Annotated in this window: 74 protein-coding genes and 5 pseudogenes (1 of these 79 cut by a window edge); 36 read left to right on the forward strand and 43 right to left on the reverse strand. The window is 71.7% G+C overall.

Going from position 1 to position 90,034, the window contains the following annotated elements:
- Positions 1-214, reverse strand: partial view of an SDR family NAD(P)-dependent oxidoreductase gene (locus ACZ5WG_RS22635; protein ID WP_468725425.1) — the start only. The gene continues 593 nt to the left of window position 1, outside the view; the window shows 214 of its 807 coding nt (coding positions 1-214); its start codon is at positions 212-214; its stop codon lies beyond the left edge, outside the window.
- A 394-nt stretch (positions 215-608) separates the two neighbouring features.
- A complete protein-coding gene (locus ACZ5WG_RS22640) occupies positions 609-1,859 on the reverse strand; it encodes a serine hydrolase domain-containing protein (protein ID WP_468725427.1) in 1,251 nt (416 codons plus the stop codon).
- Positions 1,860-1,932: 73 nt separating this feature from the next.
- Here ACZ5WG_RS22640 and ACZ5WG_RS22645 point away from each other — a divergent pair, with 73 nt between their 5' ends.
- The 9 genes from ACZ5WG_RS22645 to ACZ5WG_RS22685 all read left to right on the forward strand — a co-directional run bounded on the left by ACZ5WG_RS22645 (position 1,933) and on the right by ACZ5WG_RS22685 (position 12,377).
- Positions 1,933-2,676, forward strand: a complete 744-nt coding sequence (locus ACZ5WG_RS22645) for a MerR family transcriptional regulator (RefSeq protein WP_468725429.1) — start codon at positions 1,933-1,935, stop codon at positions 2,674-2,676.
- Between the two features lie 618 nt (positions 2,677-3,294).
- Positions 3,295-3,384: a K(+)-transporting ATPase subunit F gene (gene kdpF / locus ACZ5WG_RS22650; RefSeq protein ID WP_037836698.1), complete on the forward strand. Its 90-nt coding sequence runs from the start codon at positions 3,295-3,297 to the stop codon at positions 3,382-3,384.
- A 36-nt stretch (positions 3,385-3,420) separates the two neighbouring features.
- Complete coding sequence (locus ACZ5WG_RS22655; RefSeq protein WP_468725430.1) at positions 3,421-4,182, forward strand: DUF4118 domain-containing protein; 762 nt, start codon at positions 3,421-3,423, stop codon at positions 4,180-4,182.
- A gap of 269 nt (positions 4,183-4,451) precedes the next feature.
- The gene (gene kdpF, locus ACZ5WG_RS22660; RefSeq protein ID WP_037836701.1) at positions 4,452-4,541 is read left to right on the forward strand and encodes a K(+)-transporting ATPase subunit F; all 90 of its coding nucleotides are present in this window, start codon (positions 4,452-4,454) and stop codon (positions 4,539-4,541) included.
- Positions 4,542-4,549: 8 nt separating this feature from the next.
- On the forward strand, positions 4,550-6,229 hold the full coding sequence (gene kdpA / locus ACZ5WG_RS22665; RefSeq protein WP_468725432.1) for a potassium-transporting ATPase subunit KdpA: 1,680 nt from the start codon (positions 4,550-4,552) through the stop codon (positions 6,227-6,229).
- Positions 6,226-8,325, forward strand: coding sequence for a potassium-transporting ATPase subunit KdpB (gene kdpB, locus ACZ5WG_RS22670; protein WP_468725434.1), 2,100 nt, complete (start codon positions 6,226-6,228; stop codon positions 8,323-8,325). The genes kdpA and kdpB overlap by 4 nt, the downstream gene beginning before the upstream one ends.
- Before the next feature lie 6 nt (positions 8,326-8,331).
- The gene (locus ACZ5WG_RS22675) at positions 8,332-9,009 is read left to right on the forward strand and encodes a potassium-transporting ATPase subunit C (RefSeq protein ID WP_468725436.1); all 678 of its coding nucleotides are present in this window, start codon (positions 8,332-8,334) and stop codon (positions 9,007-9,009) included.
- Between the two features lie 100 nt (positions 9,010-9,109).
- Positions 9,110-9,793, forward strand: a complete 684-nt coding sequence (locus ACZ5WG_RS22680) for a response regulator (protein WP_468725437.1) — start codon at positions 9,110-9,112, stop codon at positions 9,791-9,793.
- Between the two features lie 40 nt (positions 9,794-9,833).
- Positions 9,834-12,377 carry a DUF4118 domain-containing protein gene (locus ACZ5WG_RS22685; protein ID WP_468725439.1) on the forward strand — a complete coding sequence of 848 codons (2,544 nt, stop codon included), beginning with the start codon at positions 9,834-9,836 and terminating at the stop codon, positions 12,375-12,377.
- Here ACZ5WG_RS22685 and ACZ5WG_RS22690 read toward each other — a convergent pair.
- A pseudogene (locus ACZ5WG_RS22690) lies at positions 12,370-13,086 on the reverse strand (cytochrome P450); the annotation flags it as partial. The gene ACZ5WG_RS22685 and the pseudogene ACZ5WG_RS22690 sit on opposite strands and share 8 nt — an antisense overlap.
- Before the next feature lie 17 nt (positions 13,087-13,103).
- Between ACZ5WG_RS22690 and ACZ5WG_RS22695 the strand changes: the two are divergent.
- Positions 13,104-13,415: a TetR/AcrR family transcriptional regulator C-terminal domain-containing protein gene (locus ACZ5WG_RS22695; RefSeq protein ID WP_468725441.1), complete on the forward strand. Its 312-nt coding sequence runs from the start codon at positions 13,104-13,106 to the stop codon at positions 13,413-13,415.
- 414 nt (positions 13,416-13,829) lie between these two features.
- On the opposite strand, the gene ACZ5WG_RS22700 is transcribed toward ACZ5WG_RS22695, so the two are convergent.
- Positions 13,830-15,035 carry a PP2C family protein-serine/threonine phosphatase gene (locus ACZ5WG_RS22700; RefSeq protein WP_468725442.1) on the reverse strand — a complete coding sequence of 402 codons (1,206 nt, stop codon included), beginning with the start codon at positions 15,033-15,035 and terminating at the stop codon, positions 13,830-13,832.
- A 251-nt stretch (positions 15,036-15,286) separates the two neighbouring features.
- Between ACZ5WG_RS22700 and ACZ5WG_RS22705 the strand changes: the two genes are divergently transcribed.
- Positions 15,287-15,820 carry a hypothetical protein gene (locus tag ACZ5WG_RS22705; protein ID WP_468725443.1) on the forward strand — a complete coding sequence of 178 codons (534 nt, stop codon included), beginning with the start codon at positions 15,287-15,289 and terminating at the stop codon, positions 15,818-15,820.
- A gap of 16 nt (positions 15,821-15,836) precedes the next feature.
- Here the strand turns inward: ACZ5WG_RS22705 and ACZ5WG_RS22710 are convergent, their stop codons facing one another.
- The 6 genes and pseudogenes from ACZ5WG_RS22710 to ACZ5WG_RS22735 form a co-directional block, all read right to left on the reverse strand.
- On the reverse strand, positions 15,837-18,644 hold the full coding sequence (locus ACZ5WG_RS22710; RefSeq protein ID WP_468725445.1) for a DUF5682 family protein: 2,808 nt from the start codon (positions 18,642-18,644) through the stop codon (positions 15,837-15,839).
- Positions 18,641-19,753 carry an ATP-binding protein gene (locus ACZ5WG_RS22715; protein WP_468725446.1) on the reverse strand — a complete coding sequence of 371 codons (1,113 nt, stop codon included), beginning with the start codon at positions 19,751-19,753 and terminating at the stop codon, positions 18,641-18,643. Before ACZ5WG_RS22715 ends, ACZ5WG_RS22710 begins: the two co-directional genes overlap by 4 nt.
- 31 nt (positions 19,754-19,784) lie before the next feature.
- Complete coding sequence (locus tag ACZ5WG_RS22720; protein WP_468725448.1) at positions 19,785-21,203, reverse strand: vWA domain-containing protein; 1,419 nt, start codon at positions 21,201-21,203, stop codon at positions 19,785-19,787.
- On the reverse strand, positions 21,200-22,630 hold the full coding sequence (locus ACZ5WG_RS22725; protein WP_468725539.1) for a hypothetical protein: 1,431 nt from the start codon (positions 22,628-22,630) through the stop codon (positions 21,200-21,202). Before ACZ5WG_RS22725 ends, ACZ5WG_RS22720 begins: the two co-directional genes overlap by 4 nt.
- Positions 22,631-23,140 (reverse strand): annotated as a pseudogene (locus ACZ5WG_RS22730) (hypothetical protein); the annotation flags it as partial. It abuts the gene before it with no gap.
- A gap of 87 nt (positions 23,141-23,227) precedes the next feature.
- Positions 23,228-23,506, reverse strand: a complete 279-nt coding sequence (locus tag ACZ5WG_RS22735; RefSeq protein ID WP_468725449.1) for a hypothetical protein — start codon at positions 23,504-23,506, stop codon at positions 23,228-23,230.
- Between the two features lie 329 nt (positions 23,507-23,835).
- On the opposite strand from ACZ5WG_RS22735, the gene ACZ5WG_RS22740 reads away from it, so the two are divergent.
- Positions 23,836-24,171 (forward strand): hypothetical protein, encoded by a 336-nt coding sequence (locus ACZ5WG_RS22740; RefSeq protein ID WP_468725450.1) that lies wholly within the window; start codon positions 23,836-23,838, stop codon positions 24,169-24,171.
- A gap of 133 nt (positions 24,172-24,304) precedes the next feature.
- Here the strand turns inward: ACZ5WG_RS22740 and ACZ5WG_RS22745 are convergent, their stop codons facing one another.
- A complete protein-coding gene (locus ACZ5WG_RS22745; protein WP_468725451.1) occupies positions 24,305-24,901 on the reverse strand; it encodes a hypothetical protein in 597 nt (198 codons plus the stop codon).
- Positions 24,902-25,089: 188 nt separating this feature from the next.
- On the opposite strand from ACZ5WG_RS22745, the gene ACZ5WG_RS22750 reads away from it, so the two are divergent.
- Positions 25,090-26,085 (forward strand): NAD-dependent epimerase/dehydratase family protein, encoded by a 996-nt coding sequence (locus ACZ5WG_RS22750; protein ID WP_468725452.1) that lies wholly within the window; start codon positions 25,090-25,092, stop codon positions 26,083-26,085.
- Positions 26,086-26,331: 246 nt separating this feature from the next.
- Here ACZ5WG_RS22750 and ACZ5WG_RS22755 read toward each other — a convergent pair whose 3' ends face one another.
- Entirely contained in the window at positions 26,332-26,994 is a 663-nt protein-coding gene (locus tag ACZ5WG_RS22755) for a response regulator (protein WP_468725453.1), read from the reverse strand.
- Entirely contained in the window at positions 26,969-28,141 is a 1,173-nt protein-coding gene (locus ACZ5WG_RS22760) for a sensor histidine kinase (RefSeq protein WP_468725454.1), read from the reverse strand. The genes ACZ5WG_RS22755 and ACZ5WG_RS22760 overlap by 26 nt, the downstream gene beginning before the upstream one ends.
- A 175-nt stretch (positions 28,142-28,316) precedes the next feature.
- On the opposite strand from ACZ5WG_RS22760, the gene ACZ5WG_RS22765 reads away from it, so the two are divergent.
- Positions 28,317-30,587 carry an MMPL family transporter gene (locus ACZ5WG_RS22765; protein WP_468725456.1) on the forward strand — a complete coding sequence of 757 codons (2,271 nt, stop codon included), beginning with the start codon at positions 28,317-28,319 and terminating at the stop codon, positions 30,585-30,587.
- Between the two features lie 33 nt (positions 30,588-30,620).
- On the opposite strand, the pseudogene ACZ5WG_RS22770 reads toward ACZ5WG_RS22765, so the two are convergent.
- From ACZ5WG_RS22770 to ACZ5WG_RS22805, 8 genes and pseudogenes are all read right to left on the reverse strand, one after another.
- Positions 30,621-31,667: pseudogene (locus ACZ5WG_RS22770) on the reverse strand (IS5 family transposase).
- Between the two features lie 40 nt (positions 31,668-31,707).
- Positions 31,708-32,073, reverse strand: coding sequence for an ArsR/SmtB family transcription factor (locus tag ACZ5WG_RS22775; protein WP_468725541.1), 366 nt, complete (start codon positions 32,071-32,073; stop codon positions 31,708-31,710).
- Between the two features lie 152 nt (positions 32,074-32,225).
- Complete coding sequence (locus tag ACZ5WG_RS22780; RefSeq protein ID WP_468725457.1) at positions 32,226-32,600, reverse strand: hypothetical protein; 375 nt, start codon at positions 32,598-32,600, stop codon at positions 32,226-32,228.
- Positions 32,601-32,853: 253 nt separating this feature from the next.
- Positions 32,854-35,370, reverse strand: coding sequence for an aldehyde dehydrogenase family protein (locus ACZ5WG_RS22785; protein WP_468725458.1), 2,517 nt, complete (start codon positions 35,368-35,370; stop codon positions 32,854-32,856).
- On the reverse strand, positions 35,367-36,548 hold the full coding sequence (locus tag ACZ5WG_RS22790; protein ID WP_468725460.1) for a LuxE/PaaK family acyltransferase: 1,182 nt from the start codon (positions 36,546-36,548) through the stop codon (positions 35,367-35,369). The genes ACZ5WG_RS22785 and ACZ5WG_RS22790 overlap by 4 nt, the downstream gene beginning before the upstream one ends.
- Entirely contained in the window at positions 36,545-37,681 is a 1,137-nt protein-coding gene (locus tag ACZ5WG_RS22795) for a GNAT family N-acetyltransferase (RefSeq protein WP_468725461.1), read from the reverse strand. Before ACZ5WG_RS22795 ends, ACZ5WG_RS22790 begins: the two co-directional genes overlap by 4 nt.
- Positions 37,678-39,051, reverse strand: coding sequence for an MFS transporter (locus ACZ5WG_RS22800; RefSeq protein WP_468725463.1), 1,374 nt, complete (start codon positions 39,049-39,051; stop codon positions 37,678-37,680). The genes ACZ5WG_RS22795 and ACZ5WG_RS22800 overlap by 4 nt, the downstream gene beginning before the upstream one ends.
- The gene (locus ACZ5WG_RS22805; RefSeq protein ID WP_468725465.1) at positions 39,048-40,322 is read right to left on the reverse strand and encodes a phenylacetate--CoA ligase family protein; all 1,275 of its coding nucleotides are present in this window, start codon (positions 40,320-40,322) and stop codon (positions 39,048-39,050) included. The genes ACZ5WG_RS22800 and ACZ5WG_RS22805 overlap by 4 nt, the downstream gene beginning before the upstream one ends.
- 574 nt (positions 40,323-40,896) lie before the next feature.
- On the opposite strand from ACZ5WG_RS22805, the gene ACZ5WG_RS22810 reads away from it, so the two are divergent.
- Positions 40,897-41,223 (forward strand): hypothetical protein, encoded by a 327-nt coding sequence (locus ACZ5WG_RS22810; protein ID WP_468725466.1) that lies wholly within the window; start codon positions 40,897-40,899, stop codon positions 41,221-41,223.
- 28 nt (positions 41,224-41,251) lie between these two features.
- On the opposite strand, the gene ACZ5WG_RS22815 is transcribed toward ACZ5WG_RS22810, so the two are convergent.
- Together ACZ5WG_RS22815 and ACZ5WG_RS22820 are read right to left on the reverse strand one after the other, a co-directional pair.
- On the reverse strand, positions 41,252-42,220 hold the full coding sequence (locus tag ACZ5WG_RS22815; protein ID WP_468725467.1) for an alpha/beta fold hydrolase: 969 nt from the start codon (positions 42,218-42,220) through the stop codon (positions 41,252-41,254).
- 240 nt (positions 42,221-42,460) lie between these two features.
- Complete coding sequence (locus ACZ5WG_RS22820) at positions 42,461-43,897, reverse strand: MFS transporter (RefSeq protein WP_468725469.1); 1,437 nt, start codon at positions 43,895-43,897, stop codon at positions 42,461-42,463.
- Positions 43,898-44,037: 140 nt separating this feature from the next.
- On the opposite strand from ACZ5WG_RS22820, the gene ACZ5WG_RS22825 reads away from it, so the two are divergent.
- A complete protein-coding gene (locus ACZ5WG_RS22825) occupies positions 44,038-44,859 on the forward strand; it encodes a helix-turn-helix transcriptional regulator (RefSeq protein ID WP_468725542.1) in 822 nt (273 codons plus the stop codon).
- Between the two features lie 86 nt (positions 44,860-44,945).
- Here ACZ5WG_RS22825 and ACZ5WG_RS22830 read toward each other — a convergent pair whose 3' ends face one another.
- On the reverse strand, positions 44,946-45,332 hold the full coding sequence (locus ACZ5WG_RS22830; protein WP_468725470.1) for a hypothetical protein: 387 nt from the start codon (positions 45,330-45,332) through the stop codon (positions 44,946-44,948).
- Positions 45,333-45,666: 334 nt separating this feature from the next.
- Between ACZ5WG_RS22830 and ACZ5WG_RS22835 the strand changes: the two genes are divergently transcribed.
- From ACZ5WG_RS22835 to ACZ5WG_RS22845, 3 genes are all read left to right on the forward strand, one after another.
- The gene (locus tag ACZ5WG_RS22835) at positions 45,667-47,112 is read left to right on the forward strand and encodes a glyceraldehyde-3-phosphate dehydrogenase (RefSeq protein WP_468725471.1); all 1,446 of its coding nucleotides are present in this window, start codon (positions 45,667-45,669) and stop codon (positions 47,110-47,112) included.
- Between the two features lie 148 nt (positions 47,113-47,260).
- Positions 47,261-47,992, forward strand: coding sequence for a DUF7873 family protein (locus ACZ5WG_RS22840; RefSeq protein ID WP_030861024.1), 732 nt, complete (start codon positions 47,261-47,263; stop codon positions 47,990-47,992).
- A 419-nt stretch (positions 47,993-48,411) separates the two neighbouring features.
- Positions 48,412-48,939, forward strand: a complete 528-nt coding sequence (locus ACZ5WG_RS22845) for a hypothetical protein (protein WP_468725472.1) — start codon at positions 48,412-48,414, stop codon at positions 48,937-48,939.
- On the opposite strand, the gene ACZ5WG_RS22850 is transcribed toward ACZ5WG_RS22845, so the two are convergent.
- Together ACZ5WG_RS22850 and ACZ5WG_RS22855 are read right to left on the reverse strand one after the other, a co-directional pair.
- On the reverse strand, positions 48,930-51,131 hold the full coding sequence (locus tag ACZ5WG_RS22850) for a SpoIIE family protein phosphatase (protein WP_468725473.1): 2,202 nt from the start codon (positions 51,129-51,131) through the stop codon (positions 48,930-48,932). The genes ACZ5WG_RS22845 and ACZ5WG_RS22850 overlap by 10 nt on opposite strands.
- An 85-nt stretch (positions 51,132-51,216) precedes the next feature.
- The gene (locus ACZ5WG_RS22855) at positions 51,217-51,696 is read right to left on the reverse strand and encodes a GNAT family N-acetyltransferase (RefSeq protein ID WP_468725475.1); all 480 of its coding nucleotides are present in this window, start codon (positions 51,694-51,696) and stop codon (positions 51,217-51,219) included.
- Positions 51,697-51,722: 26 nt separating this feature from the next.
- Between ACZ5WG_RS22855 and ACZ5WG_RS22860 the strand changes: the two are divergent.
- A pseudogene (locus ACZ5WG_RS22860) lies at positions 51,723-52,114 on the forward strand (CGNR zinc finger domain-containing protein).
- Positions 52,115-52,167: 53 nt separating this feature from the next.
- Here ACZ5WG_RS22860 and ACZ5WG_RS22865 read toward each other — a convergent pair.
- The 11 genes and pseudogenes from ACZ5WG_RS22865 to betA all read right to left on the reverse strand — a co-directional run bounded on the left by ACZ5WG_RS22865 (position 52,168) and on the right by betA (position 69,156).
- Entirely contained in the window at positions 52,168-52,869 is a 702-nt protein-coding gene (locus tag ACZ5WG_RS22865) for an NPP1 family protein (protein ID WP_468725544.1), read from the reverse strand.
- Positions 52,870-53,063: 194 nt separating this feature from the next.
- Positions 53,064-53,708 carry a sarcosine oxidase subunit gamma gene (locus ACZ5WG_RS22870; protein ID WP_468725476.1) on the reverse strand — a complete coding sequence of 215 codons (645 nt, stop codon included), beginning with the start codon at positions 53,706-53,708 and terminating at the stop codon, positions 53,064-53,066.
- Positions 53,701-56,801, reverse strand: a pseudogene (locus ACZ5WG_RS22875) (sarcosine oxidase subunit delta family protein). Before ACZ5WG_RS22875 ends, ACZ5WG_RS22870 begins: the two are co-directional and overlap by 8 nt.
- Before the next feature lie 12 nt (positions 56,802-56,813).
- Complete coding sequence (locus ACZ5WG_RS22880; RefSeq protein ID WP_468725478.1) at positions 56,814-58,046, reverse strand: sarcosine oxidase subunit beta family protein; 1,233 nt, start codon at positions 58,044-58,046, stop codon at positions 56,814-56,816.
- Positions 58,043-60,517: a GcvT family protein gene (locus ACZ5WG_RS22885; protein WP_468725479.1), complete on the reverse strand. Its 2,475-nt coding sequence runs from the start codon at positions 60,515-60,517 to the stop codon at positions 58,043-58,045. The genes ACZ5WG_RS22880 and ACZ5WG_RS22885 overlap by 4 nt, the downstream gene beginning before the upstream one ends.
- A gap of 209 nt (positions 60,518-60,726) precedes the next feature.
- Entirely contained in the window at positions 60,727-61,743 is a 1,017-nt protein-coding gene (locus ACZ5WG_RS22890) for an ABC transporter substrate-binding protein (protein ID WP_468725481.1), read from the reverse strand.
- A gap of 22 nt (positions 61,744-61,765) precedes the next feature.
- Positions 61,766-63,790 (reverse strand): ABC transporter permease, encoded by a 2,025-nt coding sequence (locus ACZ5WG_RS22895; RefSeq protein WP_468725483.1) that lies wholly within the window; start codon positions 63,788-63,790, stop codon positions 61,766-61,768.
- Positions 63,790-64,872: a quaternary amine ABC transporter ATP-binding protein gene (locus tag ACZ5WG_RS22900; RefSeq protein ID WP_468725485.1), complete on the reverse strand. Its 1,083-nt coding sequence runs from the start codon at positions 64,870-64,872 to the stop codon at positions 63,790-63,792. Before ACZ5WG_RS22900 ends, ACZ5WG_RS22895 begins: the two co-directional genes overlap by 1 nt.
- A 28-nt stretch (positions 64,873-64,900) precedes the next feature.
- A complete protein-coding gene (locus ACZ5WG_RS22905) occupies positions 64,901-66,370 on the reverse strand; it encodes an aldehyde dehydrogenase family protein (RefSeq protein WP_468725486.1) in 1,470 nt (489 codons plus the stop codon).
- Positions 66,371-66,565: 195 nt separating this feature from the next.
- Complete coding sequence (locus ACZ5WG_RS22910; protein WP_468725487.1) at positions 66,566-67,450, reverse strand: methylenetetrahydrofolate reductase; 885 nt, start codon at positions 67,448-67,450, stop codon at positions 66,566-66,568.
- An 11-nt stretch (positions 67,451-67,461) separates the two neighbouring features.
- Entirely contained in the window at positions 67,462-69,156 is a 1,695-nt protein-coding gene (gene betA / locus ACZ5WG_RS22915; RefSeq protein WP_468725489.1) for a choline dehydrogenase, read from the reverse strand.
- 166 nt (positions 69,157-69,322) lie between these two features.
- Between betA and ACZ5WG_RS22920 the strand changes: the two genes are divergently transcribed.
- On the forward strand, positions 69,323-70,120 hold the full coding sequence (locus ACZ5WG_RS22920; protein WP_468725490.1) for an IclR family transcriptional regulator: 798 nt from the start codon (positions 69,323-69,325) through the stop codon (positions 70,118-70,120).
- A 19-nt stretch (positions 70,121-70,139) separates the two neighbouring features.
- Here the strand turns inward: ACZ5WG_RS22920 and ACZ5WG_RS22925 are convergent, their stop codons facing one another.
- From ACZ5WG_RS22925 to ACZ5WG_RS22935, 3 genes are all read right to left on the reverse strand, one after another.
- Positions 70,140-71,294, reverse strand: coding sequence for an aromatic ring-hydroxylating oxygenase subunit alpha (locus ACZ5WG_RS22925; RefSeq protein ID WP_468725491.1), 1,155 nt, complete (start codon positions 71,292-71,294; stop codon positions 70,140-70,142).
- Positions 71,295-71,388: 94 nt separating this feature from the next.
- Positions 71,389-72,573 carry an NAD(P)/FAD-dependent oxidoreductase gene (locus tag ACZ5WG_RS22930; protein ID WP_468725492.1) on the reverse strand — a complete coding sequence of 395 codons (1,185 nt, stop codon included), beginning with the start codon at positions 72,571-72,573 and terminating at the stop codon, positions 71,389-71,391.
- Complete coding sequence (locus tag ACZ5WG_RS22935) at positions 72,570-72,917, reverse strand: bifunctional 3-phenylpropionate/cinnamic acid dioxygenase ferredoxin subunit (RefSeq protein WP_468725493.1); 348 nt, start codon at positions 72,915-72,917, stop codon at positions 72,570-72,572. Before ACZ5WG_RS22935 ends, ACZ5WG_RS22930 begins: the two co-directional genes overlap by 4 nt.
- A gap of 212 nt (positions 72,918-73,129) precedes the next feature.
- Here ACZ5WG_RS22935 and ACZ5WG_RS22940 point away from each other — a divergent pair, with 212 nt between their 5' ends.
- From ACZ5WG_RS22940 to ACZ5WG_RS22955, 4 genes are all read left to right on the forward strand, one after another.
- Positions 73,130-73,846: a response regulator transcription factor gene (locus ACZ5WG_RS22940; RefSeq protein ID WP_468725494.1), complete on the forward strand. Its 717-nt coding sequence runs from the start codon at positions 73,130-73,132 to the stop codon at positions 73,844-73,846.
- Complete coding sequence (locus ACZ5WG_RS22945) at positions 73,843-75,288, forward strand: sensor histidine kinase (protein ID WP_468725496.1); 1,446 nt, start codon at positions 73,843-73,845, stop codon at positions 75,286-75,288. The genes ACZ5WG_RS22940 and ACZ5WG_RS22945 overlap by 4 nt, the downstream gene beginning before the upstream one ends.
- A gap of 131 nt (positions 75,289-75,419) precedes the next feature.
- Positions 75,420-75,836, forward strand: a complete 417-nt coding sequence (locus tag ACZ5WG_RS22950; protein WP_468725497.1) for a hypothetical protein — start codon at positions 75,420-75,422, stop codon at positions 75,834-75,836.
- Complete coding sequence (locus tag ACZ5WG_RS22955) at positions 75,833-76,048, forward strand: hypothetical protein (protein ID WP_468725498.1); 216 nt, start codon at positions 75,833-75,835, stop codon at positions 76,046-76,048. The genes ACZ5WG_RS22950 and ACZ5WG_RS22955 overlap by 4 nt, the downstream gene beginning before the upstream one ends.
- 59 nt (positions 76,049-76,107) lie before the next feature.
- On the opposite strand, the gene ACZ5WG_RS22960 is transcribed toward ACZ5WG_RS22955, so the two are convergent.
- The gene (locus ACZ5WG_RS22960; RefSeq protein WP_468725499.1) at positions 76,108-76,803 is read right to left on the reverse strand and encodes a TetR/AcrR family transcriptional regulator; all 696 of its coding nucleotides are present in this window, start codon (positions 76,801-76,803) and stop codon (positions 76,108-76,110) included.
- Positions 76,804-76,867: 64 nt separating this feature from the next.
- Here ACZ5WG_RS22960 and ACZ5WG_RS22965 point away from each other — a divergent pair, with 64 nt between their 5' ends.
- A complete protein-coding gene (locus ACZ5WG_RS22965; protein WP_468725501.1) occupies positions 76,868-78,382 on the forward strand; it encodes a monooxygenase in 1,515 nt (504 codons plus the stop codon).
- A 23-nt stretch (positions 78,383-78,405) separates the two neighbouring features.
- On the opposite strand, the gene polX is transcribed toward ACZ5WG_RS22965, so the two are convergent.
- The gene (polX, locus tag ACZ5WG_RS22970) at positions 78,406-80,130 is read right to left on the reverse strand and encodes a DNA polymerase/3'-5' exonuclease PolX (RefSeq protein ID WP_468725502.1); all 1,725 of its coding nucleotides are present in this window, start codon (positions 80,128-80,130) and stop codon (positions 78,406-78,408) included.
- A gap of 196 nt (positions 80,131-80,326) precedes the next feature.
- On the opposite strand from polX, the gene ACZ5WG_RS22975 reads away from it, so the two are divergent.
- On the forward strand, positions 80,327-81,700 hold the full coding sequence (locus tag ACZ5WG_RS22975; protein WP_468725503.1) for a GH1 family beta-glucosidase: 1,374 nt from the start codon (positions 80,327-80,329) through the stop codon (positions 81,698-81,700).
- The gene (locus ACZ5WG_RS22980) at positions 81,697-82,935 is read left to right on the forward strand and encodes an MFS transporter (protein ID WP_468725504.1); all 1,239 of its coding nucleotides are present in this window, start codon (positions 81,697-81,699) and stop codon (positions 82,933-82,935) included. The genes ACZ5WG_RS22975 and ACZ5WG_RS22980 overlap by 4 nt, the downstream gene beginning before the upstream one ends.
- A gap of 50 nt (positions 82,936-82,985) precedes the next feature.
- Here the strand turns inward: ACZ5WG_RS22980 and ACZ5WG_RS22985 are convergent, their stop codons facing one another.
- Complete coding sequence (locus ACZ5WG_RS22985) at positions 82,986-83,222, reverse strand: chaplin (RefSeq protein ID WP_468725505.1); 237 nt, start codon at positions 83,220-83,222, stop codon at positions 82,986-82,988.
- A 208-nt stretch (positions 83,223-83,430) separates the two neighbouring features.
- On the opposite strand from ACZ5WG_RS22985, the gene ACZ5WG_RS22990 reads away from it, so the two are divergent.
- The 8 genes from ACZ5WG_RS22990 to ACZ5WG_RS23025 all read left to right on the forward strand — a co-directional run.
- Positions 83,431-83,601, forward strand: coding sequence for a hypothetical protein (locus tag ACZ5WG_RS22990; protein ID WP_468725506.1), 171 nt, complete (start codon positions 83,431-83,433; stop codon positions 83,599-83,601).
- 69 nt (positions 83,602-83,670) lie between these two features.
- Entirely contained in the window at positions 83,671-85,536 is a 1,866-nt protein-coding gene (locus tag ACZ5WG_RS22995; RefSeq protein WP_468725507.1) for an ABC transporter ATP-binding protein, read from the forward strand.
- A 16-nt stretch (positions 85,537-85,552) separates the two neighbouring features.
- Positions 85,553-86,458: a serine/threonine-protein kinase gene (locus tag ACZ5WG_RS23000; RefSeq protein WP_468725508.1), complete on the forward strand. Its 906-nt coding sequence runs from the start codon at positions 85,553-85,555 to the stop codon at positions 86,456-86,458.
- A 69-nt stretch (positions 86,459-86,527) separates the two neighbouring features.
- A complete protein-coding gene (locus ACZ5WG_RS23005) occupies positions 86,528-87,811 on the forward strand; it encodes a pyroglutamyl peptidase (RefSeq protein WP_468725509.1) in 1,284 nt (427 codons plus the stop codon).
- 251 nt (positions 87,812-88,062) lie between these two features.
- Positions 88,063-88,482 (forward strand): DUF7144 family membrane protein, encoded by a 420-nt coding sequence (locus tag ACZ5WG_RS23010; protein WP_468725511.1) that lies wholly within the window; start codon positions 88,063-88,065, stop codon positions 88,480-88,482.
- 104 nt (positions 88,483-88,586) lie between these two features.
- A complete protein-coding gene (locus tag ACZ5WG_RS23015) occupies positions 88,587-89,240 on the forward strand; it encodes a hypothetical protein (protein ID WP_468725512.1) in 654 nt (217 codons plus the stop codon).
- Positions 89,241-89,330: 90 nt separating this feature from the next.
- The gene (locus tag ACZ5WG_RS23020) at positions 89,331-89,528 is read left to right on the forward strand and encodes a hypothetical protein (protein WP_468725513.1); all 198 of its coding nucleotides are present in this window, start codon (positions 89,331-89,333) and stop codon (positions 89,526-89,528) included.
- A 122-nt stretch (positions 89,529-89,650) separates the two neighbouring features.
- A partial coding sequence (locus ACZ5WG_RS23025; RefSeq protein ID WP_468725514.1) for a leucine zipper domain-containing protein occupies positions 89,651-90,034 on the forward strand: 384 nt, incomplete at its 3' end.

Consider the following 90,034-nt stretch of genomic DNA (forward strand, 5'->3'; position numbering starts at 1 on the left):
GGCGGGAGAAGTCGGCGGCGAGCGGGCGCAGCAGGGCGGTGTCGACTGCGGAGGTGGCGACGAGCCGGTCCGCCGCGGCCTGGGCCTCCTCGGGCGTGCGGCCGTGGAGCAGGACCGTGGCGCCGCTCTCGGTGAGCAGCCGGGCGGCCTCGAAGCCGATGCCGGAGGTGGCCCCGGTGACCAGGACGGTACGGCCGGACAGCGATGAAGACATGTGTGTGTTCCTGTGGGTGGGCAGGCATGGCCGGTGCACCCCGCGCCCCGGCACGCGGCAGGGGTCGGGGGGGCGGGGGCATGCGATGAAAGGGGAGGGAACGCGTTCGCGTTCGCGGCCGCGACCACGGCCTCTCCGGGCCGGTCGTGGCGTGCACGCAAAGGGCGTAGGGCCGGTTTCAGACAGCCGTACGGGCAGCGGACGCCGCCGGCGGCACCGTATTCGGAGGCCGGTCTTCGTAACGCGGACCGCTGTTCATGCACCCCATCCCACCGCATCCCGGCAGGCCGGGGCAAGCACACGGGCCCCGGATTGACGGGCTCCTTACGGTCGGGCCGGACAAGGCCGTCGGAAGCGCCCTTTCGGGCGCCCGACGCTGCTTCGACGACACTCCCTATTGGCCCGGCGTCGGGGAATGGCCCGGGCAGAACTCGGCCTTGAGCACGTCGGTGAAGGCATTGATCGGGTAGTTCCAGTCGCCGTTGGAGTTGACCGAGACCATGTGCGTGCCGTTGCGGGTGCCGAAGGTGTACGTCCAGGAGCCGTTGATGGCGCCTCCCATGCCCCAGACCGTCGCGCCGCACGGCAGTTTCAGCGAGGCGACTCCGAGGCCGTAGGCGGTGTCCGGGATCCACCTCTCGGTGGCGACCATAGTGAACATGTCCTGCTGTTGTTCGGGCGGCAGCAGCCGGCCGCCCAGCAGTGCACCGAAGAACCTGTCGAGGTCGCCGGCCGTCGAGATGACGCCGCCGGCCGCCCATCCCCAGGAGGGGTTGAGCTCGGTCACGTCGTGGATCCCGGCGTCGGGCGTGGTCATCATCAGCTTCGAGTAGTGCCGCCCGTGGGGTCCGCGGATCAACGGATCGCCGCTGCTCGGCAGGTACGTTCCGGTGAGCCCCAGCGGGCGTGCGATGCGCTGCGCGATGGCGTCGGCCAGCGGCCGGCCGGTCACCCGCTCGATGATCATTCCGGCGAGGAAGTAGGGGGTGTTGGAGTATCCCCAGCCGGTGCCGGGAGCGAAGGTGGGCGGATGGGAGACGCCGATCTGGACGATCTCCTCGGGGCTGTAGCGGTCGAAGCGGTGCTCGAGGAACGGCGTGTCCGCACCCCGGGCCCTCATGACCTCGTCGTTGACGTAGTCGAAGATCCCGCTGGTGTGGTTGAGCAGCTGCCTGATGGTGATCTTTTCGGGCTCGTACCCCGGTCCGCGCACGGTGCCGGGCAGCCACTTCTCCACCGAGTCGTCGAGACTGAGCCGGCGTTCGGCCGCGAGTTGCAGCATCACGGTGGCCGTGAACGTCTTCGTGGTGCTCCCGATGCGGAAACGGTCCTGGGGGCGGCGCTGCCGGCCGGTCGAGGTGTCCGCCACCCCCGCCTCGCCGAACCACGTCTCGCGGCCGTCGCGGATCTCGGTCAGGATGCCCGGCACGCCCCCCTCGGCCACGGCACGGTCCAGCACCTGCTGGACCGTTGCATGGTCGGTACGGACCGGCGCGGCGGACGCCGTGGGAACCGCGATGGCGATCTCGGTCACTGCCGCCGTGGCCATCAGCAGCCGCAGGCCTGCGCGGCCCAGTCGGGTGAGCCGCGGCTTCGCTGCGGAGGCGGCTGCGGGGACCTGTCGTGTGTCTGTCGTCGTGTTCATGATTAGATCGTCCGACCCTGACGCAGGGTCAGGGTCAAGCGGCTTCGTACGACGATTTCCGGGGGGACCAGGGATGCTGACGATCGGCCAGGTCGCGGCCCATCTCGGCGTGACGGTGCGGGCCGTCCGCCATTACCACCAGAGGGGCCTGCTGGCCGAGCCGGAGCGTGATGCATCGGGGTACCGGCGCTACGGAGCCGATGCGGTCGTTGCCCTGGTACGGATCAAGACGCTGTCGGACGCCGGCGTCCCCCTGGCGCGGATCGAGGAGCTGATGGGCGCCTCGCCCGAACAGTTCTCCGCCGCGGTCTCGGCGATCGACGACGAACTGAAGGGCCGGATCAGGGACCTGAAACGGCGCCGGATCCGCATCGCCGAGCTGTCCGCGGGTGATGCCCTGTTCCTGCCGGACGAGGTCGTGGTCCTGCTGGCACGACTGCGGGAGATCGGTCTGAGTCCGGAGGCGGTGCGCACCGAGCGCGACACGTGGATCCTGCTGGCGGCGCAGTACCCCGACCAGGTGCCGCAGTGGGCCCGGCAGAAGCAGGTCCTGTTCGAGGATCCCGCCTTCCGGCGCTTGTACCTGACCACCGATCAGGCTGCCGGCTGGGACCGGGACGATCCACGCCTGGAGGCTCTCGCGGACGAGGTGAACGGCTTCGGCGGGCTCCGGACGCCGGAATCGGACGGCGCCGAGCCGGTCCTCGCGCTCGACGCCCTGGTCGCAGTCACTCTCATGGCGGCCCGGACCGGCAAGCCGGTACCCGCCTGGGAGCGGCTCATCGAACTGTGCCGGATCCGGGCGAACACCGGCTGACGTGCGCCGGCAGGGCCGACCGGCACTCCGGTCAGCGGTGGTCCATGTCGGAGACCTTGAAGACCGCGCTCGCGGTCTGATGGCCTTGTCGACCGAGCGCCCCAGGGCCGGCCCGGGGCAGTACGGCGATACCGGCTGCGGCCCGGGCATCTCCCGCCCGGTTTGCAGTCCTGCCCGGGCTTCGGCCCGGGCACGGGTGTCACCTCGCCAGCCCGACGGTGTCGAGCGGCCTCCGCCAAGCGATGCGCCGGCGTACGGCGTCCAGGTCACGCCCGGCCTGCCCTCGCCGAAGGCGTTGCCCAGCACTTCCCGCAGCCGCGACACCGCCGCGGCCCGGGATTCGGCGAGCAGCGGGGTGCCGCCTCCGTGGCGCCGGCCGGCCGGTCCGCCGAGAGGCGGCTGCCCGCTCCGGCGGCCGGGGCCGCCCCACTCCAGCCGGGCCGGCTCCCGGTCCAGGCCACCTGAGGGCTAAGGCGAACGGCCCGTGGTCGCCGCTGTCGGGAAAGCGTATGAAACACATCAAAAGGCGGCGATTGCCCGATACGCCGGCGCGCGGTGCGGGCACTGTGGAGGTGGGTGGAACACCGCCCCTGCCAGGAGAACCGGGAGACGTGGTCCATGGACGCTGAGAACGTGGTCGGGCTGATCATCGCACTCGCTCTGCTCGGCTATCTCATTGCCGCCCTGATCAAGCCCGAGAGGTTCTGACCCGGGAGACCAGCGTGTCCGGACGGGAGGCTTCACATGTCCGGGTATCGGCTCCACGACCGCATCGCCCTGATCTCGGCCCTTGTGGCCCCCTTCCTGGTGGCACTCGCGCTCGTACCGTTCCGTACGGATCTTTCGGCGACGAACGCCGCCCTGGTCCTGGTCGTCGCGGTGGTCGCCGTCGCCGCTCTCGGCACCAGGGCGGCCGGCGCCCTCGCCGCGCTGTCGGCCGCCGCCTGGTTCGACTTCTTCCTGACCCGGCCGTACGGACGCTTCACCATCACCGACAGTGACGACGTCCAGACGGCCGCCCTCCTGCTGGTCGTCGGCCTGATCGTCTCCCAGCTCGCGGTCCGCGCACGCCGCCTCCAGGGCGCCGTGGTCACCGACGCCTCGCACCTGTCCCAGCTGGAGGGCACGGCCCGGCTCGCCGAAGCCGGGGACTCCCCCGAAGCCGTCGTCGAGCACGTGCGCCGCGAGCTCGTGAGCCTGCTGAACCTGCGCGGCTGCCGCTTCGAGTACGGGTCGCTCATGGGCCACCTCCCGCGCCTGGAGCACGACGGCAGCCTGTGGCTCGGCCTCGACACCGGGGAGACCGAGGCGACGTACTGGCCCGACCGGTGGCCGGACGGCGAAACCGAGCTGCGTGCCGTCGGCGGCGGGCACTACTACGGCCGCTTCCTGCTCGACCCGCCCCCCGGTCCCCTGCCCTCGGAGCAGGCCCGCCTCGTCGCCGTCGCCCTCGCCGCGCAGGCCGGCGCAGCCCTCGACTCCGCCGGTCTGGCCCGCCGCGGCTGAGCCCCCGCCCCGGCGGAGCCCCCGCACCGCCGGGCTGCCGGGCCGTTTCTGCGTCAGGGCGGCATCAAGAGTTCCGGCCCGCCCGTATGGAGCCCGTCAAGAGGTCTTAACGCCCGGCTGAGCTCGAGGTTTGCTCTACATCGGCCGTCTGGCCGAAATCCATTTCATCACTTCATCCAGGAGCTCACGATGGCCGATCTGGCCTTCGTCGTCACCACGGTCGCGGTCTTCGCGCTGGTGGCTCTCATCGCCCGAGGGGCGGCCAAGCTGTGACCGCCGAGAACATCGTCGGCCTGCTCGTGGCCGTCTCCCTGCTGGGTTACCTCGTCCTCGCCCTTGTGTACCCGGAGAGGTTCTGAGCACTGATATGAGCCCCGTAACCGCTGGTGTGCTGCAGCTGCTCGCGCTCGTCGCCGCGCTCGCCCTCGCATACCGTCCGCTCGGTGACTACATGGCCCGCGTCTACTCCTCCGAGAGGCACTACCGCCCGGAGAAGTGGATCTACAAGGCCATCGGCGCCAACCCCTCGGCCGAGATGCGCTGGCCCGCGTACCTGCGCGGGGTCCTGGCCTTCTCCGCAGTGAGCGTCCTCTTCCTCTACGCCCTGCAGCGCCTGCAGGGCAGCCTGCCCGGCTCGCTCGGCTTCGTGTCGATCGACCCCGACCAGGCCTTCAACACCGCCGCGTCCTTCGTGGCGAACACCAACTGGCAGTCGTACTACGGCGAGCAGGCCATGGGCCACGTCGTGCAGACGGGCGGCCTCGCGGTGCAGAACTTCGTCTCGGCAGCGGTCGGCATGGCCGTCGCCGTGGCCCTCGTACGGGGCTTCGCCCGCTCGCGCACCGGCGAACTCGGCAACTTCTGGTCCGACCTGGTGCGCGGCACCGTCCGGATCCTGCTGCCCATCTCCGTGATCGGCGCGCTGATCCTGGTCGCCTGCGGTGTCATCCAGAACTTCGCCGGCATCCACGAGGTCGGCCAATTCTTGAATCAGCACGGCATGGGCGGCAGCCAGCAGTGGAACGGCGGGGCGGTGGCCTCCCAGGAGGTCATCAAGGAGCTGGGCACGAACGGCGGCGGTTACTTCAACGCCAACTCGGCCCACCCCTTCGAGAACCCCACCCCGTTCTCGAACCTCTTCGAGATCTTCCTGATCCTGGTCATCCCGTTCGCGCTGACCCGGGCCTTCGGCCGCATGGTCGGCAACCTCCGCCAGGGCTACGCGATCCTCGCGACCATGGGCATCATCTGGCTCGGGCTCACCGCGCTGATGATGTGGACGGAGTTCGCCCACCACGGTCCGGCGTTCGACATCGCCGGCGGGGCGATGGAGGGCAAGGAGACCCGCTTCGGAATCGGCGGCTCGTCCATCTTCGCCGTCGCAACCACGCTGACCTCGACCGGTGCGGTCAACTCCTTCCACTCCTCCTACACCGGCTTCGGCGGCGGCATCGCGATGCTGGGCATGCAGCTCGGCGAGATCGCGCCCGGTGGTGTCGGTTCCGGCCTGTACGGCATGCTGATCATGGCGATCATCGCGGTGTTCATCGCGGGCCTGATGGTCGGCCGCACCCCGGAGTACCTGGGCAAGAAGATCGGCACCCGCCAGATCAAGCTGGCCGCCTGCTACATCCTCATCACCCCGGCACTGGTGCTCTGCTTCACCGCCGCCGCGATGGCGCTCCCGACGCCCGGCAACTCGATGGCCAACCCGGGTGCGCACGGCTTCTCCGAGATCCTCTACGCCTACACCTCCGGCGCCAACAACAACGGCTCCGCGTTCGCCGGCCTGAACGCCGACACGCAGTGGTTCAACAGCACCATCGGCATCGCCATGCTGCTCGGCCGCTTCCTGCCGATCGTCTTCGTCCTGGCTCTGGCCGGCTCGCTCGCCGAGCAGCAGCCCGTACCGGAGACGGCGGGCACCCTCCGTACCGACAAGCCGCTCTACGCGGGCCTGCTCGTCGGCACGATCGTCATCATCACCGGTCTGACCTATTTCCCCGCCCTCGCGCTGGGTCCGCTCGCTGAAGGGCTCGCCTCATGAGCACCATCACCCCCACCCGTGCTCCACACGAAGACCTGCCCACCGGGCACAAGGCCCCGGCGGGGCGCGTCGGCGGCGGTCTGTTCGACCCCAAGGCGCTGCTCAAGTCCTTCCCCGACGCGGTCAAGAAGCTCGACCCGCGCGTCATGGTCAAGTCGCCGGTCATGTTCGTGGTCCTCGTGGGGTCGGTGGTCACCACCGTCCTCGCCGTCAAGGACCCGACGGACTGGTTCGGCTGGGCGATCACCGCCTGGCTGTGGCTGACCACCATCTTCGCCAACCTCGCGGAGGCCGTGGCCGAGGGCCGCGGCAAGGCCCAGGCCGACACCCTTCGCAAGGCGAAGACGGACACCGTCGCCCGCCGTCTGACCGACTCCGGCGAGGAGCAGGTCCCGGGCACGGAGCTCCGCATCGGCGACCTCGTGGTCTGCGAGGCCGGCGACATCATCCCGGGCGACGGTGACGTCGTGGAGGGCGTCGCCTCGGTCGACGAATCGGCCATCACCGGTGAATCGGCCCCCGTCATCCGCGAGTCGGGCGGTGACCGCAGCGCGGTGACCGGCGGTACGAAGGTCCTCTCGGACCGGATCGTCGTCAAGATCACGACGAAGCCCGGCGAGACCTTCATCGACCGCATGATCGCCCTCGTCGAGGGCGCGGCCCGGCAGAAGACGCCCAACGAGATCGCCCTCAACATCCTGCTGGCGTCGCTCACCATCGTCTTCCTGCTCGCCGTCGTCACCCTGCAGCCGTTCGCGATCTACGCGGACGCCGAGCAATCGATGATCGTGCTGACCGCCCTGCTGGTCTGCCTGATCCCGACCACCATCGGCGCCCTGCTCTCGGCCATCGGCATCGCCGGCATGGACCGCCTCGTCCAGCGCAACGTGCTGGCCATGTCGGGCCGTGCGGTCGAGGCCGCCGGTGACGTGTCGACCCTGCTGCTCGACAAGACGGGCACGATCACCCTCGGCAACCGCCAGGCGGCCGAGTTCGTCCCGGTCAAGGGCACGACGGAGGCCGAACTGGCCGACGCCGCCCAGCTGTCCTCGCTGGCCGACGAGACCCCCGAGGGCCGCTCGATCGTGGTCCTCGCGAAGGAGAAGTACGGGCTGCGCGAGCGCCACCAGGGCGAGCTCGCCCAGGCCGAGTGGATCGCCTTCACCGCCCAGACCCGTATGTCGGGTGTGGACGTCGACGGCAGGAAGACCCGCAAGGGCGCCGCCGGCTCGGTCATCACCTGGGTCAAGGAGCAGGGCGGGCAGGTCGCCGACGACGCGGACCTCCTCGCCAACCGGATCTCGGAGGCGGGCGGCACCCCGCTCCTCGTGGCCGTCGAGGACGAGAAGGGCGCCCGGATCCTCGGTGTCATCCACCTCAAGGACGTCGTCAAGGAGGGCATGCGCGAGCGGTTCGGCGAACTGCGCCGCATGGGCATCAAGACGATCATGATCACGGGCGACAACCCGCTGACCGCGAAAGCCATCGCGGAAGAGGCCGGCGTCGACGACTTCCTCGCCGAGGCCACCCCCGAGGACAAGATGGCCCTCATCAAGCGGGAACAGGCCGGCGGCAAGCTCGTCGCGATGACCGGCGACGGTACGAACGACGCCCCGGCCCTCGCGCAGGCGGATGTCGGCGTGGCGATGAACACGGGCACCTCGGCCGCCAAGGAGGCCGGGAACATGGTGGACCTGGACTCCAACCCCACCAAGCTCATCGAGATCGTCGAGATCGGCAAGCAGCTCCTCATCACCCGGGGCGCGCTCACCACGTTCTCCATCGCCAACGACGTCGCGAAGTACTTCGCGATCATCCCGGCCATGTTCGCCGTGGTCTACCCGGGCCTCGACAAGCTCAACATCATGGGCCTGCACTCGCCGAACTCGGCGATCCTGTCCGCGGTCATCTTCAACGCGCTGATCATCATCGCGCTGGTGCCGCTCGCCCTGAAGGGCGTGCAGTACAAGCCGACCAGCGCCGACAAGATGCTCCGCCGCAATCTGGGGATCTACGGACTCGGCGGCCTCGTCGCCCCGTTCATCGGCATCAAGATCATCGACATGCTCATCACCCTCATCCCCGGAATCGGTTGATCTGCCATGAACAACTCCGTAGGCAACACCGCCCGTCTGCTCGGCGCCGGACTGCGCGCCCTCCTCGTCCTGACCGTCATCTGCGGCGTGCTCTACCCGCTCGCCGTCACGGGCATCGCCCAGGTCGCCTTCAGCGACAAGGCGAACGGTTCCGAGATCAAGGACAAGAGCGGGCGGGTCGTCGGATCGTCCCTCATCGGCCAGACCTACAACCTTCCGAAGAACGACCCGAACGACGCCGAAGAGGCCGCGAAGCCGGACCTCAAGTGGTTCCAGCCGCGCCCCTCCAACGGCCTCGGCTCCAACAGCGTCAACCAGCAGTACTCCCTGATCCTCTCCGGCGCCACCAACAAGGCGGGCGACAACCCGGACCTGGTCAAGCTGGTCACCGATGCCAAGGACGCCGTGATCGCGGACAACTCCACGGCGACGTACAAGGTCAAGCCCTCGGACGTGCCGGCCGACGCCGTCACCTCCTCCGGCTCCGGCCTCGACCCGAACATCTCCCCGCAGTACGCGAAGATCCAGGTCCACCGGGTCGCGGAGCAGAACGGCCTCGACGTCAAGCAGGTCGAGCGGCTCGTCAAGGACAACACCACCGGCCGCACCCTCGGCTTCATGGGCGAGCCCCGCGTCAGCGTCCTGGAGCTGAACATCGCGCTCAAGGCACTGACCAAGAGCTGATGGCCGTCCTGCTCCCTCGGACGGGAATCCGGTGGGGCGCGGAAGCTCCGCGCCCCACCGGTTCCTTATCCGCCCCCAACGAAGAAAGGCTGTACGCCCCATGACCCGGGTGCTCGTGGTGGAGGACGACCCCCAGCTCGTGCGTGCGCTGAAGATCAACCTTCAGGCGCGCAAGTTCGACGTGGTGGAGGCCGGAGACGGCCGCTCGGCCATCCGGCTCGCCGCCGACCGCAAACCGGACGTCATCCTCCTGGACCTCGGCCTGCCGGACATGGACGGCGTGGACGTGATCAAGGGCGTGCGCGGCTGGAGCCGGGTGCCGATCCTCGTGCTGTCCGCGCGCCACACTTCGGAGGAGAAGATCCGCGCCCTGGACGCCGGTGCGGACGACTACGTGACGAAACCGTTCAGCATGGACGAGCTGCTGGCGCGTCTGCGGGCCGCCACCCGGCGGCAGGAGGACCCCGCCTCCCCCGCCGGCCCGTCCGGGATCACGACCGACGAGTTCAGCGTCGACCTCGCGGCCCGGAAGGTGGTGCGCGGCGAGCGCACGGTCCGGCTGACCCCGACCGAATGGCACCTGCTGGAGCTGCTGATCGCCCATCCCGGCCATCTCGTCTCCCAGCGCAGGCTGTTGCTGGAGGTGTGGGGGCCGACGTACGCGGAGCACACCAACTACCTTCGGGTCTACATGGCCCAGCTGCGACGCAAACTGGAAGCGGACCCGTCCCACCCCCGGTACCTGATCACCGAGCCGGGCATGGGCTACCGCTTCGAACCCTGACGGACACAGCACATCGAGTGGAACGAGAAGTCGGCACCAGATGAGACGCGGAAAGCTCCGGATCTACCTCGGCTCGGCACCGGGCGTCGGCAAGACGTACGCCATGCTGTCCGAGGCACACCGCAGGATCGAGCGCGGCACCGACTGCGTCGTCGGCTTCGTCGAGCACCACAACCGGCCGCGTACGGAGGTGATGCTGCACGGCCTCGAGATGACCGCGCGACGCGAGATCGCCTACCGCGACAGCACCTTCACGGAGATGGACGTGGACGCCCTGCTGGCGCGCCGGCCCGCCGTCGCCCTCGTGGACGAGCTCGCGCACACCAATGTCCCCGGCTCGCGCAACGCGAAGCGCTGGCAAGACGTCGAGGTGCTGCTCCAAGCGGGCATCGACGTCGTCACCACGGTCAACATCCAGCATCTGGAGTCGCTGGGCGACGTGGTGGAGTCGATCACCGGTGTCCGGCAGCGGGAGACCGTTCCCGACGAGGTCGTCCGGCGCGCGGACCAGATCGAGCTCGTCGACATGTCCCCGCAGGCGCTGCGCCGGCGGATGGCCCACGGCAACATCTACAAGCCCGACCGCGTCGACGCGGCCCTGTCCAACTACTTCCGGCCGGGAAACCTCACCGCGCTGCGCGAGTTGGCGCTGCTCTGGGTCGCCGACCGGGTGGACGAGTACCTCCAGGAGTACCGCGGCGAGCACAACATCCGCTCCACCTGGCAGGCCCGCGAGCGCATCGTCGTGGGCCTCACCGGCGGCCCGGAGGGGCGCACGCTGATCCGGCGCGCCGCCCGGCTCGCCGAGAAGGGCGCGGGCGGTGAGGTCCTCGCCGTCTACATCGCGGCCAGCGACGGCCTCTCCTCGGCCTCCCCCAAGGAACTGGCCGTCCAGCGCACCCTGGTCGAGGACCTCGGCGGCACCTTCCACCACGTCATAGGCGACGACATCCCGCACGCCCTGCTGGAGTTCGCCCGGGGTGTCAACGCCACGCAGATCGTGCTCGGCGTCAGCCGCCGCCGGCCCTGGCAGTACGTGTTCGGTCCGGGGGTCAGCGCCACGGTGGCCGTGGAGTCGGGCCCCGACATCGACGTGCACATGGTCACGCACGACGCCGCCGCCCGCGGGCGGAGCCTGCCGGTCGCGCGCGGCGCCCGGCTGGGCCGCTCGCGCCTCATCTGGGGCTGGCTGACCGGCGTCGTCGGCCCCGCGCTGCTGACGCTGCTGCTGCACGAGGTCGTACCCGAGCTCGGGCTCGCGAACGACATGCTGCTCTTCCTGACGTTCACCGTGGCCGCCGCGCTGCTCGGCGGGCTGCTCCCGGCGCTCGCGTCGGCCGCGTTCGGCTCACTGCTGCTGAACTACTTCTTCACTCCGCCGCTCTACCAGCTCACCATCTCCGACCCCCGCAACATCGTCGCCATCTCGATCTTCGTCGGTGTCGCCGTGTCCGTGGCCTCCGTCGTGGACCTGGCCGCCCGCCGTACTCACCAGGCCGCCCGGCTGCGCGCCGAGTCCGAGATCCTGTCCTTCCTCGCCGGCAGCATCCTGCGCGGCGAGGATTCGCTCGAGGCCCTGCTGGAGCGGCTGCGCGAGACGTTCTCGATGCGGTCCGTGGCCCTGCTGGAGCGCACCGACGAGGTCGAACCGTGGACCACGGCCGGCACCGTCGGCCTCGATCCGGTCAGCCGTCCCGAGGACGCCGATGTGGACATGCCGATCGGCGAGAACATGGCCCTGGCGCTGTCCGGGCGGGTCCTGCCGGCCGAGGACCGGCGCGTGCTCGGGGCGTTCGCCGCGCAGGCGGCCGTCGTACTCGACCGCCAGCGCCTGGTCGACGAAGCGGGCAAGGCCCGTGAACTCGCCGAGGGCAACCGGATCCGCACGGCTCTGCTGGCCGCCGTCAGCCACGATCTGCGCACACCGCTCGCCGGGATCAAGGCGTCCGTCACCTCGCTCCGCTCCGACGACGTCGAATGGTCCGAGGAGGACAGGGCCGAGCTCCTGGAGGGCATCGAGGAGGGCGCCGACCGGCTCGCCGCGCTGATCGGCAATCTCCTGGACATGTCCCGCCTGAACACGGGCTCGGTGGTTCCGCTGATCCGGGAGACCGACCTCGACGAGGTCGTCCCGATGGCGCTGGGCGGCGTACCCGACGACAGCGTCGAGCTGGACATCCCGGAGACCCTGCCCATGGTCGCCGTCGACCGCGGGCTGCTCGAACGGGTCGTGGCCAACGTGGTCGAGAACGCCGTCAAGTACAGCCCGCAGGGCCAGCCCGTGCACGTCGCCGCCAGTTCCCTGCTCGACCGGGTCGAGTTGCGGGTCGTGGACCGCGGCCCGGGCGTTCCCGACGAGGCCAAGGACCGGATCTTCGAGCCGTTCCAGCGGCACGGGGACGCCCCGCGCGGAGCCGGGGTCGGCCTCGGGCTCGCGGTCGCCCGCGGTTTCACGGAGGCCATCGGCGGCACGCTGACCGCGGAGGACACCCCGGGCGGCGGGCTCACCATGGTGCTCACCCTGCCCACGGCCGGGGACACCCCGCCGGCTGCGCCGGAGCTGCCGGCGTCGGTGGTCACGTAAGGGTGACCGGGAGCCGGTGCACGCCGTAGATGTTCATGCCGGTACGCAGCGGTACGTCCGCGGAGGGGACGGCGAGGCGCAGCCCCGGGAACCGGGCGAGGAGCGCGGGGAGGGCGACGCGCATCTCGGCACGGGCGAGTTGGGCGCCCAGGCACTGGTGGATGCCGTGGCCGAAGCCGAGCTGTCCGGTGGCCTTGCGGCGGATGTCGAGGGTGTCGGGGTCGGCGAAGCGGAGCGGGTCGCGGTTGGCGGCCTCGACGGAGAGGGTGACGCTCTCGCCGGCCTTGATGGTCCGGCCGTCCAGTTCGACGTCCTCCAGGGGCACCCGGACCATGGTGTGGGCGACGCTGAGGTAGCGCATCAGCTCTTCGACGGCGCTGTCGGCGAGGCCCGGATCGGCGCGCAGGGCGGCGAGTTGGTCCGGGTGGCCGAGCAGGGCGAAGGTGCCGTGGGCGAGCATGTTGGCGGTGGTGTCGATGCCGGCGCCGAGCAGGAAGCCGCCGAGGCCGGCGAGCTCCTCCTCGGTGAGGTCGCTCTCGGTCAGGTCGCTGAGCAGGTCGTCGGTCGGGGCCGCCCGCTTCGCCCGCACGAGCACGGTCATGTACTCCTGCTGCCCTGCCATGGCGGCTGACCGTTCCTCCATGCTCGTCAGGGCCACGGTGTGGTCGTGGAAGGTCCTGCGGTCCTCGTAGGGCACACCGAGCAGTTCGCTCCCGCTGCGAGCTCATGAGGGGGTGGGACCTCGACTGGGCCGTGAACACCGCCTGCACGTTCGTGGCGGGCTCGGCCATCGACGAGGCGATGACGGCGGCGATGACGAAGGCGCAGATCCGGCCGGGCAGGGGCGCGGAGGGCGACGGTCCGGTGCAGGACGTGGTGACATGGGCGACCGGGATCGCCTCCCGGTACCCCCGGCTGCGTGCCCGCCTGGAGGAGCATGCGGTGGCCGACCCGGCCGAGATGACGCACCGGAAGTTCGAGTTCGGAATCGAGGCCATCCTGGACGGCCTCGAAGCCCGACTGGCCCGGCTGGCCTGACTGGCACAGCCGTCCACGTAGGCCGCCCGGCCGCAGCACCCCCCTGGAGCTGCCGACCGAGCGGCCCTTGTGTCGTGCGACGGCGACGAACGGGAGCACGGTCCGTCGCTTCCGGCCCCCCACGGGCCGGTCCGGTGGGCGTCGTCCCGGCAGTGTCAGGTCACCAGCCGCTCAGCCGCCGCCCGGTCGCCCGCGAACCCGTCTCGCGCTGCCGTCGCGAGATCATTCTGCGCCCCCATCACCCCGCCACCAGCCCGTCTTGACGCCTCCCTTCCGCCCAACCCCCCATCCTTGACGGCCTGCTGACGACTCCCCCACCCAGCGTCGGCGACGAGCCGCCGGGACTGTCGGCCCGGCTGCGCGATCTGCCGGCAAAAGACCTGGACGTCTTCGTCCGCGCCGCGATCGCTGACCTCACGGCCTGCGGCGGCGGATGCGGGCCGCGAGTACCGCGACGTCGTCCTCGGCGTGGCGGGCGTCCAGGCCCGCCACCACGGCGTCCACCAGATCCTCCACCGCCGCACCCACCGGCAGCCGCAGTCCGGCCAGCCGGGCCAGCGACGCGTCGATGTCCTCGCCGCGCCGTTCCACCAGCCCGTCGGTGAACATCAGCAGGGTCTCCTCGGTGGTGATCGCCCGGGTGACGCCTTCGTAGCCGCCCACCCCGGTGCCCAGCGGCGGACCCACCGGCACGTCGACCAGGGCCCCCGAGCTGTCCGCCCCGAAGATCGCGGGTGGCAGGTGGCCGGCGCTGGCGAAGTCCGCGACGCCTCGCGTGGGATCCATCCGCACCAGCAGGCAGGTGGCCGGCCGGCGGGCGGGATCCTCGGCGACCAGGGCGTCCAGCTGGCGCAGCACGCGGTGCGGGGCGAGATCCGTGGAGGCCACGTCGCGCAGCGTGGAGCGGTAGGTGTTCATGTCCACGGCGGCGTCGAGCCCGTGGCCCATCACGTCGCCGACGACCAGCAGGGTGCGGCCGAAGTGGAGCCGGACCGTCTCGAACCAGTCCCCGCCCACCAGGGCCCTGGAGCCCATCGGCAGATAGCGGCTGGCCATCTCCAGATTCGGGTGCGGCCGACCCGGCTCCGCCACCAGCGCGCGCTGCAGGTTCATCGCGGTGTCCTCGGTGGCGGCCAGCTCCCGGGCATGGCCGAGGTGCACCGCCGCCAAGCGGGCCGCGAAGTGGATCGTCGCCGCCTCGTGGTCGCTGAAGCCGCCCCGGGCGCGTACGGCGAGCACCGCGCCGAAGACCCGGTCGCGGGCCAGCAGCGGAACCGAGACGAGGTGCGCGGGGGCGCCGCCGGAGAACACCACCCACTCGGAGAGCGGATGTCCGCCGTCCGTGGCCCGTACGGAGGTCGACCCGTCGGCCGGGGCGGTCAGCAGTCCGAGGGCCCCGGCCACCGCGACCCGGTTCAGCCCGCCGTCCTCGGCCCTCAGCTCCACCGCGACCGCGTCGCACAGGTTGCGGAACAGGAAGCCGGCCAGTTCCTCACACGTGGTGGTCTCGTCGAGCCGCGTCCCGATCTGCTCGGCCGCGGCTTCCGTCGTCCGCAGCCGCGCGAGCAGCGCCTCGTACTCCCCCGGGGGCCCGGCGGACCTCCCGTCATGCTCCGACAAGACACCTCCCCGGCCCGGCAGCCGAAGAAGCCATTCCACCAGCCCGAACCGTCACCCGCACGTGCGCCGCGCGCCTGCCGGGCGCGCGGATCACCGCAGACCGATCGCCGCGGGGGGCGGCGAGCTGTCGGCGACCGGCCGGCGGGCGCCGTCGGCCGGGGCGTCGAGGAACGGGGAGGCGAGAGCGCCTCGTCAACCCCCGTTGCCAAGTAGAGTCAGGCGACTCAATGATCACGGGGGAAGTCATGGCCATGCCCATATCCAAGATGCGAGGTGCGGCGGTCGTCGCCGTAGCCCTGGCGGCGCTCGGCGTCTCCTGCGGGACGAGCCCGAAGGGGAGCGCGTCGCCCGGCGGCTCGTCCGCCCCGAGCAGCGCACCCGCGGCGACCCCGAGCGCATCGAGCTCCGCGGCGCCCAACGCCTCGGCGCCGGTCTCGCCCTCGGCGTCCCGTACGCCGTCGGCCCAGAGCTCCGAGCCGGTGAGCCTGGTACGGGACGCCTTCGCGGGCCTCCAGGCCACCCTGGGCGAATCGTGTACCCCGGGGAACTGCGCCTACTTCCTCGGGCGGGTCCACGACGAACTGCACCGCATGGATGCGGCGATGAAGGCCGACCCGAAGGGCCCCGGCCACTTCCCCGAGCCGATCGCCCTGATCAAGAAGCTCGACGCGGAGCTCGCCGGGGACCGCTCCTTCGAGAACCTGAAGAAGCACCAGACCCTGCTGCTCGGCACCCGCGACAAGATCAACATCTGGATGCAGGGCCACCCGGACGACTACCGCTGACCCTTGGGGAGTGTCGTCAGAGCAGCAGGAGTGCCTCCAGGGCCAGGGCCGTTGCCGGGTGGCGGGTGGTCAGGGTTGCGCCTGCGGGGGTGGGGTCCGACGGGGTCCAGGGGTCGGCACAGCCCAACAGGGCCGCCAGCGCGTTGCACGGCTCGGGGTGGGTGGTGAGCAGTGCGGCGGCCCTGGCGCGGGTCGGCGGCGGCGGTGCCTGCGGGGAGACCTGCCACGGCGGGATCCAGGTGTCCAGTGCCGCGAGCCGGCCCGGGAAGGTCCGGCCGGCCTCGCGGATCAGCAGCGGGGCCAGCTCCGCGCCACCCGAGCGGAGGCCGGTGATCAGGGTCGGCAGCCAGGGCAGCAGCACCGGATCCGGCAGCCGCGCGAACGCGTTCGACACCGCCTCCACCACGAAGTCGGCCAACTGCGGCACCGGCTCCAGCGCCTGCAGGAATCCGCTCAGGTAGTGCGGATAGGCGGGCACCACCAGGGGGTTGCCCAGCAGGCCGTCGCACCGCGCCCGCAGCTCCGCACGGGAGAGCTGTCCGAGGTGCACCTGCGCCGCCCACAGCAGCGCCACCTTCGACGGCTCCTTCGGATGCGACTGTGCGAAGGCCAGCTCCAGCTGGGTCCGGTCGCAGCCCAGCGACAGCGCCAGGCTCTCCATGCCGAACAGGAAGCCCAGCATCGCCGCGACCTGGCGGACCGTCGCGTCCTCGTCGGTGAACGCCGTCGGGAGCAGGGTGCAGTAGTGCGCGTAGCCGGTCTTGACGAACGACTCGATCCACGCCGGCAGCACCGGTTCACTGGTCCGGTAGTGGCCCAGCAGCCGCCGTACCCGCTGCAGCACCTCCGGTGCGCCGTCGACGCTGCGCTCGGTCGCCAGGACCTCCAGGGCGCGTGTGCCCAGTTCGTCGGCGAGACGGCGGCTGCGCAGGTACAGCGTCGCGTCCTCGACGGCCTGCAGTACCGTCTCCGTGGTGGCCTGCGGCCCGTACGCGGTGCGCCGGAGGCGCTGCTCCAGGACCTGCTCGATGCTGACACCCTCGTAGCCGAGCTCGATGAGCGCCCGCTGATGGGTGCCCAGGGCGAGGTCCCACGACTCCTGGATCGGCCGTTCGCCGAGCCGCCGCTCGCCCATGATCGGCCGTGCGGAGCCCTGCGGCATCAGGTGGCGCAGCATCCACAGGACGTCGGAGCACTTCTCCAGTTCGGGACGGGAGGCCATGTCCAGCAAGGCCCGCTGCACACCGCGCTGCTGGAGCGCCGGGCCCAGCGGTGCGAGCCGGTCGTGCACGTCGCGCGCGAGCGGCGGCAGCGCCTCGTAGCCGACCTGGCCGATCCGGTCGCCGCCCATCATGATCTCGACGAGGCGCCGTACGTCGCGCCGGCCCGGCACCCTGTCCTTCTCGATGCAGGTGATCGCCGCGTCCTGGAAGTCGTACGGGGTGGGCTTGGCCCGGTCTCGCATGCCGGCCAGCAGGATCGACGTCTCGAACACGGCGATGGCGTCGGCCGTCGAGGCGAGGTAGCCGCCCCGCCGCGCGGCGCGCACGATCTCCACCGACCAGCCGAGCAGTTCGGCCTCGTCCAGCCGGTCGAGGACGGGCGGACGCTGCAGGAACCCGGAGAGCATGTCCGCGGGGATGCCGGAGGCCGAGTCCGGCGCTGCCGGGACGGATGCCGGGGCCGCCGTCTTCCGCGGCTTCGCCGCCTTCTTGGCGCCCGCCTGCCCCGCGAGCCGGAACGGCTGCACCCGGGTCCGCTTGAGGTTCTTCGCCCACTGGGTCGCGGCGATCGACACGGAGCCGGCGGCGAGGCCGAACTGCGCCTCGATCGCGGCATGGCTGGACGGGATGAGTCCGTACTGCCACGTGCTCGCACTGGGCGGGCTGATCTCGAAGGTGTCGGTGCCTTCGACGCCGAACTCGGCGACGCGGCTGGCCGCGTGGAACGCGCCGCAGACGTAGAGGCAGTCCGCGGGATCGGTGCCCGTCGCGGCGAGGTGTGCGCGCATCCTGGTCCACATGTGGCGCTCGCGGTCCTCGTCCACGCGGACCCGCCCCGGGTCCCCGGGCGCGAGCCGCCGGAACAGGCTGCCGATCAGCAGCATGACCTGCCGGTACGTGTCGTGGTCGCTGTCGCCGAGGGGAAGTTCGACGTACTGGTGCCACCACTCCGACCAGTGCCGCACGCGGCCGTGGTGCAGCAGGTGCTCCTCCAGCTCGGCGAAGCGCGGGCGCAGGTCGCCGATCTCCACGCCGACGGCGTCGCCGTGCAGCGCGGCCTCCTCGTCGGCCGGCGGCGCGTCCGCATCGGCCGGCTCGGCCGCGGACTGCGCCCCGGCCGCCTGCCACTGGAACACGTGGTCCGAGGAGCGGTCGACGAGGACCAGCTCGACGCCCGGCGTGTCCAGTGCATAGGCGATCGCCTGGTACTCGGCCGACGCCTCGGTGATCGGTGCGACGACCGACAGCGGCGCCCATTCGACGGGGAAGCCGTCGACCTCGCTCGCGAACGCCTGCACCGCCACCGGCAGACGGCAGTTGCGCAGCTCGGTCAGGAGCGGCGTCATGTCCTCGCACAGCTCCAGGTAGACGACCTTCGGCTGCTTCTCCCGCAGCCGCCGGGCCATCGCGACGGCCGAGGCCGGCGAGTGGTGGCAGACGGGGAAGACCTCCAGCGGTTCGCGTACGGCGCGGTCGACGTCGTCGACGATGCCGAGGAGGATGCCCTCCAGCGCGTCGGGGACGTCGGCGAAGGCCGTCGCGGCCTCCTGCAGCTGGGTGCGCAGCGCGTCGAAGGCCGTCCCCTCCTGTACGGGACTCATGACAGGGTGGCGATCGCGTTGCGGCCGCCCTCCAGGAACTCCGGCCAGGAGCCGCCCTCTTCCTTGCTGCGCGGCTCGACGACGCCGTGCAGGTACTTGTTGAGGATGGCCAGGTCCTCCGGCTCGCGCCGCGCCAGCGATCCGACGAGGGAGGAGGCCAGCGTCTGGGCGGTCAGGGTGCGCTCGCCGAAGAAGTTGCCGTGCAGGATCGCGTCCTCGAGCACGCCGATCTGCTCGGCGGTCGACAGCGCCGACTCCAGCTTCTCGTCGTCGCTGCCCGCGGCGGCTGCCGAGGCCCGGAGATCGGCGAAGCTCTGCAGCAGCACGTCGAGCAGGGTCGGGGGCACGTCCAGCTCGATCTGGTGGCGGCGCAGCAGTTCCTCGGTGCGGAAGCGGACGATCTCCTCCTCGCTCTTCTTGTTCGTCACCACGGGGATGCGGACGAAGTTGAAGCGGCGCTTCAGCGCGGAGGACAGGTCGTTGACGCCGCGGTCACGGCTGTTGGCCGTGGCGATGATGGAGAAGCCGGGCTTGGCGAAGACGATGTTCTCGCTGTCCAGCTCGGGGACCGAGATGTACTTCTCCGACAGGATCGAGATCAGCGCGTCCTGGACGTCGCTGGTGGAGCGGGTGAGCTCCTCGAAGCGCCCGATCGCGCCGGATTCCATGGCCGTCATGATCGGCGAAGGGATCATCGACTCCCGGGACTGGCCCTTGGCGATCACCATGGACACGTTCCAGGAGTACTTGATGTGGTCCTCGGTGGTGCCGGCCGTACCCTGCACCACCAGCGTCGAGTTGCGGCAGATCGCGGCGGACAGCAGCTCGGCCAGCCAGCTCTTGCCCGTACCGGGGTCGCCGATCAGCAGCAGGCCGCGGTCGGAGGCCAGGGTGACGATGGAACGTTCGACGAAGCTGCGGTCGCCGTACCACTTCTGCGGGATCTCCCGGTCAAGGCCGTCGGAGCGCTCGGATCCCAGGATGAACAGGCGGACCATCTTCGGGGAGAGGCGCCAGGAGAAGGGCTTCGGGCCGTCGTCGACGGACTCGAGCCAGGCCAGCTCCTCGGCGTACTTGATCTCGGCAGGGGCACGCAACAGGTCGGACATGTCGGGGCCTTTCTCAAAAGGATGAAGGGTATTAAGCGAGGAACGTCTTGAGTTCATGGACGAGCTTGCGGATGTGGCCGGAGAGCACCGGCGTGCCGAGGTCCTTGAAGCGCTCCCGGAACCACGGGTTGACGCTGCCGCGGCCGGAGCTGGTCACCGAGCCGACGGGGATGAACTTGGCGCCCGAGCGGTGGATGGCGGCCATGCTCTCGAACAGCGGCTCGGTCTGCCATTCGTAGAAGTCCGAGATCCACACCACGACGGTGTTGCGGGGCTCGGCGATCTTCGGCTGGGCCAGCGCCATCGCGACGGTGCCGTCGGTGCCGCCGCCGAGGTTGGTGCGCAGCAGGGTCTCGAAGGGGTCGTGCACCCACGGGGTGAGGTCGAGCGCCTGGGTGTCGTACGCGATCAGGTGGACGTCCACCTTCGGGAGCCCCGCGAAGATCGAGGCCAGGATGGTGCAGTTGACCATCGAGTCCACCATGGAGCCGGACTGGTCGACGACCACGATCAGCCGCTGCGGCGTCGTCTTGCGCGCGGTGTGCCGGTAGTAGAGACGGTCGACGTACAGCCGCTCCTCCTCCGGGCTCCAGTTGGTGAGGTTCTTCCAGATCGTCCGGTCGAGGTCCAGGTTGCGGAACACCCGCTTGGGCGGCACCGACCGGTCCAGGGCGCCGACCGTGGACTTCTCCACCTGGGTGCGCAGCACCTCGGCTACCTCGTCGACGAAGCGGCGGATCAGGGCCTTGGCGTTGGCCAGGGCCACGCCGGACAGGTTGTTCTTGTCGCGCAGCAGCTGCTCGATCAGGGACATGCTCGGGGTCAGCCGTGCGGCGAGCTTGGGGTCGGCGAGCACCTCGCGCAGGTGCATGCGCTTGACCAGGTCGGCCTCGATGGCGCCGAGTTCCGGGCCGATCGCCGGGATCAGCCGGCTGAGGTCGGGGGTCGTACCGCCGCCGGTACCCGTCGGGCCGACGCCGGCTCCCCCGGCCCGGCCACCGCGCAGCTCTCCCGGCTTGCAGCCGAAGGAGCGCTCCAGCCATGCCGCGTCGGACTGCCAGCGCGACAGCTGCCCGGCGGTGACCGTGCCGGAAGCGGAGGCGAACACGTTGAGCAGTACCTTCGACACCAGGGCGGCGCGCCTTACCTCGGCTGCGCGGTCACGTCCGTCGTCGCCGGGGGCCGGTGAGGCGGGCCCGGTCTCGGGCGGCACCATCAGGCCCTCGAACTCGGCGGCCAGCTCCGGGTGGCGCTGCACGATCGAATCGACGGACACCTGCGGGTCCAGCAGGGCGGTCGGCAGGCCGATGTCCTCGACGACGGCCAGGCTCGCCGACTCGAGCGTCGCCTGCTCCTCCTGGTCGAAGAGCCGGGCGAGGAGCCGCCAGTACAGGACCTGCCGGCGGTTGTCTTCGGGGGCGGGGAGCACCCCGGTTTCCTGTCCGGTCATTTCCGCAGCAGCCTTCCCGCTCGCTCGCGCAGCACCGCCGCGGCGTCGGTGGCCGCCTTCTCGGCCTTCACGCCGGCCTTGTCGGCCGTGCCGCCCGCCCACGCCCCGGCGTGCACCGCGACCGCCTTCTTCCGTACGCTGGTTTCGACGGCGAGCGGCTGGACGGTGAACGTCCCGGCGTCCCAGCGGAGCAGGCCGATGCACGCGCTCGACGCCGCAACGGCTTCCGGGGTGAGGGGGCCTGCGGTCGGGATCCGGTCCGCGTCGACGGTGAGTTCGCTGCCGGCGGTGGTCCACGTCAGTGCGCCGTCGTCTTCCTTCCGGGTGGCGTAGCCCTCCAGGAAGACGGGTACGGCGATCCGCGCGGGGTGCCGGTCCAGCGGCGCCGTCGCCGCAGCGGCCGCGGCGGGCAGAGCCACGCGGGCGGTGGCGAAGGCGTCGGCGGGCTCGCCCGAGCGCGCGTGCGCCTCGCTCCAGATCAGGTCGCCCTCGGCGGTGATCGGCATGTCGGCGAGCTCCATCGAGCGGCCTTCGCCGGCGGCTGCCAGCAGCGACATGTGCGGGCGGAGCAGCTGCCACAGGCCTGCCTCGACGACCGTGTCGGGCTTCGGCACCGCGACGCCGGCCCGGACCAGTCGGGGTGTGGAGCCGTCCGCAGGTTCGAACACCGCATGGACCTGGGCCTGTACGGCGGTCGCGTGCTCGTGCAGGTCGATGCCGAGGGGCAGGAGCCGGCCGGTGGCCGTGCCGGTGGCGGGTACGCCGGCGGCGCCGGGCAGCGTGAGCAGCAGGGCGCGCGACCACAGGTCGGCCCAGCGGCGTGCGGGGATGCGGTCCAGGGACACGCCCGGGCAGGAGGCGGCCAGTTCGGCGGCGAACCCGTCGAGGAGCGTCGCCAGGCGGCGCAGCTCCGGGTCGGGGAGCATCGCGGAGACGACGGGCGCCGACCCGGAGACCAGGTCGTGGTCGATGCCCTGCCAGCCGGCGCGGGCGAGATCGGAGAGCCAGGAGCGGGCGGCGGCGAGCAGGTTCGGCGCCTGCTGCCCGCCGGACACGGGGGCGGTCTCCTCGCTGCGCGCCCGGCCGGTCACCTCGTCGACGCGGGTCGTCAGTGCGTCGTGGACGGAGCCGAGCAGTGCGGTGCGGGCGGCGGCGAGGGCCACGAAATGGTCTTCGCCGGCGGCTCCGGCCGCTGCCTTCCCGGCCGCTTCGGCGACCCTGGCGGCCAGCGGTGTCCCCGCGACGGCCTGGGCGAACTCGGTCAGGCCGGCCGCCTGGGCGGGACGGGGACGGAGCAGACCGGCGACGAGAGCCGCGTCGAAGGCATCGACGGCAGCGAGGGCCTCGTCGAGCCCTTCGATGGTTTCGGCGAGCAGGCCGGTGCGCTCCCCCGCGCCCGGACCGGGCTCGCGCGGGGGCACCCCCATCGCCGACGCCCTGGTCGGCGGGAACCACTGCATCTCCGGCAACGGTGCGGTGGTCGGGGCGAGTTCCAGGTAGGCCAGGTGGCGCAGGAACCGGCTGAAGACGGGCGCAGCGGCCTGGTTGTCCCCCTGCGGAGGACGGGTGCTGCTCATGTCGGCGGCGATGCTCAGTGCAGTGGGCTCACCGTCCGGGGCGTCGACCCGCAGGTAGCGGGCGACGCGCGGGGCGCCGTACTGGAGCACCGCCTCGGTGATCAGGGCCTTGATGTGGTTGCAGAACGAGCCCCGTGCGCCGCCGCAGGGCCGGTTGTTGTTGGTGCTGCAGGTGAACGCATGGGTACCGGCCGCGACCGACGAGACGTAGACGCGCTCTATGTCCGAACCGCTGGACACCACGCCCTGCAAGCGCCCGTCGGCCAGCTCGACGAACGGGACCTTGGCGAGCTTGCGCGGCCGCGCGGGTGGTACCACCCGGGCCGTGCTCGACCTCTCCCAGTCTGACAACGCACCCATCTCCTATGCAGCAAGGGGAGTTCCGCGCCGATCGGCGGGACATTGCTGAACATAGGCGGGAGCACTGACAATGCCCCGGTCACGGCCTCAGGCGTCTGCGACCTGGGCCACCCAGCCGTACGGGAGTTCCGCGCCGTCGACCGTCACCGCTTCGACGGTGCGGGTCCTCGGGTCGATGTCGGCCTGTACGCCCTCGCCCGCGTACCGCGGATAGCCGGATGCCCCGAATTCGCCGGTGGCCTCGACCGCCGCGGTGCGCAGCACGCCGCGGCGCGGGGAGCCACCGGGCTCGGTGAGCCCCGGGCGCAGGACGACGGTGTACCGGTCGGGGGCGGCGGCGGGGCCGGGTGCGGCGGAGGAGTTCATGCAGCCCAGGCTAAGGGCTGTCCCGTAATCCCCGGTGGATCAGCGCGCGGCGTCAGATGCGGTGCATCGCAAGGCGGAGGAGCGTCCTCATACCGGGCGTATCCGGGCGCTCCGACAACGCGGCGAGGTGCCGCAGCTGTCGTCGTGCGCCCGCCGGGGGTTACGGGACAGCCCTTAGCCACGGACCGGGCGTCCGGCCGGTATCCCGGGGGGTGGCGGAGTTGCGCGGCCCGGCGGGAGCGCCGAGGGTGATGCCGTGTGGTGTTGCCGATACGGGCCGGCGCCGAACACCGGCCTCCGGGGCAGCACCCCGTACAAGAGGAGCGAACATGGCTGAACCGGCCGACGGGCCTTCGTGCGAGTACAAGACCGAGCACTTCAAGGCCACGGAATACCGGACGGGCGACGGCAGACGCACGGTCCGGGTGAAGGGTGTGGCGGCCTGCCCCTCTTCGGGCTTCCGGCTCGCACTGGAACTCGCCAGCCCGCCGATCGTGGCGACGCCCGAGGTGCTCCACCTCAACCTGGTGGAGCAGGACCCCACGGGCACGGTCCTCCCGGTCGTCACCGACACCGAAGTCGCGGGCGAGTTCCCCATCGGGAAGGAGGTCGAGTGGGTGCTGCTCCGCAACCTCGGCATCAACATCCCGGTCACCAGCGGCTAGGGAACTCACCCGTTCGGGCTAAGGGCTGTCCCGTAAAGATCTCCGAGTCAGCAGGACCGTGATCGGCTCCGACGCCGCGATCACACCAGGCACGACAGAGATCATTTACGACCGGCACCAGCCGGGGACAATCTCAGCCGAGGAAGTCCTTCCAGAACGGCACGGACGCCTGCGGAGCCCAGGGTGCGTCCTCGTCGACCTCGCCGAACTCGTGGTCGATGTAGTCGGCCAGATCGTGACCGTAGTAGATGATGTCGGTTCCCCACACCGACAGGACCGGATGTCCCGGAGTGTCGCGACCTGCAGGTATGAAGCGGTGCGCGTAGACGGGAACGAGTTGTGGCGCTCGTGCAAGTACCGCTCGGGCCACCTCCACGGCCTCTTCATCAGAGGTGGGACGCGCCCCCAGGGCCCGATGCCAGCTGCCATGGGCGACGTCGCCCAGCACTTCTCGTACCGGCCACTCCAGCCGGTGGCGCAGGTCGTCTTCATCAGCGTGACGCCAGTCGGGCCAGGGCTGCTGCCACGTCGCACCTTCCTCGGAAGGTGAGGCAACCGGCAGCCCTGCCGCCAGGAAAGCACGATGCTCCAGGGAGAACTCGAACCCGTAGGCCGCCTCGATCCGGCTGAACTCTTCCTCCGTGAGCCCTGGAGCCATCTCACAGCAGTCCGCCTCCGCCAACCGCCGCGCGGCCTCCGCACCCAGCCAAGCACCATCAAAGTCGATCACTCCGGCACCGTACCCACACTGCGCACATGGCATCGCATTCTTTTCTGCCCTGACGCGGGCCTCCAGGTCATTGCGGGACAGCCCTTAAGGGGTGTCCGCCGCCGCAACGGCGGACCCGAATCCATGGACGGGTCCGCCGTCAGCGAATCCGTCTGGATGTTCGAAGTTCCCGATGCTTGGGTGTCGGCATGGAGATCCTGGTTCTGGGCGGAACTGCATGGGTGGGCCGGGAACTGTCGCGGCAGGCGACCGGGCGCGGCCATCGCGTGACGTGCCTCGCCCGCGGCGAAAGCGGCGAAGTCGCCGACGGGGCGCGGCTGGTGGCCGCGGACCGCCGCGACCCATCGGCGTACGAGCCCCTGCTCGACCGCGTGTGGGACGCGGTCGTCGAGGTGTCCTGGCAGCCGGGCTTCGTCCGTGGGGCGCTCGACGCACTGGGCGGCCGGGCCCGGCACTGGACGTACGTCTCATCGGTCAGCGCCTACGCCTCCCACGCCACGCCGGGGGCGGACGAGTCCGCGCCGCTCCTGCCTCCGACGGACCGGAGCGAGGTCGACCGCGCGCTGTACGGCGAAGCCAAGGCGGCCTGCGAGCAGGCGTCGGCGGCCGCCCTGGGCGAGCGCCTCCTCATCGCTCGCGCCGGCCTCATCGGCGGCCCGGGGGATCACAGCGGACGCTCCGGTTACTGGGTGGCCCGCGCCGCTCGCGATCCGCACGGGCCGATGCTGGTTCCCGATGAACCGGCCGCACCGACGCAGACGGTCGACGTACGGGACCTCGCGGCCTGGCTGCTCGACGCCGCGGAGAACGGAAGCACCGGGACGTACAACGCCGTCGGTCCGGTCCTGCCGTTCCGGGAGTGGATCGAGCTGTCCCGTACGACGGGCGGGCACACCGGCTCTGTGGTCACCGCCGGCTCGGCGTGGCTGCTGGCGAACGGCGTGGCCGAGTACATGGGGGCCGAGTCGCTGCCGATGTGGCTGGTCGAGGCGGGCTGGGAAGGCTGGTCGGCCCGGGACGGGTCCGCGGCGTACGCCGCGGGACTGCGGCACCGGCCCCGGGCGGAGCTGCTGGCCGACACGCTGGCCTGGGAACGCGAGCAGGGTCTGGACCGGCAACGGCGCGCCGGCCTCAGCGCGGGGCGCGAGCACGAGCTGCTCGACGCCCTCGACGAGGCCGATTAGGGCGCGTACCGAGTCGTGATCACCGGGTGGTCCTGGTGAGGTCTTTGATCCAGATCATCGAGGCGTGCAGGTGGAGACTGGCGAGGTAGCTGTCGGGAGTCTTGTCGTATCGGGTGTCTCACCGTCCCAGTTCCGGCCTCCTGGTACGTCACGCTCTGGGGCGGGTGAGGCACGTGGAGCCGACGTGAGCCGACCGGTGCACTGATGTCCGGCCGGGGACTCATGGGACATGGCCCGGCACCCGGCTCAGGTTCCGGGGAGGATACGGCGCGTTTCGTAAGCCCACATCGCGATCTCGACCCGGTTGCGGGCGCCGAGTTTGGCCATCAGGCTGGCCAGATGCGTCTTCACCGTGCTGAGGCTGATGCGCAGTGCATCGGCGATCTCGGTGTTGGTCAGCCCGCGAGCGACGGCGAGGAGCACCTGCTCCTCGCGGGCGGTGACGGGGGAGACCGGCTGGGCCACGGGCCGGCCGGCGGGCAGGTCCGCGAATGTCTGGAGCAGACGGACGGTGACGCTGGGCGCGATGAGCGCCTCACCGTCGGACGCCGACCGTACGGCCTGCGCCAGAAGGTCCGGTCCCGTGTCCTTGAGGAGGAATCCGCGGGCGCCGGCACGCAGTGAGCCGTAGACGTACTCGTCGAGGTCGAACGTGGTGATGACGACCACGGCCAGCGGGTCGGCGACGCCCGGGCCGGCGACCAGCCGGGTGGCCTCGAGCCCGTCGAGTACGGGCATGCGGATGTCGAACAGGCAGACGTCGGGGCGTAGTTCGCGGGCCAGACGTACCGCTTCCCGCCCGTCGGCGGCCTCGCCGACCACCTCGATGCCGGGCTGGGCGTTCAGCATGATCCGCAACCCGGTGCGGATGATCGTCTGGTCGTCAGCGACGAGGACGCGAATGGACACCGCTCTCGCTCCTCGCTCTCGGCAGTTCGGCTTCGACATGCCAGCCCCGGTCAGTACCCGGGCCGGCTCGTAGTATGCCGCCGAGCAGGGTCGCGCGCTCGCGCAGTCCGGTAAGTCCGTATCCGTCGCGACCCCGGCCGGTGCGCCGGCCGTTGTCGCGCACGCTCACACGTACCGTGTGCCGTTCCGCGGCGACCCGGACGACGAGCTCGGTCGCGTCGACCGCATGGCGCAGCGCGTTGGTCACCGACTCCTGCACGATCCGGTAGACGGCCGCGTCCACGGCCGTGGGCAGCGCGTCCAGTTCGCCGTCGAGCCCCAGGTCGACCCTGAGGCGACCACCCGGGGTGCGCACCAGGCGCTCCAGATCCGCGACTCCGCCAGGGGGCGCCAGCTCGGCGCCGACCCCGCGGTCGCGCAGCGCGGCGACCATGGCGCGCATTTCCTCCAGCGTGCGCGCCCCTTCCTCCTCGACCCCCTCCAGCGCCTCGACGGCGGCGGACGGGTCGGTGCCCGCCAGCACCCGGCCCGCCTGGGCGATGATCACCATGGCCGACACGTGGTGGGCCACCGTGTCGTGCAGTTCCCGGGCGAGCTGCTCGCGCTCGCGGGAGCGCACCTGCTCCAACTGCCGCTCGCGAGCGCTCACCCGGAACCGCACGGCAGCCCCGACCACGCCGGGCAGCAGCAGGAAGACGTAGCCCACGACCTTTTCGACGACCGGGGTCCCGTCCGTGACGACACACAGCGCGCCGGCCACGAGGATCACCGCGCCGCCCAGCACGATCTCGCGTCCCGATCCCCACCGGGGCAGCGCGTACACCAGCACGAGCACGACCGCGCCGGTGTACAGGCCGACGGGCTCGCGCGTTGCGGCGACGAGCGAGGCCACCGGCAGCAGGATCACCGAGCCGAACGCCAGCGTCACCGTCGCCAGCGGGCGGGTCCGGCGCCACAGGGGCAGCAGGCACAGCCATACGGCGAACACCACCGCCACCGGCCGCCACACGACGTTCTCGCGCAGGGTGGCTTCCAGCGCCACACCGGCAAGGCCCGCGGCGAGCAGCGCCCAGTCCCGCCGCACCCGGGCGGGCGCGTCGGGCGGCCGGGGTTCGGTCCACAGGGTTCGCAGGTCGTCTCGGAGCACGGTTCTCAGCCTAGGGTCCGCGGCGTGCCGCGCATCGGCCGAAAGGACGGGTCGTCACTCCGCCCCGGGGCCGACGGATCCGCGGCCCGCGGGCCGATGACGCGGAGCGCCGTGGCGACGAGCCTCGGCATCGGCGGCCGTACAAGGACGGCCGCCGAAGTGGTTGGAGGACCCGATGCTCTCGAATGCCCTGTTGCGCCTGGGCGCAAGCGCCGCCCGCCATCCCTGGCGGGTGATCGCGGCATGGCTGATCGCCGCCACGCTCGCCGTCCTCGCCGCCGTCGCCTTCGGCGGGCGTACCGCGGACTCGATGACCGCTCCGGGACTGGACTCCCGACGGGCCGCGGAACTGATCGAGCGGGCAGGCACCGGCCAGGAGGGGATGACCGCCCAAGTGGTCGTCACCCCCCTCGACGACGGTGCGACGTTCTTCGACGACGACGGCGTGCGCACCGCTCTCACGCGGCTGCGGGCCGAGGTGAAGCGGCTGCCGCACGTGCTCGGCACGAGCGACCCGGCGGGGGCGCTCGACACGGGCGGGGACACCGCCGTGCGCGGCGGCTTCGTTTCGGCCGACGGGCGGATCGCGGTCGTCCGGGTGCAGTACCCCGACCAGAGCCGGCTGTCGGCCGAAGACCTCGACGCCCTCGTCGATCTCGGCGACCGGCTGCGCGCCGAGCTGCCGCTGCGCATCGAGATGGGCGGGAACCTCTTCTACGCCTTCTCCGACCCCGACGGCGGCGCGAGCGAGCTGATCGGCCTCCTCGCCGCGGCCGCGATCCTGTTCCTGGCGTTCGGTTCGCTCGTCGCCGCCGCGCTGCCGATCGGCATGGCGGTCTTCGGGCTGACCGTCGGGGTCGCCACGATGACGGTACTGGCGGGGGTGACAGAGGTCCCCACCTTCGCACCGGTCCTGGGCAGCATGGTCGGGCTCGGAGTGGGCATCGACTACGCGCTGTTCGTGCTCGCCAGGCACCGGGAGTACCTCGCGTGCGGGCTCGATCCGCAGGCGGCGGCCGGACGAGCGGTGGCAACGGCGGGGCGGCCGGTGGTCTTCGCCGGCGGCACCGTCGTCGTGTCGATCCTCGGCCTGGCGGTCGCGAACGTGCCGTTCATGACGGTGGGCGGGGTTGCCGTCTCGATCGTCGTGCTGACGATGGTGCTCGCGTCGGTGACGCTGCTGCCGGCCTTCCTCGGCGCGGCGGGCCCGCGCCTGGCCCGGGCCGGCCTGATCGGCCGGGCTCTGCAGACCAGGAAGCTGGGCCGACTCGCACGGCGGCGGGACCCGGCGGCAGGCGCCGCCCACGCCGCCGGGTGGCGTCGCTGGATCGGGCACGTCGGCCGGCACCCGGTGCCGTACGCGGTCGGCGCGGCGGGGCTGCTGCTGACCGCGACGCTGCCCGTGCTCGGCCTGCGCGTCGGCCTGCCCGACGACGGCTCACTGCCGCAGAGCCGTACTGAACGCCGGGCCTACGACCTCGTCGCCGAGGGGTTCGGCCCGGGCACCAACGGTCCCCTCGTCATCGCCGCGGACCCCACCGGTGATCCGGGAGTGCTGGACCGACTCGTCGGGGCGGTCGCGGCGGATCCGGGCATCGCATCCGCCGCGCCGACGCACATCGATCGGGCCACCGGCATCGCGACCCTCGTGGTGTTCCCGACCACCAGCCCTCAGGACAAGGCCACGGCCGACACCATCGCCCGGCTGCGCACCGACGTGCTGCCCACGGCGATCGGGGACGGCCCGGCCAGGGCCCACGTCGGCGGCGCCGCCGCGAGCCTGTCCGATGTGGGCCAACGCACCAGCCAACGCCTGCCGGTGTTCGTCGCCGCCGTGCTGGCGATGTCGTTCCTGCTGCTGATGCTGGTCTTCCGCTCGATACTCGTACCGCTCAAGGCGGTACTGCTGAATCTGCTGAGCATCGGCGCGGCCTACGGCATCATGGTCGCGGTCTTCCAGTGGGGCTGGGGAGGCGCACTCATCGGACTGGAAGCGACGGTTCCGATCGTGTCGTTCATCCCGATGTTCCTCTTCGCCATCCTGTTCGGCCTGTCGATGGACTACGAGGTGTTCCTCCTCTCCCGCGTACGCGAGGAGTACCTGCGCACCGGCGACAACGGCACGGCGATCGTTGAGGGCGTCTCGGGCACCGCCCGGATCATCACCTCGGCCGCCCTCATCATGGTGGCGGTCTTCCTGTCCTTCGCCGTCGCCGAGGACCCCTCCAGCAAAATGTTCGGGCTCGGCCTGGCCACCGCGATCTTCATCGACGCCACGGTCGTACGCATGGTGCTGGTACCGGCGACCATGACACTCCTCGGCCGGACCAACTGGTGGCTGCCGAAGTGGCTGGACTGGATGCTTCCCCGCGGCCCGGTCGGCACCGACGACACCGACGCGGAATCCACGGGTGAAGCCCCGCGTCCACGGCGGGTTGACCGTTGACTCAACTCCTGCCTGCCCTTGGCGTCCGGCACCTCAGCGCGTCACCCTGGTGAGGTCCTTGATCCAGATCATCGAGGCGCGCAGGTGGAGACCGGCGAGGTAGCTGTCGGGATTCTTGTCGTATCGGGTGGCGCTGCCTCGCCATGCTTTGAGCTTGTTGATCAGGCGTTCGACGGTGTTCCGCTCCTCGTAGAGATCGGCGTCGTGGCTGACGGGTCGGCCACCTCTGGAGCCCTTCTTCTTCCGGTTGGCGGCCTGGTCCTTCTTCTCCGGGATGACCGCCTTGATACGGCGTTTGCGCAGGTAGGCGCGGTTTCCGCGGGACGAGTATGCCTTGTCCCCGGCGACCGCGTCCGGCCGGATGCAGTGTCGGCCGACGGGCCCGCGTACCCGCACCTTCTTCAGGGCGGGGATGAACTGCGGGCTGTCCGCTGCCTGGCCTGTGGTCAGGATGAACGCCAGCGGGCGGCACTTGCGGTCGGCGGCGACGTGGACCTTGCTGGTCTGCCCGGCCTCTGGAACGTCCGAGGAGGGCGGCCTTCAGCCGGAGTTTCCGCCGACGCCGGATGCGTCGTCGTTCTTCCAGCGCGGGATCACTTTCGGTCCCTTGCCCGTTTGGCTCTTCGAGGCCGCCCCCTTTTACCTGGCCTCCTCCTCCTCGGCCGCGGCTTTCTCCAGGGCGGTGACGACGTCCTCGTCGAGGTGCATCCCGGCCGCGTCGTGGTGGGCTCGGGCGGTGGTGGAGTCGACGCTGACCAGGGACAGGTCCACCTCACCCCGCTTCGCGGCTTCAGTGATCAGGCCCTCCAGCAGGGCCTCGAAGACGCCGGCGTCACGCCACTGCCGGAAGCGGTTGCGGACGGTCGACCAGGCGCCGAACTCAGTCGGCATCTCCCGCCGCTGCCCGCCCGTCCTGAACCGCCAGATCACGCCCTCGAACTGCTGCCGCAGTCGCTCGGGGTACGGGCCGTACTCGCCGATCGGCAGGTACGGCTCGATGAACTCCCAATCCGGATCGGTCAGTTGCACTCGCGTTACGTAAGACCGTCTATCGGACCGGACCGTGCCACGAACGCACATCCCGCAAATTGATCACGACTCGATACGCGCCCCAGCGCACTCAGCGGCCGGGACCCGGCCCCGCAGGGCCGGTCCGGGGTTCCACCTGCCGGAGTTCGGCGAGGAGTTCGCTCTTGCCCACCAGGAGCTCGGTGAGGATACGACGGGCCGCGCGCAGGAGTTCGGCGACGTCACCGCCGGCGAGGGCGTAGTTGACGGTCGCACCCTCGCGCGTGGACACGACGATTCCGGAGCGGCGCAGGACCGCCAGTTGCTGGGACAGGTTGGACGGCTCGATGTCGATTTCGGCGAGGAGTTCGCGTACGGGCATCGGACCGCTCTGCAAGAGCTCCAGAACGCGGATACGGACGGGGTGTCCGAGCATGCGGAAGAACTCGGCTTTCGCCTGGTACAGGGGTACCTGCATGCTCACGAACGCTCCTGCCGTTGCTCGACCGCCACCACCGCTCATCATTCCGCCCGTTGGGCCCACGCGCGCCTCTGGTTGACCAATTTCGGATGTGCCGGATTGAAGAGTTCTTCAATTCGTGGGCATGCGTGGGCCCGAGAGAGCGGCGGCTAAAGCTCCAGAGCGGATTCGATGCGCTTGAGCTGGTGCCGGGCCATCGCCAGATTCGAGTTGGCCTTGTTCAGTACGACGTACAGGAACAGTCCGTTGCCCCCCCGGCCCTTGAGCAGCCGGATCAAGTGGTACTGGTTCCCCAGCGTGATCAGCAGGTCCTCGATCTCGTCCTTCAGGCCCAGCATTTCCATGGCGCGGACCTTGGCCCGGATCACGTCGGTGTTGCCTGCGGCAGCGACCGCCAGGTCGAGATCCTTGCCGCCACCGAGCGTTCCCAGTGCCATCCCGCTGGTGTAGTCGACGAGTGCGACCCCCAGGGTGCCCTCGATCGAGGTCATCGTCTCCTTCAGGGAGACTTCCACGTTCGCCATCGGCGCCCGCTCCTTCTTCTCTCCGTCCACGCCCCGCGCCGCTTCCGCTGCACGCGGGACCTCTCTTGTGAGACCGACGCTACTGAGCGTGCGCGGCAGTGTGAGGAGAACGGGGGATTTGACGGAAAACACCTCCTCCCCCGTCTAAGATCCGCACGGCACGCACGGCACGCACGGCACGCACGGCACGCACGGCACGCACGGCACGCACGGCACGCACGGCACGCACGGCCGTGCAGCCGTGCAGCCCGTGCTACCGCCGGCGGTCCACCACGGCGAGGAGCTTCCCGCTCGTCGCGGTACGGGACAGGGCCGTACCGTCCACCACCTCGACCGTGAAGTCGAGCAGCTTCTCCGCCACCGCCGACCGCACCTCGGGGTACCCGGCCAGGAAGGCCTCGCGCGCCCTGTCCGGGTCCGGGGCGTGGGCGCTCTCCATCCGCAGGGTGAGGCCCTCACGGACGGCCCCTGCGGTCAGGACGGCCTGGAGCTCGCCGCCGTAGCGCAGCTGCTCCTGCGCGATGGCCAGGAATCGGCGGTAGTTGAGGAAGTACGTCGCCACCCGCATCACCTCGCCCAGCCGGCCCAGCAGTTCGAAGCGCGGGGCGTGGCTTCCGCAGGGGCAGCGGCCGGGCAGGGCGCGCCCGAGGTCGCCGATGACGTACCGGTCGAGGAGCTGGCCCCGGCGGGCACGCGTGGTGAACACGAGCCGGCCGGTCTCCCCCGGCGCCACCGGGCGGTCCTCGTCGACGTCGACGATCTCCAGGGTGTGCAGGTCGGCGTGGAGGTGGTGGACGCTGCCGCTGCTCTGCGTGCACTGGTAGCCGAGCGGGCCGAGGTCGGTGCTGCCGTAGGTGATGGAGTGGATGACCTCGATGCCGAACGTCTCGCGCAGCGTCCTGCGCTGTTCGTCGGTGAAGTGCTCGCCGCCGTAGTAGATCTTGCGCAGGCCTCCGTACGAGCGCAGCAGGCCGGCCTCCTCGTGCAGGAGCTGCCAGAGGTACGAAGGCATGCCGAAGAGCGTGTCCACCTCGTACGCGGCGATCATCTCCGCGGTGGCCCGGTGGTCGGAACCCGCGGCCATCGGCATCTGGACGCCGCCCAGGCGCTCCAGGATGGAGAAGAAGCTGATGAACCCGCCGTACATGCCGCCGCAGTAGAAGAGGTTCGCCGTACGGTCGCGGGCCGGGTCGTAGCCGGCGGCGAGCAGGCCGCGGGCGGCGGCGTGCATCTGCGTGTCGTAGTCCTCGTACGTGAACAGCGACAGGGCGGGCGTACCCGTGCTGCCCCCGCTGCGGAAGTACAGCTCGGCGTCGCTCCGGTCGACCCCGCGATTGAGGTTCTGGACGGCGGCCTTGTCCAGCAGCGGCCCGGTGGCCGGCGGGAAGACGGCCGGGCGGGCGAGGTCGTCGAGGCAGGCGGTGGCGGCGAAGCGCCCGTCGGCCTGGACGGCGACGCGCCGGCTGTAGCGCTGGAGGGCGTAGACCCCGTCGTGCGGTTCCCCGGCGTAGCCCGCGGTCATGGCGCCGACGGGCGTGACCCGGGTGGCACCGGCGGCCAGGACCAGGCCCGAGAGCTCGGCGATGTCGGTCCGGCTGCCCGCGATGCCCGCCGTCTGGAGGTAGCGGCGCATGGGACGCAGCGTCGCGATGAGGCTCTTGCGGGGCAGCGGCTTCACCCAGACGCTGCGGTGCAGCGGTGAGGCGGTCAGGGCCGGCCGGCTGTCGGCCATGACCCGCCACGTGCCGTCGGGGGCGGCGAGTACGCGGGTGAGGCCCAGGTGCTCCTCGAGGCGGGCGAGGTGCTCGGTGGTGGTCAGCTCGGCGTACTCGGCGGGATCGAGATCCGCCGCGGCGGGCGCCGGCTGCGCGTCCAGGGCCGCGGCGAGGCGCTCGGCGAACGCGTACAGCGCCTCGGTGTTCCCGGTCTCGGTGTCGAGGTAGACGACCTGGGGGCTGGAACAGGCCTGCTGCTCGAAGACGCAGACGTCCCGGGCCAGGGCCGTCAGCGTCGCCTCGTCCGCCCAGGCGTCCTGAGTGAGGTAGGCGAAGGAGATCTTGTGCCCCCACTCCACCAGGCGGCAGCCGGCCGGGACATGGGCGGCGACGCCTTCGACGGCGGACTCGCCGCCCCAGACCGCGACGGCGTCGGCGGGGGCGCACATCAGGCGCAGCCACTCCTGGCGGGAGGAGGGGAAGCGCAGCACGATGATGCGCTCGGCGAGGGCCCCGCTCGGGTCCTGCGCGGCGAGTTCGGCGAGGAGGTGCTGGGCGAGGAACGTGTCGGAGCTGCTGGTCTTGAGGACGTTGACGTTCCCGGCGAGGAGTCCTTCGATCAGGCTGAGCGGGGCGACCGTGGCGGCGTTGCCGGGGGCTATGTGGGCGACCAGGCCGACGGGCGCCCAGGCCTCGTACACCGTCTCCTTGGCGTCGGGGCGGTTCAGCCGCTGCGGGGCGACGCTGCCCAGCTCGCGCCGGAGCTTGCGGGTGAGGGAGCTGCGGCCGAGGAAGTCGGCGAGTTCGGCCAGGAGTTCCTCCCGGTCCGTGTCGCCGTCCACGGGCAGGTGCGGGGCCAGCCGCTGCCGTACGCGGTGGCCGGGGTCCCGCAGGGCGCGGGAGAGGGCGTCGCAGGCGGCGAGGACGGTCTCGGTGTCCAGCGGTGCGCCGAGTGCGGCCTCGACGGCGGTGGGCAGGGTGGCCAGGCGACGGGCGGCCTCCTCGTCCCCGATGAAAGTGCCCTGCCAGTAGTGGTGGTTGATGGTGTCGGTCATGACATTCCCTTCATCAGTTCGGCGGCGGCCACGGCACAGCTGCGGTTGCGGCTGACACCGGCCCGGCCGTGGATCGTGAACCACGGGGTGGTCAGCTCGCAGCCGCACTCCTCGCCCGGGTGGAGCGAGGCGAGGTCGCCCATGACGACGCTCTGCGCCGGTACGGAGGTGATGTACGGGGACACCAGGTGCAGGTAGCCGCGCTCGCCGTACGGGAGGGGTTCGAGGGTGCGGGTGGAGCGGATGAAGACGCGGGACCAGACGGGTGCGTGGAGGTTGTGGTGCGCGCACTCGATGTACGGGATGCAGTGCTCGACCGACCCGAAGGTGTCGCGGATCCGCTCGGAGGGGACGCCCAGCTGCTCGGTGACGCGCGCGTACAGCTCGTGCTTGCCGATCTGCCGGTCGGTGTGGCCCTTCCAGCCGCCGCCGAGGATGATCAGGGATCCTTCCGGGAGCTTCAGCGGCTCCAGGCCCATGGCGCGCATCCGCTCCAGCGTGAACCAGAGGAAGGCGGGGAAGCCGAGGATGCGGACGGGCACGTCGTCGGCGGCGAAGCGGCGCAGCGCGGCGACGCAGCCGAAGGGGTCGAACTCGTGGCCGTTGCCGGTGTTGCGCAGTGCGTACTCGACCTGCCGGGCCGGGGCGAAGTCGCACAGGTAGTTGTCGGTGAACGAGGTGCCCAGGTTGAGGTCGCGGGCGGGCTCGTAGCTGTAGAGCAGGTAGTTGACCGGCTGGTCGGGGGTGATCCAGCCGTTGTGGTCGAAGATGCGGGCGACCATGCGCTGGGCGGACCGGATGGTCCACTCGTCGAAGAACATCTGCGACTTCTGTCCGGTGGTCCCGGAGGAGGTCAGGTGGAGGTGGACCTCGTCCTCGGGTATGGACAGGACCTCGTGGCGCTTGAAGAAGTTCGCGTGCACCAGGGGCGCCTCGTACGGGGTGTCCGGGCGCTCGCCGTCGTACAGGCTGCGGAAGAACGGGGACCGGTCGCGGTGCCAGGTGTTGATCTCCGCCATGGCGGCGGTGAACAGCTCTTCCTCGGCGGGACCGGAGGTGTAGGGCGCGGTCAGGTCGCAGAGCTGCTGGACCCGGCCGAGGGCCGCGGCGTCGGGGACGCCGACGGGGGCGAGATGGGGTTTCGAGGGGGCCGTGGAAGGGGTCGTGGAAGGGGTCATGAAGCAACCTCACGTACGGGCAGATGGGTCGACGCCCAGGCCGACACATAGGAATCGAGGAAGGGCTGGAGGGGCGGGTCGACGACCACGCCGCGGAAGTCGATGTGCTCGGTGGTCCGGGACATCACCACGTAGTCGTGGAAGCCGTCGCCGTCCCGGCGCATGGCCGGGTACAGGGCTCCGGCGATGAAGCCCTGGGCGGCGAAGGCCGAGAGCGCGGCGTGGTGTTCCAGGGGTACGAGCGCCTCCACGTAGCCGGCGCCGGCGCGGGTGAGGGTCCGGGTGACCGGCTCCAGCCAGCCGGCGGCGGCCGCCGGGTCCGGGTGGGCGGTGACCAGGGCGCAGTAGCCGCCGGTGCGGTTGAGGTAGGCGTACACCTCGAAACCGCCGTCGTCGGGGGTGAGGAGGATGTTGGGGGTGTGCAGCGGGTAGAACCAGCGGCCGGTGTCCGGGAAGTGCTGGTGGAAGCGGCGGCGGACGAAGGCCGGCGCCTCGATCATCTCCAGCGGCCGTACGGCCGGCCCGGCGGGCGCGGGCTGGGGCGGCGTGGGCCGGGCGTCCGCGTAGCTGATGCCGAGGCTCGCCCCTGCGGTGCGCAGGAGCGGCACCAGGGAGGCGGGCACCTCGGCGACGGGCACCCGGCGGTCCAGCACTCCGGGCGAGTGACGCGCGTAGAGTGCCAGGCTCTCGCGGCTGCTGAGCTCCACGGCGTTGGGCAGGATGCCCAGGGGGCGGAAGCCGTTGCGGGCCACGACGCGTTGGGGTCCGGCGCTGACCGTACGGACGGTGGCGTACACCGAGTCGAGCGTCCCGGCATCGAGCGTGCCGGCGCACACGGCCTCGGTCAGCTGCCCGGCGAGCCCGGATCCGCGCTGGTCGGGGTGGACGGCGAGCCCTTCGAGGCGGCCGACGCGGCTGCCGGGTTCGCTGTGGACCGCGGCCGATCCGGCGAGGGCGCCGGTACGGGGGCAGCGGGCGACGAGCCAGAGGGTGTGCGGGTCCCGGATGAGCCGGGACATCTCGGCGGGGTCGGTGCCGAGGGCTGTCGGGTAGTGCGGTCCGTAGACGGCGTAGTAGAGCTGGCGGAGATCGGCTATGTCGGCCGGGGTGGCCTGCTCGATCACGGCGGTCATCGCGCGCCTCCTGTGGGGGCCGGCGCGGGCGCGGAGGGGACCGCGGCGCGGTCCGCGGCCTCGGGCGCGGGCTCGGGACCGTTCCCGGGCTCGGGACCGTTCTCGGCGGACGGTTCGCCCGCCGGGCGGGAGTGCCCGGGCAGCAGGGCCAGGGCCAGGGCGGCGGGCACGAGTCCGGCCGCCTGGATCAGGCACAGCGTCTGGGCGGAGAGGTGGTCGCCGAGGAACCCGAAGAGCAGCGAGGCGACCGGGAAGGTCGCGCCGAGGACGGCCTGCATGACGGCGAAGAACGCGGGCTTGTCGGCGGCCGGAACCAGCCGTTGGAACAGGGCCACGAAGCGGACCCCGATCACCCCGACGCACCAGCCGGTCACCAGCAGGGCGCCCGCGATGACGGGCCGTGCGGCGATCAGGCCGGGTACGGCGAGGGCTGCGGCCATCGCGGCGAGGCACGTGGTGCCGACCACGGCGGGCCGGCCGGGTACCCGTGCGCCGGTGAAGGACCCGACGAGCGTGCCCACGCCGAGCGACGCCTCCAGGAGGGCGACGGTGCCGCCGTCGCCGTGCAGTACGGAGGCGGTGTAGAGCGGCATGACGACGAAGACGGCCGTGGTGAAGAGGTTGGCCGCGGTGAAGCACAGCAGGATGCCGCGCACGTACGGCATGGCGCCGAGGATCTGACGCAGTGTCCGACGCGGTGGCGCCTCCTCGCCGTCGGTACTCGCATCATGCGACCCGGTAACGGCATCGGCGGTGCGGAACCGCGCGGTCGCGATGAGCACGGTGGCCGTGGCGTAGGCGGCGGCGCATCCCACGGCGAGGCCGGCCACCCCGGCCGCGTCCACGACGAGGGCCCCGAGGAGGGCTCCGCCCAGGCTCGCCAGCGACTGGGTGGACAGCTCGAAGCCGGTCGCGGCCTCGATGTCCGCGTCGTCCACGAGCTCGGGCACGGAGGTGGTCAGGCACGGGTCGAAGAAGGCCTGGCAGGTTGCCAGGGCCAGGGCCGCCGCGTAAGCCGCCGGGACCGGCAGGTCGCTCGCGCAGGCCCAGACGGCCAGCGCGGCAGCGGTCGCTCCGGCGCCGCCGGCTGCGGTGCGCAGCAGCGAGCGGTGGGCGAAGCCGGCGATGGCGCGGGCGACGAGCGGGGCGAGGACCACGGCGGGCAGCGTGCTGACGGCCATGAACAGCCCGGCCGCGAACCCGCCGTCACCGGAGGTGGCGTAACCGATGAGCCACCAGGAGATGCCCACCTGGAACATGCGGACACCGGCCTGGGTGAGCACCTGGCCCAGCCATACGGTCCCGAAGGCGCGGTTGCGCAGGACGAGGGGGAGCCGCCGGCCGGCGGCCTCGGATGCCGGGGCGCTCATGCGGTCGGCCTCTCGTCGATGACGCGGACGAGCTTGCCGGAGCGGGAGTTGACCACCAGCTCGCGGTGGCTGGCCCACTCGACGCGGAGCGGGTGGACGAATCCCGCGGCGACGCTGTCGGGGTAGAGCGGCCGGGCGGTGTTCAGCCCGGTGACGACCTCCTTGGCGAAGACCTCCAGGTCGGCCGGGTCCTGGCCGGGTGTGGTGGCCAGCCGCAGGACGAGGCCGTCTCGGCCTTCCCAGCGGCGGACGACGAGCTGCATGCCCGTGACCCTGCCCTCGGTGTCGGCCTCGGCGACGGCGTCCGTGGCGTCCTGCCAGTACAGCGAGACGGGGCCGACGCGTACGCCCTCCTCGGCGCGGCCGAGGATGCGGAAGGCACCGCCCTCGGTGTCGGTCCACTCCGCGCGGTCGCCCGCGGGGTAGCGGATGACCGGCATGAGGCGGCGGAAGAGCTGTGTGACGACGACCCGACCGGGCCGGCCCGGCTCGCGGATGGGTTCGCCGGTCGTCTCGTCGAGGATCTCGACGACGGTGTGCGGGGCGAACGGGCGGTGCGTGCGCGGGTCGTCGTCCGTGCCGGGTACCGGGCGGCCGAGGAGGCCGCCGTCGACGCTGGCGTAGCCGAGCGAGCGGGGCGTGGCGTTGGGGAAGGCGGCCGAGAGGAGGCGGCGCTGGTCGGCGAAGAGGGCTTCGCCGCCGAAGAACAGGAGCTCGACGCCGGGCAGTCGGCGGCCGGCGGAGGTCAGGTGCTCGGCGAGGCGGCACAGGGTGGTCGGGGTGCCGGCGACGACGTGGGCGGCGAAGTCCTCGAGCGTGGTGACCGTCGACTCGAGCGGGGCGCCGCCGCCTATGGGCAGCCGGACGTTGGCGACGGGGGCGTGCGCGAGCGAGTCCAGTATGAACAGGAAGCTGGCGTAGAGCTCGCCGGCGTAGAAGAGGTCGGCGACTCTGTGTCCGGGCCGCAGGCCGGCGTCGACCATCCCGGCGCCGAAGGCGCTGACGAACTCCTGCCATTCCTCGCGGGTGTAGCAGGAGAACCGCGGCGTCCCCGTGGTACCGCCCGTCTTGAACACGACGGCTTCCCCGAGGGGGGCGGTGAGGACGCGGTTGTCGTGCAGGGTGTTGGCGGCCCAGAACCTGTCCTGGTCCACGACGGGCACATCGGTGATCCGGCTCACGTGCGGTGGCAGGTCCGCGTAGAGGTCGGCGTAGAAAGGAGAACGGTCACGGGCGAAACGCACGAGGTCTGAAAACTGCTGGACGGGCATGCTGCCTTTACCTCGAAAGATGAAAGTTGAAATAGGCGGGATACGGGTGACGCGTCGGGGCGGCGTGGCGGAACTCACACCACTCTCACCCGTTGATCAGTCAACAATGCGAACGTTGCGCAGAGTTGGCGAGCGCGGCCGCAACCTGATGTCTGTTCACATGATGAGACAAGAGGAACGCACCGCCAAATCGATCGAGGCCCGCCTCGGCCATGAACGGCAGACTTCTGGCCTGCGGGGCCGAAACCGCGCTGACGCCGGGAAACGGGGAGACAACCGCGGCGCAGCCCACCTGGGCAGACATCTCCCGGCCCCGACCCCATCACAATGTCCGGAAACCCGGGGTCCTTTTCAAGAAAACACCGGCATTGCCGAAGATATGGTCCGGTCATAATGAACGGCAGGCCATTTGGACTGAACTCCCGGACAGTACAAGGGAATTGACACATTCGCCGGAGGGAACCCGACGTGTCGGCCGGTTGTCCGGATTCAGGGTGGTCGCGCCCGACGGGGGGTCTGACCCCGGCATGCGGCGGTCCGTGACCCCGCCGCCCAGCGAATCGTTTGCCCGAGCATGACGACGACGCGCTCCACGCTCGCCACCACGGCGCGACACCGGGCGGCTCCGGATGACGGCGGCCGCCCCCTGTACGTCCCCACTTCCCGGCAGCCGGCCCACGCGGCCGCGGCCGCCCCGCTGTTCGAGCAGCTCGCCCGGGAGTGGGCGGAGCGCGGGGCCACCGTGCCGGGGCGCCCGGATCCGGCCTGGCGCCGGCTGGTCTCCTGGGAGCACTTCGAACGCGAGACCGCGGCCACGGTCCGCAACCTCCACCTGCGCGGCCCGGAGCCCACACCGGAGCCCGTCAATCCCGGGAACCCGCCCCGGTGGACGCGGGCCTGAGGCCAGGCGACGACCGGCAGCCGGACGGTCACCGTCCGGCGAGGGCCCGGCCCGCGACGAGGCGGATGGCGCTGATCGTCAGATCGGGGTCGTGCACCTGTACGTAGTGGTCGCTTCCGGTGGCCAGGAGGTGCGGGGTCTGGTTCCCCAGTTCCACCAGGGCCTGCTGCACCGCGGGCCAGGCGCGCTCGAGCGGTGCCAGGACGGCCTTCGGGCTCCCGGCGGGGGTCGCGAACGGCTCCGTCTTGCTGAGCACGGCCATCGGGACCCTCGGCAGGGGCTTCGCCGCCCGCACCGCGTCGACCGCACCGTCGATGTCGGCCTTCTCGAACCGCGGATCCGCGTCGAAGGGCGTACCGGGGCTGTCGAGCAGTTTCAGGTACGCGGGCCACTGCGCGGCGAAGAACGGCTGCATGTTGGTGCCGAACGCGTCGACGAAGACGAGGCCGGCCGTCTTCTCCGGATGCTGCTGGGCATACAGCCGGGTGATCATCGCGCCGAAGGAATGGCCGACGAGCAGGTAGGGACCCGGCACGTGAGCCGCCGTCAGCACCTTGTCGAGGTCCCCGGCCATGGCGGCGAGGGAGCGGGTGCCGGTCACCGGCGTGCTGCGGGTGGTGAGTGCCGGAGGGGTGGTGTAGCGGATGGTTCCGGGCCGGTCGTACTCACACACCCGGGCGAAGGCCGCGACGCCCGGGAACACTGCGGGTGACTTCGGGACGGGCGGCCGGGTCTCGGTGAAGTTCCACGTGTCGGACGCATCGTGCAGCCCGGACTCCAGGACGACCGTGGGGCTGCCGGTCCCCTTGCAGCTCAGATGGAGCTTTCGGCCGCCGCCCACGTCGACCGGGCCGGAGAAGTCCCGAGGGGCCGGGCCCGGCCCCGAAGGGGAGGCGGCCGGGGCGCCGCGAAGGACCGGTGTGCTGCCGCAGCCGGGCACCACGGCCAGTGCCGCCGCGACCAGGGCCGCGGTCAGGAGCGGAATCCGCTGTCTCATCGGCTCTCCCGTTTCCTCGTGTGCGTGCCCGCCCCCGCGTCCGGGCCGGGCGTCCGGCCCGATCATCCGGTCCCACCGGCCGGACCCGCGGGATCGCCGCGCACGAGGGCGCCGCCACCGCGGACGGGGCCGGCACGGGAACGGAGCCCGGGGTGGAGACCGGACGGGGACCGGTGTGCGGAGGATGGTCTCCGCTTCCGGTCCCCGGTCCCGGCGGCAGCCGGCCGTCCTCGATCCCGATCACGCCTTCTTCGTACGGCCGCCCAGGCCGAGGCCCACCAGGACCGCCGCCGCGAGCACGATCGCCGCGTCGATCGCCAGGACCGTGCGCACGCCGTCGAAGAGCGAGGCCTGCGTGGTGGCCAGGACGCCGAGGAGCGGGATCCCGATGGTGAGGCCGACCTGCTGCGTCGTGGTGACCAGGCCGGTCGCCAGGCCCTGCTCCTCGTCGGGCACGCCGCTCGTCACGGTCAGCCCGTACGAGATGATCGCGCCGAGGTGGAACATGCTGGCCACCGAGACGGCGACGGTCGCCACCAGCGCGCCCGACTCGGCGCCCACGGCGAGCAGGGCCGCGGTCAGGAGCCCCTGGCCGAGCAGCGAGCCGACCAGCGTGCGCCGGGCGCCGAAGCGGCCGATGACCTTCGGGGCGTACGAGCCGGCGAGGGCCGATGCGACGCCCTGGACGCCGAAGACCAGACCGGTCCGGAAGGACGACAGCTCGAGCGTCTCCTGGAGGTACAGGGTCAGGACGAAGACGACCGTCGACATCATCGCGAAGGTCACCAGGCCGCCGGCGTTCCCCCAGGCGATCGTGCGCCGCTTCAGCATCGGCAGCGAGACCAGCGGGGCCGGGGTCTTCGACTCCACCACGGCGAAGGCGACGAGCAGGGCCAGGCCGGCGAGCAGCGTGCCCCAGACGTCCACGCCGCCGAAGCCGCGCTGGGCCGCCGTGGACAGGGAGTAGATCAGCGCGAGCAGGCCTCCGGTGACGGTGACGGCACCCGGGACGTCCAGACGCGGCCGGTCGGGGGTCCGCGACTCGGGCAGCAGACCCGGGGCGAGGGCGAGCACGATCACCGCGGTGACCGCGAGCAGTGCCATCGTGGAGCGCCAGCCGAGGGTGTCGGTCATGACGCCGCCGAGGACCATGCCGATGGTGAAGCCGAGGGACAGCAGGGTGCCGGAGATGCCGACCGCCTTGTCGCGCAGCGGGCCCTCGGGGAACGTGGTGGTCAGCAGGGACATGCCGGTCGGCACGATGACCGCCGCGCCGAGGCCCTGCAGGGCGCGCCCGGCCAGGAACGACGCCGGGTCCCAGGCAAGCGTGGCCAGCAGCGAGGCCGTACCGAAGAGGGTCAGGCCGATCAGGAACAGCTTCTTGCGTCCGTAGAGGTCGGCGATCCTTCCGAAGAGGAGGAGGAAGCCGCCGGAGGGCAGCGTGAAGGCGGTGACCGCCCATTGCAGGGCCGACCGGCTCAGGCCCAGGTCCTTGCCGAGGGCGGGCAGGGCCACGTTCAGTACGGAGAAGTCGAGGGCCACCATGAACTGGGCGGCGCAGAGCACGAAGAGGACCAGCTTGGCCCGGCCCGTGAGCCGTTCGTTCCCGGGAGCGGGTGCTGCTGCCCGGGGGCCGGTGGTGGTCGGTGCCGTCGTCGTATGAGTATCGATCGCCATGACCACTACCCTCGCGGCCCGGGAATGCCCGTGGAGAGTGGGAACTTATCCTGTTGGTGGCACCACCAGGCAGCTGACAGGGGGAGTTAGTGGCTACACCGATCGACAGGCACCGCCGTTCCGAACTGCGCGAGTTCCTGATGAACAGGCGGGCGAGGATCACCCCCGCGCAGGCGGGTCTGCCGGACGGCGGGGCCCGCCGCCGCACCCCGGGCCTGCGCCGGGAGGAGGTCGCCGTGCTCTCCGGGGTCGGGGTGTCCTGGTACCAGTGGCTGGAGCAGGGCCGCGACATCACGGTGTCGCCGCAGGTCCTCGACTCGGTCGGCCGGGTCCTGAAGCTGACCAGCGCCGAGCGCCGGCACCTGTACGTGCTGGCGGGGCTCAACCCGCCGGCCCTCGAGGTGGCGCCGGCCGACCGGGGCATGTGCGAGGGGCTGAAGCGGCTGATCGACGCGTGGATGCCGTTCCCCGCGCACATCATGGACGTGTACTGGAACACGGTGCTCTACAACGACGCGGCCGCGCTGGTGCTCGGCATGCGCCCGGAGATCGTGCAGAACTGCCTGATCGCGTTCTTCACCGACCCCATCTACAAGGCCCGTTCGAGGCACTGGGAGGAGATCGCCTGCAACGTGGTCGCCCAGTACCGGGCGGCGTGCTCGGAGTGGCCCGAGGACGAGGGGTTCCAGGCGGTCGTCGAGGAGGCGCGGGAGGTCAGCCCGGAATTCGCCGAGCTGTGGGACCGGCGGGACGTCCGGCCCGGCGGCCTGATGCAGAAGGAGATCGAGCACCCGGTCGTGGGGACGCTGTTCGTCGAATCGACCCAGTTGCGCGTACCGGCCCGGCCCGACCTGTCGATCGTGCTGCACACCCCGCTGCCGTCCACCGATACGGCGGAGAAGCTGGAGTGGCTGACCTCGGCCGAGGGCCGCCGGGGATCCATGTACCCCATCGCCGGCTGACCCCGCCGGGCCGCCCGGGCGGCGGCTCCGGGCGCGGGTACCCCTGACCGGCCACAGCGCCGGTCAGGGGTACCCGCGACGGTCGGCTAGCGCCCGTCGGACACCATGCGGGCGATCTCTTCCTCCACCTCGCGGAGTTCCTCCTGCCGGTCCATGGGGATCAGCTGCTCCCGGTAGTGGGTCAGTGCGGTGACGAGGAGATCGGCCCGTCCGGGTTCCATCGCGTACATGCGCCGCGCGGCGGCGACGGACTCGGCGCGCAGGGCCAGCGCGATGTCCGGCCGGTGTGCGAACTCGTAGCGGCTGTACTTCCACAGTGCGGCGGACAGCAGCGGCAGATAGGCCAGGGGGCTCACCTGGGCCAGGACGCGGTAGGCCGCGACCCGCTCACGGACCGACGGCTTCGCCGATCCCAGAAGGGCCACCCGGGCTCGGAGGACTGCGTGGTGATTGATGTTCGCCGAGTGATTCATGACGGTGATTCTCAAAGCCGCACGGGTGCCCAAACAAGGGCAATCGACTGTGCCCTTGATCCTACGAAAACGGCGTCTGACCTGTCATGATGGGTACGTCTTCACCCCTGCGCCCCCCGGACGGCCCGTCGGCCTCCGCGACGGGATGCCGCCCCTCACCACCACCCCCACGCTCCTCCCCCTCCCGCTTCGCGGGCGCGCGGGCCATTCAGAGGATCACCCGAGGGGCAAATAAGACATTTCCCTACATAGCGCTGCTCAGGCGGTACCCCTTGAGTGCCCAAAGGGGCGTGGGGTTAGCATGTGAGCGCCGCCTAGCTCGAAAGATAAACCTGTGACTGTCAATGACGACTCGTTCACCAACTGGAAAAACCGCGAGGAGATCGCGGAGTCGATGATCCCGATCATCGGGAAGCTGCACCGTGAGCAGGACGTGACGATCCTGCTGCACAGCCGCTCCTTGGTGAACAAGTCGGTGGTCAGCATCCTGAAGACCCACCGATTCGCCCGGCAGATCGACGGCGAGGAGCTCTCGGTCACCGAGACGCTGCCGTTCCTGCAGGTGCTCACCACCCTCGATCTCGGCCCGTCCCAGATCGACATCGGCATGCTCGCCGCGGAGTACAAGAACGACGACCGCGGCCTCTCGGTGGCCGAGTTCACCGCCGAGGCCGTCGCCGGTGCCACCGGTGCGAACAAGATCGAGCGCGGCGACGGCCGCGACGTCGTCCTGTACGGCTTCGGCCGCATCGGCCGCCTCGTCGCCCGCCTGCTCATCGAGAAGGCCGGCTCCGGCAACGGCCTGCGCCTGCGCGCCATCGTCGTCCGCCAGGGCGGCGACCAGGACATCGTCAAGCGCGCCTCCCTGCTGCGCCGCGACTCGATCCACGGCCAGTTCCAGGGCACCATCACCGTGGACGAGGCGACGAACACGATCATCGCCAACGGCAACGCGATCAAGGTGATCTACGCGAACGACCCGTCCGAGGTCGACTACACCGCGTACGGCATCAAGGACGCCATCCTCATCGACAACACGGGCAAGTGGCGTGACCGCGAGGGTCTGTCCAAGCACCTGCGCCCGGGCATCGACAAGGTCGTCCTGACCGCCCCCGGCAAGGGCGACGTCCCGAACATCGTCCACGGTGTCAACCACGACACGATCAAGCCGGACGAGCAGATCCTGTCCTGCGCCTCCTGCACCACCAACGCGATCGTCCCGCCGCTGAAGGCCATGGACGACGAGTACGGCGTGCTGCGCGGCCACGTGGAGACCGTCCACTCGTTCACGAACGACCAGAACCTGCTGGACAACTACCACAAGGCCGACCGCCGCGGCCGCAGCGCGCCGCTCAACATGGTCATCACCGAGACCGGTGCCGCGTCCGCCGTCGCCAAGGCGCTGCCCGACCTCAAGGCGCCGATCACCGGCAGCTCGATCCGCGTCCCCGTCCCGGACGTCTCGATCGCCATCCTGAGCCTGCGCCTGGGCCGCGAGACCACCCGCGAGGAAGTCCTCGACCACCTCCGCGACGTCTCGCTGCACTCGCCGCTCAAGCGCCAGATCGACTTCACCACCGCCCCCGACGCGGTCTCGATGGACTTCGTCGGCTCGCGCCACGCCTCGATCATCGACGCGGGCGCCACCAAGGTCGACGGCGACAACGCGATCCTCTACCTCTGGTACGACAACGAGTTCGGCTACTCGTGCCAGGTCATCCGCGTCGTCCAGCACGTCTCGGGCGTCGAGTACCCGACGTACCCCGCCCCGGCGGTCTGATCCCGTCGCACACGAGTCGCACTCTCCGCGTACTCACGGCCCGTTCCACCGCCCATCACGGGCGGGGGGACGGGCCGCGCGCGTTCGTGGGGAGCCCGGCGCGAAAACCCGGGTGTGCGGTGGACTGTTGTGCTGTTAGCTTCCTCGTGTGCCGAAGTTGAATCAGATCATCGCAGTGGAGAAGGGCGTCAAGTCCAAGTCTCTCCAGGAACTCACCCAAGCCCATCAGGACGTCCAGAAGCCCGCGTTGCTCGCCGGCATCTCGCGGACGTACCAGCCCAAGGACGAGGAGGGCGAGCAGCTGCCGCCCGAGTCCACGCGGGTGCAGATCAAGGCGGAGGACGTGCTGCGCGCGACGGCGGGAACGCTGACGCGACTGTTCGACGTGACGGCGACGAAGGACTGGGCGAACCGCACGGCGGCCGCGGACGTCGTCGTCGACGGAACGGTCCTGCTGCCCCAAGTTCCGGTACCGTACCTGCTGTTCCTCGAGAAGCAGCTCACCGACCTGCACACGTTCGTACGCAAGCTCCCCGTCCTGGACGCTTCTGAGGCGTGGAACCTCGACCCCTCGACGGACGCGTGGAAGACCGACCCGGTCCGCACGATCCGCACCAAGAAGGTGCCGCGCAACCACGTGAAGGCCGAGGCCACGGAGAAGCACCCGGCGCAGGTCGAGGTGTACTACGAGGACGTCCCGGTCGGTTACTGGACGACGGTCAAGTTCTCCGGTGCGCTGCCGGCCCGCCGGGTCAACGAGCTCCTCGACCGGGTCGAAAGGCTCCAGCAGGCCGTCAAGTTCGCCCGCGAGGAGGCCAACGGCACCGAGGTCACCGACCAGCGCGTCGGGGATGCAGTGTTCGGCTACCTGTTCCGGTAGCCTCAAGATCGCCCCCTGTGCGAGCGGGGGGGTGCGCGCAAAGCGCAAAGCTGAAACTGATGTTGAAGCTGACCAAGGGGTGTCAGTTGGGGGTTCGAATCCCTCCCCCGGCACACGTGCCGGGGTGGCCCAAGCCGGTAGAGGCGGCCCCGTGAAACTCAGATTCTCGCTCCAGTCTCAGCATTCGCCGCCGAACGCCGGATCGACCGAGCGCGGACGATCATCGACGGATGGGGGTTCAAGTCCCCTCTGCGCCTCTCTCGTGGCGCGGTAGTTCAAAGGCAGAACACGTCGGTCTCAGAATGATCCGCGACTCTTAAACGCCGCCGGTGTGCGCAATTGGGTGGCAAGCTGGAGCCCGGGAGCTGGATATGCTCCCGGGCTCCGTCACGTTCCGCGCCCCGCGTTACGTTGTGGCCATGGGCATATACATGGTGAGCGTCACCGCGGAGGACTGGCACGATGCGGACGAGGGCGGTCGGGCCGAGATCGCGGCCGGGCTGAACCGGGAACTGGGCAGGCGCGGACTGCCGCCGTACGAACCCGGGCCGGGCCCGGCGCCCCGCTTCGAGGAGAAGATGGTCCCCTCGCTGGACGGCTTCGTCGAGCTGTGCCGGGAACACGGGGTGGAGGACCTGCTCGCCTGGTCCGTGCTGGTGCCGGTCTCCCTCGACTCGGAGATCACGGTCGCGACGCAGGAGGAACCCGAGGAGCCCGTCGTCATCGCCGGTGCTCCGCAGGTGCTGCTCATGGCGGAACTCCTGGCGGCGTCCGTCCCGCTTCCGCCCGAGCTGCTCGCCCCCTCCGGCCCCCTCTCCCTGACCTCGTGGTTCCTCGACGCCTCCGAGCGCGAAGTCCCCGGCGCGGACAGGACTTTCCACACCGCCCTCTACCTCCACGCGGCGCGCCACTGCCTGGCCTACGGCTGCCCGGTGCTCTACAGCTGAGCCCGCGGGGGCCGCTGGTACCGCAGGAGGAGGAGGGCGGTGTCGTCGGTGCGCGGGGCGCCGCTCCGGGCGTGGTCGATGAGGTCGTCTGCCAGAGAGTCCAGGGGGTGGTCTTCGGGGGCTGCGGTGATGCGTGCGGCGACCGCCTCGATGGCTTCCTCGAGGTCTTGGCCGGGGACCTCGACCAGGCCGTCGGTGTAGAGCGTGAGGAGGGTGGCGGGGGTGAACGGGATCTCGACGGCCGTGTACGAGGCGTCGGGATCGATGCCCAGGAGCAGGCCCGGCGGCAGGTGGAGCATCTCCGTCGGGCCGTCGGCGCGGCGCAGCAGGGGTGGCGGGTGGCCGGCGGTGGCGAGGTGGGCGGTCTGGGCCGCCAGGTCGATGTGGGCGTACAGGCAGCTGGTGAACAGCCCCGGTTCGAGGTCGGTCAGGAGCCGGTTGGTGCGGGCGAGGACCTCTTCGGGCGGTGCGCCGGCGGTGGCGTGGACGGCCGCGCGGACCTGGCCCATGAGGGCGGCGGCGCTCACGTTGTGGCCCTGGACGTCACCGATGGCGGCCGCGACCGTGGTGTCGTCGATGCGGATGAGGTCGTAGAAGTCACCGCCGATGTCGAGGCCGTGCGCCGCGGGCAGGTAGCGGGCGGCCACTTCCAGGTGCGGGATGCGGGGCAGGGCGTGCGGCAGCAGGCCCGTCTGCAGGCTGTGGGCGAGCTGGTGGGTGGAGTCGTAGATGCGGGCGCGGTCCAGGGCCTGCGCGATGAGTCCGGCGATGGAGGTCAGGACGGCCCGTTCGCCGGGGGCGAAGGTGCGGGGGCGGGCGTAGGCGAGGACGAGGGTGCCGATGGGGCGCTTGGACGCGATCAGCGGCAGGAAGGCCCAGGCAGCCATGCCGTCCGCGATCACGACGGCCGGGAAGGCGGCCAGGAGCTCGCTCTCGTCACCGAAGAACAGCGGGTTGCCCGTACGCAGGCCGTGCGTGGTGGCGGTGTCGGTGCTCAGCGGCATGCCGTCGTAGCGGGCCATGAGCTCGGCGGGGTAGCCGCGGTGCCCGACCATGCGCAGGCGCTGTTCCTCCGCCACCAGGAGGGCCATGGCCTGGGCTCCGAGCGCGGGGACGAGCTGGTCGGCGGCCTGGTCGACCACGTCCTGGGCGTGGGCGGCCTCGGTGAGGGTGGCTGCCAGGTGCATGAGCTGGTAGAGGGCGGTGGCCCGGCTGGGGGACGGCTCCTCCGGGGCGGCGGTCGGGGCGGCGGGCGGTGGGGCGGGCTGGTCGGCGGCCGGCCTGATGCGGACGCTGATCCCGGTGTCGTCCGGGTAGAGGTCGAACCGCAGGTACCGGCCGATCGGGGGCGCGGCGGTGAAGCTGCGGGGCATCCGGCTGATCACGGTGGCCCGGTAGTGGTCCTCGATGGTGGGGTTGTCCATCCAGGGAAGGGCCTCCCAGGGCAGGGCTCCGCGCAGCTGGGAGACGGGTGCGCCGAGCAGCTCGGCGGCCTCGGGGGTGATGAAGGTGATGGTGCCGTTCAGGTCGAGTGCGCAGTTTCCGCCGGGCAGCCTGCGGACGAAGGCCAGGGCGGCGGCCGCCTCGACCGGTCCGGGTGTGGGAGGGGGAAGCGGTCGCAGTATGACCGGGTGTGCAGGGGGGCGGATCGGGCGGCCGTCGTCAGCAGCCCGTCCCAGGACGTGCGCGAGACGGTGACAGGACGACTCCACGGACCGGCGTTCCCCGTCGGTCATGCGGGGCCCGTGGGAGCCGGGCCACAGGAGTACGATGCCGGCCCCCGGGGACCCCTCCCGGTCGGAGGCCCGGGCAGGGAGCGGGGCGGCGGCGAGGGCGAAGTCGTACGGCAGGACCAGGCCGATGCGCGGGTAGCGGCGGGCCGTCTCCTCCTGGCCGCCGAGCCAGACGAGCCGGCCGTCACGGACGGCGTCGGCCACCGGGATGGGATCGTCCAGCCCGACGCGGGACCAGGGCAGCGCGAACTCGCGGGACACCCCGGCGGCCATCGCCAGGTGCAGGACCCGCCGGCTGGGGTCGGGCAGGTAGAGCATGACGATGGACGCCCCCGCGTCGCTGCAGGCATCGAGCAGCGCCTCCCCCAGCACCCGCTGGTCGGCCCCCTCGGGCCCCGCGGCCCGCTCGGTCCGCTCGGCCCCCTCGCCACCGTGATCACGCCCTGGAAGGTTTCGCACCCGACCATGTTCCCTCCCCGTCCTCCCGCACGTCGGCACCCGCCCGCTCCGGGCGAGCCCGCGGCCGCGTCCGGCGGTACCGCCGTCACGGGCGCCGGCACAGGGCGGGGTCGGGGTGGTCGTCGAAGCCGAGCGCGCGGTAGAGCGGTTCGCCCTCGGTGGAGGCGTACAGGTCGACGCGGGCGGCGCCGCGTTCCCGGAACCAGTCGAGCAGGGCCCGCATGATCGCCCGGCTGTGGCCGCGCCGACGGTGGGCGGGGTCGGTGACCACGCCGATCACGTGCCCGATCCGGCCGTTGCGCAGGTGCGGGCCGGGCAGCCGCTGCTCGACGGTGCCGATGCCGCATGCGGCGAGGCCCTGGTCGCCGTCCACGACGAGGATCCGTACGGAGTCCGCCGTCAGCTGTTCCTTCAGCACCACGGCCAGCGCCTCGCGCCACCCGCCGTCCGCTGACGAGGGGTTGAAGAAGTCGCCGCCGAGGTCCTCGAACAACAGCGCCCGCAGGCGGACGAGTTCCGCGACATCGCCGTCCGTCGCCGGCCGTACTCCGGTGTGGTCTCCCATGCCGACCAGACTGGTGTAATGGTCTGGTGCACCTCAACCCTTACGGCGAGGACGCCGTCAACCTCGCTGCGGACCTGGCCAACCGGCGCCCGGCGAGCCCCGGGGAACTCGCGGACCGCTGCCGCGCAGCCGGGCTGGCCCTGGAGGGACCGACCACGCCGGCGACGGCTGGCACCTGCACTACCGCCCCGACCGGCAGCCGCTCGGCTCCCTGCTGTTCTCGCTGATCTCCGTCGGGACGGCGCTGCACCTGGCCGGGCGGGGCATGCACCGGCTTCGGCGGTGTGCCGTGACCGAGTGCGCCACGGTCTTCGCCGACACCTCCCGTACCGGACGCCGGCGCTACTGCACCCAGCGCTGCGCCAACCGCGACGCGGTACGCCGGCACCGCGCCCGGGGCGGCGGGCACCCGGCGTAGCGGTCCTTCCACGGCGGAGCCCTGGGCGATGGGCCCCCCGCCCCTGGCGGGCGTTACGCGAAGGGGTCGAAGGGGATGGGGGGCCTGGCGGCGTTCAGGGCGTCGTTGAAGCGGCCGTCGGAGATCTTGATCGTGGCGGATCCGAAGTCGGCGGTCATCAGCTTGTCGCGGAACCCGGCCGGGTAGCCGTTCCAGCCGACGAGGCGCGGGTAGAACCAGTTGCCGGTGTGGTTCTCCGCGGGCTCGTCGTTGCTGTTGGCGAGGCGGTAGAAGTGGGTCGAGGCGCCGTCCTTGTGGTAGACGACCTTGGCGTGCGTCCCGTCGAAGCGGACCTGTGAGCGGGGGTACCACTTCCAGCCGCTGTGCTGCGAAGTCGACACGTACTGGACCTCGTTGTCCTTGATCCAGACCACGACGTGCTCGAAGTCGTGGCGGTGCCCGATGGCCGCGGGGCCGAGGGTGGCCTGGTCCTTCTCGAAGTAGCCGGCGTACATGACGGCGCACCAGCCGTTGTTGCACTTCTCGCGGGAGTACGTGTTGGAGTTCTGCAGTTGCGCGTAGTCCCGGCAGTGGCCGTTCACCGCTCCGCCCGGCTTGAGGCCGGGGTTGAGGGTGCCGCTGCTGCTGATGGCGGCGGTGGCGTAGCAGCCGTCCCCGTCGTAGTCGAAGGCGGGCGAGAAGGTCTGCTCCAGGCCGTCCGCGTTCTGCGGCAGGGGCGGCATCACGTCGGCGACGGCGACGGCCGGAAGGGTCATCACGAGTGCCGCGGCACCGAGGCCTGCGGTGGCCGCAGCCCGGCGGACTCTGGCCCACCGCTGACGGCGGAAGGTTTCTGCATGCTCGTTCACCGACGCCGACAGCAAGCTGCGCACATCATCTCCTCGGCCTGTACTGCTGGTTCCGGGTTCCGGGCACCAGCGCGTTCCCTGGTCGCGCGACCGGTGCCACGCTAGCCGGGCAGCGTTCGGGCCGGGGTCGGGTCGGGCGAATTCCAGATGTATTCCGATGCCGCGTCGAGGAGCCATTCGGCGAGGTAGCCGGCGAACGAGGAGCGCACCAGGACCCGGAATCCGGGCCGGTGTCCGTCGCGCGGGACCAGCACCACCTGGGCCCGGGCCAGTGTGGTCTGCGCGCAGCGGCCGGCGCCGAAGGCGCGGGGGTGCAGGTCGAGGGAGCAGCCGTGCGCGAGGAGTCCGGCGGCCAGGTCCCCGCCGACGAGCAGGGTGGTGCGCTGTGCCGAGACGTCGACGACTGCCGCGTGCCCGTCGCCGACGGCCTCGCGCAGCCGGGCTTCGAGGTGCGTCCGTGTTCCGGCCGGGCCGATGACGAGCCATTCGTCCGGGCCCAGCCACAGCGCCGCGAACTCGCCGCCGTACGCGACCGTGTTGGGCTCCTGCGGAAGCGGGAAGCCGAGCGCGAGCCCCACGGCGTCCGCGGCCGGGCCCTTGGGGTCGAGCCGTACGCCGACCTGGGCGAGGAAGGGCAGTTCCGCCAGCCGCAGGGCCCCGCCCGAGGCGCGGGTGGCGGCGGCGAAGCGTGCGGCGTACGGCGCCAGCGGGCTCGTCCCGGCGCGGCGGGCGGCGGTGTCAGCCATCGCGGCGTGCCCCCTCGGGGTCGTAGAGGACGGGACCGGTGACCGTGACCGGGACCAGGTCGCCGCCCACGGGTGCGTACAGCCGGTCGCCGATGCGCTCCCGGCCGCCCTTGACCAGGGCGAGCGCGAAGGTCCGGCCGAGCGCCGCGCTGCGGTAGCTGGAGGTGACGTGTCCGAGCATCGGCACCGGCGGCTCGGGCAGCGTGGCGGCGGCGACCAGTTGGGTGCCTTCGGGCAACAGGATGCCGGGGTCGTCCGGCAGCAGTCCGACCAGGTGCTTGCGGTCGGGCCGGGCGGTGTCGGGCCGGGTGTGCGAGCGCTTGCCGATGAAGTCGGGCTTCTTGCGGGACACGGCCCAGCCCATGCCGAGGTCCTGCGGGGTCACGGTGCCGTCGGTGTCCTGGCCGACGATCGGATAGCCCTTCTCGGCGCGCAGGACGTGCATGGTCTCGGTGCCGTACGGGGTGATGCCGAGGGGGCGGCCCGCCTCGTACAGCGCCTCCCACAGCCGGGACGCTTCCCACGGCAGTACGTTGATCTCGTACGCCAGCTCGCCGGAGAAGCTGATCCGGCACACGCGGGCCGGGATCCCGGCGACGGCCGTGTCCCGCCAGGCCATGAACGGGAAGTCGGCCGCGTCCACGGCGAGCCGGGGGGCGAGCCCGCGCAGGACGTCCCGGGAGCGCGGCCCGACGAGGGCCACGGTGGCCCACTGTTCGGTGACCGAGGTGCAGTGCACGCGCAGTTCGGGCCACTCCGTCTGGAGCCATTCCTCCATCCAGTCCAGTACGGCCGCGGCGTTGCCGGTCGTGGTGGTGACGAGGTAGCGGTCGCCGGCGAGGCGGATCGCGGTCCCGTCGTCGAAGACCATCCCGTCCGGGCGGCACATGACGCCGTAGCGGATCATGCCGACCTTCAGGGTGCTCATCATGTTGGTGTAGAGCCGGTCCAGGAAGACACCGGCGTCCGGCCCCTGCACGTCGATCTTGCCGAGGGTGGAGGCGTCCATGAAGGCGACGCCCTCGCGGGCGGCGCGGCATTCGCGCAGCACCGCCGCCGCCTTGTCCTCTCCGGCCTGCGGGTAGTACCACGGCCGTTTCCACTGGCCGACGTTCTCGAACTCGGCCCCGTGCGCGAGGTGCCACTCGTGCAGGGCGGTCACGCGTACGGGGTCGTGCAGCAGGCCTCGGTCGCGGCCGGCGAGCGCGGCGAAGGAGACCGGGGCGTACGGGGCGCGGAAGGTCGTCGTTCCCAGCTCGCCGACGTCCAGGCCCAGCAGGTGCGCGACGACTCCGCTCGCGAGGACGCCCGAGGTCTTGCCCTGGTCGTTCGCGGTGCCTGCCGTGGTGTAGCGCTTGAGGTGTTCCGCCGAGCGGAGGCCGGCGCCCGTCGCTCGGGCGAGGTCGTCGACGGTGACGTCGCGCTGGAGGTCGACGAAGCTGCGGGCGGTGTCCGCACCGGGGACCACCCACAGGTGCCGGGCGGGGGTCCGGGGCTGCTCGGCGACGGGCGGGAGCGGGAGCGCGTCGTGGGCGGTGAAGCCCTCGGCTTCCAGGGCCCGGGTTCCCGCGGCCCGGCCCTCGGCCAGGCAGCGGGAGAGGTCGAACGCGCCGCGTGCCGCGCCGGCGGCCTCCACCGCCTGGCGGCAGCCGTCGGGGACGAACGTCCCGAGCACCGGGTCGTACCGCAGGCGTCCGCCGGCCTGGCTGAACAGGTGGACGACCGGGTTCCAGCCGCCGGACACGAGCAGGAGGTCGGCGGGGACCTCGCGGGCGGCGGAGCCTTCCCCGGGACCGGACACGGTCACCGAGGAGACCCGGGGTGCGCCCGCGGTGCCCGTCACCACATGCCCGGCGAGCACTTCGATGCCGGCCTCGGCGGCGCGGCCCGCCCACTCCCCCGGCCGGGGCCGGGCGTCGGCGACCGCGGCGATCGCGACACCCGCCGCGATCAGGTCGAACACGGCCTCGTACGCGCCGTCGTTCGTGGTGAACACGACCGCGCGACGGCCCGGGACGACACCGAACCGGTTCAGGTACGCACGGGCGGCCCCGGCCAGCATCACGCCGGGGCGGTCGTTGTCGGCGAAGGCGAGCGAGCGTTCGTGCGCGCCGGTCGCGAGCACGACCCGGCGCGCCCGGATCCGCCATACCCGCTCGCGGGAGACGTGCGCGGGGGCCTGCGCGCCGAGGTGGTGGGTGCGGCGCTCCACGGCGAGCACATGGTTGTCGTCGTAGTACCCGAAGACGGTGGTGCGCAGCAGTACGCGGACCCCGGGCGCCGCGTCGAGCTCCGCGCCCGCCGCGGCGGCCCACTCGGTCAGCTCGCCCGTGCCGAGCAGGCTGCCGCCCGGCTCGGGCCGGTCGTCGGCGAGGATCACGCGCGCCCCGCTGCGGGCGGCCGCCGTCGCCGCGGCCAGGCCGGCCGGGCCCGCGCCGACGACGAGCAGATCGCAGTGGGCGTGGACCGCGTCGTAGCGGGCCGGGTCGGCTGCCGTGGCGAGCCGGCCCTGCCCGGGGAGGCTGCTCGCGACGAGCCCGTCGTACAGCTCGACGGCCGTGGCGGGCAGCATCGGCTCGGGAAAGGGTTCCTCGATCTGTACGACGGCGTTCGGCTCCTCGACCCCGGCGGTGAAGATCCCGCGCGGGCGGCCGAGTCTGACGCTGCTGCCGGCCTGGTGGACGCCGTGGGCGAGCAGCGCCGAGGCGAGGGTGTCGCCCCGGTAGCCCTCGTACGCGACGCCGTCGAAGCGGAAGCCGAGCGGCTGGTCCCGTCGGATGCGTCCGCGGTCGGGCAGCCGGAAGGGGTGTGCGGTCATGAGCTCACCGGCCTCGGGTCACCGGTCCGGTAGACGGAGCGGATCTCGTTGGTCGCCGTGTCCCGGACGACGTTGAACCAGCGGCGGCAGCCGTCCGCGTGGCTCCACCGCTCGGCGAAGGGGCCCTTGGGGTTGTCGCGGAAGAAGAGGTAGCGGGCCCACGCCTCGTCGCTCACCGCGGCGGGGTCCGCGGGGTAGGGCACGTGTGCCTGGCCGCCGTAGTGGAACTCGGCTTCGTCGCGGGGCCCGCACCAGGGACAGGGGATGAGCAGCATCGTCTCGGCTCCTCAGTGGGCCACCGCGGCCGCGCCGTGCTCGTCGACGAGCGCGCCGGTGGTGAAGCGTTCGAGCGTGAAGGGGGCATTGAGCGGGTGGGGGGCGTCGTGGGCGATGGTGTGCGCGAAGGCCCAGCCGACTCCGGGTGTGGCTTTGAAACCGCCGGTGCCCCAGCCGCAGTTGACGTAGAGGTGTTCCACAGGGGTGAGTCCGGTGATCGGTGACGCGTCGGGGCTGACGTCGACGATGCCGCCCCACGTGCGCAGGACGTGCGCGCGGGCGAAGACCGGGAAGAGTTCGAGGGCGGCCGCCATCTGGCGTTCGATGATGTGGAACGCGCCGCGCTGCGTGTACGCGTTGTACGCGTCGATGCCGGCGCCCATGACCAGCTCGCCCTTGTGGGCCTGGCTGACGTACACGTGCACCGCGTTGGACATCACGACGGTGGGGTGTACGGGCTCCAGCAGCTCGGAGACCAGTGCTTGCAGCGGGTGGCTCTGCAGGGGCACCTCGAAGCCGGCCATCGCGGCCAGTACGGAGGAGTGCCCGGCCGCGCAGAGGGCGACCCGGCCGGCGGCGATCGGGCCGAGCAAGGTCTGCACCCCGGTGACCCGGCCGTCCTGCACGTCGATGCCGGTGACCTCGCAGTTCTGGACGAGGTCGATGCCGGCGGCGTCGGCCGCCCGGGCGAGGCCCCACGCGACGTGGTCGTGCTTGGCGATGCCCGCGCGCGGCTGGTAGGTGGCACCCATGACGGGATACCGCACGTCCGGGGAGGTGTCGACGATCGGGCAGACCTCCTTGACCTGCGCGGGGTCGAGCCATTCGGCGTCCACGCCGTTCAGCCGGTTGGCCTCGACGCGGCGTACGCCGTCCCGTACGTCCTGAAGGGTGTGGGCCAGGTTCAGCACGCCGCGCTGGGAGAACAGGATCGGGTAGTCGAGGTCCTCCTCGAGCCCTTCCCACAGTTTGAGGGCGTGCTCGTAGATCCCGGCGCTCTCGTCCCAGAGGTAGTTGGAGCGGATGATGGTGGTGTTGCGGGCCATGTTGCCGCCGGCGAGCCAGCCGCGTTCGAGGACGGCGACGTCGGTGATGCCGTGGTTCTTCGCCAGGTAGTGGGCGGTGGCCAGGCCGTGTCCGCCACCGCCCACGATGACCACGTCGTAGCTGCGCCTGGGTTCGGGGGTGCGCCACAGCCAGGAGGGGTGTTCGGGCAGGTCGGCGCCCGGGGTGCGGGGGCTCATCGGGCGTCTCCCGACAGGCCCCGCAGGCGCCGCATCCCCGGGTCGAACAGCGGCTCCTCGGCGACGACGGCCGCGATGCGCAGGTCGAAGTAGCCGATGTCCAGGGTGCGGCCCGGCGTGGCGAGCTCCGCGGGCAGCCAGGCGTAGGCGATGCCCTTGCCGATGGTGTAGCCGTACGCGGCGCTGGTGACGTACCCGACCGGCCGGTCCCCGTCGTACACGGGCTCCTTGCCCATGACGACGGCGCCCGGGTCGTCGATGGTCAGGCAGGTGAGGCGGCGCCGGACGTCGGCTGCGCGCCGTTCCAGTGCGGCCCGGCCGATGAAGTCGCCCTTGTCCGTCTTGACGGCGAAGCCGAGGCCGGCCTCGTACGGGTCGTGTTCGTGGCCCATGTCGGTGCCGAAGGCGCGGTAGCCCTTCTCCAGGCGCAGGCTGTTGAAGGCGCCCCGGCCGGCTGCGATGCCGCCGTACGGCTGCGCGGCCTCCCAGAGCGTGTCCCACAGCTTCAGCCCCATGTCGGCGCTCGTGTACAGCTCCCAGCCGAGCTCTCCGACGTAGCTGAGGCGCAGGGCGGTGACCGGGACGGCCCCGATGTGGGCGCTGCGGGCCCGGAAGTAGCGCAGGCCCTCGTTGGAGAAGTCGGCGTCGGTGAGCGGCTGGAGCACCTCTCGCGCCTTCGGCCCCCACAGGCCGATGCAGCAGGTGCCCGCGGTGATGTCCCGTACGACGACAGAGCCGTCGTCGGGGAGGTGGTGGGTGAACCAGGCGAGGTCGAGGTTGCCGTTGGCCCCGATCTGGAAGCGGTGCCGGGCGAGGCGGGCCACCGTGATGTCGCTGCGGATGCCGCCGTCCTCGTCGAGCATCAGCGTGTACGTGACCGAGCCCACGGACTTGTCGACATCGGAGGTGGTCAGGCGCTGGAGGAACGCTGCGGCTCCGCGGCCGGACACCTCCAGCCGTTTGAGTGCCGACATGTCGTACAGGGCGGCGCCCTCCCGGGTGGCCAGGGCCTCTGCGCCGACGACCGGCGACCACATCCGTGCGGCCCAGTCGCCCGGGACCGGGATGTCCCACCGGTCCAGGAGGGCCTCGTTGGCCGCGTACCACTGGGGCCGTTCCCAGCCGGAGGCCTCCAGGAAGAAGGCGCCGAGTTCGCGTTCGCGGACGTGGAAGGGGCTGGTGCGCAGTGGGCGTGGCGCACCGGCGGGCTCGAGCGGGTGGAGGATGTCGTAGACCTCGACGAAGTTCTGGCAGCCGCGGGCGAGTACGTACGCGGGGGCGAGCTGGTGCGGCTCGAAGCGGTTGACGTCGCATGCGTGCAGGTCGAAGGAGGAGCAGTGGCCGTCCACGAGCCATTCGGCCATGGCGCGGCCGACGCCGGCGGAGTGGGTGACCCAGACGGCCTCGGCGACCCAGAAGCCCTTGACGTCGGTTGATTCGCCGAGGAGGGGCATTCCGTCGGTGGTGAACGAGAAGAGCCCGTTGATGCCCTCCTCGACCTTGGCGTCCCGCGTGGCCGGCAGCAGGGACTGGGTCTCGGTCCAGGCGTCGGCGAAATCGTCGGCCGTGAACCGCAGTACGGAGGGCATCTGCCCGGAGGAGTCCGGTGGGGCGATGTCGTCGGCGGAGACCGGCATCGGGCGGTGTCCGTAGAAGCCGATGCCGAGCCGGTCGAAGCGGTCGCGGTAGTAGAGGTCGGCGTCCTGGTGGCGCAGGATGGGGCGGACCGCCTCCTCGGTCTGTCCGGCGAGCGCGGGGACAGGGCCGGTCCAGGCCAGCTGGTGGGCGAGGGGGGTCAGCGGCAGGCTCATCCCGACCATGCGGGCGACCTTGGGGCCCCAGATGCCGGCGCAGCACACGACGATGTCGGCGGGGATCTCGCCGCGGTCCGTGACCACGGCGGTGACACGGTCGCCGCCGGTTGTGCCGTCGGCTTCGGTACGGATGTCCAGCACCTCGTGGCGCTCCAGGAGGCGGACGCCCCGGGCGCGGGCGGCCCGGAGCTGCGCCTCCACGGCGAGCACCGCCTTGGCCAGGCCGTCGGTGGGGACCAGCAGTCCGCCGAGCACCCGGTCGCGGTTCACCAGGGGGTGCAACGCCACGCATTCGTCCGGGCCGACCAGCCGGCCCTCGACGCCCCAGGAGGTGAGCCAGCCGTGCCGGCGCCGCAGATCGGTGAGGCGCTCCGGGGTGGTGGCCAGTTCGAGCCCGCCGACCTGGAGGAAGCAGGGCTGCCCGTCGACGTCGAGGGTGCGGAGCTTCTCGACGGTGTAGCGGGCCAGTTCGGTCATGGTCTTCGACGGGTTCGCCTGGAACACGAGGCCCGGGGCGTGGGACGAGGAGCCGCCGGTGGCGGGGAGGGGACCCTGGTCGACCACGGTGAGCTCGGTCCAGCCGCGCGAGGACAGCTCGTCCGCCAGCGCTGCACCCACGACACCCGCTCCGATGATGACCACGCGCGGTCCCGCCATCTCCGCCCCTCCGATTCGAACGAAATCGAGTTGCCGTCAGCGCAACGTGGTGCAGGTTGCGCAACTCACACTGCCGGTCGCCCCGGGCGGTGTCAAGAGCGTCGGATGCGACGCAACTCCCCTGCGCAGAGGGCGGAAACAGCCGTGCCCGGCGGGCTGTCGGAACAGCCCGCCGGGCACGGTGCGGCACTCGGGAACAGGGGGCCGGATCAGCTCTTCTTCCCGAGCCAGGCGTCGACCTTCGCGCGGTTGCCCTCCACCCACTTCCTTGCGGCGTCCTCCGGCGACATCTTGTCCTGCGCGATGTACTTCGCCACGAGGTTCTGGTCCTCGTTCGACCAGCTGAAGTTCTTCACGAGCTGGTAGGCCGGGCTGCCGGAATCGGCGAACTTCTTGCTGACGATCTTGTCCAGCGCGTACACGGGGTAGTCGCAGGCCACCTTCTCGGGGTCGTCGTCGCAGCCCGCCTTGTACTCCGGCAGCTCCACCTTGACCAGCTTCAGCTCGGAGAACAGCCACTGCGGCTCGTAGAAGTAGCCGATGACGGGCGTCTTCTTGGCCTCGGCCTGGCGGAACGCCTGGATCAGCGCGGCCTCGCTCCCCGAGTACACCACCTTGAAATCGAGGTTCAGGTTCTTCACCAGGGCACCGTCGTTGGTGACGAACGACGGGTCACCGTCGAGCAGTTGGCCCTTGTCGCCGGACTCCGAGGTCTTGAGCTGGTCCGCGTACTTGTTGAGGTTCTGCCACTTGGTGATGTCCGGGTACTTCTCCGCCAGCCACGGCGGGACGTACCAGCCGATGACCCCCTTGTTGCCCGTCTCCCCGGCGGCGACGGCCGTCTGCTGCTGCTCGATGTACTTCTTCTTCAGGTCCGGGTGGCCCCAGTTCTCGACGATCGCGTCGACCTCGCCCGTGCCGAACCCCTGCCAGGCGACCTCTTCCTTGAGGTCCTTCTTGGTCACCTCGCAGCCGAGGTCCTTCTTGGCGACGTACGCGATGACCGCCGCATTGGCCTCGTACCCGACCCACGGGTTGACGGCGAGGTTGAACGACCCGCACTTCCCTGCGCTGCCCCCGCCGCCCGAGGGCCCTGCGCCCGCCTCGCCGACCTTCGCGCCGCTGCATCCGGCGAGCGCGAGGGCCAGCGCCGAAAGGCCCGCCAGTGCCGCCCGCCGGGCCCGTCGCCGTAGCGGCGCCGGGCCTGTGTTGAGGTTCCCTGCCATGTGTCCTGCCCCTTCTTCCGCTTCAGCGCCCGCCGGGGGCTGCTGCCGCCCGGTGCGCCGCCGCCTGGGTGATCCGGTCGAACATGACCCCGAGCAGCACGATGGCCAGGCCCGCCGCCAGTCCCTTGCCGTACAACTGACCCTGCGAGAAGCCCGCCACGACGTCGTAGCCGAGGGCGCCCGCCCCGACCAGACCGCCGACGACGACCATCGACAGGACGTAGACCAGCCCCTGGTTCGTGGCGAGCGCGAGGGCGCCGCGGGCCATCGGGAGCTGGACCTTCGTGATGATCTGCCAGGTGCTGGAGCCGGCCGACACCGCCGCCTCCACCGTGCTCTGCGGGACCCCTCGCACCCCGTCCGCGATGATCTTCACCGTCACCGGGGCCGCGTAGACGATCGCCGCCACGATCGCCGTGAACCGGCTCGCGCCGAACAGGGCCAGGAACGGCACCAGGTAGACGAAGGCCGGCATCGTCTGGCCCGCGTCGAGCACGGGCCGGATCAGCCGGTCGGCCAGGGCGCTGCGCCCCATCCACACGCCCACCACGACGCCGAGGGCCAGGACCATGACGGTGGCGACCACGCTGGAGGCCAGCGTCGTCATGCTGTCCCGCCACAGGCCCGTACCGACGATCAGCGCCACGCACACCGCGGCGGTGGCCGCCGCACGCCGGCCGCCGAACAGCGCGCCCAGAGCCACCACCACCGCGCCGACCAGCCACCACGGAGAGCCGGTCAGCAGCGCTTCGAAGGGATTGAGCAGCAAGGTGGTGACCAGGTCGCGCAGACCGCCCGTCACCCCGGAGAAGCTGCCCTGCGCCCAGGCGGTGGCGGAGTCCGCCGTACGGGCGATCGCCCCGCCGACACCGGAGCCGGCCGGGAACTGCGCCGCCCATACGTAGGTGTGGGAGAGCCAGACGCACACGGCGGTGAGCACGCCGCCGGCGAGGACCAGGGGGCGGCGCCACCGCGCCGCGCGCCCGCCGCGGCGCCCGGCGTCCTCCGCCCTCCCCCGGCCTTCGGCCGGGCGGACCCCCGTCTTGCTCCGCTCGCTCGCCGCGGTGGTCACGCGGTCGAGCACGACGGCCAGTACGACGATGGCGAGGCCGGCGTTGAACGCGGTGCCCACGTCGAGCGTCTCCAGTGCCTTGACGACGGTCTTGCCCAGCCCGGGCGCGTCGATGAGGGCGGCGATGGTGACCATGGACAGCGCGGCCATGATGGTCTGGTTCACGCCGAGCACGACGGTCCGTTTCGACATCGGCAGCAGCACCGTGGCGAGCGTCTGGCGCCGGGTCGCGCCGAGCGACTCGGCCGCCTCGACCGTGGCGGCGGGGACCGAGCGGATCGCGTGGGCGGTGATGCGCACGGCGGGCGGGGTCGCGAAGATCAGCGTGGCGATCGTGGCGGACGCCGGGCCGATGAGGAAGAACAGCGTCAGCGGGGCCAGGTAGACGAAGGTCGGCATCGTCTGCATGAAGTCGAGCACCGGGGTGGCCAGGCGGTGCACCCGGTCCGACAGCCCGGCCCAGACACCGAGCGGAATGCCGATGAGCAGCGAGACGAGGACGGCCGCCACGGTCAGGGCGAGCGTGTCCATGCTCTCGCGCCACAGCCCTTGGAGGCCGAAGAGCACGAATCCGGCGACGGCCAGGGCCGCCACCCGTACGTTCCCGAACACCCAGGAGACGTATCCGACGAGAGCGACGACGCCCAGCCAGCCGACCACCGGGACCGGGCGGCCGTAGGACGGCTGCGCGACGAGCGCCTGGAGGAACGTGACCAGGTTGTCGATGACCAGCCGGATCTCGTTGAAGACGTAGAGGAAGACCGGATTGCTGTTGCGGCCGGCCCCCACGGCGTCGTTGATCTCGTTGAACCGCCGGTGGAGCGGCGTCAGTTCGGCGGCGCCGAGGGGAAGCGTGTGGACGCCGCGCAGGGCGAGCCACAGCAGGACCCAGCCGACGAGGACCGCGGCCGCGACCAGTGCGCGCCCGCCGCGTACGGGCGTGCGCCGCGCGCCCGCCGCTGCCAGGACGGCCATCACGCACCGCCCTCCGGGCCGGCGACGACCTCGAGGATCTCCTCGTCGCCGACGACGCCGAGCAGCCGTCCGTTCTCGACGACCTTCACGGGCCGGTCCGCCGCGAGGACGGCGCGCGTGGCCTCGCGGACGACGGTGTCCGGGCCGAGCTCCGGTCCGTCGAGTGCATCGCCCGGGCGGGCCGGGCGCATGATCCAGCGCAGGGTGAGCACGCGCGATCGGGGCACGTCCGCCACGAAGTCCCGGACGTAGTCGTCGGCGGGCGCGCCCACCAGCTCCTCGCCGGTACCGCACTGGACCGTGCGGCCGTCGCGCATGATGAGGATGCGGTCGCCGAGCTTCAGCGCCTCGGATAGGTCGTGGGTGACGAACACCATCGTCTTGCCGACCTCGCGGTGCAGCCGGACGACCTCGTTCTGCATGTCCCGGCGGATCAGCGGGTCGAGCGCGGAGAACGGCTCGTCGAAGAGGAGCACGTCCGGGTCCCCGGCGAGGGCCCGGGCCAGCCCGACCCTCTGCTGCATGCCGCCGGAGAGCTGGTCGGGGTAGGAGTGTTCGTACCCGGCGAGACCGACCAGCTCGACCACCTCCATGGCCCGCCGGGTGCGCTCCGCCCGGCCGATGCCGCGGATCTCCAGCCCGTACGCGACGTTGTCCAGGACCCGGCGGTGCGGCAGCAGCCCGAAGTGCTGGAAGACCATCGCGAACTTGCGCCGCCGCAGCTCGCGCAGCCTCTTCTGATCGGCGGCGCGGATGTTCTCGCCCTCGAAGACGAGCTCGCCGGCCGTCGGCTCGATCAGCCGGGTCAGACAGCGCACCAGCGTCGACTTCCCGGAGCCGGACAGGCCCATGACCACGAAGACCTCGCCGGGCGACACGTCGAAGGCCACGTCCCGCACGGCCGCGGTACATCCGGTGCGCTCCATGAGCTCGCGGCGCGAGAGGGCGCACAGCTCGGGCGAGTCCGGCACCCGCGCCGCCTTGGGCCCGAAGACCTTCCACAGGCCGCGGACGGAGATCACGGGGGTCCCGTCCCCGGACGCGCCGCGCTGCGACGGCAGTTCTGTCTTCGTTGCGGTCACTGTCGGCCTCTCTTCGGATGGCACCGGTTCAGCCGCGGAACCAGTGCTGCGCCCCGGGCTGGATGTTCTGCCAGATGTGCTTGGGTTCGCGGTACTCGTCCAGGCCGGTCGGGCCCAGCTCGCGGCCGACGCCCGAATGGCCGAAGCCGCCCCACTCCGCCTGGGGGACGTAGGGGTGGTAGTCGTTGATCCAGACCGTGCCGTGCCGCAGCCGCCGGGCCACGCGCTGGGCCCGGCCCGCGTCCTGGGTCCACACCGCCCCGGCGAGCCCGTACTCCGTGTCGTTGGCGGTCCGTACGGCCTCGTCCTCGCCCGAGAACCGCTCGACGGTGAGCACCGGGCCGAAGGACTCCTCCCGTACGACGCGCATGTCCGGGCGGCACGCGTCGAGCACGGTCGGCGGGTAGTAGAAGCCCCCGGCGAGCGCGGGGTCCTCGGGGCGCCGGCCCCCGCAGCGCAGTACGGCGCCCTCGGCGAGGCCCGCCGCGACGTACTCCTCGATCTTGGTCCGGTGCGCGGCGGAGATCAGCGGCCCGGTCTCGGCGGCGGGGTCGAAGGGGCCGCCCAGGCGGATGGTGCGGGCGCGGCGGACGAGCTCGTCGACGAAGGCGTCGTGCAGCGGGTCCTCGACCATCAGGCGGGCGCCGGCCGAGCAGACCTGCCCGGAGTGCAGGAATACGGCGGTCAGGGCGAAGTCCACGGCCGCCTCGAAGTCGGCGTCGGCGAAGACCACGTTCGGGTTCTTGCCGCCCAGTTCCAGCGCGACCTTCTTCACGGTGGCCGCGGCGGCCGCCATGACCCGCTTGCCCGTCTCGAGGCCGCCGGTGAAGGACACCATGTCCACGCCCGGGTGCTCGGCGAGCGGTGCGCCGGCCTCGGCGCCCGCTCCCAGTACGAGGTTGGCAGCGCCGGCGGGCAGTCCGGCCTCCTCCAGCGCGCGCATGAGCAGGATCGAGGTGGACGGGGTGAGCTCGCTGGGCTTGAGGACCAGGGTGTTGCCGGCGACGAGGGCGGGCGCGACCTTCCACGCGGCCTGGAGCAGCGGGTAGTTCCACGGGGTGATCAGCCCGCACACCCCGACCGGCTCGTACACGACCCGGCTGACGGCGTCCTCGCGGCCCGTGTCGACCACCCGGCCCGCGCTGGTACCCGCGATCCCGCCGAAGTACCGGAAGCAGGCCACGACGTCGGCGATGTCGTACTCGCTCTCCACCAGGCGCTTGCCGGTGTCCAGGGATTCGGCGCGGGCGAACTCCTTCGCCTCCCGCTCCAGTACCTCGGCGGTGCGCAGCAGCAGGGCGCCGCGCTCCCGCTCGGGTGTGCGCGGCCACGGCCCCTCGTCGAAGGCCCTGCGGGCGGCGGCGATCGCGGCTTCGGTGTCGGCCCGCGTCGCTTCGGACACGGTCCGCACGAGCGCACCGTCGGCGGGGCAGTGAATGTCCCGACGGCCGCCCGCCACCGCTTCGCGCCACTTCCCACCGACGTACAGATCTGCCACGCGCGGAGCCTCCATCCGGATAACACCGGTATGCGAGTTGCGTATTGCGCATCGTATTGCTCGGAATGGAACGACACGATCGCCCACGGGGTGCGGTACGTCAAGGGGACGGGCGCCCGGGCACGGCGGTTGTGCGGCGCCCCGCCCGGCCCGCCCGGCCCGCTCTGCCATTCAGCCGTTCAGCCGTTCAGCCGTTCAGCCGCTGATGCGCTCCAGCATCGCGCGGCGCCAGCGCTCGGTCTCGGCGATCTGGTTGAACGTGAACAGGTGCAGCCCGGCCACGGCGGCCTCGGGCGCGCCCAGCGCCGGGGCGCTGCGGCGCAGCAGCCGCTCCGGGGAGTAGCCGCCGGGCGCCGCGAAGCGCAGGAACCACGATGGGTGCCGGGTGAGGAACTTGGCCGACTCCCCCACGCCTATCTTCGTGGCCATGGACAGCAGCTTCGCGCGCTCGACGGGCCCGGCGACCCCGACGTGTACGGGCAGCACGATCTGCCGCCGCCGTACCCGCCCGAGCCACTGCCGCAGGGTCGCCGGGTCGAAGCACAGGTTGCTGACGATGTACGTCGCGTGCGGCTGCTTGTCCCACATCGCCTGGACGGTGACGTCGTCGTCGATGAGGGGATGGCTCTCCGGGTAACCGGTGATGCCCACGTGCGCGAACGGGCTGCCCAGCTCGCCGAGCCGGCGCAGGACGGGCAGGGCCGCGTCGTACGCCCCGGCCGGCGGGTCGGCGTCGCCGGCCGGTACGAAGACGTCCTCGATGCCGGCGGCGACGAGCCGGTCCACGATGTCCGCGAGGTGACCGGCGTCGGCGATCTGCCGGGCCGGGACGTGCGGGACGACCCGGTAGCCGTGCCCGGCCAGGCGGGTGGCGAGGTCCAGCGTCGGGCCGAGGCCCTTGGCCGGGGAGGCGGTGACCGTGACGGGCACGTCCGCCGGGACGTGGGCCAGGACCTTGTCCTCGGTGGCCTTCGCCGGCAGGACCTCGTAGCGGACCCTGCGCAGGAGCTCGGCCAGGCCGCCCCCGGTGACCGGGGCCTGTACGGGACGTTCGGGATACGGCGTGGGCCGGGCGGACATGCCGCTCCTCCTCAGGTGTGGCCGGGGCTCTGCCCCTGCTCTGCCTCGCTGCGGAGGCGGTGGTGCCGGTAGAACTCGGCCTTGGACGGCGGCAGCGGCTCGTTGCCCAGGATGAGATCGGCGGCCTTCTCGGCCACCATCATGACGGGTGCGTAAATGTTCCCGTTCGTCACGTAGGGCATCACGGAGGCGTCCACGACGCGCAGCCCCTCCAGACCGTGCACGCGCAGGCTCGCCGGATCGGTGACCGCCCCCTCGCCGGTGCCCATCCTGGCGGTACAGGACGGGTGCAGCGCGGTCTCGCCCTCCCTGGCCACCCATTCGAGGATCTGCTCGTCGGTCTCGACCTCCGGCCCGGGCGAGATCTCGCCGTCGTTGTACGGCTCCAGTCCCGGCTGGCCGAGGATGGTGCGTGCGGTCCGGATCGCCTCGACCCACTCGCGGCGGTCCTGCTCGGTGGAGAGGTAGTTGAACCGCAGGGCCGGGTGCATCCGGGGGTCCTTGCTCCTGATCTTGACCGAGCCGACGGCGTCGGAGTACATCGGGCCGACGTGCACCTGGTAGCCGTGGCCCCCGGCGGGCGCGGAGCCGTCGTAGCGGACCGCGACGGGCAGGAAGTGGAACATCAGGTTGGGGTACGCGACGTCCTCGTTGCTCCGCGCGAAACCGCCGGCCTCGAAGTGGTTGGTCGCGCCGGGGCCCGTGCGGAAGAGCCACTGGAGGCCGATCCAGGGGCGGTGGCGCCACTTCAGGTAGGGCTGCATCGAGACCGGCTGCCTGCAGGCGTGCTGGACGTACACCTCCAAGTGGTCCTGGAGGTTCTCCCCCACGCCCGGCAGGTCGTGGACGACGTCGATGTCCAGGGCCCGCAGCTCGTCGGCGTTGCCGACCCCGGACAGCTGGAGCAGCTGCGGGGAGTTGATCGCGCCGCCGGACAGGATCACCTCGCCGGCCCGCACCTGCCGGGGTGCCCCGCGGCCGCGGCGGTACTCGACGCCGACGGCGCGCTCGCCCTCGAAGAGGATCCGCGTCACGAAGGCCCTGGTCCGCACGTCGAGGCCCCGCCGCTTCATGGCCGGGTGGAGGTAGGCCCGGGCGGCGGACAGCCGCCGCCCGCGGTGGATGGTGCGGTCGAAGGCCGCGAAGCCCTCCTGCCGGTAGCCGTTGACGTCGTCGGTCAGTGGATACCCGGCCTGCCGGACCGCCTCCATGAAGGCCGGGAAGAGGGGACTGGAGGCCGGGCCGCGCTCCAGGACGAGGGGTCCCGAGCGGCCGCGGAACTCGTCCTCCGGGTCCGCGGCCAGGCAGTTCTCCATCCGGTTGAAGTACGGGAGGCAGTGCGCGTAGTCCCAGGTCTCCATGCCGGGGTCGGCGGCCCAGCGCTCGTAGTCGAGGGGGTTGCCGCGCTGGAAGATCATTCCGTTGATGCTGCTCGACCCGCCCAGCACCTTGCCCCGGGCGTGGTAGATGCGCCGCCCGTTCATGTGCGGCTCGGGCTCGGACTCGTACTTCCAGTCGTAGAAGCGGCTGCCGATGGGGAACGTGAGCGCCGCGGGCATGTGGATGAAGACGTCCCACGGGTAGTCCGGGCGGCCGGCTTCGAGGACCAGGACGCGGTTGCCGGGATCCGCCGAGAGCCGGTTGGCGAGGGCGCTGCCGGCCGAGCCGCCGCCGACGATGACGAAGTCGTACTGCTGGGGCACCATCGGAGTCTCGTCCCTCCGTCGTCTCCGGCCGAGGGCTGCCCCCAGCCGTCAAGATGCGGCGCATGCTAGTACGGGTATCGCCAGGCGCACCAGGTTGCGTTCCGCGCAACTTTTCGGCCTCGGCTCGCCCCGGCCTGCTGTTGATGACGGCGCGTATAGTTTCGCCATGAGCAACTACGAGGCAGCCACCGAAACCGCGGGCGCGCCGGCGGGCGGGGTGCAGTCCGTCGACCGCGCCGTCAGCGTGCTGGAGATCCTCGCCCAGCGCGGCGAGGCGGGCGTCAGCGAGGTGGCGGCGGAGATCGACGTCCACAAGTCGACGGCGTTCCGGCTGCTCGGCGCGCTGGAGGCGCGCGGCCTCGTCGAACAGGCCACCGAGCGCGGCAAATACCGGCTCGGCTTCGGCATCGTGCGGCTGGCGGGCGCGGTCACGGGGCGGATCGACATCACCCAGGTGGGCCGCCCGGTGTGCGAGCGGCTGGCCGAGGAGCTCGGCGAGACGGTCAACATCGCCATCCTGGAGGAGCAGTACGCGATCAACCTCTGCCAGGTGCGCGGCCCGGGCGCGGTGACGGCGCACAACTGGGTCGGCCAGCTGACCCCGCTGCACGCCACCTCCAGCGGCAAGGTCCTCCTCGCCCACCTCCCGGCGAAGCAGCGCGTGCAGCTGCTGGCGGAGGCCGGTCTGAAGAAGTACACGCCGAGCACCCTGACCGCCAGAACGAAGCTCGAGAAGAACCTCGTCGCGTCCCTGGACCGCGGGTACGCCATGACGTTCGAGGAGTACGAGATCGGGCTGCACGCCATGGCCGCCCCGATCCGCGACCGGGACGGCGTGGTCATCGCCGCGATCAGCGCATCGGGGCCGAGCTACCGCTTCACCGAGGAGCGCATGCACGAGCTGGCCCCGCTGCTGCTGAAGGGTGCGCTGGAGATCAGCCACCGCATGGGCCACCTGGGCTGAGCGTCCCCTTCGACGGCTCCTACCGCGACGGCTCCTGCCGCGGCTGCTCGTGCCCGGTGCCCAGCCGGTCCCGGACCCAGTCGTGGAACGCTCCGATGTGGTGTTCGCTGGGCACCAGCACGCCGCCCTTGGCGTACATGCGGGAGCTCATCGCGGGCTGGCAGCGCTCGCAGGCGTCGAAGTCCTGCCGGTTGACCCGGTCGAAGAGCTCGACGGACCGGCTGACGTCCTTGCCGCTCTCCACCACGTCCTTGAGGTAGAGCCAGTCGCATTCGACGATCGTTCGGTCGGCCGCGACCGGGTACATCCGGTGGAAGACCACGTGGTCCGGCACCAGGTTGACGAAGACCTGCGGCCGCACGGTGATCGCGTAGTACTTGCGGTCCTGGTCCGGTGAGACGGTGGGGATCCGGTCGAGGCCCTCCGAACCGTCGACGGTGAAGCCCTGGACGCCCTCGCCGAAGGCGGCGCCGTGCCCGACGTAGTACTGCGCCGCGTAGCCGTCGGCGAACTCCGGGAGCACCTCGGTGAGTTCGGGGTGGATCGTGGCGCAGTGGTAGCACTCCATGAAGTTCTCGATGATGAGCTTCCAGTTCGCCTTGACGTCGTAGACGATCCGCCGTCCGACCTCCAGGTCCGCGATGCCGTACCGCTCGATGGATTCCGCGTCGCCGAGCCGCTCCACGGCCGCGCCCACGACCTGCTCCTCGAAGGAGGGCGGGCGCTCCGCGAGGCAGACCCAGACGTACCCGAGCCATTCCCGTACGGGCACGGGCGCCAGCCCGAACTCGGTCCGGCCGACGTCGGGCATCTTCGTGAGGTTGGGGGCGGCGATCAGCCTGCCGTCGAGGTCGTACGTCCAGGCGTGGTACGGGCACTGGAACGCCCGCCTGACCTCTCCGGTCTGCTCCGTGCACAGCTTCGCGCCGCGGTGCCGGCACACGTTGAAGTAGGCGCGGATCGCGTGGTCGCGCGCTCGCGTCACCAGGATGCTCTCGCGGCCGACGTCCACGGTCCGGAAGGCGCCCGGCTTGGCCAGCTCGGACGAGCGCCCCACGCAGAACCACATCGTCTCGAAGATGCGTTCCTGCTCCAGCCGGAAGATGGCCGGGTCGGTGTAGTAGTCGCCGGGGAGGGTGGCGATCAGGCTTTCCGGCAGGCCGGTCGTGGTCACGTGCACTCCTCGCGGAACGTCGTGGTTCGGGGCGTCGGGGGCAGCGGGGCGGCGCATGGGGGCGTAGCAGCGTCGGATCGGGACCCGCCACGGGTCAACCGGCCGTCCGGGCCTCGGCGGTGGCCAGCCGGCGCCGCCACCGGGTGAACAGGCGCGTCTGGTTCAGGCCGAGCACCGCGACCGGCCGGCCCGCGCTCCGGTAGACCGCGAGGAAGCAGCGGTCGGCCGCCGCGCCCTCCTCGATGGTGACGCTGTCGGCCTCCGCCGCGTACCCGGCGAACTGGATCCGGGTCCCGTACTGGTCGGACCAGAAGTACGGGGGCCGGGGCGCCTCCGGCACGCCCCGCCCTCCGGAGAGCAGGGCGGCGACCGCCGCGGCCGGGCGCTCCCGCGCGCCGGTCCAGTGCTCGACCCGGCGGTGGGCCCCGACCGCCGGCTCGTACCAGGCCGCGCAGTCCCCGACGGCGACGATGCCGGGGATGTTCGTACGGCCGGCGGCGTCGCACCGTACGCCGTCGTCGAGGTCCAGTCCGGACCCCGCCAGCCAGTCGGTGCACGGGCGGGCGCCCACTCCGACGACCACGGTGTCGGCGTCGAGGCGGCGGCCGTCGTCGAGTACGACGGCCTCCACCCTCCCCGTACCGGCGAGTGCACGTACGCCCGTTCCGCACAGCAGGCGGACGCCGTGGTCGGCGTGCAGCAGGGAGACGAGGGAGCCCATCTCCGTACCGAGCGGGCCGGCCAGCGGTGTGGGCGCCGCCTCCACGACGGTGACGTCGAGGCCGAGGCGCCGCGCGGTGGAGGCGACCTCCGCTCCGATGAATCCGCCGCCGACGACCACCAGTCGGCCGCCGCGGGCCAGATCCGCCCGCAGCGCGCGGGCATCGTCCAGGGTGCGCAGGACGTACACGCCGTCGAGGGGCTCGCTCCCGGGCAGGGTCCGCGCGGCGGCGCCGGTGGCGATCACGATGCCGTGGGCCCGGACCGACCGGCCGTCGGCGAGCCGTACGTGGTGCTCGGCCCACGACCCGGTGTCGAGCCCGACGGCTCGCACGCCGAGCTCCCACACGGCCGCGAGGTCCTCGCCCTCCGCTTCCAGCGCGAGTGCGTCCTCGTCGATCTCGCCGGCGAGGAACTCCTTCGACAACGGGGGCCTGTCGTACGGGCGGTGGGGTTCGCCGCCGATGAGGACGAGCCGTCCGTCGTAGCCCTGCTCACGCAGCGAGCGGGCGGCGGACAGGCCGGCCAGCGAGGCGCCGACGACGGCCACGGTCTTCACGCGCGGCCTTCCACCCGGTGGGCGGCCGCGCAGGGCGTCGGGGACGGCAGGACGTACACCATGCCGTCCTCGACGAGGACCTGGTGGGTGCGGACGGGGCGCTTGGCCGGCGGGGAGTCGACGCCACCGGTGCGCAGGTCGAACTTCGAGGCGTGCAGGGGGCATTCGACCTCGCACCCCTCGAGCCAGCCGTCGGACAACGAGGCGTCCTGGTGGGTGCACGTGTCGTCGATGGCGTACACCTCGCCGTCCTCGGTATGGAACACCGCGATCGGAGGATCGGAATCGAGTCTGCAGGCCTCGCCTCGCGGGAGATCGGCGAGTCGGCACGCGGGAATCTTCATGACACCTCGGTGCGTATAGCGAAACGGATTGCGGTGAACGCAACGCCAGTGTGAGGGCGCCCCTCTACCGTGTCAAGGAAGGATTCACGACATCGGGAGGGGGCCCGGACCCGCGTACCCACCCCGCTCCGCACCCCGGCTTCCGGGCGGTCCGTCGGCCGTGAGAGGGTCGGCGCCCGGCCTGCGACGGGGCCGCGCGCGAGGAGGGCAGTGTGACCGGCAGCACATCCACCGGGCTGGTACTGGTGGCGGACGACGACGCCGCCATCCGCCGCTCGCTGGAGCGCGGGCTGCGGCTGAGCGGCTTCACCGTGCTCCTCGCCGAGGACGGACCCGCCGCGCTGGGCCTGCTCGCCGACCGGGCCCCGGACGTCCTCGTACTCGACGTCTCGATGCCCGGTCTGACCGGCACGGAGGTCTGCCGCAGCCTGCGCGCCGAGGGCGACGAGACCCCCGTCCTGATGCTGTCGGCCCTCGACGAGGTCGCGGACCGGATCGCGGGACTGCAGGCCGGGGCCGACGACTACCTGGTCAAACCCTTCGCCCTGGAGGAGCTCGTGCTGCGCCTGCACGCCCTGCTGCGGCGCCGGCCGGCCCAGGCGCCTGCGCCGGACGTACTGCGCGCCGGCCCGCTGGTGATCGACGAGGCCAGCCGGCAGGTACGCCAGGAGGGCGCCGAACTCCACCTCACCCGCCGCGAGTTCGAGCTCCTGGTGCAGCTGGTGCGCAACGCGGGGATCGTCCTCACAAGGGATCAGCTGCTGGACCGTGTGTGGGGCTACGACTTCGAGGTGCGCAGCGACGCAGTCGACACCTTCGTCAGCTACCTGCGCCGCAAGCTGGAGGAGGGCGGGCGCCCGCGCCTGATCCACACCGTGCGCGGTGTCGGTTTCGTCCTGCGCGTCCCCGAGGCCTGGAGCGGCTCGTGAAGCTCGCCACCCGTATCGCGCTCTCCGTGACCGTGGTGGTGCCCCTGCTGGTGCTCGCCGCGGGCCTGCTGGTGCTCGGGCTGGTCAGCCGCGACCTGCACCAGCAGCAGGACACCCGGCTCCAGGACCGGGCCTCGTCCGTCCTCCCTGACGTCAAGGCGATGCTCACGGCCGACCTGAACGGGCGTCCGAAGGCCGAGCAGAACCAGCACCGCAAGGTCCTCGGCGACGTCCTCGACGCCGGGATCCGGGTACGGACCACGGACGGAACGGTCGTCCTGGAGGGCGGACCGCAGCCCGCCGACCCGGTACGGCTGCCCGAGCAGACCCCGGGCGGACCGGTCACCGTCCGGGCCAAGGGACATGCCTGGCGAGTGCTGACCGTCCCGGTGGCCGGACCGGCGCCGGGCACGTTCTGGCTGTTCACCCCGGCCTCGGCCGCCGACCCTCAGGTCGTGGCCGTGCGCCGCCGGGTCCTGCTGGTCGCCCTGCTGGCGGCGCCGGTCTCCGGGCTGCTCGCGTACGGGCTGGCCGGCCGCGCCACCACCTCCGTACGGAGGCTGAGCCGCCGGGCCGCCGAACTCGACCCGGGGGCGGGCGCGGCCGCCTTCGCCACCGCACCGGTGAACATCGCCGAGGTGGACGAACTGTCCTCCGCCATCGGCCAGTTGCTGGCCCGGTACGAGGAGCAGGCCGCCCGTACGGCGCAGGCGCTCGACACCGCCCGCTCCTTCTCCTCCGCCGCCTCGCACGAACTGCGCACACCGCTGATGAGCATGCGGACCGACCTGGACGTCCTCGCCGCCCATCCCGACCTCTCCCCCGCCGAACGGGCAGAGATCGTACGGGACTTGCAGAGCGACCACGCCCGGCTGCTGGACCTGCTCACGGCCCTGCGGATGCTCGCCCGGGGCGATCTGGTGGAGGTGTCCGCCTTCGCCCCGCTCGACCTCTCCGAGCTGGTGGACACGGTCGTCGGCGAGACCGCCCGCCGCCATCCCACGGCCCGGCTCGATGCTGAACTCCCGCCGGAGCTACGGGTGTTCGGATGGGAGGCGGGGCTGGCCATCCTGCTCGCCAACCTGCTGGGCAATGCGGTGGTGCACGGCCACCTGCCGGACGAGCCGTCCGGGATCGCGGTACGGCTGCGCGCGGAGGGCGGGTACGCGGTGCTCACCGTGGACGACGCGGGGCCCGGCATCCCGCCCGGCGAGCGGGAAGCCGTCTTCCGGCGGTTCCACCACCGCCCGGGCAGCCCCGGCTCCGGGCTCGGGCTGACGCTCGTCGCCCAGCAGGTCGCGCTGCACCGGGGCACGGTCATCATCGGGACGCCGCCCGGCGGCACGGGCACCCGCGTCGAGGTGCGCCTGCCCCTGTCGGCCGCGGACGCCCCGACCCTGCGCCTGCCGAGGCGCCGCGACTGGATCTCCCGGGGGGACTGAGCGGAGCCGAACCGGCCGGGCCGCACGGGGCGCTGCTGTGGACTCACAAAGATTCCACAAGGACACCTCCTACCGTCCTGACCGGTCGGCCGCCCGTGAGCCGGCCCGCTCGCACCGAAGGGGATACAGCCATGCTCCCGAACCGTAGGACCGCCGCTGCCGCGATCGGCGCCGTGGCGCTGGCCGGCGCACTGCTCTCCGCCGCCCCCGCCCAGGCCGATGGCGGCAGCCCCGCCCCCGCCGCCCCGAAGACGGCCAAGTCCGCGCCGAAGGGCGACGGCGCCAAGGCGATCTGCAAGCGCCTGCCGAAGACGGAGACGCGCGTCAGCACCGCGATCAACCGCCTCAACGGCGACGTCACCGTGCCCGGCTCCGTCGCGCGGCTCGAGCAGCGCGTCGCGAACGCGCAGACCGCCGGCCACACCGAGGTCCACACCTACCTCAACGACCGCCTGACCTTCCGCAAGAGCCTGCTGCCCACCCTGCAGAAGCGGCAGGACGACCTGAAGGCCGTCAGCACCTGGTGCTCCGCGCAGGGGTCCAAGTGACCGTGCCCCGCCGCGCCGCCGCGGGGCTCGCCACCCTGCTCACGGCGGCCGCGCTGCTGCTCACCGGCTGCATGCCCGGCGCGAAGGCCCAGCCCCAGGACACCCAGTCCGTGAGCGCCGACGACGCCCAGGTCAAGGACATGCAGCAGAAGCTGGACGATGCCGAGAGCGCGGCGGCCCAGGCGGACTCGGACGCCGCCCAGAACAACTGACCCACCCCGTACGCACGCATCCGGCCTGCCCCCGACCCTCGGGGCAGGCCGGATGCGTTTTACGCAGCGGGCTCGGGCGGGTGCAGTGCGCGCAGGCCCTGGACCAGCAGGCCCAGGCCGAACTCGAAGTGGGCCGCGAAGTCGGCGCTGGTGAACACGGGCAGGGCCGCGGCGAGGTGCGGGAACCGGGCTGCCGTCACCGCCTCACGCAGCTGCCCGGGGTCCGCGGGCCCCTGGTCCCCGGGCTGCAGGGCGGCCTGCTCCTCGAGGGTGTGCCCGACGGTGAAGTGGGCGACGGTCAGCGCGGTGCGCGCCGCCTCCTCGTGTCCGAAACCCGCCTCGCGCAGGACCCCGATGAGGGTCTCGGCGAAGCCGAGGGTGTTCGGTCCGGTCGAGTGCGTTCCCGCGTAGACCCGTGCGCCGTCGCGGTGCGCGAGCAGCGCCGTGCGCATGCCGCGGGCCAGGGCCGTCAGCCGTCCGCTCCAGTCGGCGTCCGGCGGCGGGGTGGCGCAGCCCGCCAGCATCCGTTCGGCCATGGCGGTCAGCAGGTCCTGCTTGGTGGCGAAGTGGCGGTAGAGCGCCCCGGCCTGGACGCCCACCGCGTCGGCCAGCCGCCGCATGGTGAGCGCGTCCAGGCCGGCTTCGTCCAGCAGAACCAGGGCGGCCTCGACGGTGCGGGCCTGGTCCAGCCTCGGCGGCCTGCCCCGGCTCGGGCGGGCGGCGTCGGCGGGCGGCGGGGTTGACGGTGCACTCATGGCCCCCACTATAGTGAACATCGTTCACGTGAACACTGTTCACTAAATTGGGGAGAGGTTGCCGATGGACACCGATGTGATCGTCGTGGGCGCGGGCCCGACCGGACTGATGCTCGCCGGCGAGCTCGCGCTGGCCGGCGTACGGACCCGGGTCGTGGAGCGGCGGGACGCCCCGCAGCAGGATTCCCGGGCGCTGACCCTGCACCCGCGCAGCGTCGAGCTGATGGACCAGCGGGGGCTGGCCGACCGGTTCCTCGCACTCGGCCGGACCGTGCCCGGCTGGCATTTCGCCGGTCTGAACACCCGGCTGGACTTCAGCGCTCTGGACTCGCGTCACGCGTACACCCTGTTCCTGGCCCAGGCGCGTACGGAGGCCCTGCTGGAGGAGCGGGCGCGTGAGCTCGGCGTGGAGATCCGCCGCGGGCACGAGACCACCGGGCTGCGCCAGGACCCGGACGGCGTGGAGGTCGACGTACGCGGTCCGGGCGGGGTGGAGACCGTACGCGCCCGCTACGTGGTCGGCTGCGACGGCGGACGCAGCATCGTGCGGAAGGAGGCCGGCATCGGGTTCCCGGGAACCGCGGAAACGCTGACCGGGATCCTCGGCGACTTCGCGGTGGCCGACCCGGAGAGCCTCGGGCGGGCGCGGGCCGGGGGCGTGCTGGCCGTCCCGCTGGAGGGCGGCCTGACCCGGTTCGTCCTCATCGATCCGGAGCGGATGCGGACGCCGGCCGACGAGCCCGTCACCGCCCGGGAGTTCCGCGACTCGCTGACACGGATCTGCGGGAGCGACTGCGGCATCGACCGGCCCCGGTGGCTGTCCCGGTTCGGGAACGCCACCCGGCTCGCCGAGCGCTACCGGTCCGGCCGCGTCCTGCTGGCGGGGGACGCGGCGCACATCCACTTCCCCGCGGCCGGCCAGGGACTCAACACCGGGCTCCAGGACGCCGTGAACCTGGGCTGGAAGCTGGCCGCCGAGATCCACGGATGGGCGCCGCCCGGGCTCCTCGACACCTACCACGACGAGCGTCACCCGGTCGGCCTGACGGTCACCGAGAACACCGAGGTCCAGACCCTGCTGGCGGAGCTGACGCTGGTCCCCTCGTACCAGCGGCCCGCCGCGGCCCTGCGGAAACTGCTCGACGACCTGCTCGGCATCGAGGAGGTCAACCGCCGGCTCGCCGGGCTGGTCTCCGCGCTCGGCGTCGGCTATCCGGCCGCCGGCCCCGGCGCCGATCCGCTGGTGGGCGCCCGGATGCCCGACATCGCGCTGAGCATCTCCGGTTCCACGGCCTCCCGGGTGTACGAGCTGCTCCACGAGGGCCGCTTCGTCCTGCTGAACCTGGCAGAGGAGCAGCACTTCGACATCGATGGCGACGCGGGCTGCGACGGCGGACGGGCCGGCCGGGTCACCGCCGTCACCACCACCGGCCACCACGGCAACCCCGGCCTCGACGGGGTGGCCGAAGTCCTCGTTCGCCCCGACGGCCACATCGCCTGGGCCACCCGGACGGCCGACGCCGCAGCCCGCCGCAGCGAGCGGTGCCAGGCACTGTCCGCCTGGGCCGGAAAGCCGTAGGCAACCGACGTGAGCACAGGGTGTCAGGCCCGCTTCCCCTGCAGGAACCGGCGCAAGCGGGCCCACGGCCACGTGTTGACGACGTCGTCCTTCGTCAGCCAGCCGCGCTGCGCCGTGCCCACCCCGTAGCGCAGGTACGGCAGGTGCGTGGTCGCGTGCGCATCCGAGCTCACCGCGAACTTCACCCCGTGGCCCTTCGCGCGCAGGATGTCCTCGTCGCGCAGGTCGAGCCGCTCCGGATGCGCGTTGATCTCCAGGGCTGTGCCCGTCCGCGCGCAGGCCTCGAAGACCGCGTCGAAGTCGGCGTCCACACCGGGGCGTCTGCCGATCCGCCGGGTGGTGGGGTGGCCGATGACGGCGACGTTCGGGTTCTCGCACGCCCGGATGAAGCGCCGGGTCATGGCCGCCCGGCTCTGACCGAAGTGGGAGTGCACGGATGCGACACACAGGTCGAAGTCCGCGAGGAACCCGTCGGGCCAGTCCAGGCCGCCGTCCGGTCCGATGTTGAGTTCCGTGCCGTGCAGCAGCCGCATCCCGTGCACCGTGCGGTCCAGTGCCCGTACCTGCTCCCGCTGCGCCAGGATCTTCTCCTGCGTCATGCGTTGCATGGCGAGGTCCGGCGCGTGGTCGGTGACCGCGTAGTACGCGTAGCCGCGGGCGGCAGCCGCGGCCACCATGTCCTCCAAGGAGGCGAGGCCGTCGGTGAGGTCCGTGTGGGTGTGCAGGTCGCCCCGGACGTCACCCTCGGCCACGAGGTCGGGGAGTTCGCCCCGCAGCGCGGCCGCGATCTCCCCGCGGTCCTCCCGCAGCGGCGGCGGGATCCAGGGCAGGCCCAGCCGGGCGTAGATCTCCTCCTCCGTCTCCGAGGCGAGGTTCTTGCCGCTCTGCGCGTCGAAGAGCCCGTACTCGGAGAGCTTGAGCCCTTGGCGCACCGCCAGCGCGCGGGTGCGGATGTTGTGCGCCTTCGATCCGGTGAAGTACTGCAGCCCTGCTCCCCAGGACGCCGGCGGCAGGACGCGCAGATCGACCTGGAGGCCGGCGCCGGTCCGGATGGAGGTCTTCTTCGCCCCGTGCGCGATGACCTCGGCCGCGTAGGGGAGCTCGGCGAGCGCCGTCATGAAGGGCACGGACCGGTCGGCCGCCACCAGGATGTCGATGTCGCCGATCGTCTCGCGCATCCGGCGCAGCGAGCCCGCGTACGTGCACCGTACGCACCCGGGGATGCGCTCCATCTCGGCGACGATCTGCTCGGCGATGTCCATCGCGGCGCCGATCAGGATGCGGCCGTCGGCGTTCCGCAGTACGGAAATGCCGTGCAGGATGTTCTGCTCGGTCTGCTCGCCGAAGCCCTTCAGGTCACGCAGCCGCTCTTCCCGGATGGCGTCCTCCAGCTGCTCGACGGACGAGATGCCCAGCTCCTCGTACAGGACGAGGGCCTTGCGTGGCCCGAGCCCGGGGATGGCGGTCAGTGCCCGCACCCCGGCCGGGACGGTGGCCCGGCGCGCCTCGATGTCCGGGACGTGCCCGGTGCTCAGGTACTCCCGGATCTTGTCCGCGATGGACTTGCCCACGTGCGGGATCTCCCGCAGGCCCTCGGCGTCGAGCTGCGCGACATCGGCCGGGTGGCCGCCGATGGCGCGGGCGGCCTTCTCGTACGCGCGCGCCTTGAAGGCGTCGCCGCCGCTGATCGCGATCAGGTCGGCGTACTCCTGGAGCAGTGCCTCGACGCGTTCGTTGGCCCTGGGCATACCTCCAGGGTGCCCCCTGCACCCGGGCCCGGCTCGACCGGCGGGACGCGCTCCACGGCCGGACCGGGCTCGCGGACACCGTCGCCACCACCCCCGGCGATAAAAGTTGAGGATTGTTCACTTTCCATTGACAGGGCGGGCTCCGGGGCCCAAAAGTGTGCCGTCAGCGATGCACCTGCGACCGAAGTGAGCCCGCATGACAGCGCCCGTACCCGCGTTCCCCGCCGATTTCCTCTGGGGCGTCTCCGCCTCGGCCTTCCAGATCGAGGGCTCCCCCACCGCCGACGGCCGGGGCCCCTCCTCCTGGGACGCCTTCACCGAGCAGCCGGGGCGCATCAGAGACGGCTCGCACGCGGGCGTGGCCACCGACCACTACCGCCGCTACCGAGAGGACGTGGCCCTGATGGCCGGACTCGGCGTCGGCGCCTACCGGTTCTCGGTGTCCTGGTCGCGGGTCCTGCCGGACGGCCACGGGCGGGTCAACCGCAAGGGGCTGGACTTCTACGACCGGCTGGTCGACGAGCTCTGCGCCGCCGGCATCGCCCCGGTGCCCACCCTGTTCCACTGGGACACCCCGCTCGCGCTGGAGGAGAAGGGCGGCTGGCTCAGCCGCGACACCGCCGAGCGGTTCGCGGCGTACGCCTCGGTGGTCGCGCAGCGGCTCGCCGACCGAGTCCCGATGTGGATCACCATCAACGAGCCCGCCGAGGTCACCCTCCTGGGATACGGCCTCGGCGAGCACGCCCCCGGCAAGCGTCTCGTCTTCGACGCCCTGCCGGCGGCGCACCACCAGCTCCTGGCCCACGGCCTGGGCGTACAGGCCCTGCGTGCGGCGGGCGCCCGCGAGATCGGCATCGCCGCCTCGCACAGCCCCGTGTGGGCCGCGAGCGACGGCGAGGCCGACCGCGCCGCCGCCGAGCTGTACGACACGCTCACGAACCGCCTGTTCGCCGACCCCGTCCTGACCGGCGCGTATCCGGACGAGGGCCTGGCCTCCCTGCTGCCCGGCCCGGTGGCGGAGGACCTGAAGACCATCTCGGCCCCGCTGGACTGGTACGGGATCAACTACTACAACCCGATGCGCGTCGGAGCCCCGCAACCGGCGGCCCCCGCAGGCGAGTTCGGCGGCATCGGGATACCCGCGGACCTCCCCTTCGGCATCCGGCCGGTCGAGGGGTACGCACACACCGACTTCGGCTGGCCGGTGGTCCCGGACGGGCTGCGCGAACTGCTCGTCTCCCTGCGCGAGCGCTACGGCGACCGGCTGCCGCCGCTGTACATCACCGAGAACGGCTGCTCGTACGGGGACGGGCCGGATCCCACGACGGGACGGGTCGCCGATGCGCGCCGGATCGCGTACCACGAGGGCCATGTGGCCGCCCTGCACCGGGCGATGGCGCAAGGGGTGGATGTCCGCGGCTACTTCATCTGGTCGATCCTCGACAACTTCGAATGGGCGGAGGGGTACCGGCAGCGGTTCGGGCTGGTCCACGTCGACTACGAGACGCTGGAGCGGACCCCGAAGGAATCGTACGCCTGGTACCGCGACCTGATCAAGGGCGGCAGATGACCGTCGGACGGACGGCCGAGGAGACCGGAAACCCGGTCGGCGGGCGCTGGGTCGGTGCGCTGTCCCTCGCGAACCTCGGTGTCTGGGTCGGCTGGTTCGGCCCGCTCCAACTGCTCCTGGCCCGCCAGGCGGAACAGCTCACCCCGGACCACAAGGCGTCCACCCTCGCCCTCGTGACGGGTGTGGGAGCGGCGGTCTCGATGGTGGCCAACCCGGTCTTCGGGGCTCTGTCGGACCGTACGACATCGCCGGCGGGCCGGCGGATCCCCTGGGTGGTGGCGGGAGTTGCAGGTGGGGCGGCCGGGCTGCTCGTCCTCGCCCGGGCTTCGAGCGTCGCCGGGGTGATCGCGGGTTGGTGCCTGGTCCAGCTCGCGCTCAATGCGGCGTTCGCCGCCCTCACCGCCGCCGTGCCCGACCAGGTCCCGGTCCGGCAGCGCGGCCTGGTCGGCGGCTGGCTCGGCGTCTCCCAGGTCGGCGGGATCCTGGTCGGTACGGCGCTGGCCACGGTCGCGGGCGGCGTCACCGCCGGGTATCTCGCGTGCGCGGCCTTCTCGGTGCTCGCGGCCGTCCCGTACGTGGTGTCGCGGCGCGACACGCGCCTGCGGCCCGACGCCCGGCCCGTCTTCCGGTGGCGGACCTTCCTGACCGGCTTCTGGATCGACCCGCGGCGCCATCCGGACTTCGGCTGGGCCTGGTTGACGCGCTTCCTGATGAACCTGTCGTACTCCGTCAGCACGATGTACCTGCTGTACTACCTGACCGACGCCGTGCACTACGAGGACGACGCGGACACGGGCGTACTGATCCTGACGGCGCTCAACGCGCTCACCCTCCTGGCCACGGTGGTGATCAGCGGCGTCCGGTCGGACCGTACGGGCCGCAGGAAGGTCTACGTCATCGGGTCGGGGCTGGTCATCTCGGCGGCCACCCTGCTGCTCGCCGTCTGGCAGACCTGGACGGGGGCGATCGTCGCCTCGCTCGTCCTCGGGGTCGGGTTCGGCGTCTACACGTCGGTGGACTTCGCCCTGCTGACGGATGTGCTGCCGACGGCGGAGGACCGGGGCCGGGACCTCGGCGTCATCAACATAGCCAATGCGCTGCCCCAGGTGCTGGCTCCCGTGATCGCCGCGCCGGTGGTCACCCACTTCGGCGGGTACACGGCGCTGTACGCGCTAGCGGGGGTTCTGGCGCTGGCGGGATCCGTACTGGTCCGCCGCATCCGCGGGGTCCCGTAACGCCCGGCGGTGTCACCGGACGGGTCCGGTGACACCGCGTGCAGGGCGTATCAGTGGTTGACGCAGACGTTGCCGGCGGTCGGGTTCAGCAGCCCGATGATGTTGACGCTGTTCCCGCAGATGTTGATCGGGATGTGGATCGGCACCTGGACGACGTTGCCCGAGAGGAAGCCCGGGGAGCCGATGGCATAGCCTTCGGCCGTGGCGTCGGCCGAAGCGGTGCCGATCCCGCCAAGCGTCGCACCGACGACCATGCAGGCCGCAACGGCCAGGGTACGGATCTTCATGTGGATCTCCCATCGAATGAGGGTGTGCCGGGCCATCCCATACCAGACCGGCCCGATCCAGGCGGATTCACCCACCCGTGGGCGCCGTCCGCGGCGAGATGACACCGGATGCCACGAGATGCCGGTCGGGAGATTTTTCCGCAGAACGCAATCTCCCGGCCCGTCTGGACCGTATGCCCCTGTAGAAGCCTCTCCAGGAGGAAAGCTCATGGCGATCTTCACTCATCTCATCCCAGCAAACCGCCGTCACGGAAAGAGGGACTGGACCTCGGGGCGCGACGACAACACCGGCAAGCGCCGTCACCGTCGTCACCGGAACACCGGCCACGGCCATGGCCATGGCCACGGGAACAACGGCAACCACGGTCACGGCTGCTGACCGCCGAGAACGGCTGGGCGGACCCCGCTCCTTGATCCGCCCAGCCGGCAATCCTTGAGGAACGCGTCCATGAGGCGTGTCGCGTGGCATGCGCTGCACCGGCTGCTGTCGGTGGCCGATGATCCCGATGCGGTCGTCGCCGCCGCGCCGCCGGTGGCCCCGCGCGAGGCGTTCCGGCGGTTCTGGCCCTACACCCGCGGCGGCCGGCGCTGGCTCGTCCCGATCCTCCTCTTCAGCATGATCGGCCCGCTCATCGACGCGGCCGAGATCTGGCTCTTCAAGATCGTGGTGGACGAGGTCCTCGTTCCGCGCGATCTGCGCCCCTTCCTCTGGATCGCGCTGGCCTACCTGGGGCTCGTCATCTTCTCCGGCGTTCTGGAGTTCGCCGACGACGTGATGTCCACCTGGGTGGGCGAGCGCTTCCTGCTGGCCCTGCGTTCGGACGTCTACCGGCACGTCCAGGGGCTCTCGCTCGGGTTCTTCGAACGGCGGCGGCTGGGAGACGTACTGTCGCGCATCACCGGCGACGTCGACGCGATCGAGACGTTCCTCCTCTCCGGAGTGGCCAACGCCCTCTACTACGTGATCCAGTTGGGCGTCTTCCTCGGCCTGCTCTTCTACCTGAGCTGGGACCTGACCCTCCTCGCGCTGGTCATCGTGCCGCTCTTCTGGGCCTCGGCCCGGCGCTTCTCGCGGCTGGTCAGGGCCGCGTCGCGGGAGCGGCGCCGGCGCAGCGGCTCGATCAGCGCGATAGCCGAGGAGTCGCTCGGCAACATCGCGTTGGTGCAGGCGTACAACCGGCAGGGGACGGAGGAAGGCCGGTTCGCCCGGGAGAGCATGGGCCGCTTCCGCGCGGAGATGGTCTCGGCCCGGATCCGTTCCGTCTACGGCCCGATCGTCGAGATGATCGAACTGACCGGCGCGCTGGCCGTGATGGGCCTCGGTACGTGGAAGCTCGCGCAGGGGCAGCTCACTCTGGGCGGACTGCTGGTCTTCATCGCCCTGTTGAGCAAGCTCTACAGTCCGATCCGCGACCTGTCCCAGCTCACGACCACGTTCTACGCGGCGTCCGCGTCGGCCGAGCGGATCATCGAACTGCTCGACCAGCGCCCCCAGGTCGTCGAGGTGGCAGCCGCCCGTGCCCGGAGGATCGGGCGCGCCCGGGGCGATGTCGAGTTCCGCGGCGTCTCGTTCCGCTATCCGGGCACGTCGCGGTGGGCACTTCGCGACGTGTCGTTCCGTGTGGAGCCCGGTACGACGCTGGCGCTGGTCGGTTCGAGCGGCGCGGGCAAGTCCACGATCGGGAAGCTGCAACTGCGCTTCTACGACCCGGACCAGGGGGCGGTGCTCCTCGACGGCACCGATCTGCGGGAGCTGCGGTTGTCCGAGCTGCGCGAGAACGTCGCGGTCGTGCTGCAGGAGACGCTCGTCTTCCACGGCACCGTACGGGAGAACATCGCCTACGGCCGGCCCGGCGCGACGGAGGCGGACATCGTCGCGGCGGCCCGCGCGGCCGACGCCGACGGGTTCATCCGGCTGCTCCCCGAGGGCTACGACACCGTGGTGGGCCAGCGGGGCCGGACGCTGTCCGGCGGGCAGGCCCAGCGCCTGGCGATCGCCCGCGCGATGGTCAGGGACGCACCCGTACTGCTGCTGGACGAACCGACCACCGGCCTGGACGCCGAGTCGGGCCGGCGGATCATGGAACCGCTGCGCCGGCTGATGGCCGGGCGGACCACCGTCGTGATCTCGCACAACCTGCTCACCGTGCGCGACGCGACCTCCACGGTGGTACTGGACCGGGGCCGGGTCGTCGAGTGCGGCACGCACGAGGAGCTGCTCGTACGGGGCGGGGCCTACGCCCGCCTGCACCGCGCGAACGGCGGCGCGCCCGGCGCCGGCACGGCCGCTGCTCCCCTGAAGGTCCTGTCGTGAGCCCGAAGGTCCTGTCATGAGCCCTGCCCCCGCCACCCGGCCCGCCGCCCCGCCCCTCGCGCCGGGCGCGGCCCCCGTGCCCGGGTACGAGGTCCTGGCGCACCTGGCGAGGACCGGCTGGCTCGACCTCTACGACGCGTGGAGCGAGGAGCGGGACTGCCGGTGCGTGGTGAAGGTCCTGCGCCCCGACTGCCGCGACGAGCCCCGGCTGGGCGACCGGCTCGTGCGCGAGGGCCGCTGGCTCCAGCGCTTCACGCATCCGCATCTGGTCCGTGCGTACGAGACCTTCGATTCGCCCGAGCCGCTCGTCGTCCTCGAGACGCTGACGGGCGAGACGCTGTCCCACCTCATCGGCCGTCTGCCCCGGCGGGCGGCCGCCGACGACGTGGCCGTCCTGGGCGTGCAGCTGTGCTCCGCGATGCACTACCTGCACGGGCAGGGGCTGCTGCACCTGGACCTGAAGCCGTCCAACGTCGTGGTGGAACGAGGTCACGCGAAGGTGCTCGACCTCAGCGTCGCCCGCGCGCCGGGCATCGCCCCGCCGGGTGTCGGCACGTTCAGCCACCTGGCCCCCGAACAGGCACGCGGGGGACCGCTGTCGACGGCGGCCGACGTCTGGGGCATCGGCATCACGCTGTACGAACTCGCCACCGGTGACGTGCCGTTCGACCCCGGAGACACCCTCACCGGGACGACCGGAAGTGAGACGGAGGCCGGCGCCGAGGCCGCGGACCGGTACCCACAGCTCGAGGAACCGGCGCCGCCCGTCAGCACCCGCCGGCGTCTTCCCCGCGCCTTGGCGGCGGCCATCGACGGCTGCCTCCGGCCCGACCCGGCGGCCAGGCCCACGGTCCCCGAACTGTCCGCCGCCCTGGACGGAGCGTTGCGCCGGCGGCGGCGCGACACCCCTGCGCCGGAGTGACCGGATCACACCCCGTCCGAACGAGGGCGTCTGGCGGCGGTGTTGAGCGGCTATGTAATGTCACATGGCATGATGCTCTTACGGCGTGCCGCGTCGATCGCGGCCCTGCTTGCCACCGTCCTCCCCCTGGCCGTCACCGCTCCGGCGCACGCGGACGACACCTCCTCCTGCCGCCCGGCGGCCTCTCCACCGCTCGGCATACCGCTCGACGCAGAGCAGGCGCGGCTCACGGATGCGCGGACCACGGCGCTCGTGGAGAGCGCCGGGTTCGGGGACTTCGTACGGCGCTTTCCCGCCGCGCTCTGCGGAGTCCGGAACCCCGCCGAAGCCGGGCGGCTGCTCGACAGCTGGGGCGAGGCCCTCTGGCAGGCCGCCGTACGCCGCGCCCAGGGGCAGCGGCCCGCCGGTGACCTCCCGGCCGGGGACGACCGGCCGCTGTACTGGACACGGCTGGCCATGACCACCGCGCTCGCCCGCTGGGAGCCGGCATTCGCCGTCGACCGTGCTTCGCTGCGCGCGCGCTTCGAGGACGCCTCGCGCGGCCTCACCGACAACGCCTTCCGGACCGCTCCGGGCGTACGCCGCGTCTTCATCAGCGGCTTCGACCCCTTCGGGCTGGACGCCGAGCTCCGCCGCGCCAACCCCTCCGGTTCCGCCGCCCTCCAGCTCAACGGCCGCCGCATCACCCTCGCCGACGGCAGCCGCGCCGAGATCCGGGCCGTCGTCCTGCCCGTGCGGTACGCCGACTTCGACGCCGGCATCGTGGAGCGGGCCTTCGCACCGCGCCTGGCCGGCGGCCCCGGCACGGCGGACGTCATCACCACCATCAGCCAGGGCTACCCCGGCCTCTTCACCCTGGAGGCCTGGGCGGGCCGGTCCCGGTCGGCGGATCCGTACCCCGACAACACCCGTTCCCTCTCCGGCGGCACCCGCGAGCACCCGGTGACCGCTCCGGGCCTCGCCCCGGGCGCGGAGTTCATCCGGACCACGCTTCCCACCGACGCCGCGACCGGCGCCGTCCAGAGTCCCTACCCGGTGCTCCTGAACACCGCCGTCACCGAGATCCCGGCGGGCGCCGCCGCGCCCGTGGACCGCGAGGACGGCCCGACGCCGGGTTCGCGGGCGGTGGCGGGCGGCGGAGGCGGCTACCTGTCGAACGAGGTGGCCTACCGTTCCAACCGTCTCCGCGGCGACCTCGCCCCGCACGTGCCCGGCGGCCACCTGCACACCCCGGTCCTCAACGGCCTCCCGGCGGACCCGAACCTGCTGACCGGCCCCGAGTTCGAGCAGAACGAGGCCGCTATCACCGCGGAGGTCCGCACCGTCCTCGAGCACACCGCCGCACGCCCTTAGCCGGTGTCTACAGGGACCCGAGTTCGTCGCTCAGGTCCCCGAGACAGTCTCCCGGCGCCGACGGACGTGCCGAGGTACGTCCCGGTGATCGGGTCGAGAGCGACGGGGGCGTCGACGTGGGGCTCGGCCGTCAGAGCCCCTGACACCCCTCGGGCTCCCGACGTGCGCCCTGCGCGATGGGTGCGCACGATGGGTTACGGGACCGGTGCGTCACGGAGACCGGGTCCCACACTCAAGAGAGAGGCGGCGCAATGAGCAGCACGCCGAGTACTACGCCGAGCGCTACCAGCAGAGCCTGGGCATCGGGCGGTACGACGTTCGCGGGCGTCGTGATGATCGTCACCGGTATCTTCGGCATCATCGAAGGCATCGTCGCCATCGCCAACGACGAGGTGTACCAGCACGTCGGCGGCTACACCTTCAAGTTCGACCTGACGGCCTGGGGCTGGATCCACCTCATCGTCGGCATCCTAGTGGTCGGCGCCGGCGCGGCGATCCTCAAGGGCTGGGAGGCCGGCCGGATCGCCGGTATCGCCCTGACCAGCCTGTACGTGATCCTGCACTTCATGTGGCTGCCGTACCAGCCACTCTGGTCGATCATCGCCATCGGCATCGGCGTGTTCGTCATCTGGGCCCTGTGCACCGACGTCCCCCGGACGGCGAAGCCCTGACGGTGTGACGGCGTCAGCCGGATCCAGGCGCTCCGACGCTGCGCTGACTGCCGCTACGATCCTGCCGGTACGCGTGTGCCACCGGCAAGGGGAGCAAGGACAGCATGACGATTCACCGGCCGGGCCGGCCCGGAGACCTGCCCGCGGCGGAACTGCTCTGGGCGCGGTGGGCGTTCGTCGCCGTACTGGAGGCGACGACCGAGGCGGAGAGCCGCGGGATCCACCGCACCGGCCACTGGATCGACGGCGCCAGGCTCCGTCTCGACGACGCCGGCTGCACGTGGTGGACCCTGGCCCGGATGGGCCAGGGTCGTTTCGTGCTCTACGGCGAGGACGAGTCGAGCGGCGTCAAGTGGCACGAGCCCGCCGTCGACATGCTGGCGCAGGCCCCGGACTGGCTCCCGTACGAGACCCTCCACGGCTTGCTCGAGGGCTGGGAACTGGGCTGCGTCTACTGGTACGAGAACGGCGCCTGGGCTCGCGCGCCGTACCCCGAGGGCCTCCAGGACGACGGCCTGGACTGCGGAATGAGCCGTTTCGTGGCACGCGAGAAGGTCCTGGGGCTGCTGGCCGGCCACGGGCCGGCGGCGAAGGGGCTCCTGGAGGCCGCGGAGAACTACCGGCTGACGCCGGAGGCACTGGATCTGCTGGTCGCCAGTACCGGGAACGGCGGCCGGGACGAGGACTGGGACCTGCCCGCCGTGCACCGTGCACTGCAGCTCGCCGGCCTCACGGCCGACGCCGTCCCCGCCCCGTAGAACCGGCCTCGCCGTCACTCGAACGGCCCAGTCCGCACGGCGTGCAGGACGTCCTGCGATCCTGCACCCTTGACGGGAGAGGTGAGAACAGTGACCAGTCCGACTCCGGCCCAGTTCCGGGCCGTCCACGGAGACATGGGGCGGTGGCAGGCCGTCGACTTCGAGATCTACGAGCACCTCGTCGAGAACCAGTACGCCGTCGGCCCGAAGCCCCCGCCGGAACCCTCCGACCGGGCTGCGGCCCTCCAGGACCCCCACCCGCCGACCGGGTTCCGGCCGACGGGCTAGCTGTATTGCCCTGGGAGGTTGTGGACGGTGATGGAGGTCTCGGCTGAGGCGTCTTGAACGGGTGAGGGCCTCCCGGGTTCGGTGTGGATTGCGACATCTCCACCGAACGACAGAAGGCCCTCATGCCCCACCGTAATGCACCCCTGACCGAGACCGGCCGCCTGCGCCTGGCCCGCTGCGTCGTCGCGGACGGCTGGCCGCTGCGCCGGGCGGCCGAGCGTTTCCAGGTCTCGCCGACCACCGCTCAGCGGTGGGCCGCCCGCTACCGGGCCCTGGGCGAGGCCGGCATGACCGACCGGTCCTCCCGCCCGCACCACAGCCCCCGGCGCACAGCGACCCGCACCGAACGCCGGATCATCAAGGTCAGACTCGCGCGCCGGTGGGGACCGGCCCGCATCGCCGGCCTGCTGAACGTGCCCGCCTCCACCGTCCACCGCGTCCTGGTCCGCTACCGGATCGCCCGCCTGACGCACCTGGACCGGGCCACCGGCCGCGTCATACGCCGC

The sequence above is a fragment of the Streptomyces sp. NPDC032745 genome (assembly GCF_055579465.1).

Coding starts and splice junctions, on each gene's coding strand:
- ACZ5WG_RS22640 (WP_468725427.1), bottom strand. CDS start 1,859: ATGAACACGACGACAGACACACGACAGGTCCCCGCAGCCGCCTCCGCA.
- ACZ5WG_RS22645 (WP_468725429.1), top strand. CDS start 1,933: ATGCTGACGATCGGCCAGGTCGCGGCCCATCTCGGCGTGACGGTGCGG.
- kdpF (WP_037836698.1), top strand. CDS start 3,295: ATGGACGCTGAGAACGTGGTCGGGCTGATCATCGCACTCGCTCTGCTC.
- ACZ5WG_RS22655 (WP_468725430.1), top strand. CDS start 3,421: ATGTCCGGGTATCGGCTCCACGACCGCATCGCCCTGATCTCGGCCCTT.
- kdpA (WP_468725432.1), top strand. CDS start 4,550: ATGAGCCCCGTAACCGCTGGTGTGCTGCAGCTGCTCGCGCTCGTCGCC.
- kdpB (WP_468725434.1), top strand. CDS start 6,226: ATGAGCACCATCACCCCCACCCGTGCTCCACACGAAGACCTGCCCACC.
- ACZ5WG_RS22675 (WP_468725436.1), top strand. CDS start 8,332: ATGAACAACTCCGTAGGCAACACCGCCCGTCTGCTCGGCGCCGGACTG.
- ACZ5WG_RS22680 (WP_468725437.1), top strand. CDS start 9,110: ATGACCCGGGTGCTCGTGGTGGAGGACGACCCCCAGCTCGTGCGTGCG.
- ACZ5WG_RS22685 (WP_468725439.1), top strand. CDS start 9,834: ATGAGACGCGGAAAGCTCCGGATCTACCTCGGCTCGGCACCGGGCGTC.
- ACZ5WG_RS22695 (WP_468725441.1), top strand. CDS start 13,104: ATGAGGGGGTGGGACCTCGACTGGGCCGTGAACACCGCCTGCACGTTC.
- ACZ5WG_RS22705 (WP_468725443.1), top strand. CDS start 15,287: ATGCCCATATCCAAGATGCGAGGTGCGGCGGTCGTCGCCGTAGCCCTG.
- ACZ5WG_RS22710 (WP_468725445.1), bottom strand. CDS start 18,644: ATGAGTCCCGTACAGGAGGGGACGGCCTTCGACGCGCTGCGCACCCAG.
- ACZ5WG_RS22715 (WP_468725446.1), bottom strand. CDS start 19,753: ATGTCCGACCTGTTGCGTGCCCCTGCCGAGATCAAGTACGCCGAGGAG.
- ACZ5WG_RS22720 (WP_468725448.1), bottom strand. CDS start 21,203: ATGACCGGACAGGAAACCGGGGTGCTCCCCGCCCCCGAAGACAACCGC.
- ACZ5WG_RS22725 (WP_468725539.1), bottom strand. CDS start 22,630: ATGGGGGTGCCCCCGCGCGAGCCCGGTCCGGGCGCGGGGGAGCGCACC.
- ACZ5WG_RS22735 (WP_468725449.1), bottom strand. CDS start 23,506: ATGAACTCCTCCGCCGCACCCGGCCCCGCCGCCGCCCCCGACCGGTAC.
- ACZ5WG_RS22740 (WP_468725450.1), top strand. CDS start 23,836: ATGGCTGAACCGGCCGACGGGCCTTCGTGCGAGTACAAGACCGAGCAC.
- ACZ5WG_RS22750 (WP_468725452.1), top strand. CDS start 25,090: ATGGAGATCCTGGTTCTGGGCGGAACTGCATGGGTGGGCCGGGAACTG.
- ACZ5WG_RS22765 (WP_468725456.1), top strand. CDS start 28,317: ATGCTCTCGAATGCCCTGTTGCGCCTGGGCGCAAGCGCCGCCCGCCAT.
- ACZ5WG_RS22775 (WP_468725541.1), bottom strand. CDS start 32,073: ATGCAGGTACCCCTGTACCAGGCGAAAGCCGAGTTCTTCCGCATGCTC.
- ACZ5WG_RS22780 (WP_468725457.1), bottom strand. CDS start 32,600: ATGGCGAACGTGGAAGTCTCCCTGAAGGAGACGATGACCTCGATCGAG.
- ACZ5WG_RS22785 (WP_468725458.1), bottom strand. CDS start 35,370: ATGACCGACACCATCAACCACCACTACTGGCAGGGCACTTTCATCGGG.
- ACZ5WG_RS22790 (WP_468725460.1), bottom strand. CDS start 36,548: ATGACCCCTTCCACGACCCCTTCCACGGCCCCCTCGAAACCCCATCTC.
- ACZ5WG_RS22795 (WP_468725461.1), bottom strand. CDS start 37,681: ATGACCGCCGTGATCGAGCAGGCCACCCCGGCCGACATAGCCGATCTC.
- ACZ5WG_RS22800 (WP_468725463.1), bottom strand. CDS start 39,051: ATGAGCGCCCCGGCATCCGAGGCCGCCGGCCGGCGGCTCCCCCTCGTC.
- ACZ5WG_RS22805 (WP_468725465.1), bottom strand. CDS start 40,322: ATGCCCGTCCAGCAGTTTTCAGACCTCGTGCGTTTCGCCCGTGACCGT.
- ACZ5WG_RS22810 (WP_468725466.1), top strand. CDS start 40,897: ATGACGACGACGCGCTCCACGCTCGCCACCACGGCGCGACACCGGGCG.
- ACZ5WG_RS22815 (WP_468725467.1), bottom strand. CDS start 42,220: ATGAGACAGCGGATTCCGCTCCTGACCGCGGCCCTGGTCGCGGCGGCA.
- ACZ5WG_RS22820 (WP_468725469.1), bottom strand. CDS start 43,897: ATGGCGATCGATACTCATACGACGACGGCACCGACCACCACCGGCCCC.
- ACZ5WG_RS22825 (WP_468725542.1), top strand. CDS start 44,038: ATGAACAGGCGGGCGAGGATCACCCCCGCGCAGGCGGGTCTGCCGGAC.
- ACZ5WG_RS22830 (WP_468725470.1), bottom strand. CDS start 45,332: ATGAATCACTCGGCGAACATCAATCACCACGCAGTCCTCCGAGCCCGG.
- ACZ5WG_RS22845 (WP_468725472.1), top strand. CDS start 48,412: ATGGGCATATACATGGTGAGCGTCACCGCGGAGGACTGGCACGATGCG.
- ACZ5WG_RS22855 (WP_468725475.1), bottom strand. CDS start 51,696: ATGGGAGACCACACCGGAGTACGGCCGGCGACGGACGGCGATGTCGCG.
- ACZ5WG_RS22865 (WP_468725544.1), bottom strand. CDS start 52,869: ATGACCCTTCCGGCCGTCGCCGTCGCCGACGTGATGCCGCCCCTGCCG.
- ACZ5WG_RS22870 (WP_468725476.1), bottom strand. CDS start 53,708: ATGGCTGACACCGCCGCCCGCCGCGCCGGGACGAGCCCGCTGGCGCCG.
- ACZ5WG_RS22880 (WP_468725478.1), bottom strand. CDS start 58,046: ATGAGCCCCCGCACCCCGGGCGCCGACCTGCCCGAACACCCCTCCTGG.
- ACZ5WG_RS22885 (WP_468725479.1), bottom strand. CDS start 60,517: ATGGCGGGACCGCGCGTGGTCATCATCGGAGCGGGTGTCGTGGGTGCA.
- ACZ5WG_RS22890 (WP_468725481.1), bottom strand. CDS start 61,743: ATGGCAGGGAACCTCAACACAGGCCCGGCGCCGCTACGGCGACGGGCC.
- ACZ5WG_RS22895 (WP_468725483.1), bottom strand. CDS start 63,790: ATGGCCGTCCTGGCAGCGGCGGGCGCGCGGCGCACGCCCGTACGCGGC.
- ACZ5WG_RS22910 (WP_468725487.1), bottom strand. CDS start 67,450: ATGTCCGCCCGGCCCACGCCGTATCCCGAACGTCCCGTACAGGCCCCG.
- betA (WP_468725489.1), bottom strand. CDS start 69,156: ATGGTGCCCCAGCAGTACGACTTCGTCATCGTCGGCGGCGGCTCGGCC.
- ACZ5WG_RS22920 (WP_468725490.1), top strand. CDS start 69,323: ATGAGCAACTACGAGGCAGCCACCGAAACCGCGGGCGCGCCGGCGGGC.
- ACZ5WG_RS22935 (WP_468725493.1), bottom strand. CDS start 72,917: ATGAAGATTCCCGCGTGCCGACTCGCCGATCTCCCGCGAGGCGAGGCC.
- ACZ5WG_RS22950 (WP_468725497.1), top strand. CDS start 75,420: ATGCTCCCGAACCGTAGGACCGCCGCTGCCGCGATCGGCGCCGTGGCG.
- ACZ5WG_RS22960 (WP_468725499.1), bottom strand. CDS start 76,803: ATGAGTGCACCGTCAACCCCGCCGCCCGCCGACGCCGCCCGCCCGAGC.
- ACZ5WG_RS22965 (WP_468725501.1), top strand. CDS start 76,868: ATGGACACCGATGTGATCGTCGTGGGCGCGGGCCCGACCGGACTGATG.
- polX (WP_468725502.1), bottom strand. CDS start 80,130: ATGCCCAGGGCCAACGAACGCGTCGAGGCACTGCTCCAGGAGTACGCC.
- ACZ5WG_RS22975 (WP_468725503.1), top strand. CDS start 80,327: ATGACAGCGCCCGTACCCGCGTTCCCCGCCGATTTCCTCTGGGGCGTC.
- ACZ5WG_RS22980 (WP_468725504.1), top strand. CDS start 81,697: ATGACCGTCGGACGGACGGCCGAGGAGACCGGAAACCCGGTCGGCGGG.
- ACZ5WG_RS22985 (WP_468725505.1), bottom strand. CDS start 83,222: ATGAAGATCCGTACCCTGGCCGTTGCGGCCTGCATGGTCGTCGGTGCG.
- ACZ5WG_RS22990 (WP_468725506.1), top strand. CDS start 83,431: ATGGCGATCTTCACTCATCTCATCCCAGCAAACCGCCGTCACGGAAAG.
- ACZ5WG_RS22995 (WP_468725507.1), top strand. CDS start 83,671: ATGAGGCGTGTCGCGTGGCATGCGCTGCACCGGCTGCTGTCGGTGGCC.
- ACZ5WG_RS23000 (WP_468725508.1), top strand. CDS start 85,553: ATGAGCCCTGCCCCCGCCACCCGGCCCGCCGCCCCGCCCCTCGCGCCG.
- ACZ5WG_RS23005 (WP_468725509.1), top strand. CDS start 86,528: ATGATGCTCTTACGGCGTGCCGCGTCGATCGCGGCCCTGCTTGCCACC.
- ACZ5WG_RS23010 (WP_468725511.1), top strand. CDS start 88,063: ATGAGCAGCACGCCGAGTACTACGCCGAGCGCTACCAGCAGAGCCTGG.
- ACZ5WG_RS23015 (WP_468725512.1), top strand. CDS start 88,587: ATGACGATTCACCGGCCGGGCCGGCCCGGAGACCTGCCCGCGGCGGAA.